The organism is Kribbella hippodromi (genome assembly GCF_039531045.1).
GTDB classification, from domain to species: domain Bacteria; phylum Actinomycetota; class Actinomycetes; order Propionibacteriales; family Kribbellaceae; genus Kribbella; species Kribbella hippodromi.
On record NZ_BAAAPH010000030.1, the window covers coordinates 1 to 96,068 of the forward strand.

At 68.2% G+C, this 96,068-nt stretch carries 90 protein-coding genes; 35 read left to right on the plus strand and 55 right to left on the minus strand.

Annotated features, from left to right (window positions below):
- Window positions 1-79: 79 nt before the first annotated feature.
- The 3 genes from ABD260_RS33275 to ABD260_RS33285 are packed head-to-tail and all read right to left on the minus strand — an operon-like array spanning window position 80 to window position 2,921.
- Complete coding sequence (locus tag ABD260_RS33275; RefSeq protein WP_344240146.1) at window positions 80-694, minus strand: formylglycine-generating enzyme family protein; 615 nt, start codon at window positions 692-694, stop codon at window positions 80-82.
- Between the two features lie 18 nt (window positions 695-712).
- Complete coding sequence (locus ABD260_RS33280; protein ID WP_344240148.1) at window positions 713-2,176, minus strand: ArnT family glycosyltransferase; 1,464 nt, start codon at window positions 2,174-2,176, stop codon at window positions 713-715.
- Between the two features lie 13 nt (window positions 2,177-2,189).
- Entirely contained in the window at window positions 2,190-2,921 is a 732-nt protein-coding gene (locus ABD260_RS33285) for an SDR family NAD(P)-dependent oxidoreductase (protein ID WP_344240150.1), read from the minus strand.
- A 47-nt stretch (window positions 2,922-2,968) separates the two neighbouring features.
- On the opposite strand from ABD260_RS33285, the gene ABD260_RS33290 reads away from it, so the two are divergent.
- From ABD260_RS33290 to ABD260_RS33305, 4 genes are all read left to right on the plus strand, one after another.
- Window positions 2,969-4,084: a LacI family DNA-binding transcriptional regulator gene (locus ABD260_RS33290; protein ID WP_344240152.1), complete on the plus strand. Its 1,116-nt coding sequence runs from the start codon at window positions 2,969-2,971 to the stop codon at window positions 4,082-4,084.
- Window positions 4,085-4,156: 72 nt separating this feature from the next.
- The gene (locus ABD260_RS33295; RefSeq protein ID WP_344240154.1) at window positions 4,157-5,689 is read left to right on the plus strand and encodes a sensor histidine kinase; all 1,533 of its coding nucleotides are present in this window, start codon (window positions 4,157-4,159) and stop codon (window positions 5,687-5,689) included.
- Entirely contained in the window at window positions 5,686-6,348 is a 663-nt protein-coding gene (locus ABD260_RS33300) for a response regulator transcription factor (RefSeq protein ID WP_344240155.1), read from the plus strand. Before ABD260_RS33295 ends, ABD260_RS33300 begins: the two co-directional genes overlap by 4 nt.
- A gap of 137 nt (window positions 6,349-6,485) precedes the next feature.
- Window positions 6,486-8,240 (plus strand): MinD/ParA family ATP-binding protein, encoded by a 1,755-nt coding sequence (locus ABD260_RS33305; protein ID WP_344240157.1) that lies wholly within the window; start codon window positions 6,486-6,488, stop codon window positions 8,238-8,240.
- Here ABD260_RS33305 and ABD260_RS33310 read toward each other — a convergent pair.
- Entirely contained in the window at window positions 8,224-9,096 is an 873-nt protein-coding gene (locus ABD260_RS33310) for a sigma-70 family RNA polymerase sigma factor (protein ID WP_344240159.1), read from the minus strand. The genes ABD260_RS33305 and ABD260_RS33310 overlap by 17 nt on opposite strands.
- Window positions 9,097-9,154: 58 nt before the next feature.
- Here ABD260_RS33310 and ABD260_RS33315 point away from each other — a divergent pair, with 58 nt between their 5' ends.
- Window positions 9,155-9,811 carry an FMN-dependent NADH-azoreductase gene (locus ABD260_RS33315; RefSeq protein ID WP_344240161.1) on the plus strand — a complete coding sequence of 219 codons (657 nt, stop codon included), beginning with the start codon at window positions 9,155-9,157 and terminating at the stop codon, window positions 9,809-9,811.
- Here the strand turns inward: ABD260_RS33315 and ABD260_RS33320 are convergent.
- Window positions 9,775-10,419: a DedA family protein gene (locus ABD260_RS33320; protein WP_344240163.1), complete on the minus strand. Its 645-nt coding sequence runs from the start codon at window positions 10,417-10,419 to the stop codon at window positions 9,775-9,777. The two genes, ABD260_RS33315 and ABD260_RS33320, sit on opposite strands and share 37 nt — an antisense overlap.
- 217 nt (window positions 10,420-10,636) lie before the next feature.
- On the opposite strand from ABD260_RS33320, the gene thrS (ABD260_RS33325) reads away from it, so the two are divergent.
- A complete protein-coding gene (gene thrS, locus ABD260_RS33325) occupies window positions 10,637-12,658 on the plus strand; it encodes a threonine--tRNA ligase (protein WP_344240165.1) in 2,022 nt (673 codons plus the stop codon).
- On the plus strand, window positions 12,655-13,227 hold the full coding sequence (locus tag ABD260_RS33330) for an HIT family protein (protein WP_344240167.1): 573 nt from the start codon (window positions 12,655-12,657) through the stop codon (window positions 13,225-13,227). The genes thrS (ABD260_RS33325) and ABD260_RS33330 overlap by 4 nt, the downstream gene beginning before the upstream one ends.
- 3 nt (window positions 13,228-13,230) lie before the next feature.
- Here ABD260_RS33330 and ABD260_RS33335 read toward each other — a convergent pair whose 3' ends face one another.
- A complete protein-coding gene (locus ABD260_RS33335; protein WP_344240168.1) occupies window positions 13,231-14,181 on the minus strand; it encodes a hypothetical protein in 951 nt (316 codons plus the stop codon).
- Window positions 14,182-14,296: 115 nt separating this feature from the next.
- Between ABD260_RS33335 and pgsA the strand changes: the two genes are divergently transcribed.
- Genes pgsA through ABD260_RS33350 form a run of 3 tightly spaced genes read left to right on the plus strand, consistent with a single transcriptional unit; the run spans window position 14,297 to window position 16,933 of the window.
- Entirely contained in the window at window positions 14,297-14,956 is a 660-nt protein-coding gene (pgsA, locus tag ABD260_RS33340) for a phosphatidylinositol phosphate synthase (protein ID WP_344240170.1), read from the plus strand.
- A 2-nt stretch (window positions 14,957-14,958) separates the two neighbouring features.
- The gene (locus ABD260_RS33345; RefSeq protein WP_344240172.1) at window positions 14,959-15,825 is read left to right on the plus strand and encodes a phosphatidylinositol mannoside acyltransferase; all 867 of its coding nucleotides are present in this window, start codon (window positions 14,959-14,961) and stop codon (window positions 15,823-15,825) included.
- A 10-nt stretch (window positions 15,826-15,835) separates the two neighbouring features.
- The gene (locus tag ABD260_RS33350) at window positions 15,836-16,933 is read left to right on the plus strand and encodes a glycosyltransferase family 4 protein (protein ID WP_344240174.1); all 1,098 of its coding nucleotides are present in this window, start codon (window positions 15,836-15,838) and stop codon (window positions 16,931-16,933) included.
- On the opposite strand, the gene ABD260_RS33355 is transcribed toward ABD260_RS33350, so the two are convergent.
- Window positions 16,930-17,337, minus strand: coding sequence for an HIT family protein (locus tag ABD260_RS33355; protein WP_344240176.1), 408 nt, complete (start codon window positions 17,335-17,337; stop codon window positions 16,930-16,932). The genes ABD260_RS33350 and ABD260_RS33355 overlap by 4 nt on opposite strands.
- Window positions 17,338-17,396: 59 nt before the next feature.
- Here ABD260_RS33355 and ABD260_RS33360 point away from each other — a divergent pair, with 59 nt between their 5' ends.
- From ABD260_RS33360 to ABD260_RS33370, 3 genes are read left to right on the plus strand one after another with little or no spacing between them, the layout of a single operon-like run.
- Window positions 17,397-17,840: a hypothetical protein gene (locus ABD260_RS33360; protein WP_344240178.1), complete on the plus strand. Its 444-nt coding sequence runs from the start codon at window positions 17,397-17,399 to the stop codon at window positions 17,838-17,840.
- Window positions 17,837-18,712 (plus strand): tetratricopeptide repeat protein, encoded by an 876-nt coding sequence (locus ABD260_RS33365; RefSeq protein ID WP_344240180.1) that lies wholly within the window; start codon window positions 17,837-17,839, stop codon window positions 18,710-18,712. Before ABD260_RS33360 ends, ABD260_RS33365 begins: the two co-directional genes overlap by 4 nt.
- Window positions 18,709-19,956, plus strand: a complete 1,248-nt coding sequence (locus tag ABD260_RS33370) for an AAA family ATPase (protein WP_344240182.1) — start codon at window positions 18,709-18,711, stop codon at window positions 19,954-19,956. The genes ABD260_RS33365 and ABD260_RS33370 overlap by 4 nt, the downstream gene beginning before the upstream one ends.
- Here the strand turns inward: ABD260_RS33370 and ABD260_RS33375 are convergent, their stop codons facing one another.
- Complete coding sequence (locus ABD260_RS33375) at window positions 19,957-22,008, minus strand: elongation factor G-like protein EF-G2 (protein ID WP_344240184.1); 2,052 nt, start codon at window positions 22,006-22,008, stop codon at window positions 19,957-19,959.
- A 176-nt stretch (window positions 22,009-22,184) separates the two neighbouring features.
- Between ABD260_RS33375 and ABD260_RS33380 the strand changes: the two genes are divergently transcribed.
- A complete protein-coding gene (locus ABD260_RS33380; protein ID WP_344240186.1) occupies window positions 22,185-24,167 on the plus strand; it encodes a DUF2207 domain-containing protein in 1,983 nt (660 codons plus the stop codon).
- A 27-nt stretch (window positions 24,168-24,194) separates the two neighbouring features.
- Entirely contained in the window at window positions 24,195-26,096 is a 1,902-nt protein-coding gene (locus ABD260_RS33385) for a DUF2207 domain-containing protein (protein WP_344240188.1), read from the plus strand.
- Between the two features lie 23 nt (window positions 26,097-26,119).
- Here ABD260_RS33385 and ABD260_RS33390 read toward each other — a convergent pair whose 3' ends face one another.
- The 3 genes from ABD260_RS33390 to ABD260_RS33400 are packed head-to-tail and all read right to left on the minus strand — an operon-like array spanning window position 26,120 to window position 29,610.
- Window positions 26,120-26,647, minus strand: coding sequence for a ferritin (locus ABD260_RS33390; protein WP_344240190.1), 528 nt, complete (start codon window positions 26,645-26,647; stop codon window positions 26,120-26,122).
- Between the two features lie 51 nt (window positions 26,648-26,698).
- Entirely contained in the window at window positions 26,699-28,597 is a 1,899-nt protein-coding gene (locus tag ABD260_RS33395) for a DUF2264 domain-containing protein (protein WP_344240192.1), read from the minus strand.
- Window positions 28,594-29,610 (minus strand): hydroxyacid dehydrogenase, encoded by a 1,017-nt coding sequence (locus ABD260_RS33400; protein WP_344240194.1) that lies wholly within the window; start codon window positions 29,608-29,610, stop codon window positions 28,594-28,596. Before ABD260_RS33400 ends, ABD260_RS33395 begins: the two co-directional genes overlap by 4 nt.
- A 172-nt stretch (window positions 29,611-29,782) precedes the next feature.
- Here ABD260_RS33400 and ABD260_RS33405 point away from each other — a divergent pair, with 172 nt between their 5' ends.
- The 3 genes from ABD260_RS33405 to thrS (ABD260_RS33415) all read left to right on the plus strand — a co-directional run bounded on the left by ABD260_RS33405 (window position 29,783) and on the right by thrS (ABD260_RS33415) (window position 32,993).
- A complete protein-coding gene (locus tag ABD260_RS33405; RefSeq protein WP_344240196.1) occupies window positions 29,783-30,694 on the plus strand; it encodes a proteasome assembly chaperone family protein in 912 nt (303 codons plus the stop codon).
- Window positions 30,695-30,751: 57 nt separating this feature from the next.
- Window positions 30,752-31,597, plus strand: a complete 846-nt coding sequence (locus ABD260_RS33410) for an acyl-CoA thioesterase (RefSeq protein WP_344240198.1) — start codon at window positions 30,752-30,754, stop codon at window positions 31,595-31,597.
- A 103-nt stretch (window positions 31,598-31,700) separates the two neighbouring features.
- Window positions 31,701-32,993 carry a threonine--tRNA ligase gene (thrS, locus tag ABD260_RS33415; protein ID WP_344240320.1) on the plus strand — a complete coding sequence of 431 codons (1,293 nt, stop codon included), beginning with the start codon at window positions 31,701-31,703 and terminating at the stop codon, window positions 32,991-32,993.
- Between the two features lie 733 nt (window positions 32,994-33,726).
- Here the strand turns inward: thrS (ABD260_RS33415) and ABD260_RS33420 are convergent.
- The 4 genes from ABD260_RS33420 to ABD260_RS33435 are packed head-to-tail and all read right to left on the minus strand — an operon-like array spanning window position 33,727 to window position 38,000.
- Entirely contained in the window at window positions 33,727-34,581 is an 855-nt protein-coding gene (locus ABD260_RS33420) for a MaoC/PaaZ C-terminal domain-containing protein (RefSeq protein WP_344240200.1), read from the minus strand.
- 1 nt (window position 34,582) lies between these two features.
- Window positions 34,583-35,929 (minus strand): 3-oxoacyl-ACP reductase, encoded by a 1,347-nt coding sequence (locus ABD260_RS33425; protein WP_344240202.1) that lies wholly within the window; start codon window positions 35,927-35,929, stop codon window positions 34,583-34,585.
- 8 nt (window positions 35,930-35,937) lie between these two features.
- A complete protein-coding gene (locus ABD260_RS33430; RefSeq protein ID WP_344240204.1) occupies window positions 35,938-37,215 on the minus strand; it encodes an acetyl-CoA C-acetyltransferase in 1,278 nt (425 codons plus the stop codon).
- The gene (locus tag ABD260_RS33435) at window positions 37,212-38,000 is read right to left on the minus strand and encodes a TetR/AcrR family transcriptional regulator (RefSeq protein ID WP_344240206.1); all 789 of its coding nucleotides are present in this window, start codon (window positions 37,998-38,000) and stop codon (window positions 37,212-37,214) included. Before ABD260_RS33435 ends, ABD260_RS33430 begins: the two co-directional genes overlap by 4 nt.
- 197 nt (window positions 38,001-38,197) lie before the next feature.
- On the opposite strand from ABD260_RS33435, the gene ABD260_RS33440 reads away from it, so the two are divergent.
- Window positions 38,198-39,583, plus strand: a complete 1,386-nt coding sequence (locus ABD260_RS33440) for an acyl-CoA dehydrogenase family protein (RefSeq protein WP_344240208.1) — start codon at window positions 38,198-38,200, stop codon at window positions 39,581-39,583.
- A 731-nt stretch (window positions 39,584-40,314) separates the two neighbouring features.
- Here ABD260_RS33440 and ABD260_RS33445 read toward each other — a convergent pair.
- The 3 genes from ABD260_RS33445 to ABD260_RS33455 are packed head-to-tail and all read right to left on the minus strand — an operon-like array spanning window position 40,315 to window position 41,746.
- The gene (locus ABD260_RS33445; protein ID WP_344240210.1) at window positions 40,315-40,782 is read right to left on the minus strand and encodes an Imm1 family immunity protein; all 468 of its coding nucleotides are present in this window, start codon (window positions 40,780-40,782) and stop codon (window positions 40,315-40,317) included.
- A 4-nt stretch (window positions 40,783-40,786) separates the two neighbouring features.
- Complete coding sequence (locus ABD260_RS33450; RefSeq protein ID WP_344240212.1) at window positions 40,787-41,476, minus strand: DddA-like double-stranded DNA deaminase toxin; 690 nt, start codon at window positions 41,474-41,476, stop codon at window positions 40,787-40,789.
- Between the two features lie 9 nt (window positions 41,477-41,485).
- A complete protein-coding gene (locus tag ABD260_RS33455) occupies window positions 41,486-41,746 on the minus strand; it encodes a hypothetical protein (protein ID WP_344240214.1) in 261 nt (86 codons plus the stop codon).
- Window positions 41,747-42,200: 454 nt separating this feature from the next.
- Between ABD260_RS33455 and ABD260_RS33460 the strand changes: the two genes are divergently transcribed.
- The 3 genes from ABD260_RS33460 (at window position 42,201) to ABD260_RS33470 (ending at window position 44,444) form a co-directional block, all read left to right on the plus strand.
- Window positions 42,201-43,421, plus strand: a complete 1,221-nt coding sequence (locus ABD260_RS33460) for a helix-turn-helix domain-containing protein (RefSeq protein ID WP_344240216.1) — start codon at window positions 42,201-42,203, stop codon at window positions 43,419-43,421.
- Complete coding sequence (locus ABD260_RS33465) at window positions 43,418-43,990, plus strand: flavoprotein (RefSeq protein ID WP_344240218.1); 573 nt, start codon at window positions 43,418-43,420, stop codon at window positions 43,988-43,990. The genes ABD260_RS33460 and ABD260_RS33465 overlap by 4 nt, the downstream gene beginning before the upstream one ends.
- Window positions 43,991-44,096: 106 nt before the next feature.
- Window positions 44,097-44,444, plus strand: coding sequence for a hypothetical protein (locus ABD260_RS33470; RefSeq protein ID WP_344240220.1), 348 nt, complete (start codon window positions 44,097-44,099; stop codon window positions 44,442-44,444).
- Window positions 44,445-44,507: 63 nt separating this feature from the next.
- On the opposite strand, the gene ABD260_RS33475 is transcribed toward ABD260_RS33470, so the two are convergent.
- Window positions 44,508-44,864: a hypothetical protein gene (locus ABD260_RS33475; RefSeq protein ID WP_344240222.1), complete on the minus strand. Its 357-nt coding sequence runs from the start codon at window positions 44,862-44,864 to the stop codon at window positions 44,508-44,510.
- A gap of 155 nt (window positions 44,865-45,019) precedes the next feature.
- A complete protein-coding gene (locus ABD260_RS33480; RefSeq protein ID WP_344240224.1) occupies window positions 45,020-47,326 on the minus strand; it encodes a CehA/McbA family metallohydrolase in 2,307 nt (768 codons plus the stop codon).
- Window positions 47,327-47,521: 195 nt separating this feature from the next.
- On the opposite strand from ABD260_RS33480, the gene ABD260_RS33485 reads away from it, so the two are divergent.
- Window positions 47,522-47,968, plus strand: a complete 447-nt coding sequence (locus tag ABD260_RS33485; RefSeq protein ID WP_344240226.1) for an RNHCP domain-containing protein — start codon at window positions 47,522-47,524, stop codon at window positions 47,966-47,968.
- Window positions 47,969-47,993: 25 nt separating this feature from the next.
- Here the strand turns inward: ABD260_RS33485 and ABD260_RS33490 are convergent, their stop codons facing one another.
- Genes ABD260_RS33490 through ABD260_RS33525 form a run of 8 tightly spaced genes read right to left on the minus strand, consistent with a single transcriptional unit; the run spans window position 47,994 to window position 54,588 of the window.
- Window positions 47,994-49,124, minus strand: coding sequence for a sensor histidine kinase (locus ABD260_RS33490; protein WP_344240228.1), 1,131 nt, complete (start codon window positions 49,122-49,124; stop codon window positions 47,994-47,996).
- Window positions 49,121-49,549: a GNAT family N-acetyltransferase gene (locus tag ABD260_RS33495; protein WP_344240322.1), complete on the minus strand. Its 429-nt coding sequence runs from the start codon at window positions 49,547-49,549 to the stop codon at window positions 49,121-49,123. Before ABD260_RS33495 ends, ABD260_RS33490 begins: the two co-directional genes overlap by 4 nt.
- 3 nt (window positions 49,550-49,552) lie before the next feature.
- A complete protein-coding gene (gene vanX, locus ABD260_RS33500; protein WP_344240230.1) occupies window positions 49,553-50,161 on the minus strand; it encodes a D-Ala-D-Ala dipeptidase VanX in 609 nt (202 codons plus the stop codon).
- Window positions 50,158-51,216, minus strand: a complete 1,059-nt coding sequence (vanA, locus tag ABD260_RS33505; RefSeq protein ID WP_344240232.1) for a D-alanine--(R)-lactate ligase — start codon at window positions 51,214-51,216, stop codon at window positions 50,158-50,160. The genes vanX and vanA overlap by 4 nt, the downstream gene beginning before the upstream one ends.
- Window positions 51,209-52,186: a D-isomer specific 2-hydroxyacid dehydrogenase family protein gene (locus ABD260_RS33510; protein ID WP_344240234.1), complete on the minus strand. Its 978-nt coding sequence runs from the start codon at window positions 52,184-52,186 to the stop codon at window positions 51,209-51,211. Before ABD260_RS33510 ends, vanA begins: the two co-directional genes overlap by 8 nt.
- A gap of 9 nt (window positions 52,187-52,195) precedes the next feature.
- Complete coding sequence (locus ABD260_RS33515) at window positions 52,196-52,795, minus strand: VanZ family protein (RefSeq protein WP_344240236.1); 600 nt, start codon at window positions 52,793-52,795, stop codon at window positions 52,196-52,198.
- Between the two features lie 60 nt (window positions 52,796-52,855).
- Window positions 52,856-53,968, minus strand: coding sequence for a lipid II:glycine glycyltransferase FemX (locus ABD260_RS33520; protein WP_344240238.1), 1,113 nt, complete (start codon window positions 53,966-53,968; stop codon window positions 52,856-52,858).
- On the minus strand, window positions 53,965-54,588 hold the full coding sequence (locus tag ABD260_RS33525) for a M15 family metallopeptidase (RefSeq protein ID WP_344240240.1): 624 nt from the start codon (window positions 54,586-54,588) through the stop codon (window positions 53,965-53,967). Before ABD260_RS33525 ends, ABD260_RS33520 begins: the two co-directional genes overlap by 4 nt.
- Window positions 54,589-54,676: 88 nt before the next feature.
- Between ABD260_RS33525 and ABD260_RS33530 the strand changes: the two genes are divergently transcribed.
- Complete coding sequence (locus ABD260_RS33530; protein ID WP_344240242.1) at window positions 54,677-55,348, plus strand: response regulator transcription factor; 672 nt, start codon at window positions 54,677-54,679, stop codon at window positions 55,346-55,348.
- On the plus strand, window positions 55,341-56,414 hold the full coding sequence (locus ABD260_RS33535) for a sensor histidine kinase (RefSeq protein ID WP_344240244.1): 1,074 nt from the start codon (window positions 55,341-55,343) through the stop codon (window positions 56,412-56,414). Before ABD260_RS33530 ends, ABD260_RS33535 begins: the two co-directional genes overlap by 8 nt.
- On the opposite strand, the gene ABD260_RS33540 is transcribed toward ABD260_RS33535, so the two are convergent.
- A complete protein-coding gene (locus ABD260_RS33540) occupies window positions 56,396-56,809 on the minus strand; it encodes an ArsR/SmtB family transcription factor (RefSeq protein WP_344240246.1) in 414 nt (137 codons plus the stop codon). The two genes, ABD260_RS33535 and ABD260_RS33540, sit on opposite strands and share 19 nt — an antisense overlap.
- 64 nt (window positions 56,810-56,873) lie before the next feature.
- Here ABD260_RS33540 and ABD260_RS33545 point away from each other — a divergent pair, with 64 nt between their 5' ends.
- Together ABD260_RS33545 and ABD260_RS33550 are read left to right on the plus strand one after the other, a co-directional pair.
- Window positions 56,874-58,832, plus strand: a complete 1,959-nt coding sequence (locus tag ABD260_RS33545; RefSeq protein ID WP_344240248.1) for a heavy metal translocating P-type ATPase — start codon at window positions 56,874-56,876, stop codon at window positions 58,830-58,832.
- A 20-nt stretch (window positions 58,833-58,852) separates the two neighbouring features.
- Window positions 58,853-59,830 (plus strand): bile acid:sodium symporter, encoded by a 978-nt coding sequence (locus tag ABD260_RS33550; protein WP_344240250.1) that lies wholly within the window; start codon window positions 58,853-58,855, stop codon window positions 59,828-59,830.
- Here ABD260_RS33550 and ABD260_RS33555 read toward each other — a convergent pair.
- The gene (locus tag ABD260_RS33555; protein WP_344240252.1) at window positions 59,784-60,728 is read right to left on the minus strand and encodes a cation diffusion facilitator family transporter; all 945 of its coding nucleotides are present in this window, start codon (window positions 60,726-60,728) and stop codon (window positions 59,784-59,786) included. The two genes, ABD260_RS33550 and ABD260_RS33555, sit on opposite strands and share 47 nt — an antisense overlap.
- Before the next feature lie 258 nt (window positions 60,729-60,986).
- Here ABD260_RS33555 and ABD260_RS33560 point away from each other — a divergent pair, with 258 nt between their 5' ends.
- From ABD260_RS33560 to ABD260_RS33570, 3 genes are all read left to right on the plus strand, one after another.
- Complete coding sequence (locus tag ABD260_RS33560) at window positions 60,987-61,814, plus strand: sugar phosphate isomerase/epimerase family protein (RefSeq protein ID WP_344240254.1); 828 nt, start codon at window positions 60,987-60,989, stop codon at window positions 61,812-61,814.
- Window positions 61,811-62,878 carry a Gfo/Idh/MocA family protein gene (locus tag ABD260_RS33565; RefSeq protein WP_344240256.1) on the plus strand — a complete coding sequence of 356 codons (1,068 nt, stop codon included), beginning with the start codon at window positions 61,811-61,813 and terminating at the stop codon, window positions 62,876-62,878. The genes ABD260_RS33560 and ABD260_RS33565 overlap by 4 nt, the downstream gene beginning before the upstream one ends.
- A 70-nt stretch (window positions 62,879-62,948) precedes the next feature.
- Window positions 62,949-64,535 (plus strand): MBL fold metallo-hydrolase, encoded by a 1,587-nt coding sequence (locus ABD260_RS33570; RefSeq protein WP_344240258.1) that lies wholly within the window; start codon window positions 62,949-62,951, stop codon window positions 64,533-64,535.
- Here the strand turns inward: ABD260_RS33570 and ABD260_RS33575 are convergent.
- From ABD260_RS33575 to ABD260_RS33680, 22 genes are all read right to left on the minus strand, one after another.
- A complete protein-coding gene (locus ABD260_RS33575) occupies window positions 64,514-65,200 on the minus strand; it encodes a sugar transferase (protein WP_344240260.1) in 687 nt (228 codons plus the stop codon). The two genes, ABD260_RS33570 and ABD260_RS33575, sit on opposite strands and share 22 nt — an antisense overlap.
- An 11-nt stretch (window positions 65,201-65,211) precedes the next feature.
- Window positions 65,212-66,285, minus strand: coding sequence for a hypothetical protein (locus ABD260_RS33580; RefSeq protein WP_344240262.1), 1,074 nt, complete (start codon window positions 66,283-66,285; stop codon window positions 65,212-65,214).
- Window positions 66,282-67,601 (minus strand): oligosaccharide flippase family protein, encoded by a 1,320-nt coding sequence (locus ABD260_RS33585; protein ID WP_344240264.1) that lies wholly within the window; start codon window positions 67,599-67,601, stop codon window positions 66,282-66,284. The genes ABD260_RS33580 and ABD260_RS33585 overlap by 4 nt, the downstream gene beginning before the upstream one ends.
- Entirely contained in the window at window positions 67,598-68,902 is a 1,305-nt protein-coding gene (locus ABD260_RS33590) for an O-antigen ligase family protein (RefSeq protein ID WP_344240266.1), read from the minus strand. Before ABD260_RS33590 ends, ABD260_RS33585 begins: the two co-directional genes overlap by 4 nt.
- Window positions 68,899-69,960 (minus strand): aminoglycoside phosphotransferase family protein, encoded by a 1,062-nt coding sequence (locus tag ABD260_RS33595; RefSeq protein ID WP_344240268.1) that lies wholly within the window; start codon window positions 69,958-69,960, stop codon window positions 68,899-68,901. The genes ABD260_RS33590 and ABD260_RS33595 overlap by 4 nt, the downstream gene beginning before the upstream one ends.
- The gene (locus tag ABD260_RS33600) at window positions 69,957-70,391 is read right to left on the minus strand and encodes a hypothetical protein (protein ID WP_344240270.1); all 435 of its coding nucleotides are present in this window, start codon (window positions 70,389-70,391) and stop codon (window positions 69,957-69,959) included. Before ABD260_RS33600 ends, ABD260_RS33595 begins: the two co-directional genes overlap by 4 nt.
- Entirely contained in the window at window positions 70,388-71,593 is a 1,206-nt protein-coding gene (locus ABD260_RS33605) for a glycosyltransferase (RefSeq protein WP_344240272.1), read from the minus strand. Before ABD260_RS33605 ends, ABD260_RS33600 begins: the two co-directional genes overlap by 4 nt.
- Window positions 71,593-72,594, minus strand: coding sequence for a hypothetical protein (locus ABD260_RS33610; RefSeq protein WP_344240274.1), 1,002 nt, complete (start codon window positions 72,592-72,594; stop codon window positions 71,593-71,595). Before ABD260_RS33610 ends, ABD260_RS33605 begins: the two co-directional genes overlap by 1 nt.
- On the minus strand, window positions 72,591-73,835 hold the full coding sequence (locus tag ABD260_RS33615; RefSeq protein WP_344240276.1) for a GumC domain-containing protein: 1,245 nt from the start codon (window positions 73,833-73,835) through the stop codon (window positions 72,591-72,593). The genes ABD260_RS33610 and ABD260_RS33615 overlap by 4 nt, the downstream gene beginning before the upstream one ends.
- Before the next feature lie 59 nt (window positions 73,836-73,894).
- On the minus strand, window positions 73,895-78,109 hold the full coding sequence (locus ABD260_RS33620) for a PKD domain-containing protein (protein ID WP_344240278.1): 4,215 nt from the start codon (window positions 78,107-78,109) through the stop codon (window positions 73,895-73,897).
- A gap of 44 nt (window positions 78,110-78,153) precedes the next feature.
- A complete protein-coding gene (locus ABD260_RS33625) occupies window positions 78,154-79,614 on the minus strand; it encodes an RtcB family protein (RefSeq protein WP_344240280.1) in 1,461 nt (486 codons plus the stop codon).
- Window positions 79,615-79,633: 19 nt separating this feature from the next.
- Window positions 79,634-81,109 (minus strand): polysaccharide biosynthesis protein, encoded by a 1,476-nt coding sequence (locus ABD260_RS33630; RefSeq protein WP_344240282.1) that lies wholly within the window; start codon window positions 81,107-81,109, stop codon window positions 79,634-79,636.
- Entirely contained in the window at window positions 81,106-82,344 is a 1,239-nt protein-coding gene (locus tag ABD260_RS33635; protein WP_344240284.1) for a DegT/DnrJ/EryC1/StrS family aminotransferase, read from the minus strand. Before ABD260_RS33635 ends, ABD260_RS33630 begins: the two co-directional genes overlap by 4 nt.
- A gap of 92 nt (window positions 82,345-82,436) precedes the next feature.
- The gene (locus ABD260_RS33640) at window positions 82,437-83,150 is read right to left on the minus strand and encodes a response regulator (RefSeq protein ID WP_344240286.1); all 714 of its coding nucleotides are present in this window, start codon (window positions 83,148-83,150) and stop codon (window positions 82,437-82,439) included.
- Entirely contained in the window at window positions 83,147-83,764 is a 618-nt protein-coding gene (locus tag ABD260_RS33645; RefSeq protein ID WP_344240288.1) for a helix-turn-helix transcriptional regulator, read from the minus strand. The genes ABD260_RS33640 and ABD260_RS33645 overlap by 4 nt, the downstream gene beginning before the upstream one ends.
- Window positions 83,761-84,393 (minus strand): sensor histidine kinase, encoded by a 633-nt coding sequence (locus ABD260_RS33650; protein ID WP_344240290.1) that lies wholly within the window; start codon window positions 84,391-84,393, stop codon window positions 83,761-83,763. The genes ABD260_RS33645 and ABD260_RS33650 overlap by 4 nt, the downstream gene beginning before the upstream one ends.
- A 98-nt stretch (window positions 84,394-84,491) precedes the next feature.
- On the minus strand, window positions 84,492-85,817 hold the full coding sequence (locus ABD260_RS33655; protein ID WP_344240292.1) for a right-handed parallel beta-helix repeat-containing protein: 1,326 nt from the start codon (window positions 85,815-85,817) through the stop codon (window positions 84,492-84,494).
- A gap of 271 nt (window positions 85,818-86,088) precedes the next feature.
- On the minus strand, window positions 86,089-87,147 hold the full coding sequence (locus ABD260_RS33660) for a sensor histidine kinase (protein ID WP_344240294.1): 1,059 nt from the start codon (window positions 87,145-87,147) through the stop codon (window positions 86,089-86,091).
- Window positions 87,119-87,784: a response regulator transcription factor gene (locus ABD260_RS33665; RefSeq protein ID WP_344240296.1), complete on the minus strand. Its 666-nt coding sequence runs from the start codon at window positions 87,782-87,784 to the stop codon at window positions 87,119-87,121. The genes ABD260_RS33660 and ABD260_RS33665 overlap by 29 nt, the downstream gene beginning before the upstream one ends.
- Window positions 87,785-87,954: 170 nt before the next feature.
- Entirely contained in the window at window positions 87,955-88,671 is a 717-nt protein-coding gene (locus ABD260_RS33670) for an anti-sigma factor (RefSeq protein WP_344240298.1), read from the minus strand.
- Between the two features lie 4 nt (window positions 88,672-88,675).
- Window positions 88,676-89,224 (minus strand): ECF RNA polymerase sigma factor SigK, encoded by a 549-nt coding sequence (gene sigK / locus ABD260_RS33675; protein ID WP_344240300.1) that lies wholly within the window; start codon window positions 89,222-89,224, stop codon window positions 88,676-88,678.
- A gap of 144 nt (window positions 89,225-89,368) precedes the next feature.
- On the minus strand, window positions 89,369-90,955 hold the full coding sequence (locus tag ABD260_RS33680; protein ID WP_344240302.1) for an LCP family protein: 1,587 nt from the start codon (window positions 90,953-90,955) through the stop codon (window positions 89,369-89,371).
- Window positions 90,956-91,119: 164 nt separating this feature from the next.
- Between ABD260_RS33680 and ABD260_RS33685 the strand changes: the two genes are divergently transcribed.
- Complete coding sequence (locus ABD260_RS33685; protein WP_344240304.1) at window positions 91,120-91,794, plus strand: phosphatase PAP2 family protein; 675 nt, start codon at window positions 91,120-91,122, stop codon at window positions 91,792-91,794.
- Here ABD260_RS33685 and ABD260_RS33690 read toward each other — a convergent pair.
- Genes ABD260_RS33690 through ABD260_RS33700 form a run of 3 tightly spaced genes read right to left on the minus strand, consistent with a single transcriptional unit; the run spans window position 91,706 to window position 93,203 of the window.
- A complete protein-coding gene (locus ABD260_RS33690; protein WP_344240306.1) occupies window positions 91,706-92,086 on the minus strand; it encodes an Asp23/Gls24 family envelope stress response protein in 381 nt (126 codons plus the stop codon). The genes ABD260_RS33685 and ABD260_RS33690 overlap by 89 nt on opposite strands.
- Window positions 92,083-92,661, minus strand: a complete 579-nt coding sequence (locus ABD260_RS33695; protein WP_344240308.1) for a cupin domain-containing protein — start codon at window positions 92,659-92,661, stop codon at window positions 92,083-92,085. The genes ABD260_RS33690 and ABD260_RS33695 overlap by 4 nt, the downstream gene beginning before the upstream one ends.
- Window positions 92,652-93,203 (minus strand): RNA polymerase sigma factor, encoded by a 552-nt coding sequence (locus tag ABD260_RS33700; protein ID WP_344240310.1) that lies wholly within the window; start codon window positions 93,201-93,203, stop codon window positions 92,652-92,654. Before ABD260_RS33700 ends, ABD260_RS33695 begins: the two co-directional genes overlap by 10 nt.
- A gap of 181 nt (window positions 93,204-93,384) precedes the next feature.
- On the opposite strand from ABD260_RS33700, the gene ABD260_RS33705 reads away from it, so the two are divergent.
- The 4 genes from ABD260_RS33705 to ABD260_RS33720 all read left to right on the plus strand — a co-directional run bounded on the left by ABD260_RS33705 (window position 93,385) and on the right by ABD260_RS33720 (window position 95,844).
- Window positions 93,385-93,894 (plus strand): Asp23/Gls24 family envelope stress response protein, encoded by a 510-nt coding sequence (locus ABD260_RS33705; protein ID WP_344240312.1) that lies wholly within the window; start codon window positions 93,385-93,387, stop codon window positions 93,892-93,894.
- Window positions 93,895-94,089: 195 nt separating this feature from the next.
- Window positions 94,090-94,272: a hypothetical protein gene (locus tag ABD260_RS33710; protein ID WP_344240314.1), complete on the plus strand. Its 183-nt coding sequence runs from the start codon at window positions 94,090-94,092 to the stop codon at window positions 94,270-94,272.
- Window positions 94,265-95,266, plus strand: a complete 1,002-nt coding sequence (locus ABD260_RS33715; RefSeq protein WP_344240316.1) for a DUF6286 domain-containing Asp23/Gls24 family envelope stress response protein — start codon at window positions 94,265-94,267, stop codon at window positions 95,264-95,266. The genes ABD260_RS33710 and ABD260_RS33715 overlap by 8 nt, the downstream gene beginning before the upstream one ends.
- 2 nt (window positions 95,267-95,268) lie before the next feature.
- The gene (locus ABD260_RS33720; RefSeq protein WP_344240318.1) at window positions 95,269-95,844 is read left to right on the plus strand and encodes a hypothetical protein; all 576 of its coding nucleotides are present in this window, start codon (window positions 95,269-95,271) and stop codon (window positions 95,842-95,844) included.
- Window positions 95,845-96,068 lie beyond the last annotated feature (224 nt).

Genomic DNA, 96,068 nt, shown 5'->3' on the forward strand with positions numbered 1-96,068 from the left:
ACCGAGCCCAGCGACCAGAACCCCGCACCGCGGGATCACGAAGAAGGTAACGGGGCTGGTGGTGGTCAGGGGGTGGTGGTTAGGGGGTGGTGGGGATGGATTGGGCCAGGCGGAGGCCTAGGTCTTCTATTTTTAGGGTGGGGTGGGAGCGGCGGCGGACGGTGGAGCCGATGGAGCGGGGGGCGTCGGCGTGGCCGCCGCCTCGGAAGATTCGGTAGGGGCCGTAGGTTGCGGGGTCGTAGAGGTCCCAGCACCATTCCCATTGGTTGCCGAGCATGTCGTGCAGGCCCCAGGGGTTGGGAGTTTTCTGGCCGGGTGGGTGCAGGTGGCCGTCGGAGTTGGCGGCGTGCCAGGCGATGTCGTCGAGGGGGCCGTAGCGGTAGGCGGGGGTGCCGGCGGTGCAGGCGTGTTGCCATTCGGCTTCGGTGGGGAGGCGGTAGCCGGTCGAGGTGGTGTCCCAGTGGACGTCTTCGCCGTCGATTGTGTACGCGGGGGACAGGCCGGCGTCCTTTGACAGCTGGTTGCATAGGGCAACCGACTCGTACCAGCTGATGTCCGTGAGCGGGAGACCGTCAGGCCGCGTCACCGGGTACCGGGCCAGCCGGAAGGCCGGCAGGTCGATGTGCCAGCGTCTGCCGGTGCGGTCGTCGCGGAGGAAGAGCAGGCCGGCCGGAATGTCCACCAGGTCGAGCATTGCCCAACCGTACGGCCGTCAGTAGAACTGGCGGACCTTCGGCCACAGCGTGGACCACGGCTCGGCGGGTTCGTCACACAGGACGAGCGCGGTGCCGTCCTCGTCGTTCGAGACGATGCTGTCGATCGTGCCGACCTGGGTGCAGTTGCGGAAGTACTGCTCGAAGCGCGGGGTCCGTTCGAGCTCGATGAGTAGGACCGGGCCAGTGTTCGAGTCCGGCGGGCGCCCCCAGTCCGCGAAGCTCATGTGCGGGGAGTACACCTGCGGCAGCCCGTACGAAGCGCCGTACCGCACCACTGCCCCGGCTTCACCGTAGTTGCCCGCGAAGAGCGTCGCGTTCGAGCGTTCCGCTGGCGGGATCTTCGCCCAAGCGGTGGCGATGGTCGAGACGAATGCGGGCCAGCCGATCTGCTCGCCCTGCTCCTTGTTGACCGGGATGACGACATCAGCCGCCGACGCGGGCAGGACTGGGAGCGTGAAGAGCGCCGACGTCAGCGCTGTCAGGACCAGCCCGACCACAGCGCGTACGCGATGCCGCTCGACCCAGCCGATGAGCGGTTCGCAGCCTGCGGCGACCAGGACGAGCAGGAGCGGCAGGGCGTAGTACGACTTGCCGCCAGTGGCCAGTACGACGACGCACAGCACCGGGTACGCCAACGCGATGGAACGCGCCCACGGGAGGTGGCGCCAGATGCGGAGGAAGCCGGCGATCCAGATGGGTACGAGGAACGGTGACAGCTGCAGGATCTGCAGTGGGATGAACATGATGCGGTTCTCGGTGCCGCCGTCCTCGCTGATGCCGCCAGCCACCTTCAGCTGCGGCCAGTCGTGCTGGAACTGCCAGAGGACGTTCGGTAGCGCGATGAGCCCCGCGAGGGCGACACCGGCGAGCAGCCACCAAGAGCGGAGTACGCGGCGTGGTCCGACGACCAGGAGCGCGATCAGCAGCGCACCGACTGGAAGCACGACCAGGTACTTGTTCTCCAGTGCGATGCCGACCGTAGCGCCCAGCGCCAGCCACCAGCGGCCGTCGCCGGTGCGGAGCAGTTTGGTCGCGAACAGACCGATCAGCATCCAGGCGAGCAGGTCGTACGTGGACGTGGACACCATGTGCCCGACGCCGAGCACGTACCCGGACACGGCGGCACACAGCGCCGCCAGCACCTGTCCGCGCCGGTGGCTGCCGAACTCGCGGGCGATCAGCGCGACCACGACGATTGTGGCGACCGCACTCAGCGTTGACAGCACCCGCAGGCCCATCACGGTGTCGCCGAACAGTGTGGTGGAGACGCGGGCGATCAGCGGCGTCAGCGGTGGCTGGTCGATGTACCCCCAGCCGAGATGATGTCCGGCGACCAGGAAGTACAGCTCGTCGCGGTGGTAGCCGTACCGGCCGGACAGCGCCGTCAGTACGGCACCGACGACCACCGCTACGGCCAGCACGGGTCGAGCGGCGAAAGCAGGCACCGACGGGCGGGTCATGCCCGGAATGGTGTCAGTCCAGAGGCTCCTCCACCAGATCATTCAGTACCTGAACCTCCCGCCCGCGATCCAGCAGCACCACCTGGCCGGTCAGGGTGTCGTCCTTGATGAAGCGCAGGACGTTGTCTGTCACGGTCTCGAGTGGGACGAGGGGTGGGCCTTGCTCTTCCGGTGGGAGTGCGGCGCGCTCCTGGAGGCCGCGCTCGGTGGCGACCCAGTCTGGTACGACGCAGTTGATCCTTGCTCTTTGCAGCCGTGGTGCGAGGGTCGTGGTGAAGCGGATGAGGCCTGCTTTCGCTGCGCTGTACTCGGGGGAGATGTGCGGTCCGAAGCCGATGCCTGCTGTTGAGCCGATGTTGACGATGACGCCGCCGGTGGACTCCATGGTGGGGAGGGCGAGTTGGGTGGCGAGCATGGGGGCGCGGAGGTTGAGGTCCAGGGAGGCCGACCAGCGGGCTGGGGTGGCGTCCGGGTAACAGGGTGTGAGTACGGCGCCACCGCCTGCGTTGTTGATCAGGATTTGTGGTTGGGATGTCATCAGCTCGGTCAGTGCGTGGTCGTTGCGGAGGTCGAGTTCGACGAAGCGGGCTGAGCGGCCGATCAGGTCGCGGGTGTACGTGCCGCCGGGTGCGTCGATGTCCGCGATGACGACGGATGCTCCGGCCGCGGCGAGGCGGATGGCGATGGCGCGGCCGATGCCCACGGCGGCGCCGGTGACGACTGCGAGCGTGCCGGCGATCTCCATAAACCCATGCTGTAGGACGGCGCCGACATTTTGGGGGAGATGATTGGATGGAGGTTGGCCGGATTACTCGTGAGGGGACCGCTGGCGTGGTGCTGCTGTACGAGCGGGTTTGTGGTCATGTGCTGGAGCAGCTTCGGCGTGGGGCGTTGCGGCCGGGGGACCGGGTGCCGTCGGAGATGGAGCTGGCGGCGCAGTTCGGGGTCAGCCGGATCACGTCCAAGCGAGCCCTGGAGGTGCTGCGCGAGGCCGGGCTGGTGGAGCGCATCCGCGGCAAGGGCACGTTCGTCGTACGGCGCCTGCCCGACCTGACCGATTTGAGCCTGCCACTCCGGCCGGGCGCGCGCCGGGATGCACGGTCGATCGCCCTGATCGTCCCGGACATGTCGGAGGCGTACGGGCTGGACCTGCTCAACGCGATCGAAGAGCGCTGCGCGGAGTACGGCGCCCACCTGGTCGTACGGCGGACGCACGGCCGCCAGTCCGACGAGGAGAAGGCTGTCGACTCGCTGGTCTCCACAGTGGACGGTCTAATCGTCTTCCCAGTGCACGGTGACTTCTACAACGCCAGCCTGCTGCGTCAGGTCCTCGACGGGTACCCAGTGGTGCTCGTGGACCGCCACTTGTCCGGCATCCCGGTAGCGGCCGTGCTCACAGACAACGTCGCAGCCGCCCGCGCACTGACAACCCGCCTGCTCGACCAGGGCCACGAACACATCGCCTTCGTCTCCCCACCTCCCGTGAACACCTCCTCCATCGAGGACCGGCTGGAGGGCTTCCGTACGGCGTTCAGCGGACGCGGGCATCCGTACGAGCTGACCGACCTCCGCAGCACGCTCCCAGGCTCAACCACCACCGACAGCGTCCGAGCGGACATGGAGGTACTACGTGCGTTCCGGGACAGCCGCCCAGAGGTGACCGCGTACTTCGCGTGCGAGTACAACCTGGCCCGCATGGTCGACCGGGCGCTCGGCGGGGACCGCGTGGTCGCCTGCTTCGACTCACCGGGTGACTCCATCGGCGGACCGCCGTTCCTGCACGTACGGCAGAACCAGACCGAGATGGGGCGTCGCGCCGTCGACCTCCTGCTCGCCCAACTGCGTGACGAACCGGTGCAGAACCTCTCGTACGTGCCGTTCGAACTGGTCGACCCGGAGCAGACCTGACTTTCGGCAGTAGGAGCTGGTGACTGCGACTGTGTAGCGTCTGCGCCATGATGTGGCGGCGCCTGGGAAGACGTGGGTCTGTGGGCCGCGGCCAGCCTGCTCGTACTAGGGGAGAGCGGCGCGCGACAGGACCCGTACTGGTTCCGGGCGGCCTGTCTCGCCGTATTGGCTATTGCGGTTGCAACGAGGCGTACTTGGCCACTGGCCGCGCTCGTACTCGTCGCATGGACCGAAATCATCGTTCTGGCCTTCGCGCTCGGTACGGCGAACGGTGTGCAGATCGCATTGGTGCCGGCGATCAGTCTGCTGAGCTACCTGGCTGGACGGCGCGAAACACAGCTCCGGCACTTCGTACTGCTCTGTGTCAGCTCGTTGGTCGGCATGCTGGTGCTCTCCCTGACCATGCGGAAAGACGCCCGCGCCACCGAGGCCGTACTCACCTGGCTGCTGATGCTCCTGCTAGCGCTACTGCTGGTGGTATTGCCGTGGCTGGTCGGGCGCTACCGGGCGCAGCAGGCTCTGCTGGCTACTGCCGGCTGGGAGCGGGCGGAGCGGATCGAACGTGAGCAGCAGCTGGAGATCGGCCAGGAACGGTTGCGCGAGCGGTCCAGGATCGCAGAGGACATGCACGACTCGGTCGGCCATGAGCTCAGCCTGATCGCGCTGCGCGCTGCCGCACTGGAGCTGGACCCGTCGCTGCCCGAGGAGCACCGCCGGGCCGCGGGAGAGCTGCGGGAGTCCGCGGCAACAGCAACCGAGCGGCTGGGCGAGATCGTCGGCGTACTGCGCGATCAGGATGCTCCGACGATGCCGCATGACGAGTCAGTGCAGGCACTAGTCGAACGAGCCGCCGCGTCCGGCCTGGCGGTTGAACTGATTGATAACGCTGACGGTGAGTTAGCACCGATGGTGGACCGCGCTGTGCACCGCGTCGTACAGGAGGCGCTGACCAACGCGAGCAAGCACGCACCAGGCGCTGCAGTCACTGTCACCGTCAGCTCCCGCGAGGACGCCGTACAGGTAGAGGTCGTGGACAGCGGTGCGACGCGGCCGGTGGACGCCCCGTCCGGTGGACATGGTCTGGCCGGTCTGCGCGAGCGGGTGCGGCTAGCTGGCGGCACGCTAACTGCTGGACCGCGTACGCCCAGTGGGTTCGCGGTGACCGCAACCATGCCGCGCGCGGGTGGCCGGCCAGAGCCGCGTACTGCGGCGGTAGAACGCGCCACAGTACGACGGAGCGCGCAACGCGGTCTGATCACTGCGATCGCCGCACCCGTACTGCTTGGCGCGGCTGTCGGGGCAGTTGCCCTTGGCTACTACCTCATCACCGGCTACAGCGCGATCCTGCGACCGGCCGAGTACGACGAGCTGACCGTGGGCCAATCGGAGGCCGACGTGGCGAAGGTACTGCCACGCATGGAGATGGTTGATCCGCCCACGGAGCGCAGCCAGCTGCCGGGCGAGTGGAGGTGCAGGTACTACCGGCCGGCCGAGCCGTTCTCCGCCACCTACGTGTACCGCCTGTGCTTCGCGGAAGGCGCACTGGTTGACAAAGCAGTTGTCCAGAGTGGATCGGTCACACCGACGCCGGAAGGAAACAGATGATCAGGGTGGTACTGGCCGACGACGAGGCGATGGTACGGGCCGGTGTCCGCGCGATTCTCGGCACTGACGACCAGCTCGAGGTCGTTGCCGAGGCAGCCGACGGGGTCGAAGCAGTTGAGGCGGTACGGAAGCATCGGCCCGATGTCGCCGTACTGGACATCCGGATGCCGCGGATGGACGGTCTGGCCGCTGGTGCGGAGATCCGGCGCACTTGTCCGGACACTGCGGTTGTCATCCTCACTACCTTCTCCGAAGACGCGTACATCGCTAGAGCGCTCGGTGACGGCGCAAGCGGGTTCCTGTTGAAGTCAGGCGATCCGCGGGAGCTGATTGCGGGGCTGAAGGCGGTTGCGGAAGGTGCTGCGTACCTGTCGCCGCGGGTGGCGCAGCGGGTGATCGCCGAGCTCAGCTCCGGTGCGGGAGGCGGTGCGATGGCACGGGCAGCTGCCGCGAAGGAGCAGGTCAGTGCGCTGACACCGCGGGAGTCGGAGGTACTCGGACTGGTCGGAGCCGGATTGTCGAACGCGGAGATCGCGGGGCGGTTGTACCTGGTCGAGGGGACGGTCAAGGCGTACGTCAGCGCGGTACTGCTCCGGCTCGGGGTGAAGAACCGGGTCCAGGCGGCGATCGTCGCGTACGAGGCTGGATTGGTGAGCTGAACAAACGCTCCGGGTGGTGACGTTGTGAGGACACCGGGTCATGGGATAGTGGACCCTCCCGGAGACCTCACCTCCGGACCACCAGCAAGCCTCAGGGGCCCAATCCGCCCCCTCTAGCAGAATCGGGGACTCAGGTCGTGACCGACTCGCACAACTCCGGACAGCACAAGGACCGGGAAGCGGCGGCGGCCGAGGTCCGGAGAATGTGGCAGCCGACCCCCTCCTGGACCCAGCCGGACCCGAACGCCGACGCCGAGACCGCCGAGGACACCGAGACCGACGCGCTGTCGGAGGACTTCTCCGCCGGCGACACCAACTGGTCCCGCCCGGCGAACCAGCCGGCCCCGTGGACCCAGCCGAGCCAGACTCCTCCCACTTCCTCCTGGGCCCAGCCTGCCGCTGACCCCGGTGCGGCGTCCTGGACGCAGCCGGAGGAAGAAGAAGACGACGCGCTGTCGCGACCGACTGCCGCACCCGCGGCGGATGACGCGGACGCTGGTTCCGAGCAGAGCAGCCCGGCGATCGGCGGGTCGTCGTTCTACAGCGCTGGCGGGAGTTTGGGGTCGGACCGGGACGGCGCCGGGCAGCCGACCGCAGGTGCCGAGCCCGGCGAAGGCGGCCAGGCAGGTCAGCCTGGGCAAGCGGGGCAGGCGGGGCAAGGCGCTCAGGCCGGTCAGAGCGGTCTGGCTGGGCAAGACGCGCAGGCCGGCCAAGCAGGTGCGGGCGGGCAAGGCACGCAGTTCGGGCAGGCCGGGCAAGACGCACCGTTCGGGCAGGGCGGGTCCGCCGGTCAAGACGCACAGTTCGGGCAGGGCGGGTCCGCCGGTCAAGGCGCACCGGCTGGACAGGGCGGTGCGGCCGGGCAGGGTGGACAGCCCGGTGGGCAGGGGTTGTCGCCGGCGGCTCAGGCGTTTTTCCCGCAGGGGGTGCCGGGGCAGCAGCATCAGCAGCCGCAGAATCTTTCGTACCGGTCGGATGAGCTGTTGCAGGCGCTCCCACTGCCGCGGGAGGCTCCGGCCGAGCGGGGCGTACGAAGTGTGCTGAAGCTGCGTCCGGGCAGCGCCGAACGGTCCGAGCGGATCGCCCGTGCGACTGCCGCTACCGCCTTCCGCCGGCCGGTGACGATCGTCGTCGCCAACCCGAAGGGTGGTTCCGGCAAGACGCCGACCACGCTGCTGCTGTCCGGCGCGCTCGGCCAGGCCCGTGGCGGCGGTGTGGTCGCCTGGGACAACAACGAGCTGCGCGGCAACATGCACCTGCGTACGCACGACACCAACTCGCGCTCCACCGTCACGGACATGCTGCAGGCAATGCCGATGCTGACCCAGCCGGACGCGCGGCTCGGTGACGTGGCGGCGTACCTTCGGCACCAGGTGTCGGGCCAGTACGACGTACTGACCTCCGCGACCACGACGTACGCGCAGATCGAGGCCAAGGACTTCGACCAGATCCACCGCCTGATGAGCCGGTTCTACAAGGTCCTGGTGATCGACACCGGGAACAACGAGGGCTCCAGCAACTGGCGCGAGGCGATGAAGGCGGCCGATGCCCTGGTCATCCCGATCAAGTGGAAGAGCCTGTCCTGCGCCGCGGCCGTGCAGATGCTCGAGGAGCTGGACAACCAGGGCCCGGAGGCGCAGCGGCTGATCCGCCGCGCCGTGATCGCGGTGTCGAACGGTCCCGGCGACGTCAACAAGGAGGTCGAGAAGCAGCTCCGGCCGTACTTCGACTCCCGCGCTGCCGCCGTCGTGGACATCCCGACCGACATGCACATCGCCGCCGAGGGCCCGCTGGACCACTCCGCGCTGCAGCCGGCCACCCGGCGCGCCGCCCTGGAGCTGGCGGCCAAGGTGTCCGAGCAGATCACGAAGTCGCTCAACACTCCGCGCTGAGGACAGCAAGACTCAGCCGGCTGAGGCGGTCCGGATCGGCCACCACGTCGTACGACGTGATCCGGTCCGCCTCACTGGTGAACGAGATCGCCAGGAACAACCGCCCGCCCGGTGCCAGCACCAGTCCGACCTCGCCGTTGACCAGTGCGAGCTCAGCCAGCTGAGAGCGCTTGGACAGCAGCACTGTGCCTTCGGCAACTGCCTGCGCACCCCGGAGCTCGGCAGACATCCCAGGAGCCAGTGCGGCCGGGTCGACGCGTCGTACGACATCTGGGTCCAGCACAGCGAGTACGGCAGCAAGGTCCCCTGCCCGTGCCGCATCCAAAAATGCCGACACCACGCGACGCTGCCGAGCCAGTTCGGTCGGCGAAACGACCGGTGTGCCCTGTACGCGCTGCCGTGCCCGACTAGCCAGCTTCTTGGTGGCCACTGGTGTCCGCTCCACGATCGGAGCGATCTGCGCGAACGGTACGGCGAACATGTCATGCAGTACGAATGCGATCCGCTCCGCCGGCTCCAGCGCGTCCAGTACGACAAGCAGCGCCCGGCTGACCGAATCCGCAACCAGCGCCTCGTCTTCCGGCGTACGGCGTACCGCAGGCACTTCCTGCAACTCATCAGGACCGGACAGCTGCTCCGGGCGGATCTTGCGGGCTCGCAGTACGTCCAGGCAGATCCTGGTCACCACAGTGCGCAGCCAGCCGCCCAAGTTGTCCACACCGTCCGAGCGGTCCAGCCGAATCCAGGCCTCCTGCACCGCGTCCTCAGCCTCGGCGTGCGACCCCAGCAGCCGGTAGGCGACCGCCTCCAGCTTGCCGCGCTCCGCCTCGAATGCCTCGATCAGTCCGTCACTCACCGGTCACCTTTCCACACCGTTCGCCGTCACCCAGTCTGACGACCACGAGACAACGAAGGTGACCACAGTGCTCCATCTGGACTGCAGCGCAAACCACTCCGCCGAGTCGGTCTCCCGACGGCTGACCCGCGAATACGCGGATCGCTGGCTCGCAGCACACAGCTCGGCCGACTACCACTACCGCGACCTCGCAGCCGACCCGATCACCCCGATCGACACCGCGTACTGCCAGCTCGGCCGCCGCTCCGAGAGCCTCGGCACGCTGCCGACAGAGGCGATCGAGGAGCTGGCCGAGACACCTGCCGAGAAGGAGGCGTGGCGGCTCACCAAGCCGTTGATCGACGAGGTGCGGTCGGCCGAGCTGCTGCTGATCGGCACACCGCTCTACAACTACTCACTGCCCGGAGCGCTCAAGACCTGGATCGACCGCGTCAGCTTCCCGGGAGCGTTCACTGGCGGCGTACTCGAGGACACCCAGGTGGTCGTCATCACGGCCAGTGGGGGAGCGTACGGCGCCGGCTCCCCGCGCGAGGGCTGGGATCACCAGACGCCGTACTTGCGGGCGTACTTCACCAACCACGGCGTCCGAGACCTCAAGTTCATCCAGGCTGAGCTCACCCTGACCGGTCTGGTCGACAGCCTGGCTTACCTGAAGCCACTGGCCGACGCGTCGCTGGCTCAGGCTTGGGATGAGGTGACCTTAGCCTCCACCTGAGGTTGAGGGCGGCGCTTCTTCAGCCGGTGCCGCACGACCTCGACCACCAGCGTCACGCCGAGCGCCAGGCCGATGCCGAGGACGACTCCCTTCAGGGGGTTGTCCTCGAACGCCTTCCCGCCGATGTAGCCGACCAGCGTGCAGTACACGCCCCAGCTGATCGCCGCGAGCGCCGCGTACGGCGAGAACCGGCGCAGCGGGTACCGCACCGAGCCCATGGTCAGCGTGACGGCGGTCCGTCCGCCGGGGACGTACCGCGCGACCACCAAGACCAGTCCGCCCCGCTCGGCGAGTGCGGTACGTGCCCACACCACGGCGCTGTGCCGCTTGGTCCCCGGCTTCACCCGGTCGAGCATCCGCCCACCAGCACCCCGCCCGAGCGCGTACGAGATGTGATCGCCGATGAAGGCACCGACAGCCGCGACCGCGATCACCGCGAACAGGTTCGGCTCACCGGTCGACGCCGCGAACACACCGGCCGTGACGACCAGAGTCTCGCTCGGTACCGCTGGGAAGAACCCGTCCAGCGCCGCGAACCCCCACAACGCGAGGTAGATCCACCACGAAGACATCAGTTCGCCCGCAAAGTGCAGGATCGCGGAACTCATCCACGTCCTCGCTTCGCTCCGGGCGCGGATGAGGCACGAGTCGCCCTGTGTTGGATGATGACCTCGCTTCGCTCGCTCATACCGTTGAACCTATGAACAGAGACCAGGTCGGCACATCGGACGAGCGGCTGGTCCCGACCCCTACTTTCGTCAGGTCTGTCGATACCATCTGTGCGTGACCGGCAATTCCGCCGGGCAAGACCCTTGAGGAGTGAACGTGTCGGAAGTCAAGGTCCATCTGGTCGGCGTCGAGGGCGAGGCTGAGCGGAGTGTGACCGAGACGACGACGATCGGGGAGCTGTTCGCCGGGATCTTCGGCCAGGACCGCTCCGCCATCGCCGCCCGGGTCAACGGAGAGCTGCGGGACCTGTCCCGGGTGGTCGCGGACGGCGACCAGATCGAGCCGGTCAAGGCCGCCTCGGCCGACGGCCGGGCGATCATCCGGCACTCGACCGCGCACGTCCTCGCGCAGGCCGTCCAGGAGGTCTTCCCGGACGCCAAGCTCGGCATCGGCCCGCCGGTGGAGAACGGGTTCTACTACGACTTCGACGTCGAGACCCCGTTCACGCCGGAAGACCTCACCACGCTCGAGAAGAAGATGCAGCAGATCATCAAGGAGCGGCAGCGGTTCAGCCGCCGGGTGGTCTCCGACGACGACGCGCGCACCGAGCTGGCCCAGGAGCCGTACAAGCTCGAGCTGATCGGTATCAAGGGCTCGGCGGCGGACGCGGCCGAGGGCGCGAGTGTCGAGGTCGGCGGTGGCGAGCTGACCATCTACGACAACATCCGGCGCGACGACAGCGTGGCGTGGAAGGACCTGTGCCGCGGCCCGCATGTCCCCGCCACCGGGTACCTCGGCAACTTCAAGCTGATGCGGACGGCCGCGGCGTACTGGCGGGGGAGTGAGAAGAACCCCCAGCTGCAGCGCATCTACGGCACCGCCTGGGAGAGCCGGGACGAGCTCAAGGCCTACCTGAACCGCCTGGAGGAGGCCGCCAAGCGCGACCACCGCAAGCTGGGTACGGAGCTCGACCTGTTCAGCTTCCCGGACGAGATCGGCTCCGGTCTGGCCGTGTTCCACCCGAAGGGCGGCGTGCTGCGCAAGGTGATGGAGGACTACTCCCGCCAGCGCCACGTCGAGGACGACTACGAGTTCGTGTACTCGCCGCACATCACCAAGGGACAGCTGTTCGAGACGTCGGGCCACCTGGACTGGTACGCCGACGGCATGTACCCGCCGATGCACCTGGACGAGGAGCGGGGCGCGGACGGGCAGATCCGCAAGCAGGGCCAGGACTACTACCTGAAGCCGATGAACTGCCCGATGCACAACCTGATCTTCGCGGCGCGCGGCCGTTCGTACCGGGAGCTGCCGCTGCGGCTGTTCGAGTTCGGCACCGTGTACCGGCTGGAGAAGTCCGGTGTCGTGCACGGGATGACCCGGGCGCGTGGGTTCACCCAGGACGACGCGCACATCTACTGCACGCGGGAGCAGATGCGCGACGAGCTGCGCAACCTGCTGACCTTCGTCCTCGGGCTGCTCGCCGACTACGGTCTGGACGACTTCTACCTGGAACTCTCCACCAAGAACCCGGAGAAGTTCGTCGGCTCCGACGAGGTCTGGGAGGAGGCCACCGAGACGCTCCGGGAGGTTGCCGAGGGCTCCGGTCTCGAGCTGGTCCCGGACCCGGGCGGCGCGGCCTTCTACGGCCCGAAGATCTCCGTCCAGGCCAAGGACGCGATCGGCCGGACCTGGCAGATGTCGACGATCCAGCTGGACTTCAACCTGCCGGAGCGGTTCGAGCTGGAGTACACCGCGCCGGACGGCTCGCGGCAGCGGCCGGTGATGATCCACCGGGCGCTGTTCGGCTCGATCGAGCGGTTCGTGGCGGTGCTGACCGAGCACTACGCCGGCGCCTTCCCGCCCTGGCTGGCCCCGGTCCAGGTGATCGGCATCCCGATCACCGACGGCCACGTCGACTACCTCTTCGAGATCGGCAAGCAGCTGAAGGCGGAGGGCATCCGGGTCGAGGTGGACGCCTCCGACGACCGGATGCAGAAGAAGATCCGGAACGCGCAGAAGGCCAAGACGCCGTACATGCTGATCGCCGGTGACGAGGACATGGCCGCCGGTTCGGTCTCGTTCCGGTACCGGGACGGTACGCAGAAGAACGGCGTACCGATCGCGGACGCGGTCGCCGAGATCGTCGAGGCCGTCAAGAAGCGCGTCCAGGTATGACCGACGACCATCCCGACTCGCCGTACCAGCCGGAGGAGCTGGTACGGCAGGACGGGGTCGGCGTACCGGACCCGTTCATGCGGCTGTGGACGCCGCACCGGATGGCGTACATCGAGGGTGAGAACAAGCCGACCAGCGCCGAGGCGGGTTCGGGCTGCCCGTTCTGCCGGCTGCCGAGCCAGCCGGACGCCGACGCGCTGATCGTGCATCGGGGCGACGCGGCGTACGCGGTGCTCAACCTCTACCCGTACAACCCGGGTCACCTGATGGTCGTCCCGTACCGTCACGTCGCCGACTACACCGAGCTGTCCGACGCCGAGGTCGCTGACGTCGCCACGCTCACCCAGCAGGCGATGCAGGCCGTGCGCACCGTCTCCGGCGCGCACGGCTTCAACATCGGCATGAACCAGGGCGAGATCGCGGGCGCCGGCATCGCCGCGCACCTGCACCAGCACGTCGTACCGCGCTGGGCCGGCGACACCAACTTCATGCCCGCGATCGCGCACACGAAGGTCCTGCCGCAACTCCTGACCGACACCCGCGCCCTGCTCGCGAAGTCCTGGCCCTAAGTACTACTCGCCGAACAGCTTCGGGTCGCTGTTCTCGTGCCAGGCGAACGGCACCGGGTCGGGGAACGTACCCGGTGCCTTGCCGAGGCCCTGGATTGCGGTCGCGCCGTGCCCGACCGCGTACAGGTACCCGGCGCCGGTGTCCTTGTCGATCCCGAGCAACAGCGTGCCGTTGGTGCCGCACCGCGCGCCCATCATCGCCTCGAAGCCCTGCCAGGTGGCGCTCCTGACCTTCTTCACCACCGGCTTCATCGGCGACGCGGTCGGGATGTGTACGGTCAGCAGCGCACCGTCCTTCCCATTCATCAGGAACGTGTCGTACGTCTTCGTCTGGCTGATCAGAGCCATGCTCTTCACGCCCGCGTACCCACCGGCGATCCCACTCGGCTTCCAGGACTGCCGGCCGGCCGTGGACGTGATGTTCCACCGGTGCAGCGTGCCGTCGGCCGCCAAGCCGTACGCCGTTTGCCGCTCGGTCGTCGGCGACAACAGCACCTGCGACCGCTCGATCGCGCGGTACCCACCCCAGCCGCCACCGATCCGCGTCCAGTGCGGGTACAGCCCGCCGTTGCTGGTGATCGCGTACTGCCCTTCGTACAAGACGTTCTGCGTGTCGACGACCAGCCCGTGATGGCTGATGTCCGGGTTCTCCGCGCCGCGCCCCTTGAACCAGCTGCTGCTCATCCGCACCAGCCCCGCCGGCCAAAGGCCCTTGGCGACGGTTCGGTTCTCGGTCCGCTTGATCGGCTTCGTCGCGGCGAACGTCTGAATCCGGTGGTCGCCCTGAGCAGTCATCGCCCCGGCTGAGATCCGGCAGGCCGTCGCGGCCGTCGCGGCCGTTGCGACCGTTGCGGTCGTTGTGCGCTGAGCTGCCGTCGCCGGTGTCGCCGCCAACAGCGCGAAAGTGAGTACGCCGGCCGCCGGCAGGCCCCCGTACTTGGTCCAGGTAATCATTGGTGCCCCCTCCACTGTCTGAATGGAGATTTGATGCTGGTCTGGACCGGAAAGTTGATGGTGTTGGGGTGCCTGTCACCGGATGGTGACCTGGCTCGACTACGATCGCGTCGCCATGCTTAACAGATTCCGGCAGTTCTGGACCAAGGTGATCACGCCGATCGCCACCCTTTTGCTCAAGCTCGGCGTGAGTGCCGACATGGTCACGCTGGTCGGCACCATCGGGGTGTCCGCCGGAGCGCTGATCTTCTTCCCCCGCGGTCAGCTCTGGATCGGCGTGGTGGTGATCACCTGCTTCGTCTTCTCCGACCTGATCGACGGCTACATGGCCCGGACCTCGGGGACGTCGTCGAAGTGGGGCTCGTTCCTCGACTCGACGCTGGACCGGATCGCCGACGGCGCGATCTACGGCGGCCTGGTGCTGTACTACGCGAACTCGCGGGCCGGCGACTCCACCCTGATGGCCGCGGTGACGCTGTGGGCGCTGGTGATGGGCGCCGTCACCTCGTACGCCCGGGCCAAGGCGGAGAGCCTCGGGCTGAAGGCGAGCGGCGGGCTGGCCGAGCGGGCCGACCGGCTCGTCTTCACGCTGATCCTGGCCTTCTTCTCCGACCTGCTGAACCTGCCGATCCTGCTCGAGCTGGTGATCTGGTACGTCGCGGCCGCCAGCACGATCACCGTGATCCAGCGCTCGCTGTCGGTCCGCAAGCAGGTGCTGGCCGACCCCGCGAACGCCGGGCTCGACACCCCGCCGGCGGAGCCGAAGACCGACTGAGGATGGACGGTCTGAGGCACCGGGCGGTCGACCTGGCCTTCGCGCTCGCCTGGACCCTGGTCCGCAGGCTGCCCGAAAGCACCGTCAGCCGGCTTTTCCGGCTGGCCGCCGACCGCACCTACCGCCGCAACGGCCGGGGCGTACGGCGGCTGCGCGGCAACCTCGCCATCGTCTGCCCGGATGCCACCGACGCCGAGCTGGACGACCTCACCTGCGCGGGCATGCGCTCGTACCTGCGCTACTGGCAAGAGGCGTTCCGCTTGCCGGAGTGGACCGACGCGGAGATCGTCGGGCGCGTACGTACGGTCAACGAGAAACTGCTCCGCGATGCCCACGCGGCGGGGCGAGGCGTAATTTGCGCGCTGCCGCACTTGGCCAACTACGACCACGCGGGCGCCTGGGCCGGACTGACCGGCATGCCGGTATCGACCGTCGCCGAACGCCTCCAGCCGGAATCACTGTTCGACCGCTTCATCGAGTACCGCAAACGGCTCGGCATGGAAGTCCTCCCGCTGACCGGCAGCGACCAGGACGTCACCGGCATACTCGCGGACCGCCTACGCGCGGGCGGCTTCGTCTGCCTCGTCGCCGACCGAGACCTGTCCGAGCGCGGCGTACCCGTCACGTTCTTCGGCCAACCGTCCCGGATGCCGGTCGGACCGGCCGCGCTGAGCCTGAAAACCGGCGCGCCGCTGATCCCGGCGACCCTGCACTACGACGGCCCGGACCTCGTCATCACCTTCCACGACACCATCGAGCCGGATACCGCGGCCGAGATGACCCAGCGCTGCGCCGACGCCTTCGCGGCCGGGATCGCGGCCCACCCGCAGGACTGGCACATGCTGCAAAGAATTTTCCTCGACAGGTAACAATCGTCCCGTGAGGATCGGCGTGGTCTGCCCGTACTCGCTGGGCACGCCCGGCGGGGTGCAGAACCACGTCCGCGACCTGGCCGACGCGCTGCTCTCGCTCGGTCACGACATCTCGGTCCTGGCGCCGGTCGACGACACCGACGCGGTCCCGCCGTACGTGGTCTCGTCCGGGCGGGCGGTCGGCGTTCCGTACAACGGATCGGTGGCGCGCGTGACATTCGGCCCGCGGACCGCGGCGCGGGTGAAGAGCTGGCTGGCCGACGGTGACTTCGAGGTGGTCCATGTCCACGAGCCGACCACGCCGAGCGCGTCGATCATCGCGCTCTGGTCGAGTGACGGGCCGTTCGTCGCCACCTTCCACACCTGGCAGGTCCGGTCCCGGGCGATGAGCGCCGCCTCCAGTCTGCTGCGGCCGGCGCTGGAGAAGATCGACGCCCGGATCGCGGTCAGTGAGAACGCGCGCTCGATGATGGTGCAGCACATCGGCGGCGAGGCGGTGGTGATCCCGAACGGCCTGTACACGGCGCGCTTCAAGGGCAGTCCGCGCGCGGAGTGGATGGGCGACGACGGCACGATCAGCTTCCTCGGGCGGCTGGACGAGCCGCGCAAGGGCCTCGGCGTACTGCTGGACGCCGTACCGGCGATGCTGGCCGAGCGGCCCGGGCTGAAGGTGCTGGTGGCCGGCGCGGGGCAGGCGGACGAGGCGCGGCGGTCGCTGCCGGCCCGGTACCGCGACCAGGTGCTGTTCCTCGGTGCGATCGACGACGAGGCGCGCGCCGACATGCTGGCCGGCTCCGACGTGTACGTCGCGCCGCACCTCGGCGGGGAGAGCTTCGGCATCGTCCTGCTGGAGGCGATGGCGGCCGGTGCACCGGTGCTGGCCAGTGACCTGGCCGCGTTCCGGCAGGTACTGGACGGTGGCCGGCTGGGGGAGCTGTTCGACCCCGGTGACGCGGGTGAACTGGCTGCCCGCGCGCTGCGGCTGCTCCGGCGGCCGGCCGAGCGGGACGAACTGCGGGCCGCCGGGCTGGGCGCCGTGCCGCGTTACGACTGGTCGGCGCTACTGCCGGAGCTGCTCTCGGTGTACGAACTGGTCGCGCGCTAGATCAGCTTGGCGTGGACCGCGTTGATTTCGTCCAGGTCACCGGACTCCGGCTTCCACGGCAGCACCATGGGGTCCTTCGGGTAGCGGGGGATCACGTGCAGGTGAGTGTGGAAGACCGACTGCCAGGCGTCCGCGCCGATGCAGCTGAGCAGGTTCGCGCCGGTTGCCTCCGGGAGCCGGTCGATCACCCGGCCGATCAGCGACTGCGCGAGCAGGGTCACCGCGGTCAGGTCCTCGGCCGCTGCCTCGCGCAGATCGGTCGAGTGCGTCCGCGGGATCACCAGCAGGTGCCCGGGAGTCGCCGGGGCGATGTCCATGAACGCGATCGCCTTGTCGGTCTCCTCGACCCGGGTCGAGGGGATGGTGCCGGCCACGATCCCGCAGAAGATGCAGTTCTCGCTCATCGCCACAGGCTATACACTGCGCGAGCCGTACAGTGCCCCCACGTGACACTAGGAGACCGATGCCGGACGATCTTCTGCGCCCGACCATCGGCACCGGCGTGGACCTGACCGTACGCCCCTGGCGGTTGATGTCGCAGACGTACGTGGCGTTCTTCGGCGGCGTGATCGCGTCGACCGTCGTCGCGTACCTGAATGCCGGCCGGCTTGGGGTGGACGCGGCGAAGCGGCGGCTGATCCTGTTGTCGGGGCTCGGCGGACTGGCCGCGGTGATCGGGATCGTTGCCCTGCTCGCGGATGACACCGGTGTGACTACCGAGCTGCGCGTGCTGACTCGGGTCGTCGCGGTGGTGTGTTGTATGGCCCAGCTCCGGCTGCAGCGGCCGATGGATCGCGCGTTCCAGCTCCGCGGCTCCGAGTACCGCTCGCTGTGGGTCGTCGGGGTCGCCGCGACGATCGGTGGCGCACTGGTCGAGATCCTGATCCTGGTGATGGTGGTGCTGTGAACGAACCGACCGAGGCCCGCCTGCGAATGGCCGGTCACTGGCTGCAGATCGGCCACCCGGAGCGGACCCTGGACGAGCTCCAAGGGCTGACCGGCGAGGCGGCGCTGGATTACCGTGCGTACCTGTTCCGTGGCGCCGCCCTGCACTCGCTCGACCGGAACCAGGAGGCCATCGACGTACTCCGGGATGGTCTTGCGCTGCACGGTCCGTTTCTCGGGATGCTGCACATCCTGGGGTCGGCGCTGCGGTCCGAGGGCCGGCTGCCCGAGGCGGAGGCGGCGTTCCTGCAGGGCCTGAGCCTCGACCCGAACGACCCGGATCTGCTGATCGGGTACGCGCTCGTGTGCTTGACCGCGGGTCAGGCGCAGAAGGCGAGTGCCCTGGTCGAGCGCGCGGCGTCGCACGCACCGGAGAGCGCGGCGGTGTCCGCGGCGCGTGCGCAGGTGGCGTTTGCGCTTGGCAACGACCGCGACATGCACCGCCACAGCGCCGAGGCGTTGTCGCACGATCCCGAGGACCCGAACGCGCGGGCCTTGCACGGCACCGCGTCGATGCTGACCGGCGACCCGCGCTCCGGGTACACCTCGCTCGCCTCCGCGGCCGCGTCCCAGCCCGGCGACCCGGACCTGCGCGCCGCCGCCCGCGAGGCGAAGCTGATCAACCATCCGCTGATGCGCCCGCTGCGCCCGTTCGCGCGGATCAACCCGCTGGTTGTCTGGATCGGCGCGGTCGTGATCATCTACGGTCTCCGCGCCGTCGGTCTGGCGCCGCTGTCGTTCGGGTTCGCGATGATCTGGCTGACCTTCTGCGTGTACTCCTGGGTGGTCCCACCACTGGTCCGCCGCTGGCTCAACCGGAAATGGGGAGCATGAGTAACGACCGCATCGACGCCCTCCGCAAGGCCGTCGACACGAATCCGGATGACGTACTGCTGCGGCTCGTGCTGGCTGAGTCGTTGACGGCGGCTGCTGAGATCGAGGAGGCGCTCGATCAGTACGTGGTGCTGCTCGACCAGCACGGGTTGCCGGACGACCAGTTCGTACCGGTGGGGGAGCTGGCCGCGGCGAACGGACGGCTCGCGCTGCTGCGGAACCTGCTCGAGGCGGCTCGTCAGCGCGGCATCGTCGAAGGCACTGGGCGGTTGCAGCAGCTCGTCGACGGGATGATCTCGGAGCGCAGCGGCGTCCGCATCAAGGTCGGCCCGGAAGCGGAGTACGACCCGCTGACCGCCGACACCGCCAAGGAGACCACCACCTTCGACCAGGTCGGCGGCATGGAGGAGATCAAGCGGATCATCCACCGGATGGTCATCCTCCCGCTGAGCCGCCCGGAGCTGTACGAGAAGTACGGCCGGAAGTCCGGCGGCGGCGTGATGCTCTACGGGCCGCCGGGCTGCGGTAAGACGCTGCTGGCCCGGGCGACCGCGGGGGAGTGCGGTCTGCCGTTCATCAACGTCCGGATCGAGGACGTGATGGACCCGTACCTGGGCGTCTCCGAGCGGAACCTGCACGCCGCCTTCGAGCGCGCCCGGGCGAACGGTCCGTGCGTACTCTTCCTCGACGAGCTGGACGCTCTTGCCTTCGCACGGCACAAGCACGGCGGCTCCGAGTCGCGGCGGCTGGTCGACGTACTGCTCCAGGAGCTGGACGCGATCGGCTCCGACAACGAGGGCCTGCTGGTACTCGCGGCCTCGAACGCACCGTGGGACGTGGACGAGGCGATGCTCCGCCCAGGCCGCTTCGACCGGGTCATCTTCGTACCGCCGCCCGACGAGCCGGCCCGCGCCGACATCCTCGGCGTACTGACCAAGGACGTACCGGCCGACGACCTCGATCTGAAGGCGCTGGCCGGCCAGACGCCCATGTTCAGCGGCGCTGACCTGCGCGCACTGATCGAGCGTGGCGTGGACAAGGTGATCGACGAGGCGCTCTCGACCGGTGGCGAGCCGCCGCTGGCGATGCGGCACCTCACCGACGCGCTGACCGCGGTGAAACCGTCCACGCTCGACTGGCTGCACCGCGTCCGCTCGTACATCGAGTTCGCCAACCAGAGCGAGCGGTACGACGACGTGGCGGCGTACCTCAAGTCCCGTGACGTACGCCGCCGGCTGAGCTGATCATTTCAGTTTCGCCACCACCGACTCCGGCATCGCCTCGTACCGGCTGAAGTGGCGGGTGAACGAAGCCGCGCCGTGCGACAACGAACGCAGGTCGATCGTGTACCGGGTGATCTCCACCTGCGGCACCTCGGCCTTCACCAACGTCCGGTTGTCGCCGATCTTGTCCGTACCCAGGAGGCGACCGCGCCGCCCGGACAGATCGCTCATCACCGCGCCGACCAGCTCGTCGGGCACCAGCACCGACACCAGGTCCACCGGCTCCAGCATCGCCACCCGCGACGCCGCCGCGGCCTCCCGCAACGCCAGCCCGCCGGCCATCTGGAACGCCATGTCCGACGAGTCGACGCTGTGCGCCTTCCCGTCCAGGAGCGTGACCCGGATGTCCACCATCGGGTACCCGGCGCCGACGCCCTTCTCCATCTGCGCCCGGACGCCCTTCTCCACGCTCGGGATGAACTGCCGCGGCACCGCGCCACCGACCACCTTGTCGACGAACTCGAACCCGGCACCCTCCGGCAGCGGCTCGACCTGGATGTCACAGACCGCGTACTGACCATGGCCGCCGGACTGCTTCACATGCCGCCCGTGCCCCTTCGCCGCGCCGCCGAACGTCTCCCGCAGCGGCACCCGCAGCTCGACCGTGTCGACCGTCACGCCGTACCGGTTGGCGAGCGCGTCCAGGACGACGTCCGAATGCGCCTCACCCATGCACCACAGCACGATCTGGTGGGTCTCCGGGTTCTGCTCGATCCGTAGCGTCGGGTCCTCCGCGGCCAGCCGCTGCAGCCCGATCCCGAGCTTGTCCTCATCGGTCTTCGCATGCGCCTGGACCGCGATCGGCAGCAGCGGCTCGGGCATGCTCCACGGCTTCAGCAGCAACGGCTCGGCCTTGTCGGACAGCGTGTCACCGGTCTCGGCCCGGGTCAGCCGGCCGATCGCGCAGAGATCACCGGCGACCACCTGACCGGCCGGCCGCTGCGTCTTGCCCAGGGGGAACGACAGCGTCCCGATCCGCTCGTCCTCGTCATGGTCCTGATGGGAGTTGTGTTCACCGAAGAAGGACGTGAAATGGCCCGACACGTGAACCGTCGTGTCGGGCCTGATGGTGCCGGAGAACACCCGGACCAGGCTGACCCTCCCGACGTACGGGTCCGACGTCGTCTTCACCACCTCGGCCAGCAGCGGTCCATCGGTGTCGCAGGCGATCCCCTTGCGCGGGACGCCGTGCGGGTTGAACACGTCCGGGATGGTGTGTTCGGGCGGGGACGGGAAGGCGCTGGTGATCACTTCGAGCAGCTCGGCCGTACCCACGCCGGAGCCGCTGCAGACCGGGATCACCGGGAAGAACGAGCCGCGCGCGACCGCCCGTTCCAGGTCCTCGATCAGCACTTTCCGGTCGATTTCCTCGCCGGCGAGGTACCGGTCCATCAGCGACTCGTCCTCGGATTCCTCGATGATGCCCTCGATCAGCGCCTCGTCCGATTGGCTCAGCAGGCTGATCAGGCCGTCGCCGTCCGGCCGGTACAGCGGGAGCACCTTGTCGCCGAACGCGGCCTGCGCGGTGGCCAGGGCGTTGTCGTAGTTCGCCCGGGCGTGGTCCAGCTTGGTGATGACGACCGCGCGCGGCATCCCGACCTCGTCGCACTCCTGCCAGAGCGCCCGGGTCGGCTCGTCGACGCCCTCGTTCGCGGCGACCACGAAGAGTGCGCAGTCGGCGGCCCGGAGCCCGGCCCGCAGCTCGCCGACGAAGTCCGCGTACCCGGGGGTGTCGATCAGGTTCACCTTCACGCCGTCGTGCGGCAGTGAGGCCAGCGCCAGGCCGACCGAGCGCTGCTGCCGGATCTCGGCGTCGTCGAAGTCGCACACCGTGGTTCCGTCCAGGACGGTGCCGGGTCTGTTCAGGACCCCGGAGGCCACCAGCAGGGCCTCGACCAGAGTGGTCTTGCCGGCGCCCGACGGGCCGACCAGCACGACGTTGCGAATGGCGGCCGGGCTGTCCACAGCGGGCGCGGCTCCGGTGCCTTGGGAAGTGTTCGTCTTGTCTGCCATGACGTTTCCTCCTGGTCCACCCACGATTCCCCTTGCGGCCACTTCGCACAAGGCCCGCCACGCCGCGGACCCTCACGGTAGGTAGGGTCGCGGCCATGCATAGAGCGCGTCTCCCGGTTCCACGCCTACTGCGCGGCACTCGGCGGGCACCTCGCCGTGCGGGAGCGAAGGGCACGATGGAACCGCATCGAGCCCTCCGCTCCCGCACGCCGAGGCACTCCGCCGAGCACCTGCTCGCTACGGCGTGGAACCGGGAGACCCGCTCTAGGGCACTCGGGGTAGTCATCAGCGCGCTCGTCGGCGTACTGGCCGTGGCGGGGTTTGCGGGGCCGGCGGCGGCCGGGCCGGTGGAGGCCGGTGACGAGATCACCAACTTCACGATCGACTACAGGGTGTCGGCTGACGGCGTACTGCACGTCAACGAGACGGTCGACTATCGGTTCGCGACCAGCGGCCGGCACGGGATCTACCGCGATCTGGTCGTGCGCGAGCCGTACAAGGACAACGCGAAGAAGGACCAGGAGTACCAGGTCGACAACGTCGAGGTGTCGTCACCGACCGGAGCACCGGCCGAGCACACCGAGACGTCCTTCAAGTCGAAGGACGGCCGCACCGAGCACCTCCAGATCAAGATCGGCTCGGCCAGCGAAACGGTCCGCGGTAGCCAGGCGTCGTACGTGATCTCGTACGACGTACGAGGTGCGCTGCGGCACTTCGCCGACCACAGCGAGCTGTACTGGGACGCGACCGGCAGCGGCTGGGAGGCTCCGATCAACAATGTCACCGTCAACGTGCAGGTACCGCAGGGTGTGACGCAGGTCGACTGCTTCGCGGGCGTGGCCGGGTCGAAGGACACCTGCCCGCGGAAGTCCGTGGTGGGGGAGAAGGGCGTCTTCGGCGCGACCGGCCTGGCTCGCGGACAGCAGCTGACGATTGTCGCGGGCATCACCGCGGGCGCCGTACAGAACGACACCCCGATCGTGGTCGACCCGCCCAACTGGCTGCAGCGCAACGGCCTGTCCTGGCTGTCGCTGATCGGTTCCGGCCTGGTCAGCCTGGTCGCGCTTGTCCTCGCCGGGCTGTACGCAAAACTCGGCAACAAGGACCAGCGCTTCGCGGGCCTGCCTCCGGGTACGTTCCCACCGTCCGGGATGGCGGCGCCCGCGGTGAAGAACGAGCTGAGTGAAGACCAGATCCCCGTTGCGTTCGCCCCGCCGAAGATCCCGGTCGCCGAGGGCGGTCTGCTGATCGACGCGAAGGCGAACACCACCGAGACCGCCGCGACGCTGATCGACCTGGCGGTCCGCGGCGGCGTCCGCATCGACAACTCCGGCGACTCGCAGAAGGCCGTCCTGCTGAACGCGGCAGTCGCGACGGCACCGCACGAGCAGGCGCTGATGTCCGGCCTGTTCCCGACACTGCAGCCGGGCTCCGAGGTGACGCTCAAGCGCGGCGCGGTCGGTGAGAACACCATGCGCAAGGCGCACGACGCTATGATCGCGGCGCTGCGTGACCAGGTGCGGCAGCGCGACTGGTACCTGCGAATGCCGCGCGGCGCCGGCGGCTCGCTGTTCAAGAACGGCTTCCGCGGCGCCTGCATCGGGATGATCGCGATCTGGGGGCTCGGTGCCGGCTTGATGGGTACGGTGGCCGCCGGCGTGGGCGCGGGGTTGCCGGTCCGGAAGATCGTGCTCGCGGTCCCGCTGATCTCCGTGCTCGTTGCCATCGGCATCTGGACCAGCATCCGCCGCCGCGGTCAGCGCAACCCGGCCGGGCGCGCGGTGACCGACCAGGTGTCCGGCTTCCGCAAGTATCTGGCCACCGCCGAGGCGGATCAGCTCCGGTTCGAGGAGGGCGAGGACATTTTCTCGAAGTACTTGCCCTGGGCCATCGCTTTCGGGCTCGCCGACCGCTGGCAGAAGGTCTGCGAGCAACTGGTTGCCGCCGGCCGACTGACCCCCGACCCGGTCTGGTACTACGGCCCGTCCTACTACACCTCCGGCTGGACCGCCGGCGCCGTCAGCTCGACCGTCGCCCACAGCTTCGACCCGCCGCCCACGCCGTCCAGCTCGGGCGGTGGCGGCGGAAGCTCCTCCGGTTTCGGGGGCGGCGGTTCGTCCGGCGGCGGTGGCGGTGGTGGAGGCGGCGGCAGCTGGTAGGACCCCACTCTGGGTAGTGTCGCGGGCATGCGTCGTGCTCTCGGGGTAGTTGTCGGCATGCTCGCGGTCGCGTTGGCGCTGGCCGGGTACGCCGTACCCGCGTCGGCCGCGCCCGGTGACTGGGTGAATGCGATGGCGATCGACTACACCGTCACCCCGGACGGGGTTGTCAAAGTCTCGGAGACGATCGAGTACCACTTCGGCGACCGGGATCGGCACGGGATCTACCGCGATCTGGTGATCCGGGAGCCGTACGCCGACGACAAGTCGAAGGACCAGAAGTACGAGGTGTCGAACATCCAGGTGTCGTCGCCGTCCGGCGCGCCGAGCAAGTTCAGTACCTCCACCGACTACAAGAACAAGCGTCGCGACCAGGTGTTGCGGATCAAGATCGGTTCGTCGGGTGACACCGTGCCCGGCCGCGACGCCACGTACAAGATCAGCTATGACGTCCGCGGCGCGCTCCGGCACTTCGCGGACCACAGTGAGTTGTACTGGGACGCGACCGGGCTGAGCTGGGACGCGAACCTCTACAAGACGTCGATCACCGTCACCGCTCCGCAGGGCGTACGGAAGGTCGCGTGCTACGCCGGACCGCCCGGCTCGACGAAGCCGTGCGACGCGGCAACCATCAGCGCGGGCAAGGGCGTGTACAAGCAGGAAGCCGCCATTCCCCGTGGCTCAGGGCTGACGATCGCCGCCGGCCTCCAAGCCGGTGCCGTGAGCAACGACACGCCGATCGTGGTGGACCCACCGGGCTTCCTGGCCCGCTACGGTCTGACGCTGCCCGTCGTGCTGCTGTCCATCCTGGTCACGATCATCCTGGTCGCGGCCGGTAAGTTGCTCGCCCGCCGGCAGGGCGATCTGCGGTACGCGGACCTGCCGCCGGGAACCGTACCGCCCGAAGGCCTCACCCCGCCCACGGCCCGGAACCGGCTGTCCGACAAGAACCTCCCAGTGGCCTTCGCGCCGCCGGCCATCACCGCCGCGGAGGGCGGTCTGTTGCTGGACGGCAAGGCGGACACCACCGAGGTCGCGGCGACCCTGGTCGACCTGGCGGTGAAGGGCGCGATCCGGATCGACGGCACCGACGACCTGCAGACCGCTGTGCTGGTCGATCCGAGCCGCGCGACCGCCGCCCACGAGTCCGCGCTGCTCAAGGGCCTGTTCCCCAAGCAACAGCTCGGATCGCAGGTACGGCTGGTCGCGCCGGCGGTCGGCGACACCCGGCCGGCGAAGGCGGCCGAGGGCATGGTCGACACGCTCCGCAGCCAGGTCGAGCAGCGGAACTGGTACGTCCGGATGCCGCGCCGCGTGAAGGTGGTGGAGTCCTCCGGGTACGGCTGGGTTCCACTGGGCTGCGGAGTGTTCCTGGCGCTGCTGGTCGGGCTGATCGCGCTGATCGTACGGATGGTCAAGTTCGGCGCGCCGGTCTGGCTCGGAGCGGCGCTGGTGATCGGCGTACCGGCGATCGCGCTGCTGAACAGTCTCCTCGACGTGGTGCTCGCGCGCCGGGCGGGGCGGCGTACGGCGCTGGGGCGGGCGCTGACGGACCAGGTGATCGGCTTCCGCCAGTACCTGAGCACGGCGGAGGCGGATCAGCTTCGGTTCGAGGACGGCGAGGACATCTTCAGCAAGTACCTGCCGTGGGCGCTGGTTTTCGACCTGGCCGACCACTGGCAGCAGGTCTGTCACCAGCTGGTCCAGTCCGGCCGGCTGACCGCGACGCCCAGCTGGTATGCCGGTACGACGTCGTACTACGACTCGTCGTGGTCCGCGAGCAGCATCACGTCGACGGTGTCGACCAGCTTCGCGCAGCCGCCGAGCCCGTCCACCGGAGGAGGGTCCTCCTCCGGCTTCTCCAGCTCGTCCTCGTCGTCGTCCTCATCGGGCGGCGGCGGAGGCGGGGGTGGCGGCGGCAGCTGGTGACCAGGCGGGTGACTAGCCGGTGATTAGACGCTGCCGCCCGCGGCCGCCGGCGCGGTCGGGTCGTTACCCGCGTCACCGACCACCTCGCGGGCCAGGAAGTCCTCGAGGTTGAAGAGGTTGTCGCCGGCGCGCTTGGCGACGTTGACCAGGGTCTTCATCGCAGCGACCTCTTCGACCTGTTCCTTCAGGAACCACTGCATGAACTGCTCGCCGATGTAATCGCTCTCGTCGCGCGCGGCGCGGGCCAGGGTCTCGATCTGCTTGGTGACCGTGATCTCCTGCGCCAGCGCGAGCTCGAGCGGCTCCAGCGCGGACTTGAAGTCGGCCTCGACCGCGTCCACCGGCGGGATCTGCGGCCGGACGTCCTTGTCCAGCAGGTACTGGACCATCATCATCGCGTGGTTGCGCTCTTCCAGCGACTGCTTGTAGAAGTGCGCGGCGAGCCGCGGCAGATCCTGCTCGTCGTACCAGACAGCGACTGCCACGTACTGCTGTGACGCCGTGAATTCGTTCCGGATCTGCTCCTGCAGAAGTTTCTCGTACGTGCTCATTCCGTCAATCTAGACGCCACCGGCGGAATGCACACGCTTGGCGAGCCTGACCTAACCGTGTCGGGACCGCCCGAGTTCGACTACCGTACGGCCGCCGTCGAGCCGGACCGTGCTGCCGTCGACGACCACATCGATGCCCTCGGCAAGCGCTTCCGGCCGGATCGCGTCCCGGGTGAGCAGCACCGCATTCACCAGCACCAACGGCTCACCGTGATGCCGAGCGGTCAGGTACGGCGTCCCGGAATGCACTCCGAACGGATTCACGCCCAGTCCGCGATGCACACCGGCCGTGTCGTACCCGTGCAGTCCGACGACCGCCGACACCAGCCCGTCCGCATTACGTACGGCTGCCGCCGTCGCGCTGGTGGTTGCCTCCGGCAAGGACTCTCCGGCGACCGCGAACCCGCCGCTGCGTACCAGCGCACCGTCCGGCCCCTCGACCAGCGCACACCGGATCTCCCACCCGTTGTGCACCACGGACGTGATCTCGATCGCCCACGGTCCCTCGGTTCCGAGCCAAGCGCGATGCCACGAGGAGGCCGTACGCTCATCCACCCCGAGGCGCCGGATCCGCCCGCGCCCGCTGACCGGACCGTCGGGGGAGACGAGCGAGATCAGGTTGTCCACCGGCGGCTCGTGGTCGGACAGGTCCGGTCCCGCGTGGTTCGCGTACGCCAACCGGTTGTAATGCGGATCGCCGTCAGGCTCCACGCCCGACGGTTCCGCGATCGGCGCATGATCGGCGCCGTGGTTCACCAGCTGGACGACCTGGTCATGCCGGCTCGCGTGCACGATCCAGCCCGGCTTCGGCATCGCCCGGATCTGGTCCGCGTTGTCCAGCGGAATCGAGTCCTCGGGATCCGACCAGACCGGGTGCTCCGGCGGCAGGATCAGCCCGACAAAACCCTTCGAGGCCCAGTACGGCGACCCCGGACCGGAGTACTGCTGCGTCGTCGGCAAGAACGTGTCGTACCAGCCGAGCGTCAGTACGCCCCGCTCGTCCGGCACCCCGTGCTGTACGAAATGCCGCGCGATCCCCGAACACAGCCGGCGAGTTTCGCCGGGAGTCAACGGGGTGGAATCGAGCAGCGCCCCCATCCAGTACGGCGCCGCCGCGGCCATCCGGTACGTCAGCGAACGGCCCTGGTAGATCGGTGCACCGTCGTTGCCAACCAGGTGAACCGCGTCCGCGAGGAAGAGGTTGATCCGCTCCTTGTAAAGCTTCAGCCGGTCCTCGTACTGCGCGCCCGGCGTCGCGGCCGCCATCCGCGCCCACAGACCGGGGTACAGATGCATCGCCCAGCCGATGTAGTTGTCGAAGTTCTGTCCGTCGCCGTCCGAATACCAGCCGTCACCGACGTACCAGTCCTCGATCCGGTCCAGCCCGCCGTCGATGTCGTCCTGGGAGCACGGCGCGCCGACCGACGCGAGGAACTGCTCGCTCACGACCTGGAACAGCCGCCAGTTGTTGTCGTGCGTCGTCGAACCGTTGAACCCGCCGAGCCACTCCGCGACGTGCTCCTGGGCGCGGGTGTCGAGCCGGTCCCAGATCCACTCGCGCGTCTCGTGCAGCGACACCGCGATCGCCGCGGCCTCGACCATCTGCTGCGACTTCGGGGTGAGGCGCAGCCAGGCCTCCGGGTGGTCCGGGTTCGCACCGTTCGCCACGCCGCGCGCGTACCGCTCGATCAGGGCTTCACAGCCCTTGCCCTGGACGCCGGCGATCCGGAATGCGGCCAGCATGAACGACCGCGCGAAACCTTCCAGCGCATCCGACGCGGTACCCGACCGGCTCGCGCGACCGGGCAGCTCGACCAGCGACGCGCCGGGGGAGAAGTACGGCACCAGCGAGTCGAGCAGATGGTCCGCGAGTGCCTCCCAATGCGCCCGCACCCAGCCGGTCTGCCGGGAGAGCTCGCGGTCGGTGTCGGGCAGGATCAGACGGCTCATGCGAGTCTCCCGAGTTCCGTGGCGCTGATGGCGTGGTCGAGCGGACGGCCGGCGGCGAAGTGCTCGAGTTCGGTCACGGCGAGCTCGCCGAGGCGGGCGATCTCGTTGCCGACGGCACCGGCGACGTGCGGGGTGATGAAGACATTGGGCAGGTCGAGCAGCGGCGAGTCCGGCGGCAGCGGCTCGGGCTCGGTCACATCGAGTACGGCGTCGATCCGGCCGGAGCTGCACTCGCTGAGGAGGGCTTCGGGGTCGATGATCTTGCCGCGGGCGGTGTTGATCAGCACCGCGCCGTCCTTGAGCAGGCCGAGCAGCCGCGCATCCACCAGACCGGTGGTCTCAGGCAGCAGCGGCGCGTGCACGCTGAGGATGTCGCTGCGCCGGAACAGCGTGTCGTTGTCGACCAGCTCCGCACCCAGCGCCGCCGCCTCGTCGGTGGTCAAGTACGGGTCGCTGATCAGGACGTTCAGGTCGAGCGTACGCAACCGCTCGGCAACCATCTTCGCGATCCGGGACGCGCCGAGCAGACCGACGGTCGAGCCGTAGCTGCCCGGCATCGAGTGCGGATCGGTCTTCCGCCGCTCCAGCCGGTACTGCGCCGCGAGCCGGAACGCCCGCTTCCCGGCCAGCACGATCGCCGCGACGGTGAACTCGGCGACCGGCTGCGCGTTCGCGGTGGCCGCCGACGAGACCTGGATGCCACGGTCGAAAGCGGCCGGGTCGACGATCCCCTTCACCGAACCCGCGGCGTGCAGGATCGCCTTCAGCTTCGGTGCCGCGTCCAGCACCTCCGGGCCGATCCGCGGGCAGCCCCAGCCGGTCAGCAGGACGTCGACCTCCGGCAGCGCCGCCCGGACCGCGGGATCGGCGAGGAAGCTGGTCCCCGGGCCGACGGGTAGCACGGTGGCGACGGCCTCCAGCCGCGCGCGGACCCGCGGTACCAGGACGCGCTCCCGGCTGGTGTCGTTCATCGCCAGCATCACGGTCAGGGCGGAGGTTGGTTCGCTACTCACGCCAGCTAACTTAGCAAGCGCTTTCCGACCTGTCGCGCCGACCGCGGATTCCGGCTGATTCGCAAAACTTGTCCGCGGCCGGAATTTGTCCGCCGAGGTGAGGCGTTGACCTGGGAAAGGGCAGGATAGAGGGGCCTACCCGCCCTGTCGGCCACTGCGAAGGAGAACGACGATGCTGCGACCGGACGACCTCTACGAGATCGTCGACGAGTCGGTGGCGACCGGCCCGGCGGCGACGCCGAAGGTCTTGGTGCACGCGCTGGACGGGTTCATGGACGCCGGCCAGGCCGGCCGGGTGACCGCCGACCACCTGCTCGAGGTGCTCGACCACCGGTTGCTGGCGCGCTTCGACGTCGACCTCCTGCACGACTACCGGGCCCGGCGGCCCGAGGTGACGTTCGCCGAGGACCGGTTCACCGACTACACCCCGCCGCACCTGAGCCTGCACCTGGTCACCGACGACGCGGGCGTGGACTTCCTGCTGCTCGAGGGCGTCGAGCCGGACAACCACTGGGACCGGTTCGCCGGCGCGGTGCGGCAGCTGATCGACCAGTACAACGTGACGTTGACGATCGGCGTCCACGGCATCCCGATGGGCGTGCCGCACACGCGGCCGCTCGGCCTGACCGCGCACGCCACCCGGCCCGAGCTGGTCACCCGCTCGAACATCTGGGACGGCGAGATGCGGCTGCCTGCGAGCGCCGGCACGATGCTCCAGGTCCGCCTCGGCGAGGCCGGCCGGGACGCGATGGGCTTCGCCGTCCACGTGCCGCATTACCTGGCGGAGAACAGGTTCCCCGGCGCGGCGCTGGCCCTCGTACACGCCATCTCCGCGGCCACCGGCCTGCTGCTCCCTAGCAAGGCCCTGCTCGACGAGGCAGCGGTCACCGGCCGCCTGGTCGACGAGCAGGTGGAGGCGTCCGACGACGCCAGCGCGGTGGTCAAGTCGCTGGAGACTCAGTACGACGCTGCCGCCGGTTCGGTCAGCCGGAAGAGCCTGCTCGCGGACTCGACGCCGTCGGCGGACGAGCTCGGTGCCGAGGTGGAGCAGTTCCTCGCCGAGCTGAACCGGGACGACGACTGACCTGTCCGACTCCTGACCGGGTGGCGTCCGTGCGGATGGTGCCTGTCAAAATGGGGCATGCCTGAGTCGCTGGAGGACCTGGTCGAGTTGCTCGACCTGGAGATGATCGACGTCGACCTGTTCCGGGGACGGCAACCGCAGACGTCGATGCAACGGGTGTTCGGCGGGCAGGTGCTCGGACAAGCGCTCGTCGCGGCGAGCCGGTCCGTCGATCCGGAGCGGGTCGTGCATTCGCTGCACGGGTACTTCCTGCGCGGCGGCGACACGTCCGTACCGATCGTGTACCGGGCGGAGGCGACGCGGGACGGCGGCTCGTTCAGCAGCCGCCGCGTGGTCGCTTCGCAGAACGGGAAGCCGATCTTCTACATGTCGGCGTCCTTCCAGCGCCCGGAGCCCGGTCTTGATCACCAGGATCCGATGCCGGACGACGTCGTACCGCCGGAAGAGGCGCCGCGGCTCGCGACCGTACTGGAGGCTCAGTCCGGTCGTCCCGCCGCCGACTGGGATCGCGAGTGGGCGTCGCTCGACGTACGACTGGCCGGCGTGACCGGGCGTCAGTTCTGGATCCGCGCCGCCGGGAAACTCTCGGATGAGCCGGCGCTGCATGCGTGCGTTCTCGCGTACGCCAGCGATCTCACCTTGCTGGGCGCGAGCCTGCTCCCGCACGGCATCGTGATCGGCGACCGCCGCATCCAGCCGGCGTCGCTCGATCATGCGCTGTGGTTCCATCGCCCGTTCCGCGCGGACGAGTGGCTGCTGTACGACCAGTCGTCGCCATCGGCGTCCGGTGCGCGTGGTTTCGCGACCGGCCGTTTGTACACCGAGTCCGGCAGCCTGATCGCGTCCGTGGCGCAGGAGGGACTCATTCGTCCGGTCGGCCTGGACGCGGATCTGCTACCGTAAAAGCATGTTGCAGCGCGCAGTAGTGACGACGACGCCGGAGTACGTCCCGGCGCGCTGACACCTGATTGTCTGACGAAGCCCCGGGGCGAGTGCCCCGGGGCTTCTGCGTTCCCGTGGTTCCTCGCCCTTTCTCAACGAGGAGACCACCATGTACGACCACCGCAAGATCGGCCGCGAGCTCGGCCTGTTCGATTCCGACCCATTGATCGGCGCCGGGTTGCCGTACTGGCTGCCCGCGGGCGCCGCCGTACGCCGGGCGCTCGAGAGCTACATCGCCGAAGTAGAGCGCCGCGCCGGGTACCAGCAGGTGTACTCACCGGTGCTGGCGAAGCGCGAGCTTTATGAAATCTCCGGCCACTGGGCGAAGTACCACGACGACATGTATCCGCCGATGGAGCTGGGCGGCGAGGAGCTCGTGCTGCGGCCGAGCATCTGCCCGCATCACGCGCTCATGTATCGCTCGCGGTCACACAGCTATCGCGAACTGCCGCTGCGGATCTCCGAGCTCGGTGGGCAGTACCGGGCGGAGCTGTCCGGTGCGATCGGTGGGCTGAGTCGAGTACGGGCGATGCAGCTGAACGACGCGCACATCTTTTGCCGGCTCGACCAGGTCGCCGCTGAAGCTGCTGCGGCGTTGGACTTGATCAACGCCGCCTATTCGGACTTGGGCATAGAGGCATCCCGGTTTGTGCTGGCATTGCCGGCTGTGGATGCGGAGTTCAACAGTCCGGCGAGCAAGTACGTCGGGGATGCGGCGAGTTGGGCGGCGGCTGCCTCGCTGTTGCGCGATGTGCTGAAGGAGGCTGGGGTTTCGTACGAGGATGCGCCGGGGGATGCGGCGTTCTACGGGCCGAAGATCGATATTCAGGTGATGGATTCGGCCGGGCGGGAGTTCAGTCTGTCGACCGTGCAGATCGACTTTCACCAGCCGGAGCGGTTCGGGCTCGAGTACATCGGTGCTGATGGCAACAAACACCGGCCGGTGATGGTGCACCGGGCAATCGTCGGGAGCATCGAACGGGCGATGGCGCAGCTGATCGAGGTCCATGGCGGCGCGTTCCCGGCGTGGCTGGCGCCGGTGCAGGTGGTGGTGCTGCCGATCTCGGATGCTGAGGAGAAGCGGGCGGTCGAGGTTGCCCGGCGGGCGTCGGATCGCGGGTTGCGGGTCGAGGTCGCGCATGCGGACGAGGGCAGTCTGGGTGCGCGGATCCGGGAGAACCGGCTGGTGCCGTACCAGGCGGTCATCGGCGCCCGCGAGGACGCGGCCGGCGAACTAGCCGTCCGTGAGCGTGACGGCAGCCGCTGGGCCGCCGCGCCGATCGGCGCTGTCCTGGACCGGATCCGGCGGGAGGCGAGTCCCCAGGCCCTCGCAATCGACGATGACGACCCGAGCTGAGCGTGCTGCCGGCGGGTTGTGTCACCGCTGGCGGGTTGTCTGCCCACTGGCGGGTTGTTTGACTGCTGGTGTGTTGCAGTGCGCCAGCGGTCACATAACCCGCCAGCCGCCAACCCGAGGGAGTCGCTAGGTGTGCGCTGCGCGGCATAGGTGCTGCGCGAGTGAGAGGTGAGCGGGGATATCCGGATCTTGTGACTGATGTGTGGGTTGGGTGGAGCGGGGTGTTCCTGAAGGGTTGTCGGGCCGGGTCGGGCAGCGCGTGGGGGTGTTGGTGGAGCCTTTTCGTGGAATGGCGCCAGAAAGGCTCCTGTGCGGTGCGGAAAGGCTCCTGCGACGGTGCAGGGTGGTGTGGGCGCGGTGTGAGCTGGGGTGTGGGGCGGGGTTTGTGGATTTGTGGGTGGTGGTGTGCGGGGGGACAGGAGGTGTGGGTGGGGTGGGTAGTGCACTTGAGCGTGGAGGGGGCGGGGTGTACGGCGTCTCGGGGGTGCACTACCTGTCGAACTGCCGATGATCCGATCCGGGCGCAGCCGAGCACAGTCGGGGCTGCAGACCGCCCCTCCCGGCCGAACCTGACTCACACACCAAGCACAAGACCCGGATATCCACTGGTGTGGTGGGTTCTCCACTCGTGTACCGGTGGAGAACCCACAACAGCAGTGGATATCCACCGGCGTGGGGGGAGCTTCGTGAGCCGCCGCCCGCCCGCCCGGGTGCCGGGTGATGACCTGGGGGTTCAGGCCTGCAGCTGGCCGATCAGGTGGGTCAGCTCGTGGGCCTCGTCGTACAGCGCGAAGTCGACCGTCTTGCCGGACCGCTGGTGGCCGAACTGCACGCGGGACGGGAGCAGCAACGGTTTGCGGAAGTCCACGCGGACCGTGAACGCGTCCGGCAGCTCGCCGGCCCGCTGCAGTGACGCGAGCGCGGCCGCCTTCGCCCACATGCCGTGCGCGATCTGGCGCGGGAACCCGAACGCCTGCGCGGTCAGCTTGAACAGGTGGATCGGGTTCCGGTCGCCGGACGCGGCGGCGTACCGGCGGCCGAGGTTGCCGCGCAGGTCCCACCACGCGCTCGGGCTCAGCACCGGGTCGGTGAGCAGGTCCGCGTGCGCGTTCGGATCGCCGGAGGAGCGGCTGAGCAGTGTGGTCAGATCGCTCCACACCAGCTCATGGTCGACGAAGACCTCGCTGATCACGTCGAAGACGGTGCCCTTCGGGTGCGGGCGTTCGGGCGTACTGTGTACGCGAATCGACGGCTCCGCGTGGATCGGGAGCGGCTGGTGCTGCGTGATCGTGTTGGACAGGTGCACGATCCCCATTGGCTTGTACGGGAACGACGGGTCGGACATCAGGTCCAGGTGCAGCGGGAACGCCAGCACGTGCGGGTAGGTCGCCGGCAGCGCGGGACCGGCCGGGTACCCGGTCACCTCGCGATACGTCGAGAGGTGGTCCTGGTTGACCGGCGACCGTGGCAGCTCGAGCGTCAGGCCGTCCTCGTCCGGCTCGTAGTCGGCCCGGCGGAGCGTCGCGCGGACGGTCCGGGCGTACAGCGAGCCGAGGCCGGGGGAGTCGTCGTACCGTCGGGTCGGCATGTCAGGCGCCGAGCAGGCTCTGGCCGCAGACCCGGACCACGTTGCCGGTCACGCCCGCCGACGCCGGGTCTGCGAACCAGGCGATCGTCTCGGCCACGTCGATCGGCAGACCGCCCTGCTGCAGTGAGTTCAGCCGGCGGCCGACCTCGCGGATCGTGAACGGGATCTTCGCGGTCATCTCGGTCTCGATGAACCCGGGCGCGACGGCGTTGATCCGGATCTGCCGCTCGGCCAGCTTCGGCGCCAGGGCCTGGACCAGCCCGATCACCCCGGCCTTCGAGGTCGCGTAGTTCGTCTGGCCGTTGTTCCCGGCGATCCCGGCCATCGACGAGACACCCACGATCGATCCGCCGTCCCGGAGGGTGCCGGTTTCGACCAAGTGCTTGGTGATCCGCTCCGGCGCCCGCAGGTTCACGTCGAGAACGGCGTCCCACACGTCCGTACGCATATTGACCAGCCGCCGGTCCCGGGTGATGCCGGCGTTGTGTACGACGATGTCCAATCCGCCGTGCTGTTCTTGCGCATGCGCCGCGATCCGCTGCGCGGCGTCGACCGAGGTGACATCGAGGAGCAGCTCCGTGCCGCCGATCCGGGAGATCACCTTGCGCAGCGGGTCCGCGTTCTGCGGTACGTCGACGCCGATCACGGTCGCGCCGTCGCGGGCCAGGGTGTTCGCGATCGCGGCGCCGATACCGCGGGCCGCGCCGGTGACCAGAGCCGTACGCCCGGCGAGCGGCCGGTTCGGGTCGTTGCTGACGAGTGGGCCGATGCCGATCTTCGCCACCTGACCGTCGACGTACGCGGACTTGGGGGAGAGGAAGAAGCGCAGCGTCGAGTCGAGTTGCTCGTGCGCGTCGGGGGCGACGTACACGAGGTTGACGGTTGCGCCGCGCTTCACCTCCTTGCCGAGCGAACGCGTGAAGCCTTCGAGGGCACGCTGCGCGATCTGCTGCTCCGGGCTGCTGGACAGCTCCGGCGTCCGGCCGATGACGACCACGCGCCCGGCCGGCGCGAGCTGGCGCACCACGGGGGAGAAGAACCGTTGCAGGCTGGACAGGTCGGCCGTCGAGGTGGCTCCGGTCGCATCGAAGACCAGTGCCTTCGGCCGGATCTCGCTGGACGCGACACCTTCGTTCGCCGTACTGAACGCGGCGCCGATGTCGCGCAGCAGTGCCTGGATCGCCTTGCCGGCGTCGGTCTCACCGATCGCGCCGAAGACGACCGGCCCGTCGATCACCGGCGACCCCTCGATCCAGCGGGGCAGCGGCAGCGGGTCGGGCAGACCGAGGTTCTTCACCAGGGTCTTGCCGAGCGGCGTCCGGGTGAAGGTCTGGTAGCGATCCGTCATCTCAGCTCCTACTTCTCGAGGATGGCGACGACACCCTGGCCGCCCGCGGCACAGATCGAAATCAGGCCCCGGCCGCCGCCGTTCTCGTCCAGTTGCTTGGCCAGCGCGGCGACGATCCGCCCGCCGGTCGCCGCGAACGGGTGGCCCGCGGCCAGCGAGCTGCCGTTCACGTTCAGTTTGTCCCGGTCGATCTCGCCGAGCGGCGCGTCCAGGCCGAGCCGCTCCTTGCAGAAGATCGGATCCTCCCAGGCCTTCAGTGTCGCCAGCACCTGCGACGCGAACGCCTCGTGGATCTCGTAGTAGTCGAAGTCCTGCAAAGTCAGCCCGGCCCGCTGGAGCATCCGCGGCACTGCGTACGCGGGGGCCATCAGCAGCCCCTCGGCGCCCTTCACGTAATCGACCGCGGCCGTCTGCGAGTGCGTCAGGTACGCGAGCGGCCGGAGACCGTGCTCGGCGGCCCACTCGTCGGTGCTGAGCAGTACGGTCGACGCACCGTCGGTGAGCGGAGTGGAGTTGCCGGCGGTCATCGTCGCGGTCTCGCCCTTGCCGAACACCGGCTTCAGCCGGGCCAGCTTCTCGAGCGTGGTGTCCGGGCGGAGGTTCTGGTCCTTCTCCAGCCCGAGGTACGGGGTGATCAGGTCGTGCTGGAAACCCCGGTCGTACGCCTTGGCGAGATTGAGGTGGGAGTTGAGCGCGAGCTCGTCCTGCGCCTCGCGGGTGATGCCCCACTCCAGCGCGGTCAGCGCGGCGTGTTCACCCATCGACTTGCCCGTCCGCGGCTCGGCGTTCCGTGGGATTTCGGGGACGACGTCCTTCGGGCGGACCCGGGCGAGCACCTTCAAGCGGTCCGGGTAGGTTTTCGCGCGGTTCAGATCGAGCAGCACGCCGCGCAGGTGGTCGTTGACGCTCAGCGGTGCATCGGATGCGGTGTCGACGCCGCCTGCGATGCCTGCGTCGATCTGGCCGAGGGCGATCTTGTTACCGACCAGGATCGCGGCCTCCAGCCCGGTGCCACACGCCTGCTGGAGGTCGTACGCGGGGGTGGTCGGCGCGAGTTTGGAACCGAGGACCACCTCGCGGACCATGTTCCAGTCCCGGGCGTGCTTGAGCACCGCGCCGGCGACCACCTCGCCGACCTCCTGCCCACCGAGCCCGGTCCGGTCGACCAGACCGTTCAGGGCGGCGGTCAGCATGTCGGAGTTCGAGGCGTGCCGGTACGTCTTGTCCTGCCGGGCAAACGGAATCCGGTTGCCGGCGACGACGGCCACCTTGCGGGTCTCGGTCACGATTTCTCTCCTGCTCTAGTGGAGCGGGCGGTTCGGGTGGTCCGGGCGCTTCGATCGGCTCGATCGGCTTGGTCTGCTCGGGTGGGGCGGGTTGGGAGTGCTTTGCGGCCGACCGCGGTGGCCAGGGTCGCGGTGATGGCGGTCGAGCGGACCGTACCGACATCGGCATGATGCACCACCGGGTGCCCCGGCCCATTACCCGACACGATCAACCCGACTCTTGCCATGTGCAACGATCCGAGCGTCTGGGTGTACAGGTGATTGGCCAGGTACGCGGTGTCGACCTGGTCGAAGACGCCGGCCTTCTGACCGGCACGCAGGACGACGGCGATCCGGTCGAGCGGCGCGGCCATCGCCGTACCCAGCTTGACCATCACCGGCTCGGTGATCTCGCCGAACAGTTCCTCGCCGGTCCTGCGCAGCAGACTCATTGCGCAGTCAGTGAACGCCGGATATTCGAGGCAGAAGTCGACGAATGCCTCACTGAGGGCCCGGAGCCGGTTGAGCGGGGCTCGGCGCGGGTTGTCCTGACCGGCGAGCTGGGCGTCGAGCTCGCCCAGGTAGTCGACCAGGGTGAGCGCGAACAGCTCCTCCTTGCCGGCGAAGTGCCGGTAGATCAGCGCTTTGTTGATCCCGACCCGCTTGGCGATGTCGTCGATCTGGGCGTCGATCGTGCCGCGCTCGTCGAACAGTTCACGGGTGGCGCGGATGATGTCCCGCTCCCGGTCGCGACGACGCTCCGCCGTGGTCCGGCGGCGTCCGATCGCGAGCAGCGCGGAGCTCATGGATCGATCTTAGCCACAGCGGTACCACCTGGTGCAAACGACAGTTACACTCGTCGGTAACATCGTACTGCCGCTGCTGGAGGATGTTGATGACGATGACCGATCCCAAGCCTTCCCCGACCGCAGCCACCTCGGGCGTTTCGGCCTCAGGCGTTTCAGCTTCGGGGGTTTCGGCCTCGGGGGTTTCGGCTGACGTGATGGCGCTTGCCGGGGAGCTCGGTGCCGAGCGGTCCAAGCCGGGCTGGAGCCCGTTCTCGCTCGCCCTGAACGACGAGCAGCGGGAGATCCGCGACTGGGCGCACGCCTTCGCCGCCGACGTGATCCGCCCGGCGGCCGCCGAGTGGGACGAGCGCGAAGAGACCCCGTGGCCGGTCATCCAGGAGGCCGCGAAGATCGGCCTGTACGGGCTTGATGCGAACATCAACCTCTTTGTGGACCCGTCCGGGTTGCTGATGCCGCTCGTCCACGAGGAGCTCTTCTGGGGCGACGCCGGCATCGGCATGTCGCTCAAGGGCACCGGGCTGGCATCGTCGGCGATCTTCTCGAACGGTACGCCGGAGCAGTGGAGCCAGTGGATGCCCCGCTGCTACGGCACACCCGATGACGTACGCGTCGCCGCGTTCTGCTCGTCGGAGCCCGGCGCCGGGTCGGACGTATCCGCGATCCGTACGCGCGCCGTGTATGACGAGGCGACGGACGAATGGGTGATCAACGGGCAGAAGGCGTGGGCCACCAACGGCGGGATCGCGGACATCCATGTGGTGGTCGCCACGGTCGATCCTGCTTTGGGTACGAAGGGACAGGCCGCTTTTGTCGTACCCAAGTCCGAGGTTCACGGTTTGGAACAGGGCACGAAGTTGCGCAAGCACGGTCTGCGCGCGTCCCACACCGCCGATGTCTTCTTCGACAACGTCCGGATCCCCGCCGCGAACGTCCTCGGCGGCAAGGACAAACTCGACGAACGCCTGGCCCGCGCCCGCGAATCCGCCGCTGCCCGTGATGCCGCCGCTGCCCGTGATGCCGCCGCGGGTGCTGGTGCTGGTGCCGCGGGAGCTGGTGCTGCGGGTGCCGCCGGTGCTGCTGGCGCGACCGGTCGCCCCGCCGGACGGAACGCCTCGATGGCAACCTTCGAGATGACGCGGCACATCGTCGGCGCGCAGGCGATCGGCATCGCCCGCGCCGCGTACGAGGTGGCCCTCGACTACGCCAAGACCCGCGAACAGTTCGGCCGCCCGATCATCGACAACCAGGGCATCGCCTTCAAACTCGCCGACATGGCCCTGGAAATCGACGCCGCCCGCCTCCTGGTCTGGCGCGCCGCCAACATGTCCGCCGCCCTGATGCGCGGCGAAACCCCCGACTACCGCCACGGCGAAGGCTCGATGGCCAAACTCAAAGCCGGCGAAGTAGCAGTAAAAACCACCGAAGAAGCCATCCAAATCCTCGGCGGCAACGGCTACACCCGCGAATACCCCGTAGAACGCATGCACCGAGACGCCAAAATCTACACAATCTTCGAAGGCACCAGCGAAATCCAGCGCCTGGTAATCGCCCGCGCCATCTCCGGCATGCGCATCAGATAAAACACCCCCCGCGTGCTCCGCAGGGGCTCCACTCGCTCCGCTCCCTCCACCCCTGCTCCGCCCGCTACCCACCCACCCTCCGGCTACCGCCGGCACACCCTTCCCAGCTACCGCCCGGGGTGCTGCCGGCTCCCGCCGGCCGGTCCGCGTGCTGCCGCCCGCCAGCAACTCGCTGGCCGACGCCCGCGAGCCACCCTCGATGTGGTGACTGAGAGCTGTAGTTCATCCCGCGTGCTCCGCAGGGGCTTCACTCGCTCCGCTCCCTCCCGCCCCTGCTCCGCCCGCTACCCACCCACCCTCCGGCTACCGCCGGCGATCTAAGTGCTGCTCCCCGTGAGCAACTGCCTGGTTGGCGGCTGCGAGCCCTACGGGCGCGCGGCGCACTCCCACAAACATGCGAGAAGCAGGCAGATCCGTCGTTCGACGGCCAGCGGCTTCAGTAGCGCATCCTGGTTGTGCTGACGCTGGTCAGTTCCGGCACGTTCTTAGCCTCCCCGCTCGGTCTTGTCGCGAACGAGTCGTGGGCCGGGCTGATCACATCCTTCATCGCACTGCTCGTGACTGCGATCAACGGTGGACGAGGGCAGAGCTCAGCGCGACGATCTGCAGTCCGAGGCGGTCGAGATCTACGGTCAAGCTCCTCAGACCACCGCGAGGCCTACGGTCGGACTTAGTCGGCACTGAAGGTGAGAGAGGAAGGCTCCACCAAATGAGCGCCTGGCTAACGATGGTTAGTGGGTCGGAGACCAGGTGACGGTGGTTGGGCGCTCGCCTGTCGCGATAGCGTCAAGGATCGCCGCTCTGACGAGTTCGCCGTCGACCACCGAATCGGCAGGAAAGGTCTCGCTGTGGCCTTGGACGAAGAGGGAGATCTCAGGTAGGCCGCTGTCGTGGCCTTTGACGTACGTGCTGCCTCGTGCGTCGGTGAAGCCTAGGGTCCAGGCTGAGGATTTGACCGAGGTGTTGCCGTCGGGGGCTGTCTCGGGGAGGTTTGGGATGACTCCGACGCGCATCTCGTGGTCGGCGATGCCGTCCTCGTCTACTGGGCGGTTGTCGATGTAGAGCCATGCGCAGGTGTTGTCGGGGTCGAGCACGGCTTGTTCGGCCATATGGGCGAGGAAGCGGGACACGTCTTTCGCGCTTTCCAGGCGGACGGTGTTGTCTTTGTTTTGGTAGGAGGCCGTGATCGTAGAAGCCATGCGTCTATTGTCCTTCGCTCTTGCCCTTGAAGATCTCTTCATAGCCGTTGGGGCCGAATATTACTAGCTGCGCTCCGGGAGGGAGGAAGCGTGGTAGAAGTTTCCGGCAGTTGGTGCCTGGGAGGTCGCACGGTTCGTTGTTCAGGTAGAGAATTCCGTGTTTGAGGTTGTTTAGTCGCATATGTGTTGCGACCTTGATTTCGGTGTGACTGGTTCGGTCGTACGGGGGCCAGTTCTTGTCCTTGCAGAGGTCGAGGGCGCTCTTCTCCAGGGCGTCGCCGCGTCCGCTGACGAAGCCTTGCTCTTGTCCGTCTGGCGCTACGAAGATGCCAGTCGTGGGGTCGCTGTTTCCGGGATCTCGTTTGGGGAGCCTACGCATGATGGTCGCCGATCGTCCCCGGGGTGTGTCGTCGCCGGACGCGGGCCGATGGCCGCTGACCATTTGCTCGACCCAGGCGTTGGCGCGTGGTGGAACTCGGGCGGCGTGCTCCGCGGCCTCATCGCACGCTCGCGCTGCCGAGTCGAGTTGCAGGGCTGCGGTTCGGGCGCCTGGATTAGTCGATCCGAGTGCCGTCAGGTCGCCGGCTTGCTGGCGGCAGGTTTGGGCGACGCGGTGCAGGTACTCCGTCATCCTCGGGATCTGGTCGAGGCAGGCCAACAGGTCGGCAGCAACCCTCTGCAGCTCGGACGGCATCGGTTGGGGTCAGATCTGGTCGGCGTAGTTCTTGCAGCTGTGTGCGGCGATTTGCAGAGCCTCGGAGGCTTGCTCTACTGCTTTGCCGGCGGCATCGAGGAGTTGGCTGATGTCGGCGTCGGCTCTGGTGGCTGAGCCTTGGATGAGGGCCAGTACTTGCGCGGTGCTTTGTGAGAATCGCTGCTTGTAGGTGCTCAGGCTGGCTGCGCCCTGGGTGGCTTCGATGGCGACCTGGTGGAGTTGGGCTCTCAATTGCTGGATCTGTGACATCGGGTCTCTTTCGGGAGGGCGGTGGGGTCCTGCGCCAGGCAGTGCGTGGAACGGCGGAGCGAACGCGGAGTGATGCCACCCGCCTGTGTGGAGGACGGTTGAGGAGAGGTGGCCGGCGCGCTCGCTCCGCCTGCTTTGAGGGACGCAGGTTGTCACCATTCGGTGGACGTCAGCCGGACATGTTGTACTGCGCGATCACGACCTCGATCCCTCTTGCCGCTGCACAATTTGCTATCTGCTGGCGTAGGGAGTCGACCTCGGTAGCCGGCATCAGGAAGCCTTTCCTGAGGTAGCCACAAGCAACGCGTGTGCCCATTGCTTCCCCTCCGTAGTGGATCGACTTGCAAAGCCGATGGACAGGAACGTATTGCCGGTCGAGTCGCACGGGTTGTACAAAATGTGTGACTCTGAGCTAGCTAGACTGTGGAGATCGGCAAGCGGATGGGAATCACCCATGGACGATCAGGCTCGCGATGTTGGCCGGCGCGTGCGGTACTGGCGTCAGCGTCGTGACATCGACCGGCAGAGGTTCGCTGACATGGTCGAGCGTTCGACATCATGGGTCGACAAGGTCGAGAAGGGTGAGCGGAGTCTGCTGCGGCTGCCGATGCTCGAGCGGGTTGCCGAGGTGCTCAGCATTGCGCCGGAGGTGCTGACGGACGGTCCGAAGGCTCGGCAGGCGGCCGGCTGCATCGACGCGGTCGAAGTGCAGGCAATCCGGTCTGCACTGGGCCAGTACCCCTCACTATCGCGCTCAGCCGGCGTCAAGCCGCCCGCGATGTCCAGGGTCGCGCGGCAACTGGACTACCTGGGCCAGGCATGGATCTCCTCGAACTTCACCGCGGTTGCCCACCAGCTCCCAGTGCTGATCCACGAGGCGCAGGTGCTCGCCGCGACAGCGACTGGAGATGTCGACGTACGCGGTGCGCGGCGTGCGCTCGTGATGTCGTATCGACTGGCGTCATCGATGTTGCTGAAGTTCGAGGCCAATCAGGTCGCCTGGCTTGCTGCGGATCGTGCCATGCAGATCGCCTTGCCGACTGACGACAATGTGGCACTCGCACGGGCGACCAGGAGTGTCGCACGGGCGATGACGAGTTCAGGGCAAGAGTCGGACGCAATCGCGGCGCTCGTCAGCATGGCTGACCGGATGCGGTCGGAGATGACGGTCGGCGATCGCGATCAGCTGCCGCTCTTCGGGATGCTGTTCTTGGCGGCCTCGATTGCTGCCGCGAAGGTTGACGACCATTCAACGGCGCTGATGATGCACGAGGAAGCCGAGGCGGTTGTTGTGCAACTCGGACCGGAGCACCGTTCGCACTACACGGTCTTCGGATCGGCCAACGTAGCCGCTCATCGCCTGGCTGCGCTGGTTCGTCTTCGCGAATTCGGGCGAGCGCTTGAACATGCGGCGACTGTCGATCCTGCTGTGGTTAGAGCGCTACCGCCGGAGAGGCGCGCGAACTACTTACTCGATATGACATCGGCGCACACGGGCGCAGGTAACTACTCGGATGCGACAGTCGCGCTGACCGAAGCGGAGCGTCTGGCGCCCCAGGAGGTTCGCTGTCGCCCACTGGCTCATGGCCTTTTGCGAGCGCTGCTGAGTAACACAAGCGGAGCGTTGGCCGGCTCCGTTCGGACGATGGCACTGCGGGCGGGGGTCGAGGCGTGAGCCGGGTTTTGCATCTGATTGTCTGCGGAGCTGGACCGGCGGGGCAGGTTACGGACATGGTCGAGTTGGCACGGCAGGACGGCTGGGACACGTACTGCATCGTGACCGAGGCCGCGGCCGAACACTTCGTCGATCTTGATGAACTCGGCAAGATCTCAGGTCATCAGGTGCGAACCACGTATCGTGCCGTTGGCGATGATCCGGTGCCGCCTGCCGATGCGGTGATCGTCGCGCCGGCCACGTACAACACGATCAACAAGTGGGCGGCGGGCGTCGCCGACAACTACGCGCTCACTCAGCTCGCCGAGTTGACAGGTGCAGGCGTGCGGATCGTTGCGGTGCCGTTTGTCAACCAGGCGCTGGCTGCGAATGCAGTCTTCCTACGCAGTGTCGAGAGTCTGCGTGCGTCCGGCGTCCGCGTTCTGTTCGGGCCAGGGGAGTTTGAGCCACACCCGCCTCGGACAGGCGGCTCTGCGCTGGACGCCTTCCCCTGGAAGCTGGCGCTGCAAGCTGCGTCATATCGTCCGCCTGCGCGCAACGTATCGGGCGCCGTGAGTGACGAGCAATAGTCGCCCAGGTCAGGCCGCATCCCGGGAATGCGCCCCGGCTGCTTAGCACCTCTGGTACTGGAAGCGGAGGTACCGTGAGCCTGCGGGAGGCGCGGCCGCTGGTGCCGTGGAGGTCGTGGCTCTCCATCGCGACATTTTCGCTGTACTCGAGGATCTGACGACGGCCGAGCCGCTGGTGCACGGCGACGCGTGGTCGTTCTCGTTTACCGCAACGATTCGCGGGGTGGACCTTGAAGCCATCAACTTGGTGCGCTTCGACAGCCAGGCGAAGATCGCCGAGAACACGATCTTCATTCGTCCGTTGCCGGCGCTCGCCACCCTGTTCGCGACGCTTCCGCCGCGAGTATCGACGAGGCGGCGCGGACGCCTGCACGGCACGACCGCAGGGCTCCTGGCTCAGCCGCTCGCCCTGGCACTTCGAATCGCGGACCGGCTGGTGCCCAAGTTCCTCTGACCAGCCGCGGCTCGTGCAGGTACGCGTGACTGAGCTCGGGGTCTCGCTGCAGCGGCGCTGAGATTAGGTGGCGCGGAGGAGGAGGTGGAGGTGGCTGTGGGTGGCTAGGCCGCCTAGGGCGTTGAGGGCTTTGAAGGTTAGGGAGACGTCGACTGTGGTGGGGGTGTGGAGGCGGGCGTGGATGGTGAGGTCTTGGCGGGGGGCGCCGGTGATGGTGTGGGTGGGGAGGTTGAGGTCCAGGCCGGGGACTGGGTCGGTGGTGATCGCGAGGGGGCCGGTGACGAAGCCTTCGTTGGTGAGGGTGATGGGGATGGGGTGCCACTCGTTGGGGGTGAGGGTGGGGATGGGGGCGGTGGTTCGGGCTACGTTGACGCGGGCCTCGGGGTTGATGGTGACCGTGATTGGGGCGTCGGTTTCCACGGGGCCTGAGCAACCGCAGGTGCGGTCGGGCTGGGTGAAGAGGAACGCCGAGAGCTGGGTGGGGTCGGGCTGAGAGTTGTCAGGTGAGCAGCAGGCCGAGGTGCTCGTGGGGTGGAGATGGGCGGTCCCGGGTGCTGAGGGTGTGGAGTTGGGCATTAGTTGGCCTCGCACTCGTCGCGGCGGGAGTTGTAGATGGCTTGGGCCTGGTCATAGGCCTCGCGGGCGGCGGGGCGTTCGGATTCGCGGATGAAGCCGGATTTGGCGGTCCAGAGGGCTTCTACTGAGTCGTGGAGCCATTGGGCGCTGCGTTTGGAGGCTCGGATCGGGCGGCCGGATTGCTCGATGAAGATGGGTTGGGTGTGGACGCTGCGGAGGATGCGGAGCGCGATCCAGGAAGAGCGGTCCAGGGGTACATCGAAGGCGATGTCCTGTTCGGTGCCGTCGGCAACTAGGTCGTGGGTGGCGACTGCTTCGCCGTTGACGATCAGCTCGACGACGACGGTGCGCGTACCTCGTACGCGGGAACGCTCCAAGTGCCAGCCGACGGGGGCGCTGTAGGCGGGGCGCGTGGCTGGGGGAGCGGGTGGTTCCTCGGGCAGCCAGGCGGCGACTGTCGCGGTGATGTGTACGGGGCCTGCTGTGTCGGTGCGATGTTCGCGGTCCGATGAGCCATCGACGGCCAGGTTGAAGATGTGGCTGCGGCCGTCGCCGAAGTACGAGGTGCCGTCGCGTAGTGCGGCGATCCACGCTTCCAGGGCCTGCGGTCCTTGGGGCGGCTCGGTCATGCGTACGTAGGTACGCCCCACGCCCGGACCATCGTCGTACACACAGGGGTAATCGGTCTCGCCCAGCATCAGCGTGCGGTAGCCGACGTTCAACAGGTGGTACCAGATGTTCAACTCGGACGCCGGAGCGAACTGGCTGCCGCACTGGAAGTCAGCCGCTCCATGCGGTACGTCCACGATGATCTCGTTCGACCCGATGCCCTGGAACGACGGGATGATGTAGTTCGGCAGCTCGTCGGTGCCGACGGACAGGCCGATGCCGCAGTGCGCGTAGCCGACCAGTGCGTTCTGCTCGTGGCCCCAGCGCATGACCGGGAGGTTCCACGAAGGCCAGTCCTCGATCACGGACGTACCGGGGTAGTCCTGGTCAGTGAGTCCGAGCAAAATGACATGACCTGAGTGGCTTGACGGGAAACCGGACACCTCCACGTCGTACCGCAGCAGGCTCTTGCTGTCCTGGTCCGTCGGCCGCGGTTGCCAGTCCATGCCCTGTGCGGCTTGCATGTCCGCGTACTCGAGCTCCGACGGCGGACTGATCGAGCGGCCGCTGAAGAACTGCTTCTGGTGGTAGTAGCACGGTGCCCAGGTCAGTACGCTGCCGAGCGCGAGCCCCTCGCCCCGCACGTGCCGGATCATCGTCTCCGGGGTGACGCCTTCGCTCGGAACGTTGTAGTGCGAGCAGCCGCCGGCGTGGATGTGCGGGTCGCCGGAGTAGTACCCGTGGCTGGTCGGGTCGATCCAGCGGTCGAGTGGGACAGCTACCGCGGTGGTGTCGGGGTCGACGTTCAGCTCCAGTCGCACGGGCCGGTACTCGGGGCCACGCAGCGCGGTGATCTCGTACGCGCCGTCGGGCAACCGGATTGGTTCACCGGTGGCGCGGTAGACGTGCTCCTGGAAGAACATGTCCGGTGCGAGCCGCATCCCTTTGGACGGGTACGAGCGGCCTTGGGCGTCGCGTACCGTGACCGAGGCCATGCAGCTGGAACCGTCCGGTTCGCAGATGTCGAAAGCGATCTCACGGGCCGGTACGCACTCGAACTCGAACGACGCGCCGATGTTCTTGGACCCGAACCACGCCTCCAAGTTCGCGAGCATCTCCGGCGGCCGGCTGAGGCTCTGGTGGCCGCGATGATCCGCGACACCGAGGGACAGACCGCCCGTACGGGTGCCACTGTCGCGGCTGTACAGGCTGATCACCGCGTACTCGATCTCGAGGCCCGAGACCGTACTGGACCCGGCGATCGTCGATTCCAGCCAGGCCTCCTTGATCCGCGGGACCTCGGTGAGCGTGTCGTGCAACGCGATCCGGGCGGAGTGGCTGTGGTGGTCGATCACCCCGTACACGCCCTTGGTCGGCGTGATGAGTTCGCCCTCGAGGCGGTGCGGATTCACGACGCGTACGAGGAAACTGCGCCACCCGTGCTGCACCAGCTGAGGAACCGCGGCGCCGGCGATCGTGGTTGTGGTCCCGTACTCGTCGAGCGATGCGTCCACCAGCACGAACGGCTGCAGCAGCTTCTCCACCGCGCTGACGCGTTCACTGTCACCGGCGGTACTGCCGACCAGCGCCGACAACTGCGAACTCACCTCCGCCGGCACCGGATCTCCCGATTCCGCCAACGTCCGCAAGGCCCTGACGGCCGAGGCGACGAGCGGCTGAGCGGCGACTTCAGGCATGAAACCCTCCTGGCAGAATCGACCAATCCGACCCGCGCCAGGCTAGCCCGCCCAGGCGCCGGACGATAACCAATTGACGGTGTCGCCCGGGCGCTGGTGTGCTGGGGAGAGGTGCGCCGGGTCGGCCGGTGTGGACTGGAAGGAGGCGGGCGATGTCTGTTCTGTCCGGTGGCTTTGCTCTGAAAGGTCCTTGGTTTGGTATTCGCGCGTTCGTTCAGTTGTGAACACTGTGGTGTAGAGGTATCGCTCGACGCACCCGGCACCACTCATCGAAATCACTGTCCGGGGTGTTTGTGGTCGCGGCATCTTGATCGGAATGTGCCGGGGGACCGGAAGGCGGACTGTTCCGGTGGGATGGAGCCGATCGCGGTCACGGTTCGTGGTGAAGGGCGCTGGGTGCTGATTCACCGGTGTACGAATTGTGGGCGGCTGCGGCTCAACAAGACCGCGGGTGATGACAACGTACTGCTGCTGATGCGCTTGGCGGCACTGCCCTTGACGATGCCGTTCGTTCCGTACGCGGCCGAGCCCCCGCCGGCAGCCGCGCCCGCGCCGGCAACTGCGTCCGCGCCGGCAGCTGGCTCCGCTTCGGTGAGCAAGCCGCGCAAGCCGAGAGCCCGCAAGGCGAAGAGTCAGGCCTGATCAGGGGCCGGCGATCGTTCTGTCGTCACCCAGTGGGCGAAGCGGGTGGAGCGGCTGGTAGTTCGACCTTGACCTGCAGACCGCCGGTAAGGCGCGGGGTGAGGGTCAGCGTGCCGTCGTGAGCCTGGGTGATGCTCTTGACGATCGCCAGCCCGAGGCCCAGACCCGGGTGGTCGGTGTGCGTACGCAAGGCGCCGCGCTGGAACGGTTCGGTGAGAGTCGAGACGAGCTCGGGAGACAGCTTGTCGCCGGTGTTCTCGACCAGGAGCGAGACCGTCCCGGCGTGCGCGCTGGTGGTGACCCAGACCGTGCCGTGCTCCGCAAGATTGTGAACAATCGCATTGTCAACAAGGTTCGTCGCGAGCTGCAGCAGTAAGGTCGACGATCCGACCGTGATGGCGGTGCCGGCGCTGACCTCGATCCCGACGCCGTGCTGTGCGGCGAACGGGTAGAGCGTTTCGGTGGCTTCCTCGGCGGCCAGCGACAGATCCACCGGCTGGCGTGTGAACGATCGCTGGTCGGCGCGGGCCAGTAACAGGAGTGCCTCGGTCAGGTCGATCGCGCGGGTGTTCATGGCGCGGAGGCGGTCGTCCAGGTCGTGCGTGTCGCGGTGCGGGTCCTTGCGGGCGACATCCAGGAGCGTCTGGGTGATCGCGAGCGGCGTACGCAGCTCATGGGAGGCGTTGGCGGCGAAGCGTTGCTGTTCGGCGACGTGCGCCTCGAGCCGCCCGAGCATGCCGTCGACGGCGTCGGCGAGCTCGCGGATCTCATCGTTGCGGCCGGTCAGCTGAATCCGGTGGGAGAGTGAGCCGCTGCTGGCCAGGCGGGTGGCCGCCGTGATGCGGTCCAGCGGCCTCAGCATCCGGCCTGCCAGGAACCAACCACCGACCAGACCGAACAGCAGCAGGATCACCATCAGTACGAAGGCCCTCGGAGCGAAGACGCGCAGGAGCTCGGACCGGATCGGGAACACCCCGTCGACGAACGTCGCGCTACCAGGGATGATCAGCACCCGATCAGGAACGTACCGGAGCAGGAACACCCAGACGGCCACCAGCAGCATCACCCCGGCGAACATCAGGCAGGCGGCATAACTGAGCGTCAGTTTGAGCCGCACACTCAAGCCTGGCTGCCGCTCCAAAGTCCCCTCACTCACCTGAGCTCACGGATGAATCTGGTTGATCGTCCGGATTGATCAACGTAACCGCGCCGCTGGTAGAACGCGTGCGCGACGTGCCGATGGTTGGAGCTGGTGACCTCGAGCCGCACACAGCCGTGCCCGGCCGCGAACGCCTCGGCGGCCGCCATCAACTCACCGCCGATGCCCTGACCGCGGGCCCGGTCGGAGACGACCAGGGCGACGATCCGCCCCCACGCGCCGGCCCGCTCGAAGAACGGGCAGATGTGCACGGCAACGACTCCGAGAACGTTGCCGTCGGCATCGGCAACGTACGCGGCGCTCTGCGGATCGCCGGTCCAGGCCTGGAGCCGGGCGGTGGGATCAACCGAGGGATAACCCAGCTGCCGAATGAGCTCGCGGACGGCGGGCGCGTCGTGGGGTTGTACTGGTCGGATCCGTATGGTTCAAGCGATGGGGAAGTCGAAGTAGGTGTTGGGGTACGGTTCGTCGCGCAGCGTGTAGTGCCACCATTCTGACTCGTAGCGCTGGAAACCGCAGGATTCCATGATCGACGACAGGGTTTCGCGGTTTCGTGCCTCGGTGGGGGTGATTCCCGGTGCGCCGTGGTGCGAGATGGAATCCATCAGGTCGTGGTCGCCGCCCATGGCCGCGAGTTCGCCGGTGTCCAGGTGGTACATGGTCAGGTCGACGGTACTGCCGCGGCTGTGACCGGATTTCCTGGACACGTACCCCAGGTCGATGATCTCGGTTCGTTCGAGGTTCGGGTGAAAGCGCCGTTTGGTACGGGTGTCGTCCGGCTGCCTCGACCAGCGCAGGAACGAATCGACCGCACGTTGCGGGCGATAACCGTCCCAGAGCAGCAGTCCGAAGCCGAGCGGTTCGGCCTTTTCGCGGGCGTTGTCCAGCGCCGTACACAAGGCCCGTGTCCCGACGATCCGATTCGCGAGGTATCCGTCGACCGGTTTGCCGGTGAAGTTGTCCCAGGTCGCATACTTCGAATCCCAGCGAATACCGGACGTCACCTCGTCCAGGAACACAAACCCCGATTTCATTGCTGCTTGCCCGTCAAAGCCAATGACACCAGCCGGTCGATCACCTCGGACAAGGAGAATCCGGCGGCGGCCATCATCCGCGGGTACCGGCTGTACGACGTCAGACCCGGCAAGGTGTTCACCTCGTTGAGTACCACCGACCCGTCCTCCTTGAGGAAAAGGTCCACCCGGGAAAGACCGCGGCACCCCAGCGCCTTGTACACCGTCTGCGCGGTTTCCTGAACGAGCGTACGCGCTGCCGCCGGGATATCGGCCGGCACAATCGGAATCGAGTTCTCCGACCCGGTTTCCGGCGAGGATTCCTGATGGATCTTGAAGAACCCGTGGGTGAGCTTGATGTGGTCGACCTCGCCGACGGTCAGGTCGGACTCGTTGCCGAGGATCGCGCAGCCGACCTCGCTGCCGACGACCGCCGCCTCGATCAGGACCTTCGTGTCGTACTGGCGGGCGGTCTCGATCGCCGCCGGCAGCTCCTCGGCGCGCTCCACCTTGCTGACGCCGAAGGACGACCCCGAGCGAGCCGGCTTCACGAAGACCGGGTAGCTGAGCTCGCCGGCATCGACCGTCTCGTCTGCCGACACCGTCCAGAACTCTGGCGTCGCGACGCCAGCGTTCCGCGCGACCAGGTACGTGAGCGTCTTGTCGATCGAGAGCACCGAGCTGTCGATGCCACACCCCGCGTACGGGATGCCGGAAAGCTCCAGTAGACCTTGAATCGCCCCGTCCTCACCCTGCTTCCCGTGCAGAACTGTAAGGATCACGTCGAGGTTGACGGTGCTGTACTGCCCCTGCCGGATCCGCGATCCGAGCCGATCGGACTCGAGCACGAGCAACCCGCGGACGTTCCGGTCCGGTGACAGGATCGCGGACCGGGAGTCGCCGCTCAGCGATGGCCCGTCGCACAACCGCCACGCACCGCTTTGCGTAATTCCGAGGTAGTACGGCTCGTACTTCTCCAGGTCGAGCTGTTCGGCGACCTGTTGCGCGGACTTGACGGAGACCGGGTGTTCCTCGGAGACGCCGCCGAAGAGGATTCCGATTTTCAACCTAGACATGCTGTTTCCTGCTTTCGAACGTCAGGCAATTGACGATGGAGTTCTCGACGATGTCGCGGAGTGCGTGGTCGGTGTAATAGGCGGTGTGTGGAGTGATCAGGACATTGGGCAGTTGCTGGAGCCGGAGCAATGGTTTGCTGTCGATCGGCGTACGGCTGCGGTCGGCGTAGAAGACCCCGTCCTCGCCTTCGACGACATCAAGTGCCGCGCCACCCAACCGGCCGTCTTCCAGCGCGTCGACCAGCGCCGAGGTGTCGATGAGCCCGCCGCGACCGGTGTTGATGACAAAAGCACCTGGCTTGAGCTGACTGATGCGTCGCCGATTCATCAGGTGATGCGTCTCCACGGTGAGCGGAGTGTGCAAGGTGACGATGTCGCTGCAGACCAGCAATTCGTCCAGCGGCACATAATCGGCCGATGGCTTAGGACGGTTGTCCGCGGCAAGTACCCGGCAACCGAAACCACGCAGCCGGTCCAGTACGGCGGCACCGATCCGTCCCGTACCGATCACCCCGACGGTGAGGTCGCGCAGTTCCCGTCCGCGCGTCTCGTGCAATCGATAGTCATGTACCTCCGCACGACGCAGCACGGTCTTCATGTTCCGTACCGCCATCAGCATCAGCATCAACGTGTAATCCGCGACGCTGTCCGGTGAATACGCGACGTTCCCGACCGAAATTCCAACGCTCGACGCGTACTCCAGATCGACGTGGTTGTAGCCGATACTCCGGGTGGAGATGTACGTGACGCCGACCCGCGCGAGTGCGTCCAGCGTTGAATTCGTCAGCGGGGTCTTGTGGCCGATGCTGACACAGCGATTGCCGAACGCCAGCTCGGCGGTGCTTTCAGTCGCCGGCGCCGCGGTCAGCGTCGGCAGGACGCCGAGGCGCGGCGCCAACTGCTGGAACAGAACAGCCTCGTCCGGTTCGCAACCGTAGATCGTGATGCCGATGGCCGGGGCTTGGGTCATGCCTCACAGTCAAGTACGCGTGGTGTTGTCGTCGCGTATCCGGATTTCGATATGCCGACGACATGTCCGCGCGCGCCACCAGCGGTTCGTCACGAGCGCGGCCAGCCCGGCGCCGACGGTGTTGACCAGTACGTCGTCGATCGACGACACGCGGTCCAGGCGGAAGACGTACTGCGCGATCTCGATCAGCGCCGAGACGCTCGCCGCGAGCGCGATCACGCGGGGGAGCGTCGCGAGCGCGCGGAAGCGCATGGGCGCGAAGGCGCCGAGCGCGGCAAGAAGCAACAGGTTGCCGATGAGCTGTGGCGGCGACGTCGTCATCAGGTCGTGGAGCGGGACGAGGCTGACGCGTCCTGGCGCGGTGCCCGCGTGGCTGCCCGGCAGCATGGTGAGCCAGACGGTAGGCAGCGTGCCGTAGACGATGCCGACTTCGGCGAGCGAGCGGCGCCAGGCCCAAGAGCGGTCGGTGCCGCCGGCTATCCGGACGCGTGCGAACAGCAAGACCGCCAGCGCGGCCAAGGGCAGACAGATCACTGTCAGCTGAGCGACGCCGGTGAAGGTGAGCAGCCAGTCGCGCCAGCCGTGCAGGATCACCGGGTCAGTCAACACGCCGCGAGGTTGCGTCCGCGTATCGGCTTTTCGATACACGGACGATATGTCAGCACAAAGCTAACGCCGTCGCCGGTGCTCTCGCTGCCGCATGTACACATCGAACGCCCGGTACACCAACGGCCGCAGCGGCAGATCCCACTCGCCGACGTACCGCACCGCCTGACCACCGGTACCGACCTTGAACTGGATCAACCCGACATGCGAGTCGTCCGCGTCGAGCGTCGGCGTGATGCCCCGCAGGCTGTACACGTCACAACCCGCCGCCAGCGCGTCCTGGATCATCGCCCACTGACAAGCGTTCGACCCGCGGACGTCACGTTTCGCGGTGGACGACGCGCCGTACGAGTACCAGGCCTGCGCCCCGACCCGGATCATGATCGCCGCCGAAACCAACGAACCTTCGTGATGGGCCAGGTACAGCCGGATCCGCCCCGGACCGAGCGCGGCGAACATCGTCTCGAAGTACTTCAGCGGTCGCGGCGTGAAATGATCCCGCGCGGCCGTCTCGACGTACAGCTCGTGGAACGCCTTCAGATCGTTGCCGACCGCAACCTCGACGCCCGCCTTGGCCGCCTTCTTGATATTGCGCCGCCAGAGCTGATTCATCCCGCGCAGTACATCGTCCGGCGTCTTCCCGGCCAGCGGCAGCTCGAAGTTGAACTGCGGATGCCCGGCCCCGAACCCGTCCTCCGGATTCTGCGGCAACCACCCGCCGTCGCGCAGTTGCCCGGTCACGAGCGCACCCACCGGATCGGTTTGACTCGGCAGGTCGGTGAGCCGCTCGACCTCCGGATCGGCGACGCCCTCCTTGACCTGTGCAGCACTCCAGAAGTGCGTACGTACGGGCGGACCGAGCCGGATCGCGAAGGCACCATTCGCCCGGAGGTACGCGGCCAACGGGGCGAGCCACGCGCCGAGATCGCCGGTCCAGTCGATCGCGGGACCTTCCGGCAAGTACGCCAGCGTGTAGCGCTCCAGCCGCGGTACCGGGCGATGCAGGACCAGCCCTGCGCCGACCAGCTGCGGGCCGTCGTGCCAGCCGAGGGACTCACTGCGCCACTCGGTCTTCACGTGCGCCCACTCCGGGGATTGCAGAAAGCTGACCGACCGCTGGGCGTTGACAAAAGCCAGGTGCTCGTCGGCGCTGATCGGACCGACGGTGAGGGTCACTGCTGCATCCGCGGGTCGTGCGTCGGGTCGGCGTACATCGGTGGGCAGCCGTTGACGATCGCATCCGGGCGAAGCTCGTAGTGCCACGGCTCGTTCGCGTAGATCTGGCACAACCCGTACTTGGCGCCGTGCTTCGCGAGCCAGGCGGTGGCGTCGGACCGGCCGATGTCGACAGCGCGCCCAGCGACGTGCGGCGAGGTCGTCGGCGTGGCGACCCACCGCGCGGCCTCCTGCTTCGAGCCGTACTTCGAGATCGCCTCGCGGAGCAGTTGCTCCTGGTACGCGGGGGATCGCCAGCCGCTGTTCACGAAGAACTGCACGCCGTCGTCCGCGGCTGCCGTCGCCGCCTTGCGCAACGCGAGCAGCAGGTCCGTGTCGAGGTTGATCACGCCGGGGACGTGGTCGTCGAACACCGTGACGCCGGCCGGCATCGCACCGTCCGCCGCACCGAGCGCGGACGTGGACGATGACGCGGAGCTCGACGCGACCGGGTACGTGGACTGCGCCAGCAGCTGGTGGATGAAGACCCCGATCACCGCCGCGTTGGCGACGATCAGGACAGCGCGGACAGTCGATTTGGTCCGGCGGTTGGTCGCCGGTGCCGGTTTGCTCGCGGACATGACTCAAGCCAAGCCGCGGCGCTGTTGCAGAGGCGTATGGGGTTTCGGATACGCGGACGATATGGCCGCACCTCGTACCATCGGTAGCGTGCGGGTGCTGATTGTCGAGGACGAGGCAGAGATGGCGGGTGCCATTCGCGATGGCCTGCGCCTGGAGGCGATCGCGGCGGACATCGCGGGTGACGGCGACACGGCGCTCGAATTGCTGAGCATCAACACGTACGACATTGCCGTCCTGGACCGCGACATTCCTGGCCCGTCGGGGGACGAGATCGCCAAGCGGATTGTTGCCTCGGGCAGCGGTATGCCGATCCTGATGCTGACGGCGGCCGACCGGCTGGACGACAAGGCGTCCGGCTTCGAGCTCGGCGCCGACGACTACCTGACCAAGCCGTTCGACCTGCGGGAGCTGGTCCTGCGCTTGCGCGCGCTGGACCGCCGGCGTGGGCACAAGCGGCCGCCGGTCCATGAGATCGCCGGGCTGCGGCTGGACCCGTTCCGGCGGGAGGTGTACCGCGACGGGCGGTACGTCGCGCTGACCCGGAAGCAGTTCGCGGTCCTCGAGGTACTGATGGCGGCCGAAGGCGGGATCGTCAGCGCGGAGGAACTGCTCGAACGGGCCTGGGACGAAAACGCCGATCCGTTCACCAACGCCGTCCGCATCACGGTCTCGGCGCTGCGCAAACGGCTCGGCGAACCGTGGCTGATCGCGACCGTGGCCGGCGTCGGGTACCGGATCGAGGACGGCGACGGTGGATAGGCAACCCGGCTTGAGCGTACGGCTGAAGCTCACGCTCAGTTATGCCGCGTTCCTGATGGTCGCCGGTGCACTGCTGCTGATCGCCGCCTGGGTCGGCCTGATGCAGTTCAAGTCGAGCGGTGTGGTGATCATGACCACGACCGACAGCTTTCCGCGCCTGCTGATCCGCTCGTTCGGTCCGGCGGCGCTTGCGGTCGCCGGTTTCCTGCTCGTGTTCGGGCTGGTCGGCGGCTGGATTCTGTCCGGCCAGATGCTCGCGCCGCTGACCCGGATCACCGATGCGACGCGGACGGCCGCGTCCGGTTCGCTGTCGCACCGGATTCGGCTGCCCGGGCCGAGCGACGAGTTCCGCGAGTTGGCCGACGCGTTCGACACGATGCTCGCGCGGCTCGAATCACATGTCGCCGAGCAGCAGCGGTTCGCGGCGAACGCGTCGCACGAGTTGCGTACGCCGCTCGCGATCACCCAGACCTTGCTCGACGTCGCGCGGAACGATCTGGATCGCGACAACGGCGTACTCGTGGATCGGCTGCGCGCCGTGAATACGCGGGCGATCGACCTGACGGAGGCGCTGCTCGTCCTCAGCCGGGCCGGTCAGCGATCGTTCACGCGAGCGCCGGTCGATCTGTCGCTGATGGCGGAAGAGGCGACCGAGACGCTGCTCCCGCTGGCCGAGAAGCGCGGTCTGACCATCGAAACGACCGGCGACGCGGCCGCGACGCTCGGTTCGGAGGCGCTGCTGCTGCAGCTGACCACGAACCTTGTCCACAATGCGATCATCCACAATCTGCCGGACCGGGGAAACGTGTGGGTCACGACCACCGTGCATCCCAGGCTGGTCGAGCTAACGGTCGAGAACACCGGGGTGCAGCTCGCACCGGAGGCGGTCGCTACTTTCGTGGAGCCGTTCCAGCGTGGGGCTGAACGGGTCCGCTCGGACGACGAGGGCGTGGGGCTTGGGTTGGCGATCGTGAAGAGCATTACCCGCGCGCACGACGGGTTCCTGACGCTGGCGCCGCGGGCGGCCGGTGGTCTGCGGGTGACCGTTCAGCTCCCGGCTGCCTGATCCACCTGAGCTGCCTGGGCTGCGTGATCCGGGTGAGTTGCCCGATCCCGGTGCGTTGCCTGATGCGGGTGGGCGGCCTGGTCCAGGTGATCGGCGTGGAACAGCGCCTGGTCCAGGAGGCCCTGGACGTGGTGATCGGCGGCTGAGTAGTACACGAACGTACCCTCGCGGCGCCCTTTGACCAGGCCGGCCAGCCGGAGTTTGGCCAGGTGCTGGCTGACCGCGGTGGGCGCGGCTCCGGCCAGCTCGGCGAGGCAGGCGACCGACGACTCACCTTGCAGCAGGGCCCAGAGGACCTTGATCCGGGTCGGGTCGGCGAGCAGGCGGAACGACTCTGCCGCGAGGTGGACCTGTTCCTCGTTCGGCATCTCGAAGTCTTCGATCGACGAGTGCATGAGTCGATCGTACGGTACCTGCCTAGTTGCGTACCTGCATGTGTACGCAGGTAAGGTGATCAGAGTGACGATCGAGCTCGACAAGACCAAGCCGACCGCTGACCGTTTGGCCGGACGGCGGACCGGATGGTGGTCGGCGGCCTGGACGCTGCCGGAGGTGCGGTGGGCGACCGCCGCGACGGCGCTGTTCGCTGCCGGGATCGTGGCGCAGGTGGCCGGCGCGCCGGGGTGGGTGACGTGGCCGGTGTTCCTTGCCTGTTATGCGGCGGGTGGTTGGGAGCCGGGGTGGGCGGGGCTGCAGGCGTTGCGCGAGCGGCGGCTGGACGTCGACCTGTTGATGGTGGTGGCCGCGATCGCGGCGGCGGCGATCGGGCAGGTGCTGGACGGTGCGCTGCTGATCGTCATCTTCGCGACCTCGGGTGCGTTGGAGGCGGTGGCGACAAAGCGCACCGAGGATTCCGTACGCGGATTGCTGGATCTTGCCCCGGATCAGGCGACCCGGATTTCCGGTACGGCCGAGGATGTCGTTCCGGTGCGCGAGTTGGCGGTCGGCGACGTGATCCTGGTACGGCCGGGGGAGCGGGTCGGCGCGGACGGGACCGTCGTCGACGGTGCGAGTGAGGTGGATCAGGCGACGATCACCGGTGAGCCGCTTCCGGTCGACAAGGCGATCGGCGACGAGGTGTACGCGGGGACCGTGAACGGGACGGGCGTGCTGCGGGTGCACGTCGATCGGTCGGCGGAGGAATCGGTCGTCGCGCGGATCGCGGCGCTGGTCGAAGAGGCGTCGCGGACGAAGGCGCGTACGCAGCTGTTCATCGAGAAGGTCGAGCAGCGGTACTCGGTGGGGATGGTGACGGCGACGGTGTTGTTGCTGGTGGTGCCGCTGCTGTTCGGGGCCGAGTTCACGCCGACGTTGCTGCGGGCAATGACTTTCATGATTGTTGCCTCGCCTTGCGCGGTCGTGCTGGCGACGATGCCGCCGCTGCTGGCCGCGATCGCGAACGCCGGGCGGCATGGCGTACTGGTGAAGTCGGCGGTGGTGATGGAGTCCCTCGGGACGACCACGCGGGTCGCGTTCGACAAGACCGGCACGCTGACGCGCGGGACGCCGCAGTTGGCGGAGGTGCGAGTTGTCGGCGCGTACGACGAGACCGAGGTACTGAGCCTGGCCGCATCAGCGGAGCACGCAAGCGAACACCCCCTCGGAGCCGCAATCGTCCAAGCCGCCCGCGCCCGGGGCATCGCGCTGCATCCCGTAGACGACTTCCAAGCCCACGCCGGCCGCGGCATCTCCGCCCGAGCCGCCGGGCGCTCGATCGAGATCGGTGCACCTCGGGGGAGTGAGCTGGAGGAAGTGCGGGAGTTGGAGGGAGGTGGGGCTACTGCTGTGGTGATGGTGGTGGATGGGGAAGTTGCGGCTGTGCTTGGGATTGTGGATGAGGTGCGGGCGGAGGCGGCTGGCGCGGTTGCGGATGTGACTCGGCTGACTGGGGAGTCGGTGGTGTTGTTGACGGGGGACAACGAGTCTGCTGCGCGGGCTGTGGGGGCGGCGGTGGGGATTGATGAGGTACGGGCTGGGTTGCTGCCGGATGGGAAGGTGGCTGAGGTTCGGGCGCTGCAGGCTGACGGCGCGAAGGTGGCGGTGGTGGGGGACGGGATCAACGACGCACCGGCGTTGGCGGCCGCGCATGCGGGGATCGCGATGGGTGGTGCCGGTTCTGACCTGACGTTGCAGACGGCGGACGCGGTGGTGGTACGCGACGATCTCACTACTGTCCCGGCCGTCATCGAACTGTCCCGCCGAGCCCGCCGCGTCGTCACCGCGAACCTGATCATCGCCGCAACCTTCATCACCGGCCTGGTGATCTGGGACCTGGTCGGTCACCTACCGCTCCCGCTCGGCGTCGCCGGCCACGAAGGCTCCACAGTCATCGTCGGCCTGAACGGCCTCCGCCTCCTCCGCAAATCAGCCTGGCCACACAGCAGTCGGCCCGGCCACGCAACAAGTCGCCAGAAGTAGGTAGCAAGTAGGTTGTGTGGGTGGTTTCGTGGATGGAGCGGCATCAGGTCGCCGTGTACCTGGGTGCGCTTGCGGCCGGTGCCCTTGCCGGACTGATTGCCCCAGCTGCCGGACCTGGGCTGGAGCACGCGATCAACCCGGTACTAGCCGCGCTCCTGTACGTGACGTTCTTGCAGGTCCCCGCCCGTGACCTGGTGCGAGGGCTGAAAGCCGGGCGATTCCTGGCATCGGCGCTGGTGGTGAACTTCCTAGTCGTACCGGTCGTGGTCGGCGCCATGTTCCACTTCCTGCCCGATGACCAAGCCGTCAGGCTCGGCGTACTGCTCGTGCTGCTGGCGCCATGCGTCGACTACGTGATCGTGTTCAGTGGTTTGGCCGGCGGAAGCGGCCAGAAGTTGCTAGCGGCAACACCTTTGTTGCTCCTGGCACAGATCGTCCTGCTGCCCGCGTACCTGTGGATGTTCCTCGGCTCGGACCTGGCGAAGATCATCGAGCTCGGACCGTTCGTCCGCGCGTTCCTGGTGCTGATAGTGATCCCACTGACGCTCGCGTGGCTGACCCAGGCCCTGACAGCTCGCCGGCCCGACCTCATCACTGCCCTGAGCACGAGCATGGTCCCGCTGATGGCCGCGACCCTGTTCGTCGTGGTCGCCTCCCAGATCCCCAAACTCGACGGCCGCCTGACCAAGGTGGCTGCGGTCATCCCGTTCTACGTCATCTTCCTGATCGTGATGGCGTTCGCCGGGCTCGCCGTCGTACGCGTCTTCCGCCTCGACGTACCAGCAGGCCGCGCGATCATCTTCACCGGCGCAACCCGCAACTCGCTCGTCGTCCTCCCACTCGCCCTTGCGCTACCCGACCACCTGGCGATCGCCGCGGTCGTGGTCGTCACCCAGACCCTCGTGGAGGTGATCGGCATGGTCGCGTACGTACGCGTCGTACCGCGCCTTCTCAACGGTGATGCGCAACCAGCTGATGCGCCGGGTGGGCGTCCGTGAGCAGTGGCTCGGTGTGGATGGTGGCCGAGCTGAGGCGGCGTACGCCGTGGATGAGCTCGTGCTCGACCTGGTGACTGAGATGATGCGCGTCGACGAGTGAGGTGGTCGAGTCGACCGCGATGCGGGCCTCGGCGCGGAGACTGTGACCGATCCAGCGGAGCTGGACGCTCGACACGTCGACGACACCGGGCGTGGCGCGGATGATCTGCTCGGTCCGGTCGACCAGGGCGGGATCGACGGCGTCCATCAGCCGGCGGTACACCTCGCGGGCGGCTTCCCGCAGCACGAACAGGATCGCGACCGTGATCAGCAGGCCGATGATCGGGTCGGCCAGCCGGAACCCGAGCCCGGCGCCGATCGCGCTGAGCACCACGGCGAGGCTGGTGAAGCCATCGGTCCGGGCATGCAGCCCGTCGGCGACGAGCGCGGCCGACCCGATCCGCCGGCCGGTACGAATCCGGTACTGCGCGACCACCTCGTTGCCGAGGAATCCGACGATGCCGGCCACGATCAGTACGCCGAGGTGGCGGACGTCCGACGGCTGGATGAAGCGGCGCACCGCCTCGTACCCGGCGTACGCGGACGAGGCCGCGATCAGGACCACGACCACGATCCCGGCCAGGTCTTCGGCGCGGCCGAACCCATAGGTGTACGCGCGGGTGGCGAGCCGCCGGCCGACCAGGAACGCGATCGCGAGCGGAATCGCGGTCAGCGCGTCGGCGTAGTTGTGCAGGGTGTCGCCGAGCAGCGCCACCGAGTTCGTGTAGACCACGATCGCGGTCTGGATCAGCGCGGTCAGCATCAGCCCGGCGAAGCTGATCTTCAGGCAGCGCAGCCCGTCCCGGCTCGCCTCGAGCGCGGAGTCGACCTTGTCCGCACTGTCATGCGAATGCGGCACGAAGATCTCCCTGACCTTCGCACCAAAACCGCCACCGTGCCCATCACCGTGTCCATGCCCGTGCCCATGGCCGGCGGCCGGCGGCTCCCCGTTCACCGGACGCCTACCTGCTTATCTGCACGCATGCGCAGATACTAAGCAACCAAGCACCCGCCCAACAAGCTCCCAGCCGCGCCCAGGGGACTGGTAAGCGCTATCCGCCTGTGTTTGGATGGAGGGCGGATGAGGCCGTACCCGGACGAACCGCTAAGGACTGATATGTGGACCCTGTCGGGATTCGCTGACGAGATCGACAAAGACTTCGAGACGCAGTGCCAGGTGCTCGGGAAGCTCGGGGTGAAGTACGTCGAGTTCCGGAGCGCGTGGGGGGTGAACGTGCTCGACCTGACCGACGAGCAGCTCGGTGAGGTCAAAGCGGTGCTGGACCGGCACGGGATTCAGGTGTCCGCGGTCGGGTCGCCGATCGGGAAGATCAAGATCACCGACCCGTTCGAGCCGCACCTGGAGCGGATGCGCCGCGCGCTGGACGTGGCGGAGCGGCTGCAGACGCAGTACATCCGGGTGTTCTCGTTCTTCCTCCCGGCCGGTGCGGACCCGGCGCAGTACCGGGACGAGGTGCTCCGCCGGATGTCCGCGCTCGCGAACGAGGTCGGCGACCGCCCGGTCGTGCTGGCGCATGAGAACGAGAAGGAGATCTACGGCGACATCCCGAGCCGCTGCCTCGACATCATCGAGTCGGTCGGTTCGGACAAGCTGCGTACGACGTGGGACGCGGCCAACTTCGTGCAGTGTGGCGTCCGGCCGCACAGCGAAGGCTTCGATCAGCTCCGGCCGTACCTGGAGTACGTCCAGATCAAGGACGCGATCCTGGCCACCGGCGAGGTCGTCCCGGCGGGCGAGGGCGACGGCGAGATGATCGACACGCTCCGGGCGCTGCGGGCGGACGGCTTCGACGGGTTCTTCTCGCTCGAGCCGCACCTGCAGTCGGCCGGCAAGTTCGGCGGGTACTCCGGCGCCGACCAGTTCGAGCGGGCGCACAAGGCGTTCACCGGTCTGCTGACCCAGGAAGGGATCGAGTTCGCGTGACCGAGACACCCTTGCGCTTCGCCGTCCTCGGCTGCGGCGTGATCGGCAAGCACCACGCCGCCGTACTCGACGAGGTCCCGGGCGCGGAGCTCGCGGCTGTGATCGACATCGATCCGGAGGCGGCGCGGGCGCTGGCCGAGAAGCACGGCGTGCCCGCGTACGAGAAGCTGGACGACGTCCTCGCCCTTCCCGAGATCGATGCGGTCGCCGTCTGTACTCCGAGTGGCGATCATGCCGAGCAGGCCGTCGCCGTGCTGCGCGCCGACAAGCATGTCGTGGTGGAGAAGCCGATCGACATCACGATGGAGGCGGCCAACGAACTCGCCGAAGCCGAGCGGAAGTCGGCCGGGCGGGCAACCGTGATCAGCCAGCACCGGTTCGACCCGGCCAGCCAGCGCGTACGCGCGGCCGTGGCTGCCGGCGACTTCGGGCCGCTCACGTCGGCGGTCGCGAGCGTGGCGTGGTGGCGAAGCCAGGCGTACTACGACTCCGGCGCGTGGCGTGGCACCAAGGAACACGACGGCGGCGGCGCGCTGATGAACCAGAGCATCCACACCATCGATCTGCTGGTCTGGATGCTCGGCGAACCGGTCGAGATCACCGCGTACGGCGCTCTGCTCGCGCATGACCGGATCGACGTCGAGGACACCGCCGTGGCGATCGTCCGGTTCGAGAGCGGCGCGCTGGCCACGATCCACGGCACCACCGCCGCGTACCCGGGAACGAGCGCGCGCCTGCAGGTCCACGGCGCCCGCGGCTCGGCCGTCATCGACGACGACCGGCTGACGTACTTCCACGTCGCGACCCCTGACGGTGAAGCTCCGGCGTACGGCGGCGGGGACACGAACCAAGCCGAGCAGACAGACACCAACGGACAAACCGCGGGCGCGGATCCGTCCGCGTTGTCGAACGCGCACGGCTTGCAGTACGCCGACTTCCTGGACGCGATCCGCAACGACCGCGACCCGCTGGTGACGGTGGCCGAAGGCAGCCGGACGCTTTCGGTGGTGCTCGCGATCTACGAGTCGGCGGCGAGCGGCGAGGCAGTCACGCTGAGGAGCTGACCCACCTGACGTACGGCGTCTCGTACGCGCGGGGGATGCCTGCGCCGGCGCGGACCGGGACGCTGGAGGCATGGGTGAACCGATGGTCACTGCACTCGGTCATGCCGGGCTACGGATCGACGGGGAGGGGTTCCGCCTCCTCGCCGATCCGTGGTTGTCGCCCGGTGGCGCGTTCCTCGGTTCGTGGTTCCCGTTCCCCGACAACTCGCATGTACTGACGCCCGAACTGCTCGACGTGGACGCCGTCGTGGTGTCGCACGAGCACCTCGACCACCTGGACCTGGACCTGCTGGCCGCGCTTCCGCCGGAGATCCCGATCGTGATCCCGCGGTACCCGTCGACCATCATGCAGCGCCGGCTTCGGGCGATCGGCCGGCAGCGGATCATCGTACTCGAGGCCTGGCAGCGCTATCCGCTGACCGAAACCGACTGGCTGACGGTGATCCCCGAGCAGTGCCCGATGAGCCACGACTCGGCGGTGCTGGTGAAGGTGGGGGACCGGAGCGTACTGCACACGAACGACGCGCGGATCTCGCTCAGCCAAGCGCGCCGCGCCAGTACCGAGGTCGGCGGCCGGCTGGATGTGATGGGCGTCCAGATGTCCGGTGCGAGTTGGCACCCGGTGCGGTACGAGTACGACGAGGTCGAGCGCGAGCGGATCGCGACGATCAAGCGCGTCGGCAAGTTCAAGGCCGTGACGCGCTTGGTACGGCAGATCGAGCCGCGGTTCGTGATGCCGTACGCCGGACCGCCGTGCTTCCTGGACGATGACCTGTTCGAGCTGAACAGCGGCCTGCGCCCGGGTGGGATCTTTCCGGATCAGGGTGAGGCGCTCGCCTGGCTGGGGGACCGCATCCCCAGCCAGGCCGGTGCGTACCTGCTGCCCGGTGACCGAATTCGGCTGTCCGACCTGTCCGTCGTCCGCGATCCGCACTGGGCAGACTTCGGGTTGGACAGCGGCGTGCAGGAACGCAGGAGCTACCTCGAGGCGTACGCGGCGCGGCGCCGGCGGGCGGTCGAGGCCGCCTGGGCGGCGAACCCTGAGCCGCGACCAGGGCTGGCCGAGCGGTTCAAGGCGCACTTCGAATCGCTGGGCACGTTGTCGGAGTACTTCCTGGCCCGGATCGGGATGACCGTGCGGTTCGTCGTCGAGGGTCCGTACGGCGGAGTCTGGGACGCACATATCGGACCTGGCGGCGTGACGGTCGAGCTCAACGGCGGCAGCGGGCATGCCGACTACTGCCTGACCATGGAAGGCCGCTGGCTCGATGGTGTCGTCACCGGCCGGACGCGCTGGGAAGAGCTCCTGCTGTCGCTGCGCTTCACCGCGGTCCGCGATCCGGACCGGTACAACGACTACTTGGTCGGTCTGCTCAAGCACGCCGATCGCGCGGCCCTGCGCGCGGTCGAGGCGTTCGAGGCTGCCCGCGATCCCGAAGAGACGACCGCGGTCACCGTCGGCTCTGAGCGTGTGTACGTGAGCCGGTACTGCCCGCACGCCGGCGAGGATCTGGCCGAAACCGGTGTCGTCGTCAACGGCGTCCTGCGCTGCCTCGGCCACAACTTCGAGTTCGACCTGACGACCGGGGCCTGTCTGAACGCTCGCTGCGATCCGATCGTGGTGAAGGACGCGACCTACGCGGACGAGGCGGTCTGAGCTGTCACCTGCTGCTGCAGATCCGCGAGGCCAATGACGAACAGCGCGGTCACCAGCAGGTAGTACAGCGTCCGCCGGATCGTCGGGTGGTCGAGGTAATCACGGTCAGCCGTCACGCGCAGCGGTACGAGTACTTCGAGGTACCAGCTCTCCAGGTCGGCGCGGCCGTCGGTCGGTACGGCTGAGCGCTCGCGGTACTGCAACTGCGCCGGACCGGTCAGCCCTGGGCGTGCGAGCAGCACTGGGCGGTACTGCTCGGGATATCTGGCGGCGAGTGCCGCACTCTCCGGCCGCGGTCCGACCAAGGTCATCTGCCCGCGGACCACATGCCAGAGCTGGGGCAACTCGTCGATCGCGGTGCGGCGCAGGAAGCTGCCGGCGCGGGTGATCCGCGCGTCCGTGGCCGCGGTGATTTCGGGGCCGGAGGCAACCATGCGCATGGTGCGAAACTTGTACAACACGAAGGGGCGGCCGTTCTCGCCGACGCGCGACTGCCGGAAGAGTACCGGCCGGCCGCTGGTGAGCAGCAGCACGATCGAGACGGTGAGGAGGAGCGGCGTCGCCAGGACGAGCAGCGAGCCGCCGACTGTCACATCCAGCACCCGCCGCGCCGGGCCGACGGTGGTTGCGCTGTGCCGCCCGTGCACCCGAGTCGTTGTTGCCATGGTGGTCTCCTCTACTGGCCGGTGCCGGCGGCAACGAAGACCGTCGTGAACGCCTGGGCGGCGAGATCGCACTCGTGGCCGTAACTCGAAGGATCGGTGGGCAGCATCGACGGCGTCATGTGCGTGATCAGCTGCACGCCCTGCTGCCGCCGCTTCAACAGCTCGGTCCAGAGCGGATTGGTCTGCAGGCTCGGAGCGAGCAGACTGACGATCTGGCCCTGGTATCGCTGCCGCCAGGTCCAGATGTCCACCGCATGCGCTCCGGCCGCGACGGGCACGTCGATGTACGTGGCCGCGTCGGCCGCCGCTTGGTCAGCTGATCCTTGATAGCCGTTGGCCACGGCAAGGGCCTTCCGCGCTTGCAGAATCGTCATCGAACCCCAGCCCTGCGAGCGGACCCGGTTCCAGATGTCGGTCTGCGCGGTCTTCCGATCGAGACCCCATTGCGCGTACGTACTGTCGCTGAGCAGGCCGGTGCTCAAATCGAGGCGGTCGATCAGGTGCGCGCGCAAGTAGCTCTCGACGGCCACAGCGGTCGCGGCCGGGTACTTCTGCCGGACCTGATCCGCGCAACTCAACTGGACTCCGCCGCGCCAGGGCAGGCAGCCGAGTTCGGGTACGACCGCGTCCACCAGAATCTGCTTGCCCGGAGCAACTTGCGCCAGCCGCTGCCGTGCCTGGGTCAGGAAGTTGGTTGCCTGTGACATCGACTGCAACCCATCGCCGTACCCGATCTCGTCGGAGACCTTGAATCCGGCAGTTCCGGGCACCTTCCCCAACTGCGCGAGACGGTTGATCGCCTGATCGAAGGCAGCCGGGCCTTGCAACCACTTGGTGACCAAGTCGGTCTCCCACCAAATGGCCACGCCGCGTTGGTGCAGCGCCGACGCGAGGGCGACGTACCGGTCATGTACCAGACTCGCCGGCACGTTCGTGTTCGTGGGAGCACTGGACGGCGACGTCGGCGGCCCACTCGGACTGGTGGCGGCCGAGCTCGGATGGTGCGTCGGACTGGACGTCGGCGTAGTGCCCGAGCAGCCGGTGACGACCAGCAGCACGGCAGCCGCGACGGCGAGTGCTCTCATGACGATCCCTCACTGACAGCTACGGCGGTACGGTGACGTGGCGCTGACGAGCTCAATCGCAGCAGCAGAACGATCAACAGTGCATCGGTCGACAGGTACGCGGCGGTGGATGCGAACGCTGCGCCGAGCGCTCCGTGACTCGGAATGAGGGTCACGTCGAGTACCACTGTGATGACCAGACCGATGCCTAGGACAACAGAGTTGAGACCGGGCGTTCCACGACCGTACAGATAGGCGCTGGCAACACCGGACGCACCGGCCAGCACCATGCCCGCGACCAGGACACGCGCTGGGGTGACGGCCGGCGCGAACGATGCGCCGTACAGCAGCCGCAGGATCGGCGACGCGAGCAGTGCGACCGGGATCGCGGCCACGATGATGCCGAGCAGGGCCGGCCGGATCATCCGGCGCGCCACCGTGCCTGCCTGGTTCTCGTCGAGTTTGGCGAGCCGCGGGTAGAACACCCAGGTCAGTGCGGTGCCGGGCAGCCGGAGCAGTTCGGCGTACTTCGACGCGACCGCGTACCCACCGAGGATCGCCGGGCCGGCGATCGCGCCGAGGATGGCGACATCGAGCCGGAGGTTCAGCAGGGTGATGAGCCCGCCTACCTGACCGCGCAGACCGTACGAAGCGACCTCGCGGCCGAGGCTGCGCTCGGGCCGCCCCCACCAGCCCTGCCCGTGACCGGCGAGGCCGAAGCGCCGCCACCCGAGCCGGCGGCTGACCCGGCGCCACGCGTCGATCGCGACGACCACGTCGGCCAGAGCGAGTCCGATGATGATCGCGGCGAGGCCGTGGACGCCGACGACGAGCGGGAGCACGAAGCAGGGCAGGAAAGCGAGTTCTTCGGCCGCGATCACCACATCGCCGCCGCGCCGGTCCTCCAGGCCTTGAAGGGCCGTCTTCCCGACGGTGAGCATCAGCTGCGTCGCGACAGTTCCGCCCGCGGCCGCGATCAGCCACGGCGATTCATGCGGGAAGAACACCTTCGCGATCAGCGGCGAAGCGGCCAGCCAAAGTGCCGTACCGACGAAGCCTCCGGCGAAGCCGATCGCCATCAGGGTCGGCCAGAGGCGCGGAAGGTCGCGGCGGTGTTCGGCCAGGAAGTACGCCAGCGCGCCGGGCAACCCCAGTACGCAGAGGACACCGATCAAGCCGGGCAGCATCCGCAACAGCGCGTACTCGCCGACCGCGGCCGGGCCACCGGTACGCGCGACCAGGACTGTTGCCAGCGTCAGCCCGAGCATCGCCAGCAACCGCGCGGAGCAGTTGGACAGTACGGTGCGCAGCAGCTCGCCGGCGTGCGGCCGGGTCATGATTGCGCCTTCCGCTGCTCCTTGATCTGGTCCTGCATCACCAGGACGAGCGCGGCGATCAGACCGAGCCAGGTCCACAGATGCCGGAAGTGCAGCACCTCGTAGAACCCCGCCGCGGTCGCCATCACCGGTCCGATCACCGCCAGCAGCCAGGCTCTGGGTACGACCTCGGCGTACGCCTTGGGCAGCGTGCCGAACACCAGCCGCAGGCACCGCGCGAACAGCGCGACCCCGAACAACAGCAGCCCGATGCCACCGATGACACCACGCTCGAGCAAGGTCGCCAGGTAGTCGTTGTGCGCCTCCTTCACGTACGGGGCCTGGGTCGCCTGGAGGGTGGTCTTCGTGCGGCCCGGTCCGTACCCGATGGCGTCGCCGCGCAGGAACAGCCCGGCGCCCTCCTGATCGATTGTCGCTCGCTGGCTGCTCGAATTCGCGCTGCGCCCGAACGAGTCACGCAACAGCGGGATGCTGCCGGCCGCCTTCTCCCGGACCGCGCTCAGGTCGACGCGGGGCATCACCGCGCCGACGATCAACCCGCCGACCAGCGCGGTGACCGCGAGCGCGGCGACGCCGGCGACGGCTCCGTGGTTGCGGTACCTGGTGACTGTGAAGGCGAGGACCAATCCGATCAGCAGGGTCAGCATCGCGCCGTTCGAACCGGTGAACCCGATCGCGATCAGCACCAGCAGGTACGCGATCTTGCGGACGCCCGGCGACCGCGGGTGCTTGCACGCGGCAATCACGAACAACGACATGACCAGATAGTTCCCGGCCAGGTTCGCGTCGCCGAAGGTGTACGCGGCGCGCACCCCGTCCCGTGCGGTCACACCGCTCAACGAGTTGATGCCGAGGATGTACGCGGCCACCCCCACGCCGGAGTAGATCGTCGCGGTCCGGCACCAGGCGACCGTGATCGCCCTGATCATCGCGCGGTTGTGCCGGCCCATCGCGACCGTGGCACCCCAGGCGAACAGCAGCAGGTCCTGGATCAGTACCAATCCGGTTCGGCCCGGCGCCACCGAGACGAGCGTCGCGACCGCGCCGCCGAGCAGCATCCCGGCGACACCGATCGCGTACGGGAGCCGGATCGGCAGGTGCTCGCGCGCTGCCCAGAGCACCGCGAGCAGGAGGCTGAGCAGAATGCCGGCATCGGCCGGTGCGGTGTTTCCAGGGCCGGCGGGGTTCAGGAACGGGAGCAGGCACGTGGTGAGTCCCGCGGTGGCCGCGAGCAGGTCGCCGCGCGGAAAGGCGGGCCAGTGGACGATACCGCCGGTACGTGCGGGAACCATTGTCGTCATCGGATATCAGCTCCGGACAAGTCGTCGGCCATCGGCCAGTGCGGGAGAGCAGCGAGTAGTTCGAGATGGTTCGCGGCGAAGGCGTCGTCGTTGGCCGTTGCGGCGATCTCACCGATCCCGGTCAGCGCGGCGCCGTACCAGAGACCGGTCGGCAGACCCGCGGCGTCGATGCCGGTCCGCAGGTACAGACGGACCAGGTCAGGCAGCCAGCCGGCTTCGAGCAGGCTGTACTTGATCCCGGCACCGAATCCTTCGCGGCGTAGTCCGTTGTGGCCGCGTACTTGTTGACCCGGACGGGTGTGCCGGTCGAGATAGAGGCAGTAGCTGAGGGCGAAGCGGACCAGGTCGCGCAACGGCCAGCCCGCGCGTACGCCGCTCTCCCAATCGACGACGCCGGAGATCCGGCCGTCGTCGACGAGCAAGTTGCCGAACCAGTAGTCGCCGTGCACGATCGTCCTGGCGACGCGGTGGTGTTTGAGCTGCCGATCCGCAGCGGTGAGCCGGAGGTACGCGGCCTCGAGCCGGGGATGCCCTGGCCAGCGGGCACGGAGTTGGTCGGCGACCTCGCTCGCCCAGGTGATCCGGGCCCGCTCGCCCGCGGTCGCGAGCTGGAATTGGCGCAGCCAGCCACCGGCCAGCGCGAAGTCCTCCGCCACCGGGCGCCGGCGCGACGTGTGCAGCCAGCGGTGGTAGCCGACGCTCATCGGGGCGCCGCGGACGACGCTCGTGACCACCGCGGGCAGGCCGTCGCTGTCGAGGGTTTCCAGGTACCGGGGGATCGTGTGTCGGAGGCCACCGAGGCTTGCCTCGCCGAGGGCGATCAGCATCCGCGTCTCGCGGGAGATCGCGGTGGCAGCCGCAGTGGTCACCGGGATCTTGATCGCCACCGGACTGGCGGGTCCGTCGACGTACGTACCCGCTGGTGGCGTCATGATGAAGGTGCGCTTGGCGTCGGGATCGCGGGACGTGGCGATCAGTACGCCGCGGCTGCCCGGAGCGAAGAGCAGGTCGTGGACGGAGCGCGCGTGCGGGTGGAACGCGTTGGAGACCTCGGTCATGGTCGCCTCCCGATGACTACGCGCGCCGGAGCGATCGCGCCGGTCCAGCGCCACGGCGTACGCCGGGCAATGCTCAGGGCGGCGGAGGCGGGGACCGCGGTCAGGGCCAGGCCGGGCGGTACGGTCGCGACGGCGGTCCAGAAGTAGCGGATCGCCTGCTCGACGTCGTCCATGACGATCATCGGGTGCGCGAGCGTCGGCAGGACCACCAGTTCGCGTTCGACTGCGACACCGAGCCGGCGGGCTGTTCGGCGGAGTCGAGAGCGGCTTAGTGGGTGCTGGTCCAGGAGGACAATCGGGAGTTCGGTGCTGAGGCGGTCGGCTTCGGGCGGACCGTTGCGGAGGTCGAGCTCGATCGTCCCGGGTGGGCAGAGCTGGAGCCAAGGGGAGGTGGGTCGGTGGAGCCGGCCGACCGGTTCGGCGCTGCTCATGAGGCCACCAAGTGGGTGACGCGGTTCGCGGAGTACACCTCGTCCAAGACGTCGGCGAGGCTGTCGGCGTCGTACGTGCTGCCTGCTGCGGTTTGGCCGTGGCTTGCGAGGCGATCGGCCTTGCGCGGGTCGGCCAGCAGGTCGTCGATCGCGTCGGCGAGAAGGTTCGGCCGGCCTGGTGGGACAAGCAAGCCGGTCTCGCCGGGGATGACTAGGTCCGGTACGGAGTTCACGGCGGTCGCGACGACCGGGATGCCGCAGCGCATCGCTTCTACGACGGCGCAGGGGAGGCCTTCGTACCGGCTGGCCATCGCGAAGACATCGAAGGCTGGAAGGAGTTGGGGTACGTCGGAACGTTCACCGGCGAAGATGACGCGGTCTTGGAGGCCGGTACGCCGGACCAGGTCCTTTGCGTCGCGGTCGCCGGGGCCGGAGCCGATCCAGACTGCGATGACGTTGGTGTGGCGGAGTTTGGCGATGGCAGCGATGAAGTGTTCCGGCGCCTTTTGGTAGTCGATGCGGCCGACCGTGCCGATGAGCGGAGTGGATGCGTCGAGGCCGAGTTCGGTGCGGGCGGTGGCTCGGGAGGCGGGGGTGCGGGGGACGGTGATTGCTTCGACTACCGGGGCGATGGTGCGCAAGGTGCTTGGGGTGGCGAGTCGGCGGCGGAGGGCTTCGGTGGCTACGCCGCTGCCGATGGCGAGGACGCTGTCGGTGATGCGGGCGAGGCGTTGCTCGATGGCGATGTACGCGGCTCGGCGTACTGGATTCTGGAACTCGTGGAACGGGAAGCCGTGGTACGTGTGCACGATGCGGGGTACGCCGGCCCGATGCGCGGCGAGGCGGCCGAGCGCGCCGGCTTTCGCGCTGTGCGTGTGGACGACGTCGTACTTGCCGGCGCGGCAGAGTTGGATGAGACGGGAGAGCGCGCGGCGGTCGTCGGCGGGTGAGAGCGGCGAGACGAGGGACGGTTCGATCACCACGTTCATCCCGGCGGCTGCGGCACGGTCGGTCAGTAGGCCGCCTTGTCCGGTGATGATGGTGATTCGGTAGCGCTCAGGGTCGAGGGGCAGCACACCCCGAAGAGCAACCCCACCAGCACCAGCAATAAACCGAGTCACAATCACCGCAACGTCAACCCGCCCATCCCCAGCCTTCGGCTCAGCAATCGCACCAGCCGTTGGCTCAGTCCGCTCGGACATCAGCCCACCCTTCCCGTCCGTACAGCCGCCAGCGGACGCCTCAGCAGTTCTGTTAGCCCAGGGCCCGGTTGCTGGGCCAGGCGGAGCTCCACGCAGGGGAGTCGGTTCGCCAGGCGGGCGGCGACTTCCTCGACGGGTGGATGGACCGGACCGCACCCGGTTGCCGCCGACGCGATGGCCGCGATCGACCAGAACCGCCGCAGCTCACCAGCCGCGTACGTCCCCGCCACGATCCCGCGAGCCGCCTCGGCCGGGGTCAGCTCTCGCAACTCAGGCTCAGCTTGTGTCCCACGCCGAAGCACAACGACCAACTCCGGCGGCAGCGCGCGTACGCGACGCTCCCAAGGCTGCTCTCGCCGCCCATGCGCCGCCCGCTGCCCTGTCCCACCCAGCAACCGAAGCGGTTCGGCCACCCCGTACGCCGTGGAACCGTCGCACACCGCAAGGTTGTCGCACGTCGCGCGCGCACCGTCGGCCAGAGCCCGCGCCACCAACGTCGACTTGCCGACCCCACCAGGCCCGGCCAGCAATACCGCGACCCCGCCGACCTCGATCACCGACACATGCAGCGGCGCGAACCCACGAACCATCGCGAACCACAGCACCGGGTACTGCAACAACACCTGACTGCTCAACGCCCGATGCCTGGCCGGAAGCAACCGAGCCGCCATCGACTCCTGGTACGACGGCCGCCACCGACTCATGACGCTCAACCCGTCTTCGTTGATCGTCCACCGCTGATCGAACCCCGAACCACCAACGCTCTCGAACACAACCTCCGAGCCGCTCAACGCCGCCGCGCCCCGCGTGACGACCTCGGCCCCGCACGTGTTGAACGGGCGGCGAGTGTCCTCGACCGACAGCACCACGTTGGGCAGATCGGCCGTCGTCAGCCCCGGCCGCTCAGGGCCGCCGGCCGCGGCAACGAGCGCGTGCACGGCCTTGTCCGAACCGTGCACCGCGACCCGTTGCCCAGCTGTGTGCAGGAGCGCTGTACTCACCGCGACCTACCGAACCGCCGCTTGGCCGGACGCTGCACGACACCGAGCACCGGCCAACGGACCGCCTTGAGTACGTCGTCGAGATCGTCGAGCCGGCGCAGCAGCACGTTCCCGCCGGAGACGACGACCACCCCAGCCGTCAGCTCGTCCTCCGGCGTCACGGCCGGCAAGCCGGTGAACCGGACATCCGCGAACCCGGACAGTGTGGCGTCGCCAAGGTCGAAGACCCCGCCCGCGTCGTCGCGGCCGGCCGGCTTCTTCGCGCGTTCCGGCGTACTCGACCGATCGGACAACCCGATCAGCAGCTTGTTCACGGTCGCCGCGTCGCTGTCGTCGGCGCCCATCAGGACGACCGCGTCGACGCCCTGCCGCCGGGCCGCGAGCGCCAGCGTGTTGCGCAGGTTCTCGATCGGCTCGCTGGTCTTCCCGAGGACCGGCGCCTCGAGGATGTGGGCAAGGGCACGGATGCTGTTGACGCGTGGCCGGAAGGTCTCCAGCAGCGTCGCCGTGGTGAGGCCGAGCACCAGGCCGAGCAGCAGCGCGAGTGCCAGTTGCGGCAGCATCGAGCTCGGCGCCGTCACGGCATCCGGAGTGTCGCTGACCAGAACCACCTGGTCGCGCGTCGCCTCGGTCGCCATCAACGTCGCGCGCTGACCGATCAGTTGGCTCAGCAGTTGCTCGACGGTCTGGATGCGAACGCTCAGGTCCGAGCGAGTGGTGACGTCCGCGATGCCGCGCAGCTGAGCCACCAGCTGGTCGCGGGTCGCGGTGGCGCTGTCGATCTGCCGAACGAGACTGGTCATCGTGGCCTGGAAGGTTGCCTGGTCACCTTGGTTCATGAACTGCGTCACCCGGGTGGCGAGCTGCGAGACGATCCGCTTCGCGGCGGCGGCGTTGTCGTCGCTGACGCTGAGCTCGACGATCGGGGAGTTGCCGAGCCGCTGCGCAGTCACGTTCTTCAGCGCGTACGTGGTCACGTCCCGCGGCGCCTTGGCCGCTTTCAAGGCCGAGCTCAGCAGGCTCGGCGTGGTCGCGACCGCCAGCACGCGGCTGTTCAGCGCGTCCGCCTGGGTCGCCGAGGTGGGTGCCGCCGAGATCACCTGCATCCGCAGCGACGCCACGGTCGGGTCCGGCCGGCGGGCCGCCAGGACCGCGGCTCCGGCCATCGGGAGCAGGATGCACACCAGGATGATCCCCAGGTGGGCACGTACGATCCGGCGGAACATTTCTTCGAGCGTCATCGTCGTACCTTTCGTCCGTGCGGTGGTCAGCGCTGAGTCAGAGCTGAGTCAGGGCCGAGTCAGGGCGTGACCAGCACGGTCTTGGTTGCGGAGGCCGACAGCCCGATGCTGTCGGTCACGGTCACGCGGACCGTGTAGAGGCCGATCGCGGGGTAGCTGCAACTCGTGCTCGGGCTGGTCTGTGGCGGCTTCGCCGGCCCGCTGCCGCAGCTGAACGTGTAGGTCGCGATCGGTGACTTGTCGACGTCGGTCGACTTCGAGGCGTCCACCTGGACGGACTGCTTGAGCCTGATCACCGACTTGTTCAGGGAGAGGACGGCCGTCGGCGGCTGGTCGGCGAGGATCTTCACCTGGGCCGTCGCCTTGCTGGTCAGGCCACCGGTGTCGGTGACGGTCACCGCTGTGGTGTACGTCCCGGCGGTCGTGTACGTGCAGGTGGACTTCGACGTGGTCAGTGCGCCGGTCGTCTGCCCGTTGCCGCAGTCGAACGTGTACCCGGCGAGTGGCCGGCCGTCCGCGTCGGACGAGGCGGACGCGTCCAGCGTGACCGTCTGCGGTACGTATGCCTGGGTCGGCGTCGCGGTCAGTCGTGCCGTCGGTACGCCGTTGGGCTTCACGACGATCGGCGCGCTGGTCCAGGTGTCGCTCAGCCCCGCCCCGTCCGTGACGGTCAGTGTCGGCGCGTACGTTCCAGCGGTGGTGTAGTTGCACGTGCCGGTCGCCTGCGTGATCGTCGTACCGTTGCCGCAGGCAATCGAGTACGTGGCGATCGGTGCGCCGAGGCCCGCGCTGGAAGAGCCGTCGACGGTCACGGCCACCGGTGCGAAGCCGGAGGTCGGCGAGACCGTCGCCTGTGCGACCGGCCCGACGTACTCGTACGCGCCCAGGTCGGCGTAGCTGACCGAGCCGGTGCCGGCGTTCGTGACTGCCGGGTCGTCGACCGGTGCGTTGCCATCATGATCGGTCGTGCTCCAGGCGGCCGGTGTTGCATCGGCCGCGTCGATTGCCGGGGACGCGCTGGTCAGGTGCAGGTCGCGGGTGGCAAGCGCGGCGAACCGCGGGTTGGCGGACTTGCCGGTTGCCTCCTGGCTGCTGGCAGTCTGGAAGGACGCGAGCGTCGAGTACCGCACCGCCGCCCACTCGAAGAGCGGTCCGCCCGACGTCTGGAAGACCAGATCGCGGTCGATCGTCGTACCCGTCGTGGACGGCTGGTCGACCCGGATCTCGCCGACCGTCCGGGTGCTGCCGACGGCGTTGTCCATGGTCACGTTGTCCCGGGCGAGCCCACCGGTCGAACCGCCCTCGAAGTTGATCCCCGCGGTCGCGTTGCCGACGACGGTGTTGCCGATCACCTGCGAACCCGGCGCCTGGAAGTCGTCGATGCCGTGATCGCCGTTGTCGTACGAGACGTTCCGCCGGATCACGGTCCCGGTCGCACCGGTGTACGCCTCGATCCCGGAGTCGTCGTTCGCGTACGTCAGGTTGCCGTCGACCACGCTTTGCTGCGAGGACGAACTGACATCGATCCCGGCCGCGATCCGCGCCGACAACCGCTTGTTCTTGTACGTCGTGTCGTCCGCGACCGTGATCCGTGCGCCACCCTGAACGCTGACGCCGTGGAAGTTGTTGTCATGCGCAACGGAGGCCTTGAGCGAACTGTCGGTGGAGTTGAAGAACCGGACGCCGATCGACAGGTTCGCCGAGGCCTGGATGCCGCTGAGCGCCACGTTGGCCGAGTTGTCCACGGTGACGCCTTGCGCGCCGGACTGGGCGGTGTCGATGGTGCCGAGCGCCACCCGCTGCACCGTGTCGAAGTACACGCCGCTGAGGTTTGTCTGCCGGACGGCGAAGCCGCTGACGTTGACGTCGGTGACCTGGCGGAGCAGGATGCCGTAGCTTCGGGCGCCCGCGCTGACGGTGTGGCCGGTCGCCGGATTCGCGCCGCCGATGTCGACGTACAGCGTTGCTCCGGCGGTGTCGTAGAACCAGGTGCCGCTGGTCGTCGTCGTACTGCTCGACGCTTGGGCGAGTGGCTGACCGTCCAGGAACACCTGGCTGGGTACAGCACCGAACGTGTGCTTCCAGGCGTTCGTCGAGGTTGCGGTCCAGCCGGCGGCGTCGGAGACGTCGTTGCTGCCGAGGATGACGGCCGACGGCGAGGTCGCGCGCAAGGTGATCGGCGCGCCGGGCTGGCCGCTCGCGGTGACCTGAACCTGCTCGCGGTACTGGCCAGGGCCGACCAGGGCGGTGTCGCCGGCCAGTAGCTTGCGAGTCGCCGCGCCGATCGAGCAGAACGGGTTGGCGGAGCTGCCGGGTCCGGTGTCGCTGCAGGCCGGGTTCGTCTGCTCGACCGAGTAGGTCTGCAGCGTTCGGTTGCTGACAACCTCTTGCGCAGTGGCTGTGCCGGTCAGGCCCGCGGTGTCGGTGACCGTCGTGGTGACGGTGTACGTGCCGGCAGCGGCGTACTGGTGCGTTGCCGTCGCCCCGGCCTGCGGACCCACCACAGTGCCGTCGCCGAAGTCGAAGGTGTACGACGCGATGCCATCGAGATCGGCATCACTCGAACCGCTGGCGTCAGCGGTGACGGGCGTCGACGGCGGCAAGCTTACCGCGCTTGGGTCGACCACCATGGCCGCGTGCGGCGGGTAGTCGGTCGCGCCGGCGGTCGGCTGGAACTCCAGCGCGCCACGATCGGCGTACGGCGGCGTACCGGCGCCAATGTCCGGAACGATCGGATCGTCGACCGGCGAATTGCCGGCCTGATCGACGGCCGCGAAGCCGGCGGGGGACGCGTCGGCCGAATCGACCGCGGCTGATCCACCGGTGAGCCGGAAGTCCGCGGCGGCAGGGTTGACGAAAGCAGGATCGACCGGCAGCCCGTGGCTTTCCTGACCGGTCGCGGTGGCGAACGCGGTCAGTGTCTTGTAGATGACCCCGTTCACCTTCGTACTGGGCGCGACCACATGGTTGTACGCGATGTCCCGATCCGCGGTGAGGCCGGAGTACGACCCGGCGTCCACGTACAGGTCGTACTCGGTGGCAGTCGTACCGTTGTCGACCAGCAGATTGTTGACAACCGTCGCACCGCTCGAGTTGCCCTCGATCGAGATGCCATCGCGCCGGTTCCCGTACGAGGTGTTGTTCAGGTATTTCACTCCGGTCGACGACAATGTGTCGAAGCCGTGGTCGCCGTTGCCGTAGGAGATGTTGCGTGCGACGAGAGCGCGGTTGCTGCCGCTGTACACCTGGATGCCGCTGTCCTGGTTCTGGTACGCGACGTTGCCGATCACCGAGTTGTCCGGCGAGGTGGTGTCGACGTCGATCCCGTTGGCGGTCGCGTTCGAGGTGACGGACACGTTCGCGTACGTGGTGTTGCCGGTGAGCACGTTGTTCGGCGACGTTGCCAGGCCGATGCCGTGCAGTCCGTTGTGGTGACTGGTGGATCCGGTGACGGTGACGCCGCTGGACGCGTTCAGTTTGATCCCGGTGGACAGCGCATTGTCGACCGCGGCGGCGCGGATCGTGATCGAGCTGCTCGGGCAGGTGTCGACGAGTACGCCGTTGGCCGCCGACTGCGACGTGGTGACGTGATCGACGGTGATCGCCGACGACGACAGCAGCCGGACGCCGGCCAGGTTCGCGCGATCCAGCTCGAGGTTGCTGATGACAACGTTCTGCTTGCTGCTCGCGGTCACTCCGAACGACTGCGCGCCGGCCTCGACCTGGTGCCCGTCACCGGGATTCGCGCCGCCGAGGTCGACGTACAGGACCTTCGCGGTGCTGTCGTAGTACCAGGTGTTCGCCGAGGTCGTGGTGGCCGAGGAGACCATGGTCAGGCGTTGACCGTCGACGAGGACCTGGCGCGGCGCCGACGGTGGCGCGTACGGCGTCGACCAGGCAGTGGTGCTGGTCGCGGTCCACAGCGCGGCGCCGGCCAGGGATCGGGTGCCGAGCACGACCACGCCCGGACCGTCACCGGTGACCGTGATCGGGTCGGTCGCGGTACCGGAGGCGTTCACGGTGATCTGCTCGCGGTAGGTCCCCGGCTCGACGTGGACGGCGTCGCCGGGGTTGACAGCCTTCTTGGTGCCTTGGCTGATCGTGCAGAACGGCGCGGCCTGCGTACCGGCGCCGGTGTCGCTGCAGGTGACCGCGTTGTTGACCCAGTAGCCGGTGCCGACGGCCGCCGCCGGGCTGCTGGTGGCGGCCAGCAGCAGGGGAGCGGCCGTGATCACGGCCGTCACGGCCGCCAGGTTGCGTAGTCGCTTGCTCATCATGCTCTCCGCTCAGACACGCTTGCCGAACAGCTCGTCAGTCCTCAGTGCAGAACCGCGACGGGACGCATCCGGGCGACCGGTTTGACCAGGCCGTTGCGGACGAGAACGTCAAGGGCCGCGTTCACACCGCGGTCGTCGAAGTGATAGGCATCGGTCGGCGCGCCGTCGTCGTACCGGTAGCGACGGGTCCTCCGCTTCAGTGGGTCGTCGCCGGAGACGCCGCGCGCGACCAGGTCGGAGACGACAGTGCCGGCGCCGTGGCAGGCCGAGTACAGGCTGGTGGCCGCGCGATCACCGGCGACCGCCAGATAGCTGGACGTTCGGTGCGTACCGGGCAGCAGGACGGCTTGTCCGGTCTCGGCGAACGTCGTACCCGGCGTCATCATCGACGCGGGGAACGCCCGACAGGCGTTATGACGGTGTACGACGCCCGTACGCGCGCCGACCGGTTCTTCGTAGATGCTGTTGTGCGGTGAGTCGACGACGAGCCGGCCGACCGCTCCGCCGAAGGACTCGGCGGCGATCCGGCGAAGAGCCGCGTACGTAGCGGTGCGGAAGGCGAAGCCGTAGTTCATCGCGGCCGCGGTCGCGAGCATCAGCCGCTGGCCCTCATCACCTTCGAGCGGGAGCGGCGTGCAACCGGCGGTGAAGTACAGGCTGAGCCGCGCCTTGAGTTGGGCGAACGACCGCGCGGACCGGAGGTGGAACCACGGCTTCAGCGCCGCGTTGACCGCCTTGACCTGAGCCGGGTAATCCTTCCGGCGGAAGAACAACCGGCCGATCTCGCCCGTGAACACGCCGCCACCACCGTGGTACTGGATCGTCAACTGTCCTTGCGAAACGCCGAGTTTCGCGGCCCGTTCCGGATCGAGAATCTCCTCGACCCGCTGCAGCTCGACGAAATGATTGGACGGCCCTACAGTCCCGAAGCGGTACCGGGCCAGCTGGAACGCGATGCCGGGCAGCTCCGCGTGCAGGCGATCCAGGCCGCCGTACCGCTCCAGCTCGATCCGGCCGCCTTCCTCGATCCGCTCCAGGTCGTCGGCCGGCGCCCCCCAGCGGTCCACGGAGAACTCGGAGCCGTCGCGGACGGCCTTGACGACCTCCTTTCGGCTGAGCTCAGCGGCGCCCCGAGTCGGGTACGGGTAGCGCTCGCGGACCGCGCGCATGAAGACGTCGACAGCCCGGTCGTCCGGTACCTCGGAATCGACCGCGATCAGCGCCATCCCGCAGTTCACCGACGAGCTGGTCAGATCCGGGCGGATCGTCCCGGCGGTCGCGACGGCCACGCTCGACGGCAGCTCCATCTTCGACTTGTGGTGGAAGTCCGGCAGCACGACCGGCGGCGCGGCCAGGTCCGCGCCCTCGACCCGATGCCCGAGCGCCGACATCGTCGCCCGGTTCGCAGGGAGCAGCGTGCTGTCATCGAAGACCGTCGGGGGGTTCGTGACGGTGCCGTCGAGGACGCGGACGTCCAGTGGTGGCCTGGCCTCAGTGGTCATGCTTGTCCTCGCAGTCTGCTCAGAAGTCGTCGGGATACGGGGCGCCGGCGGAGACCAGGCCGGGCGCCGGGCTGTACTCGGGTACGAGCCGGCGCAGATGCCGGAAGACCTCGTCCGGCCGGTTGTGCGACGCGGCGTCGTACAACTCGCGCAGTCCGGCCCGGAACCCGGGGACCGGCTGCGGCGGCCGGGTCATCGAGATCCGCGGATGGTCGGTCGGCAGTGCTTTCTCGCCGGCGCCGAACAGTTCCTCGGTCAGCTTCTCGCCGGGCCGCAGACCGGTGTACTTGAAGTCGACGTCGCGGACGTTCAGCAGATTCGCGAAGTTGCGGACCAGGTCGACGATGCGGACCGGTTCGCCCATGTCCAGGACGTACGTGGCCGAGCCGTCGGACATCCGGACCGCCTCCAGGACCAGGCCGACCGCTTCCTCGATCGTCATGAAGAACCGGCTGACGTCGGGGTGCGTGACCGTGACCTGGGCGCCGCTGGCGAGTTGATCGCGGACCACGTGCAAGAGCGATCCGCGACTGCCCAGTACGTTGCCGAACCGGACCGCGGTCAGCACCGTACTGGCCGGCTGCTGCTCGTCCAGGACCAGCTCGGCCAGCCGTTTGGTTGCCCCAAGCACCGAACTGGGGTTGGCCGCCTTGTCGGTCGAGATCAGCACGAACCGTTCGACGTCGTGCGCGACGGCCGCCTCGATCAGGTTCTGGGTGCCGCGGACGTTCGACTTCACGCCCTCGCACGGATGCCGTTCCAGCATCGGCAGGTGTTTCAGCGCGGCCGCGTGGAAGACGATCTGCGGCCGGTAGTCGCGGAACAGCTGGAAGATCCGTTCGGCGTCGCGGATGTCGGCAACCACGGTGTTCTCGGTGTCGAGCAGCGCCTCACCCCAGAGTTCGAGCTGTGTACGGTGCAGGTTCGACTCGTCGTGATCGAGCATGACAAGCTGCTCGGGACCGAACCCGTACACCTGCCGGCACAACTCGCTGCCGATCGAGCCACCGGAACCGGTGACCAGGACTCGCTTGCCGGCGATCGCGGCGCGGGCGTTGCGGCTGACCACATGCATCTCCGGCCGCCCGATCAGCGGCCCGACCTGCAGCGCGCGCATGTCCGTACCGGCGATCTGCCGCTGCAGCGCGGACAGGAACGGCGGCAGGTGCAGCACGGTCACGCCGAGGGACGCGGCCCGGAGCCCGAGCTGCTTCACCTCATGAGTCGGCATCGACGGGATGGCGACCACCACCACGTCCACGTCGTTGCGTTCGAGCACCTGCTCGAGATCGGCCAGCGTGCCCAGTACGGGCCGGCCACCGTACCGGCGGCGCAGCTTGCTCGTGTCGTCGTCCAGGAACCCGACCGGCTCCAGGCCGAAGGAGCTGACGCGGTGCAGGTCGCGGGCCAGCGCGATCCCGGCCTCACCGGCTCCGACGACGATAGTCCGCAGTGGACTGTTCCCGGTGTCGTGTAGCAGCACAGGCTGGCTCATTCCGTTCCCTTTCCGGCGAGGTTCTGCTGGGCAATGTCGGCGAGCGCTGCACACACGGCGTCGACCTGTTCGTCGGTCAGCCGTGGATAGATCGGCAGGGACAACAGGCGGTCGAACAACGTGTCGGCTCCGGCCAGCCCGATCGACGGGACCACCGCGGCCTGGCTGAAGTACGCCAGCCGGTGGACCGGGATGAAGTGCACCGAGGTTCCGATCGCGCGCTCGGACAGATCGGCGATCACCGTGTCGCGGTCGAGGCCGGCGAACCGCAGCTGGATCGGATACAGGTGCCAGGCGTGCCTGCCGTCGCGGAGCGCCGGCCGGTGCGGCAGCGTGATCCCGGGAAGGCCGGCCAGCTGCTCGTCGTACCGGGCGGCAATCTGGGCGCGCCGGCGTTGCCAGCGGGGGAGGTACGCGAGCTGTGCCCGCCCCATCGCCGCCTGAATGTCGGTCATGTTGGCTTTCAGGCCGGCCGCGGCGACGTTGTAGCGCCAGCTCCCGCCCGGCAGGTAACGCCGCCAGGCGTCGGCCGTCATGCCGTGCAACCTTGCCCTGCGCAACCATTCCGCCCGGACCGGGTCGTCGGTGGTGATCATGCCGCCCTCACCGAGCGGCAGGTTCTTGGTGGCGTAGAAGCTGAAACAGGTCGCGGCGCAACCGGACCCGATCGGGCGGTCACCGGCGTACGTACCGACCGCGTGCGCGGCGTCCACGACGACACGGTCGAGCGGCAGTCCCGCGGCCGCGGCGAGCGCCGGTACGTCGGCGACGTCACCGGCCCAGTGCACGACGGTCATCGCGGCCGGCGAACCGAACTCACGGACCGCGGTACGGATCGTGGCCGGCGTCGGCATCCCGGTCTTCGGATCGACATCGACCAGTACGGGCGTATGGCCGGCGTGCAAGATCGCCTGGACCGCGCCGCAGAACGTCATCGTCGAGCTCAGCACGAGCGAACCGGACGGCAGGTCGAGCGACCGCAGCGCCAGCTCGATCCCGTGCGTACACGACGCGACGCCGACGCCGTACTCGGCACCGACCACGGTCGCGAACGAGGCCTCGAAGGCAGCGACTTCGCGCCCGGTGGTCACCCAGCCGGACTGCAGGACCCGCAGCGCGGCGGCCTGTGCTTCCTCGGTGATGTGACAGTCCGCGAACGGTACGGCGATGTCAACTGTGTTGTCTGTGTCGGCTGGACCGACGGAACGCGGCACAGCACTGATTCCGGTAGTCATCCGGTCTGCCCCCCTCAGAGCCCCCTGATGTCCATCGACGCTACGGCGCGTAACCGAAACCCGCGCCCGACGACGGGACGAGAACGTCTACGTCAAGCGGATGAGTCAGGAGCCGGTGCGATTACGGACTTTTCGGTCTCATCGATTCCGGTCACACCGTGTGATCGCGCGAAGGCGACCAGTGCCAGCGCCGAGTGCTGGTCGGTGCGGCGCAGCAGGCTCTGGATGTGCGTCCGGACGGTGTTCGTGGACACGAAAAGGTGCTCGGCGACCTCGGCCCGGTTCATCCCGGACACCAGGCAGCGCAGGACGTCGAGCTCGCGCGGCGTCAGCTGATCGACGAAACCGGCCGCGGCGCGCCGATGATGCAACTCGTCCAGCAGATGGCCCAGTACCGGCTGCAGGGTGGCCGGCGCGAGGTACAGATGGCCGTCCAGCACCTGCCAGAGTGCGGCAACCAGAGCACTCAGTCGCGTGGTCTTCGTCAGCCAGCCGCGGGCGCCGGCTTCGAGGGCGCGCACGATCAGGCGCGGTTCCGTGCTGCCGGACAGCACGATCGCGGCGGGCGCGTTCGGCGTCGCGGCGAGCTCGGTCAGCAGGTCGTACCCGGATTCGTCCGCGAGGGCGAGATCGACCAGGACGAGATCCGGGGGATCGGAGCCGATCAGCGCGCGGGCGGCGTCCAGCGCGGCCGCGGTACTGACCTGGCGGATCCCCGGCTCGGCAGCGAGCAGCGCGGCCAGTGCTTCGGCGAACACCCGGTGGTCATCGACCAGCAGAATGGCGACGCCGTCCGGCTCGGTCACGGGTGCCCGCCGCTGAGCAGGTCCCGGACCTCACCGAGCCCCGCGGCGACCGCCGCGCCCGCGATCTTGCCGCGGCCATGCACGCCGAGCTTGCGCAGCACCTGCTGAACATGAGTCCGGACGGTGTGTCTGCTGACGCCCAGTTCGTTCGCCATCTCCTCAGTGGACAGACCGCGGACGACCAGGCGCAGGACCTCCAGCTCCCTGGTGGTCAACAGGTCCGCCCCCTGCGTTCGCCGACGGTCCGGCGGTGGCCGGCCCTCGGCGATACGGTTGCCGCGCGCAACGGATTCGACGACCGCGGAGACAGTACGCAGACCGGAGGCCTTGCTGACGATGCCATCAGCCAGTCCACGGTCGTACGCGTCCCAGGCCGCGTCGTTTCGCGCATCGGCCAGCAGGACGATGAAGGGCCTGGACCCGCGGCCGAACAATGACTCGACGGCAGCGGGCGGCGCGTCCAGTACGCAGACGTCGACGTCGAGCCGTTCCGCCATCCCGGGAAGCCGGCGCGGATCGTCGGTCGTGATCACGACCTTGTGGCCCTGCCCTTCAAAGGCAGCGGCGAGCACCGAGGCGAACAACCATTGCTCGGCGCAGATTGCGACCCTCATGCCGGTCGTACCGCACGGCAACCGACGGACAAGTGCAGCCGGACCGTCGTACCAGTAGCCGATGCGGTGCTGATCTCGAGCCGGCCGTCGCAGGCGCGCGCCGCCGCGGCGACGACCCGCAGGCCGTGCCCGGTGCCGGACGCGACCCCGCCGAACCCCGGCCCGTCGTCGGACACCTCGACCCACGCCTCGCTGCCGGTCGCGGCAACTCCGATCCGCACGTGTCCCGAGCTGCCCGCCGCGCGGCAGGCGTTGTCGAGCAGGTTCCCGATCGCACGACGCAGCAGCGCCTTGTCGCCGGCAACCACGACCCGGCCGGTCCGTTCGAAGACGACCGGAACCCGGTACGTCACCCGGACCACTTCCGCGCACTCACCCGCGAGCTGGGTCAGGTTGACGCCGCCGATCCGCAGCGCGGGCCCCGGCTCGACCTCCAGCAGCTCGGCGATCGCCGCGAACTGCTGATGGATCAAGCCCAATCGATCCGGCCCGTCATCGGCTTCCGGCTCGGACAGCAGCAGCCCCGCGGCCACGTACTGCCGTAGATCGTGGCACAACCGCACCAGCTGTCCAGATTGTTCTGTCCCGCCGAACTCATCGGTTGTGGCAGGTACCTCCGCAGCACTCATCGATGTCCCCCCTCAGGGGACCAGTAGAGGACGCGGGCAGGTGGCAGAGGCAGGGTTTCGGGGCAGACGTCACGATTCGGTCATCTTCACGTCATCTGTTACGGCTGGTACTCGTACGCTCCGAGATCGTCGTACAGCCGTGGCCCCTCCGCGAAGGCGTTGCTCACCGCGGGATCGTCGACCCGTGGGTTGCCGTTGAGGTCGGTGGGTTGCTCACCGCCGGCACCCGAGTTGCCCCGGTCGATGGCCGGGGAGGTACCGCTGAGCCGCAGGTCCCACGCGGCCGGGTCCACGAAAGCCGGATCGGCCTGTACGCCGTGCGCCTCCTGGTGGGTGGCTGTCTGCATCGCGGCCAGCGTCTTGTACGTCGTACCGAACGCGTACATCGTGCCGGCCTTGGTCAGCCAGACCAGGTTGTGGTCGACGGTCGTCGAGGCGGGCGCGGAGTCCCAGATCCCGATGTTCCCGGCCCGTCGGCTGCAAGCGATCCCGTTGTACGCGGGGTAGACCGCGTTGTCGGCCGCGAGGTTGTTCATCACCGTGTAGTTGCCGGAGGTGCCCTCGACGTTGATGCCGGTCGTGCAGTTGCGGTAGACCGTGTTGCCGATCAGCGAGCCGCCGGTGACGTTGTAGTCGTCGATGCCGTGGTCGCCGTTGTCGTACGTGACGTTCAGCGTCGCCAGGTTGTTGTTGCCGCCGGGGTAGAACTGGATCCCGGAGTCCTCGTTGTCATGGGTGATGTTGCGAATCACCGTGTTGCCCGGGCTGATCACGTTGATCCCGTTGGCATTCCGCTGGTACCCGTCCGCGTTGTAGCTGGCCGAGTTGCCGCTCACCACGTTGCCCGTGGAGCCGGAGGTGAGCAGAATGCCGGTGCCGCTGTTGTGGTTCACATCGTTGCCACTGACAACCGATGCGCTGGAACCACGGATACTGATCCCGTACGCGTTCAGGCCGCGTACCGGCTGTCCCGCGCCGGTGACCGTGTTGCCGCTGATGGTGATGTTCTGGCTGCCGGACACGTACACGCTGTCGTACTTCGTGCCGTTGAAGGCGATCCCGGACAGCGTGATGTACGCCCGGGAGCTGATGTTCGCCCCGAAGCCGGCCGGGTTCAGGACCGGATGCTTGCCCGGCCACGCGGTGATCGTGATCGGTGCGTCCGCGGTCCCGGACACGGCGGGTTTGATCGTCTCCGCGTACGTCCCGTCGCCGATGTCCAGCGTCATCCCGGCCGCCAGTTTGCTGACGCCTTTGACGATGGTGCAGTAGGGCGTGGTCGACGTACCTTGTCCGGAGTCGGAGCAGGTCGGCATCGTGCGGTCGACGTACAAGGTCGTTGTGGTCGCGCGGGCGGCGAGCGAGCAGGTCAAAGCCGCTCCGGAGAGCACCGCCACGCCGCCGACTCGCCACGCGAGCTTCATGTCCTCAGCGTCGCGCCGGGCAGGCCGAAGCACATCGCGCAATTGACGTACCCGGCGCTGCCAACAGGATGAGAACGGCTGCGTACGCCGGATCCGCGCGATAAGGGCGGCGGTCACGACGAGGGGGTGTCGTCGACCGCGGCCGGCGCGGCGGTCCGGGGCGTGTGGGGCGCTTCCGGGCAGGTGCGACGTACGCAGCATGTTCCCCTTCTGCAGCGTGGGCCCCCGTCCGCGGCCGGGCAAGAAAGATGACGAGGCTGTCATCGATTGGTCAGGTCCGGGCGGGCAGCTCCAGTGCGAAGACCGCGCCGCCCGGGCCGTTCCGGGCAGTCAGGGTGCCGCCGTGCGCGACCGCGACGGATCGCGCCATCGACAACCCCAGGCCCGTACCCATCGGTCCGTGCGGCGGCATCCGGTGCCAGAACCGGTCGAACACCTGGGGCAGATCGGCGGCCGCGATCCCCGGCCCCGAGTCGGCGACCTCGACAATGCAGCGCTCGGCCGACCGGCCGCAGCGCAGACTGATCACGCCGCCCTCCGGGGTGAAGTTGACGGCGTTCTCGACCAGCGCGTCCAGCGTCATCTCGATCCACTCCGGATCGACCGAGACCTCGCCGGTCGGCCGGCACTCGACCTGCCAGACCCGGTCGGACCGCGCGGACCAGTTTGTGCCGAGCTCGCGGACGAGCTCGGCCAGGTCGGTCGGCTGGGTGGACAGCGCGCCGCCCGAGTCGAGCCGGGCGACCGCCAGCAGCCGGTTGGACAAGGCCGACATCCGATCGAGCTGCATCATCGCGACCGACACGTCCTCTTTCGCGTCGTCGTCGAGCGATCCGGTGGCGAGCAGCTCCAGATGTCCGCGGGCGATGGTCACCGGCGTACGGATCGCGTGGGACGCATCGCGGAAGAACTCACGTTCCCGATCGACCGCGGCGAGCTGCCGGCCGGCCATCTCCTTCAGCTGTTCGACCGCCGTCATCCGGCGCCGGGCGTGCCAGATCATCACCAGCAGCACCAGCGGCATCAACGGAATCTCCGCCAGCTCGGCCTTCGGCAACTGACCTTCGGAGGCTTGGTTGATCATCAGCCACCCGCTCAGCGCGGTGATGGTGACCGTCGCCGCGATGGTCGGGCCGACCGGCCAGATCCGGTACCCGTAGGCGATCGCGACGGCCAGGAACATGAAGTGGAACGGGCCGGCCTCATGTCCCGGCGACGCCACCATCAGCCCGATCATGGCGATCACGACCACCGCGACCGCGAGGTCGATGGCCAGGTCGGCTCGCCGCCGCGAGCGCAGTTCAGGCGCTCTGGAGCTGGTACCCGACATTGCGCACGGTCACGATCAGGTCCCGCCGGAGCTTCGAGCGCAACCGGCCGACACAGACGTCGACGACATTGGTGGACGGATCGAAGTCGTACCCCCAGACCTCGGAGAGCAGCTCCTGCCGCGAACACACGACGTCCGGGTTGCGCATCAGGTGCCGCAGCAGCAGGAACTCGCGCTTCGGCAGCACTGTCGGCCGGCCGTCCACCACCAGTTGCCGGGCCTCCAGGTCCAGCACCAGATCACCGACCCGGAGCCGGTTCTTAGGGCGGCCGCCTACCTCCTCACCGAGCCGGCCGCGGACCCGGGCCAACAGCTCCCGGATCGCGAACGGCTTCGCCAGAAAGTCGACCGCGCCCTGTTCCAGACAGCTGATCCGGAGCTGGACGTCGGCAGTAGCGGACAAGATCAGCAGCCGGTACGCGGGGTCCTGCGCGAGCAGCGCCGACAGCACCGCCTCGCCATGCATGCCCGGCATGACCAGGTCGAGCACGATCAAAGCCGGCCGTTGTTCGAGCGCGAGCCGCAGTCCCGTCAGGCCATCGGCAGCAGTCAGCACCTGGTAGCCGTGTGCCTCCAAGGCCCGCCGGACGAACCGGATCAGATCCGGCTCGTCATCGATCACCAGAATTTTGGTCATCTTCGCCCCCTCCGCGGATGACCGTGTGTAACGGATGTCGCCATTCTGGAACGATCCGGGTCTACAGGGAAGACCTTGCCGCAGTTGAATGGCCACCGGCCGTTAATCGAACATTAACCTACTCTCCGTGACCGCTCGGGGTGACGGTCGGGTGACGGTCAGGTGACCGTTCAGGTGAGCGGAAGGAGGGCCGCGGCCGGCAGGGTCGGGGTGGGTGAGCCGCCGGACGGTTCGATGGTGAGGCCGAAGGTCGCCTTGCCGGTGACGTTGCCGTCGACCACCTGGGTTTCGTCGCCGGTGGCCAGGCCGATCGAGTGTGCCTGCTGGGACTTGTCGATCATCCACAGCTGCCACGTGCGCTGGGCGGGCAGCTTCGGGAGGCCTTTCAGTATGACCACTGCCGCGTTGGCTTGAGCGGACGTGACGACCGTTGCCTGACCCCCACCGGACACGGCGCCGTGGACCGTACGCGCGTCCGGCTGGGCGAGGATCGCACTGATCCGCTGGTTCGCCTCGGTCTGCTCGGAGCGCCGCCGGTACTGGTCGATTGCGACTCCGCCGGCGGTTACCGCTGCCACTGCCGCTGCGGCCAGGGCGAGCACCGACCGCCGGGAGTACCGCCGCTGGGCCGGACCGTCTTCTTCTGGCACCTGCGGTGGGAGTTGGCGGACGTGCTCGATCGCGGCCATCACGTCGGCCTTGAGGTGCGGTGGCGGGGGAGTCGCGACCTGAGTCGCCAGCTTCACCGCTGCCTCTCGAAGCTCGTCCACCTCGGTACGGCAGAACGCGCAGTCCTTCAGATGTGCTTCGAACCGGGTCCGCTCGTGCACCGGCAGCGCGTCCAGGACGTACGGCCCGGCCAACGTGTGAACCTCGGCATCGGTCATGCCGTCAGCCTCCCTGCGCGGGGTCGAGACAGTCGCGAAGCCGGATCAGGCCGTCCCGCATTCTCGCCTTGATGGTGGGCAGTTTCGCCCCGAGCCGCTCGGCGATCTCGGGGTAGGTGTAGCCGCCGTAGTACGCCAGCGTGACGGATTCGCGTTGCAGGTCGGTCAGATGGCCGAGACACCGGCGTACCTGCTCGACGTCGAGGCGGGTGGTGACCGTGTCGGTGACCTGGTCGAAGTCCACCTCGGTCGAGCGGGCACCGGCCAACTCGGTACGGTCGGCCGACGCCTGCTCGGAGCGGACCCGATCGACCGCGCGGCGGTGCGCGATCGTCAGGATCCAGGAGTGTGCCGAACCGCGCTCGGGGTCGAAACGCGTCGCCGTGCGCCACACGTCCAGCATCACTTCCTGGGTGACTTCCTCGGACTGGGCTGGGTTGCGCAGCACCCGCCGGACCAGGCCGAACACCGCGGGCGCGATGCGGTCGTACAGGGCACTGAACGCGGCGGTGTCACCGGCGGCGGTCCTGGTCAGCAGGTCGCCGACGGCCACCACCCCAGGCTGCGAGGGCCCGGGAAGCGCGATCGGATCGGGCACTGGATTCCTCTGCTACTGGATCAGGCAGCCGGCCGCATCAGCACGCTGTCGATGAGGTACACGGTAGCGTCCGCCGTCTCTCGGCGTGTGGGTGATCGCTCAGGAGCCGCTGGGCTCCGGGTGGTACGCGCAGGCGTCGTTGAGGCTCTGCGTGCCGGCGCTGGTCGAGGGCCGCTTCGTCGAGCCGGTGCTGCGGCTTGACGGCGTCGTCGCCGTGCCGGAGGACGTCTTGCCGCTGCCCGAGGTGGAGGTCGCGGTCGCCGTCGGCTGCGCGGTGAGCGCCTTCTGGATGATCGCGCGCATCCCGGCGTAGTTCGGGTCGCGGCCGGTCGGGAAGTTCTTGTCCTTGTTCAGGTCGATGTTGGACACCCCCGCGGTCTTCACCTTCAGCGCGAGCTGCGTCAGCGCGGGCAGCAGCTCCTGCGGGATGTCGGTCCGGAGCATTTCCTGGCTCGCCGCCGCGATCTGCTGGTACTTCGTCACCAGCGTCGCGGGATTCACCCCGTTCACCAGTGCATGGATCGTGCAGCGCTGCCGCTCCTGCCGCGACGGGTCACTCAGCCCGTACCGGCCGCGGGCGAACCACAGCGCGTGGAAGCCGTCGAGCTTCTGGGCGGGACCCGGCTCGATGTACGCGCTCGGCGGTTTCGGGGCGTTCGCGCCCGGGCCGATGCCGTACTCGCCGCCGATCGGGACGCGGTAGTTGACGTTCACGGTGATTCCGCCGACCGCATCGACGATCTGCTGGAAGCCGGCCAGGTTGACCTGCATGTAGTAGTCGATGTCCAGCCCGAGCGCGGCACCCACCGAGAGTTTGAGTACGTCGGCGCCCATGTTGTCGGTCGGCCCGAGGAGGCCCGGATGTGCCTTCGGGACGGTGTCGTACATCGCGTCCAGGTAGTACTGCGGCTGCTCGGTGTTGCCGAGGTTCGGATCCCAGAAACCGTGCGGGTACACCTTGTGCAGCGGCGAGTTGGCCGGGAACGGCATCCGCATCCAGTTCCGGCTGAGGGAGATCAGTTTGGTGTCGCCGGTCTTGGTGTCGATGCTCGCCACCATCACCGTGTCGGTCCGGGCCCCGGTCCGGCCAGCACCGTCGTCCGCGCCGAGCAGCAGGATGTTCAGCCGCGGCGTGTTCGCCCATGGGTCAGCCTTGTTCACCTTCGGCCGGGTCGCGGACTTCGAGTGACCCTCCGACTGGAACACGGCACCGACCAGGTTTCGCTGGGCCATCACGGTCTGCGCGGCGACAGTCGTCGGGACGGCGATCGCGAAGCAGAGCAGCCCGACCGCGGACGCGCCGACGAGCCGGCCGGTCATGGTCGGCGTGAGCGGCCGGAGCATCTTGTGCGAAGCGACCACGACCACGATCCAGGCGGCGCTCAGCAGCACCACCAGCGCGGTCGCGATCAACAGCCGGTTCGGGTCGACGGCCAGTTCCAGGATGGTGTCCCGCTGGGCGAGCGCCAGGTACGCGCCGACGGCGATCAGGCCGAGGAAGCCGGTCAGCACGGCCACGCCGAGCTTGCGGCGGCCGGCCAGGATGAATCCCAGACCGGGAAGTAACGCGCCGAGAAGGGTCAGTCCGATGGCGGCACCGCTGGTGCGGGTCCGGTAGCTACGGCGACGGGCTCGGCTCGCGCGCGGCGCGCTGCGATGACCAGCCGGACGTGCACTCCGCGACATGACTCCCAATCCTGCTCAGACAGACACCGCCTGCTCCACCCCAGGCAAGTACCCCTGTGACATGCCTGTGACTCTTGTACGACGCCGGACTCGCGCTGTTGGTTGACGTCGCCGGCGAATCTGGTGCCGGGTGTCAGACTGGCGCCAAAGAGCGAGGGGAGTACATGCGGTCAACCAGTCAGATCCGGCTACCCGTTGTCGTCGGTGCGGTGCTCTTCGTGGCGGCGCTGATCGACCTGATCGCGAACGGCCCGCTGCGGCGGTGGGACCACACGGTCTTCCCGTTGGGGCGCCCCGCGAATCAGCTCTGGTACGTGGTGTCGGACATCGGCGACGTTTGGCCGCTGGCCGTCGTACTGATCGTGACCGCTGTTGTTCATGTGGTGCGCCGGCGGCCGATCCGTACGCTGATCGTTGCCGCCGGGTGGGTGGCGGTCACCCAGGCGGTCGTGCTGCTGACGAAGACGCTGGTCGGGCGTACGCCGCCGAAAGGCCACGTCGACGAACTCGCGGCCGGCGGGATGTCGTGGCCCTCGGGGCATACGGCGGATTCGTTGGCGATGCTGATGATCGCGGCGACAGTGCTGACGATGCCGGGTACGAAGCTGGACACCGTACTGAAATGGGTCGTGCCGATCGTCTCGGCGGCCGTGGCGGTCTCGGTGGTGCGGCTGTTCTACCACTGGCCGTCGGACGTGGTCGGTGGCTGGAGCCTCGGGCTGATCCTCGGATCGCTCGCGCGCTGGTCGATCAGGAGCGAGTGGGCTCGAGGTCGATCTCGACCACGCGAACCCGCACCTGCGGAACCCGCCCAGTCGCAGCCTCGACCGCTGCCGTGACGGCCGTGTGGACGGCGGTGCCGACCGCGGCGGTGTGACGGTCGATCGCGGTCACGATGCGTACGTCGACGTGCACGGTGCCGTCCGCGCGCAGCTCGACCTCGGTGCCCGCGATGTCCGGCATCTCACGGCCGGTCGCGCGTTCCCAGGCCTGCGCGGCGAACTGCTTCAGCAGACCGACCAGACCGGGCTGCAGGCGTACGACGCCGTCCACCGCGCGGGCCGCGGTGGCGGCGGCTTCGGCGATGGTGACTCGCTCGATCTCGCCTTCGCCCTGGCTCGGGGCGCTCACCTGCCGTCCGTCCAGACGTCGACGACCTCGAAATCGAGGCTGGCCAGGGTGTAGCCGACTTGGCCCTGCAGCGCGGCCGCCACCCGGTCACGGGCCTCGTCGAGTGCCGCGACCTGGCCGGCGCCGAAGCGCAGTGCGACCGTCATGGACACCCGTACGGCATCCGGCTGGTCCTCGTCCAGGTCGATCCGGCATCGGCGAGCGCGGATGCCGGGTACGCCGTCGACCGCGTACCGAAGGACAGCGGCCAGCGCGGACACGGACACCTCGACGTGCGCTGATCCGGTCGGCAGCGGGAGCGTACGCCCGAGGTTGAGGTCTGCGCGGACGGCCGTCATGATCCGGTCCAGCAGGCCCGTCGGTACGTCGACCGGGTCGTCGATCAGCAGCGCGGTGGCCGCGGCGAGCTGCTCCAGACTGGCCTTCGCGGTTTGGCAGTGCGGGCAGTCGGCCAGATGGGCGTTGACTGGGCCGCCGTGCTGCTCGGTGTCGAGGTCGTCCCAGACGTCCTCAACGGTCCGGCCGCAGGGGAGCGGGTGCAGGTCGGTGACTGGGCTGTCGGGATTCATTTCCATGGCTTCATCACCTCCGCGAGCTCGGCGCGGGCGCGGGCTATTCGCCCACGCACCGCGGTCGGTGTGGTCCCGACCAGGTCGGCGATCTCCTGGTACGAACGACCGTGTACTTCCCGCAACAACCAGCATGCCCGCTGCTGCGCGGGCAGCTGCCGGAGCGCCTCGGAAAGCGCGCTCATTGCCGCACTCGTACCAGCTGTGTGGGCCGGATCGGCGTCTGCGGCCGCGGGTGGGTGGTGTTCGTCGAGATCGACGGTCGGGCGGCGGCGCTGCAGTACGGTCAGGCACTTGTTCGTGGCGGTCCGGTACAGCCAGCCGCCGAACGCCGCGTCGTTCTGGATCTCCGGCAGCCGGCGCCAGGCGGTCACGAACGTTTCCTGCGCGATGTCCTCGGCGTCCCCGCTGGCCCCGTTCAGCATCCGCAGGCAGAGCGTGTAGATCCGCCGCTGGTACCGCCGGACGAGCAGCTCGAACGCCGCCGGGTCACGATCGCGCGCCCTGGACACCAGGGTCGCCTCGTCGAGCTCAGCCAGCGCCGTCATGGTGGGTAGACGACACGGACCGCCCCGAAGTCACGCCCGCCTCCCGGATCCACAGGGTGAGACATGTCACGCTGTGTGCGTGCACGGCAGAAAAATCCGGTCCGGGCGCGTGACGATCCGGTCCCTGCTGTCGTCCCAACGGCGTACGGGCACCAACCGCTGACCAGAAAGGCATCAGCCGATGACCGAAACCGTGAAGACGCCCCGCCGGGGTGCCGCTTCTGTTGCCGATTCCGCGCGGGAGTCCGCTGGAAGCGCCGAGGTGGTTGCCGATGGCACCGGGCTGGTGGATGCGACCGGGCGTACGACGATCGCCGATGTCGTTGTTTCGAAGATCGCGGGCATCGCGACCCGGGAGCTCGACGGCGTCCATGCGCTGGGCGGCGGTGCCGCTCGCGCGGTGGGCATGCTGCGCGATCGGATCCCTGGGTCCCGGACCAACCTGTCCCAGGGCGTGTCGGTGGAGGTGGGCGAGAAGCAGGCCGCGATCGACATTGAGCTGGTCGCCGAGTACGGCGTGAGTATCGGGGCGCTCGCCACCGCGATCCGTGCGAACGTGATCGCCGCCGTCGAGCGGATGACTGGCCTGGAAGTGACCGAGGTGAACATCGCCGTCACCGACGTCCACCTGGAAGGCGACGACGACGATGACGACGACACCGAACCTGTCGCCGAACGCCGCGTTCAGTAGTCCGCGCGATGAAGGTCGCATGCGGTAGCAGCTCGCGCGATGAACGTCGCGTGCAGTAGTAGTCCGCGCGATGAACGTCGCGTGCAGAGCAGCTCGCGCGACTGGACGTTCGCGTTTGCAGTTGCAACGCCGCGTCCAGTTGTCCAGTAGTTCAGTAGCTTCACCATCCGGATCGTCCCAGTTCGAGGAGATTACGTGAGCACGTCGACCATCGGTCTGTTCGCCGGTCTGCTGATCGCCATCGCCGCCGCGGCCGGCGGATTCGCCGGCTTCCTGCTCGCGCTCGTCCTCGGCGCGATCGGCTTCGTCGTCGGCCGCTTGCTGTCCGACGGCACGAAAGGTCTCGACGACCTGATCTCCCGCCGCGGCCGTGGCTGAAACCAGCGCGGTCACCGCGACAACCGGGACAGCCGGGTCAACTGGGACAGCCGGTAGAACCGGGACAGCCGCGACAACCCTGGTACCCGAGTCGTCCTCGGTCATCTACGGGGGTGACCGAGGACGGCTCGACATCGCCCAGCGAGCCGTCGAACGCATCGCGGAAATCACCGCCCGCCGGCACAGCGCGGTCGTACGCCAACCCGCCACGCTGGGCCGAGGCCTGCCCAAAGCCCGGGCGGTACTGGCCGGCCAACGCACCCGCATCGAACTGGAGGTGGCAACCAGCTGGGGCCGCCCCCTATCCGAGATAGCCACCGAACTACATCACGAAATAACAGCCGCCGTACAAGACTTCACCGGCCTGGGCGTAGACCGAGTAGACGTACAAATCACCGCAGTAACCCCCGCTCCAACCCCGGCCCTCGGCGCGACCACCGCCGACGATGCGGCCACCCAGCTGCCCCTCGCCAAGCCGCCGGTCGCCCGCCCGGCCGCCGGTGTCCTGGGCATCCTCGCGGCCCTGGCGGTGATGGGGCTGGGCGCGGTTGCAGCCGCCGAAACCCTCCGCAGCACCGGTCTCCTCCGCGGCCAGGTCATCCCACTCAGCTGGTACGGCCAGACCCTCGCCCTCAACCATTCCTCCTGGCTACCCCCAGCCGCCATCGCCGCCGTACTCCTCGGCCTGGCCCTCCTGACAATCACCCTCAAACCCCGCCGCCGCACTCACCTAGCAGTCCACCCGCTTGAATCCGAGGGCTCCGTGCTCTGGATCCGCTCGCGTGACGCAGCCCGCCTCGCCGCCGACGCCGCGCGGCACGTGGACTCGGTAACCAGCGCATCCGCGACCGCCAAACGCCGTACCCTCCGCGCGACCGTCACCACCTTCGGCGATCCGCAGCGCGTAACCGACGAAGTACGCACCACCGTCGACGCGCGACTCTCCACCCTCACGCCGAACCCAAAGCTCCGAATCACCCTCCAGGAGGACTGACCATGCGCCGCGGAGTCATCACCCTGGACCGCACTATCGGCACGCTCATCTCCCTGGCCCTGATCACTGCCGGCGCCTTCGCCCTCTGCTGGTACTACAACGTCTTCGCCGCCGCCCCCACCGAACTCACAACCCACACTCCACGCGACTACACGCGCACCACTTGGTGGCCCTGGGCAACAGGTGCGACCGCCATCGCCCTACTCCTCCTGGGCCTCCTCTGGCTGACCCGCCACCTCCCAACCCGCACCAACGCGAACTTCACCCTCACCCCCGGCAACGTCAACGGGCGCCTACTGGCGGACGCGAACGCTGCCGTGACCGCCGCCGCGCAAGGGCTGTCCAACCGCCCCGAATTCCGGGACGGCTCAGGTCGCATCCGCCTGGACCGCGGCCAGTTGGTAGCCGAGCTCCACTGCACCATCGAACCGTCCGCCGACCTGACCGACGTACACGCGGCAGTCGCCCAAGCAACCCAGAACCTCCAGACCGTCCTGGGCATCCCCACCCTCCACCACCGAACACACCTCCGAGTAGCGCGCACGAACAAACCCGCCCCACCCCCACGAGTGCACTAACCCTCCACCCACTCAGCGAAGTCCCCTGCCCCCTGAGATGAAGGGTTGCCCCCCCTGAAAAGTCCGAGAGGGCAATCCCCACTCTGAGGGGCTGACCCCTGAACGGGCGGATTGGCCCCTGAAGACCTGACGGGGCAAGCCTCTCTCTGAGGGGCTGACCCCTGAGAGGTGAACTGGTCCCCAGAAGTTGGACTGTGGAATTCGGTTCCGACTCCTGGGGAGCA

Excerpts from the sequence above, each read along its gene's own strand:
- ABD260_RS33275 (WP_344240146.1), bottom strand. The coding sequence starts at position 694 with ATGCTCGACCTGGTGGACATTCCGGCCGGCCTGCTCTTCCTCCGCGAC.
- ABD260_RS33280 (WP_344240148.1), bottom strand. The coding sequence starts at position 2,176 with ATGACCCGCCCGTCGGTGCCTGCTTTCGCCGCTCGACCCGTGCTGGCC.
- ABD260_RS33285 (WP_344240150.1), bottom strand. The coding sequence starts at position 2,921 with ATGGAGATCGCCGGCACGCTCGCAGTCGTCACCGGCGCCGCCGTGGGC.
- ABD260_RS33290 (WP_344240152.1), top strand. The coding sequence starts at position 2,969 with ATGGAGGTTGGCCGGATTACTCGTGAGGGGACCGCTGGCGTGGTGCTG.
- ABD260_RS33300 (WP_344240155.1), top strand. The coding sequence starts at position 5,686 with ATGATCAGGGTGGTACTGGCCGACGACGAGGCGATGGTACGGGCCGGT.
- ABD260_RS33320 (WP_344240163.1), bottom strand. The coding sequence starts at position 10,419 with ATGAGTTCCGCGATCCTGCACTTTGCGGGCGAACTGATGTCTTCGTGG.
- ABD260_RS33330 (WP_344240167.1), top strand. The coding sequence starts at position 12,655 with ATGACCGACGACCATCCCGACTCGCCGTACCAGCCGGAGGAGCTGGTA.
- ABD260_RS33335 (WP_344240168.1), bottom strand. The coding sequence starts at position 14,181 with ATGATTACCTGGACCAAGTACGGGGGCCTGCCGGCGGCCGGCGTACTC.
- pgsA (WP_344240170.1), top strand. The coding sequence starts at position 14,297 with ATGCTTAACAGATTCCGGCAGTTCTGGACCAAGGTGATCACGCCGATC.
- ABD260_RS33345 (WP_344240172.1), top strand. The coding sequence starts at position 14,959 with ATGGACGGTCTGAGGCACCGGGCGGTCGACCTGGCCTTCGCGCTCGCC.
- ABD260_RS33355 (WP_344240176.1), bottom strand. The coding sequence starts at position 17,337 with ATGAGCGAGAACTGCATCTTCTGCGGGATCGTGGCCGGCACCATCCCC.
- ABD260_RS33360 (WP_344240178.1), top strand. The coding sequence starts at position 17,397 with ATGCCGGACGATCTTCTGCGCCCGACCATCGGCACCGGCGTGGACCTG.
- ABD260_RS33370 (WP_344240182.1), top strand. The coding sequence starts at position 18,709 with ATGAGTAACGACCGCATCGACGCCCTCCGCAAGGCCGTCGACACGAAT.
- ABD260_RS33375 (WP_344240184.1), bottom strand. The coding sequence starts at position 22,008 with ATGGCAGACAAGACGAACACTTCCCAAGGCACCGGAGCCGCGCCCGCT.
- ABD260_RS33380 (WP_344240186.1), top strand. The coding sequence starts at position 22,185 with ATGGAACCGCATCGAGCCCTCCGCTCCCGCACGCCGAGGCACTCCGCC.
- ABD260_RS33385 (WP_344240188.1), top strand. The coding sequence starts at position 24,195 with ATGCGTCGTGCTCTCGGGGTAGTTGTCGGCATGCTCGCGGTCGCGTTG.
- ABD260_RS33390 (WP_344240190.1), bottom strand. The coding sequence starts at position 26,647 with ATGAGCACGTACGAGAAACTTCTGCAGGAGCAGATCCGGAACGAATTC.
- ABD260_RS33395 (WP_344240192.1), bottom strand. The coding sequence starts at position 28,597 with ATGAGCCGTCTGATCCTGCCCGACACCGACCGCGAGCTCTCCCGGCAG.
- ABD260_RS33405 (WP_344240196.1), top strand. The coding sequence starts at position 29,783 with ATGCTGCGACCGGACGACCTCTACGAGATCGTCGACGAGTCGGTGGCG.
- ABD260_RS33410 (WP_344240198.1), top strand. The coding sequence starts at position 30,752 with ATGCCTGAGTCGCTGGAGGACCTGGTCGAGTTGCTCGACCTGGAGATG.
- ABD260_RS33420 (WP_344240200.1), bottom strand. The coding sequence starts at position 34,581 with ATGCCGACCCGACGGTACGACGACTCCCCCGGCCTCGGCTCGCTGTAC.
- ABD260_RS33425 (WP_344240202.1), bottom strand. The coding sequence starts at position 35,929 with ATGACGGATCGCTACCAGACCTTCACCCGGACGCCGCTCGGCAAGACC.
- ABD260_RS33435 (WP_344240206.1), bottom strand. The coding sequence starts at position 38,000 with ATGAGCTCCGCGCTGCTCGCGATCGGACGCCGCCGGACCACGGCGGAG.
- ABD260_RS33440 (WP_344240208.1), top strand. The coding sequence starts at position 38,198 with ATGGCGCTTGCCGGGGAGCTCGGTGCCGAGCGGTCCAAGCCGGGCTGG.
- ABD260_RS33445 (WP_344240210.1), bottom strand. The coding sequence starts at position 40,782 with ATGGCTTCTACGATCACGGCCTCCTACCAAAACAAAGACAACACCGTC.
- ABD260_RS33450 (WP_344240212.1), bottom strand. The coding sequence starts at position 41,476 with ATGCCGTCCGAGCTGCAGAGGGTTGCTGCCGACCTGTTGGCCTGCCTC.
- ABD260_RS33455 (WP_344240214.1), bottom strand. The coding sequence starts at position 41,746 with ATGTCACAGATCCAGCAATTGAGAGCCCAACTCCACCAGGTCGCCATC.
- ABD260_RS33460 (WP_344240216.1), top strand. The coding sequence starts at position 42,201 with ATGGACGATCAGGCTCGCGATGTTGGCCGGCGCGTGCGGTACTGGCGT.
- ABD260_RS33480 (WP_344240224.1), bottom strand. The coding sequence starts at position 47,326 with ATGCCTGAAGTCGCCGCTCAGCCGCTCGTCGCCTCGGCCGTCAGGGCC.
- vanX (WP_344240230.1), bottom strand. The coding sequence starts at position 50,161 with ATGAAATCGGGGTTTGTGTTCCTGGACGAGGTGACGTCCGGTATTCGC.
- vanA (WP_344240232.1), bottom strand. The coding sequence starts at position 51,216 with ATGTCTAGGTTGAAAATCGGAATCCTCTTCGGCGGCGTCTCCGAGGAA.
- ABD260_RS33510 (WP_344240234.1), bottom strand. The coding sequence starts at position 52,186 with ATGACCCAAGCCCCGGCCATCGGCATCACGATCTACGGTTGCGAACCG.
- ABD260_RS33525 (WP_344240240.1), bottom strand. The coding sequence starts at position 54,588 with ATGTCCGCGAGCAAACCGGCACCGGCGACCAACCGCCGGACCAAATCG.
- ABD260_RS33540 (WP_344240246.1), bottom strand. The coding sequence starts at position 56,809 with ATGCACTCGTCGATCGAAGACTTCGAGATGCCGAACGAGGAACAGGTC.
- ABD260_RS33560 (WP_344240254.1), top strand. The coding sequence starts at position 60,987 with ATGTGGACCCTGTCGGGATTCGCTGACGAGATCGACAAAGACTTCGAG.
- ABD260_RS33570 (WP_344240258.1), top strand. The coding sequence starts at position 62,949 with ATGGGTGAACCGATGGTCACTGCACTCGGTCATGCCGGGCTACGGATC.
- ABD260_RS33575 (WP_344240260.1), bottom strand. The coding sequence starts at position 65,200 with ATGGCAACAACGACTCGGGTGCACGGGCGGCACAGCGCAACCACCGTC.
- ABD260_RS33580 (WP_344240262.1), bottom strand. The coding sequence starts at position 66,285 with ATGAGAGCACTCGCCGTCGCGGCTGCCGTGCTGCTGGTCGTCACCGGC.
- ABD260_RS33585 (WP_344240264.1), bottom strand. The coding sequence starts at position 67,601 with ATGACCCGGCCGCACGCCGGCGAGCTGCTGCGCACCGTACTGTCCAAC.
- ABD260_RS33590 (WP_344240266.1), bottom strand. The coding sequence starts at position 68,902 with ATGACGACAATGGTTCCCGCACGTACCGGCGGTATCGTCCACTGGCCC.
- ABD260_RS33595 (WP_344240268.1), bottom strand. The coding sequence starts at position 69,960 with ATGACCGAGGTCTCCAACGCGTTCCACCCGCACGCGCGCTCCGTCCAC.
- ABD260_RS33600 (WP_344240270.1), bottom strand. The coding sequence starts at position 70,391 with ATGAGCAGCGCCGAACCGGTCGGCCGGCTCCACCGACCCACCTCCCCT.
- ABD260_RS33605 (WP_344240272.1), bottom strand. The coding sequence starts at position 71,593 with ATGTCCGAGCGGACTGAGCCAACGGCTGGTGCGATTGCTGAGCCGAAG.
- ABD260_RS33615 (WP_344240276.1), bottom strand. The coding sequence starts at position 73,835 with ATGACGCTCGAAGAAATGTTCCGCCGGATCGTACGTGCCCACCTGGGG.
- ABD260_RS33620 (WP_344240278.1), bottom strand. The coding sequence starts at position 78,109 with ATGAGCAAGCGACTACGCAACCTGGCGGCCGTGACGGCCGTGATCACG.
- ABD260_RS33625 (WP_344240280.1), bottom strand. The coding sequence starts at position 79,614 with ATGACCACTGAGGCCAGGCCACCACTGGACGTCCGCGTCCTCGACGGC.
- ABD260_RS33630 (WP_344240282.1), bottom strand. The coding sequence starts at position 81,109 with ATGAGCCAGCCTGTGCTGCTACACGACACCGGGAACAGTCCACTGCGG.
- ABD260_RS33635 (WP_344240284.1), bottom strand. The coding sequence starts at position 82,344 with ATGACTACCGGAATCAGTGCTGTGCCGCGTTCCGTCGGTCCAGCCGAC.
- ABD260_RS33645 (WP_344240288.1), bottom strand. The coding sequence starts at position 83,764 with ATGAGGGTCGCAATCTGCGCCGAGCAATGGTTGTTCGCCTCGGTGCTC.
- ABD260_RS33650 (WP_344240290.1), bottom strand. The coding sequence starts at position 84,393 with ATGAGTGCTGCGGAGGTACCTGCCACAACCGATGAGTTCGGCGGGACA.
- ABD260_RS33655 (WP_344240292.1), bottom strand. The coding sequence starts at position 85,817 with ATGAAGCTCGCGTGGCGAGTCGGCGGCGTGGCGGTGCTCTCCGGAGCG.
- ABD260_RS33660 (WP_344240294.1), bottom strand. The coding sequence starts at position 87,147 with ATGTCGGGTACCAGCTCCAGAGCGCCTGAACTGCGCTCGCGGCGGCGA.
- ABD260_RS33665 (WP_344240296.1), bottom strand. The coding sequence starts at position 87,784 with ATGACCAAAATTCTGGTGATCGATGACGAGCCGGATCTGATCCGGTTC.
- ABD260_RS33670 (WP_344240298.1), bottom strand. The coding sequence starts at position 88,671 with ATGACCGATGCCGAGGTTCACACGTTGGCCGGGCCGTACGTCCTGGAC.
- ABD260_RS33680 (WP_344240302.1), bottom strand. The coding sequence starts at position 90,955 with ATGTCGCGGAGTGCACGTCCGGCTGGTCATCGCAGCGCGCCGCGCGCG.
- ABD260_RS33685 (WP_344240304.1), top strand. The coding sequence starts at position 91,120 with ATGCGGTCAACCAGTCAGATCCGGCTACCCGTTGTCGTCGGTGCGGTG.
- ABD260_RS33695 (WP_344240308.1), bottom strand. The coding sequence starts at position 92,661 with ATGGAAATGAATCCCGACAGCCCAGTCACCGACCTGCACCCGCTCCCC.
- ABD260_RS33700 (WP_344240310.1), bottom strand. The coding sequence starts at position 93,203 with ATGACGGCGCTGGCTGAGCTCGACGAGGCGACCCTGGTGTCCAGGGCG.
- ABD260_RS33705 (WP_344240312.1), top strand. The coding sequence starts at position 93,385 with ATGACCGAAACCGTGAAGACGCCCCGCCGGGGTGCCGCTTCTGTTGCC.
- ABD260_RS33720 (WP_344240318.1), top strand. The coding sequence starts at position 95,269 with ATGCGCCGCGGAGTCATCACCCTGGACCGCACTATCGGCACGCTCATC.